Origin of the sequence: Pseudomonas sp. 2822-15, from assembly GCF_002742515.1 — a bacterium.
Taxonomy (GTDB): domain Bacteria; phylum Pseudomonadota; class Gammaproteobacteria; order Pseudomonadales; family Pseudomonadaceae; genus Aquipseudomonas; species Aquipseudomonas salomonii.
The window spans coordinates 623,930-739,272 of the sequence record NZ_LJRY01000187.1 but is presented as its reverse complement, the minus strand read 5'-3'; the positions used below and the strand labels follow the sequence as shown (position 1 = coordinate 739,272).

103 protein-coding genes and 1 tRNA gene (2 of these 104 running past the window's edge) are annotated in these 115,343 nt (G+C 60.6%); 62 read left to right on the top strand and 42 right to left on the bottom strand.

The genetic code is table 11. From position 1 onward, the window contains the following. From AOA59_RS18260 to AOA59_RS18210, 11 genes are all read left to right on the top strand, one after another. Positions 1 to 1,490, top strand: partial view of an LPS-assembly protein LptD gene (locus AOA59_RS18260; RefSeq protein WP_099488598.1) — the 3' portion only. The gene continues 1,321 nt to the left of window position 1, outside the view; only the last 1,490 of its 2,811 coding nucleotides appear in the window; its start codon lies off the left edge, out of view; the stop codon is at positions 1,488 to 1,490. Beyond that, complete coding sequence (locus tag AOA59_RS18255) at positions 1,471 to 2,805, top strand: peptidylprolyl isomerase (RefSeq protein WP_065929486.1); 1,335 nt, start codon at positions 1,471 to 1,473, stop codon at positions 2,803 to 2,805. The genes AOA59_RS18260 and AOA59_RS18255 overlap by 20 nt, the downstream gene beginning before the upstream one ends. After that, positions 2,802 to 3,791, top strand: coding sequence for a 4-hydroxythreonine-4-phosphate dehydrogenase PdxA (gene pdxA / locus AOA59_RS18250; RefSeq protein WP_099488596.1), 990 nt, complete (start codon positions 2,802 to 2,804; stop codon positions 3,789 to 3,791). The genes AOA59_RS18255 and pdxA overlap by 4 nt, the downstream gene beginning before the upstream one ends. Beyond that, the gene (gene rsmA / locus AOA59_RS18245; RefSeq protein WP_056857851.1) at positions 3,788 to 4,600 is read left to right on the top strand and encodes a 16S rRNA (adenine(1518)-N(6)/adenine(1519)-N(6))-dimethyltransferase RsmA; all 813 of its coding nucleotides are present in this window, start codon (positions 3,788 to 3,790) and stop codon (positions 4,598 to 4,600) included. The genes pdxA and rsmA overlap by 4 nt, the downstream gene beginning before the upstream one ends. Positions 4,601 to 4,831: 231 nt before the next feature. After that, a complete protein-coding gene (apaG, locus tag AOA59_RS18240) occupies positions 4,832 to 5,212 on the top strand; it encodes a Co2+/Mg2+ efflux protein ApaG (protein ID WP_065929387.1) in 381 nt (126 codons plus the stop codon). Next, complete coding sequence (locus AOA59_RS18235; protein ID WP_099488594.1) at positions 5,212 to 6,060, top strand: symmetrical bis(5'-nucleosyl)-tetraphosphatase; 849 nt, start codon at positions 5,212 to 5,214, stop codon at positions 6,058 to 6,060. The genes apaG and AOA59_RS18235 overlap by 1 nt, the downstream gene beginning before the upstream one ends. Positions 6,061 to 6,069: 9 nt before the next feature. Beyond that, entirely contained in the window at positions 6,070 to 6,399 is a 330-nt protein-coding gene (gene glpE, locus AOA59_RS18230; protein ID WP_069786297.1) for a thiosulfate sulfurtransferase GlpE, read from the top strand. 285 nt (positions 6,400 to 6,684) lie between these two features. Next, complete coding sequence (locus AOA59_RS18225) at positions 6,685 to 8,607, top strand: PrkA family serine protein kinase (RefSeq protein ID WP_026013778.1); 1,923 nt, start codon at positions 6,685 to 6,687, stop codon at positions 8,605 to 8,607. 113 nt (positions 8,608 to 8,720) lie between these two features. After that, positions 8,721 to 9,992, top strand: a complete 1,272-nt coding sequence (locus tag AOA59_RS18220) for a YeaH/YhbH family protein (protein WP_065929390.1) — start codon at positions 8,721 to 8,723, stop codon at positions 9,990 to 9,992. Beyond that, entirely contained in the window at positions 9,989 to 11,554 is a 1,566-nt protein-coding gene (locus AOA59_RS18215) for a SpoVR family protein (protein WP_017138056.1), read from the top strand. Before AOA59_RS18220 ends, AOA59_RS18215 begins: the two co-directional genes overlap by 4 nt. 63 nt (positions 11,555 to 11,617) lie before the next feature. Then, positions 11,618 to 12,847, top strand: a complete 1,230-nt coding sequence (locus AOA59_RS18210) for a multifunctional CCA addition/repair protein (protein ID WP_099488592.1) — start codon at positions 11,618 to 11,620, stop codon at positions 12,845 to 12,847. A 180-nt stretch (positions 12,848 to 13,027) separates the two neighbouring features. On the opposite strand, the gene folK is transcribed toward AOA59_RS18210, so the two are convergent. Together folK and folB are read right to left on the bottom strand one after the other, a co-directional pair. Next, complete coding sequence (folK, locus tag AOA59_RS18205; RefSeq protein ID WP_099488591.1) at positions 13,028 to 13,546, bottom strand: 2-amino-4-hydroxy-6-hydroxymethyldihydropteridine diphosphokinase; 519 nt, start codon at positions 13,544 to 13,546, stop codon at positions 13,028 to 13,030. Next, positions 13,537 to 13,890: a dihydroneopterin aldolase gene (gene folB / locus AOA59_RS18200; RefSeq protein ID WP_017138053.1), complete on the bottom strand. Its 354-nt coding sequence runs from the start codon at positions 13,888 to 13,890 to the stop codon at positions 13,537 to 13,539. Before folB ends, folK begins: the two co-directional genes overlap by 10 nt. Before the next feature lie 72 nt (positions 13,891 to 13,962). Between folB and plsY the strand changes: the two genes are divergently transcribed. Then, complete coding sequence (plsY, locus tag AOA59_RS18195; RefSeq protein WP_056857845.1) at positions 13,963 to 14,532, top strand: glycerol-3-phosphate 1-O-acyltransferase PlsY; 570 nt, start codon at positions 13,963 to 13,965, stop codon at positions 14,530 to 14,532. 34 nt (positions 14,533 to 14,566) lie between these two features. Here the strand turns inward: plsY and tsaD are convergent, their stop codons facing one another. Beyond that, a complete protein-coding gene (gene tsaD / locus AOA59_RS18190; RefSeq protein ID WP_056857844.1) occupies positions 14,567 to 15,592 on the bottom strand; it encodes a tRNA (adenosine(37)-N6)-threonylcarbamoyltransferase complex transferase subunit TsaD in 1,026 nt (341 codons plus the stop codon). Between the two features lie 203 nt (positions 15,593 to 15,795). Here tsaD and rpsU point away from each other — a divergent pair, with 203 nt between their 5' ends. From rpsU to pqqE, 16 genes are all read left to right on the top strand, one after another. After that, positions 15,796 to 16,011: a 30S ribosomal protein S21 gene (gene rpsU / locus AOA59_RS18185; protein ID WP_002551877.1), complete on the top strand. Its 216-nt coding sequence runs from the start codon at positions 15,796 to 15,798 to the stop codon at positions 16,009 to 16,011. Between the two features lie 435 nt (positions 16,012 to 16,446). Continuing rightward, entirely contained in the window at positions 16,447 to 18,417 is a 1,971-nt protein-coding gene (gene dnaG, locus AOA59_RS18180) for a DNA primase (protein ID WP_069786299.1), read from the top strand. A 67-nt stretch (positions 18,418 to 18,484) separates the two neighbouring features. Beyond that, on the top strand, positions 18,485 to 20,335 hold the full coding sequence (rpoD, locus tag AOA59_RS18175; protein WP_017138049.1) for an RNA polymerase sigma factor RpoD: 1,851 nt from the start codon (positions 18,485 to 18,487) through the stop codon (positions 20,333 to 20,335). A 136-nt stretch (positions 20,336 to 20,471) separates the two neighbouring features. Further along, a complete protein-coding gene (locus AOA59_RS18170) occupies positions 20,472 to 24,215 on the top strand; it encodes an EAL domain-containing protein (protein WP_099488589.1) in 3,744 nt (1,247 codons plus the stop codon). 15 nt (positions 24,216 to 24,230) lie between these two features. Then, positions 24,231 to 24,307 (top strand) — tRNA-Ile (locus AOA59_RS18165). Positions 24,308 to 24,895: 588 nt separating this feature from the next. Further along, positions 24,896 to 25,186, top strand: coding sequence for a Phd-YefM (locus AOA59_RS18160; protein WP_056857840.1), 291 nt, complete (start codon positions 24,896 to 24,898; stop codon positions 25,184 to 25,186). Positions 25,187 to 25,195: 9 nt separating this feature from the next. Beyond that, complete coding sequence (locus tag AOA59_RS18155; protein ID WP_099488587.1) at positions 25,196 to 25,483, top strand: type II toxin-antitoxin system RelE/ParE family toxin; 288 nt, start codon at positions 25,196 to 25,198, stop codon at positions 25,481 to 25,483. Positions 25,484 to 25,618: 135 nt separating this feature from the next. Beyond that, complete coding sequence (locus AOA59_RS18150) at positions 25,619 to 26,065, top strand: Lrp/AsnC family transcriptional regulator (RefSeq protein ID WP_099488585.1); 447 nt, start codon at positions 25,619 to 25,621, stop codon at positions 26,063 to 26,065. A gap of 167 nt (positions 26,066 to 26,232) precedes the next feature. Continuing rightward, positions 26,233 to 27,915: an NAD(P)/FAD-dependent oxidoreductase gene (locus tag AOA59_RS18145; RefSeq protein ID WP_099488634.1), complete on the top strand. Its 1,683-nt coding sequence runs from the start codon at positions 26,233 to 26,235 to the stop codon at positions 27,913 to 27,915. A gap of 10 nt (positions 27,916 to 27,925) precedes the next feature. Next, positions 27,926 to 28,720, top strand: coding sequence for a carbon-nitrogen hydrolase family protein (locus tag AOA59_RS18140; RefSeq protein ID WP_099488583.1), 795 nt, complete (start codon positions 27,926 to 27,928; stop codon positions 28,718 to 28,720). Positions 28,721 to 28,768: 48 nt separating this feature from the next. Beyond that, entirely contained in the window at positions 28,769 to 31,126 is a 2,358-nt protein-coding gene (pqqF, locus tag AOA59_RS18135) for a pyrroloquinoline quinone biosynthesis protein PqqF (protein ID WP_099488581.1), read from the top strand. Between the two features lie 158 nt (positions 31,127 to 31,284). After that, on the top strand, positions 31,285 to 31,359 hold the full coding sequence (gene pqqA, locus AOA59_RS18130; protein ID WP_003194766.1) for a pyrroloquinoline quinone precursor peptide PqqA: 75 nt from the start codon (positions 31,285 to 31,287) through the stop codon (positions 31,357 to 31,359). A gap of 71 nt (positions 31,360 to 31,430) precedes the next feature. Then, the gene (gene pqqB / locus AOA59_RS18125; RefSeq protein WP_099488579.1) at positions 31,431 to 32,342 is read left to right on the top strand and encodes a pyrroloquinoline quinone biosynthesis protein PqqB; all 912 of its coding nucleotides are present in this window, start codon (positions 31,431 to 31,433) and stop codon (positions 32,340 to 32,342) included. Positions 32,343 to 32,353: 11 nt separating this feature from the next. Then, positions 32,354 to 33,106 (top strand): pyrroloquinoline-quinone synthase PqqC, encoded by a 753-nt coding sequence (gene pqqC, locus AOA59_RS18120; protein WP_099488577.1) that lies wholly within the window; start codon positions 32,354 to 32,356, stop codon positions 33,104 to 33,106. Next, the gene (gene pqqD / locus AOA59_RS18115) at positions 33,103 to 33,378 is read left to right on the top strand and encodes a pyrroloquinoline quinone biosynthesis peptide chaperone PqqD (RefSeq protein WP_099488575.1); all 276 of its coding nucleotides are present in this window, start codon (positions 33,103 to 33,105) and stop codon (positions 33,376 to 33,378) included. Before pqqC ends, pqqD begins: the two co-directional genes overlap by 4 nt. Continuing rightward, on the top strand, positions 33,371 to 34,501 hold the full coding sequence (gene pqqE / locus AOA59_RS18110; protein WP_099488573.1) for a pyrroloquinoline quinone biosynthesis protein PqqE: 1,131 nt from the start codon (positions 33,371 to 33,373) through the stop codon (positions 34,499 to 34,501). The genes pqqD and pqqE overlap by 8 nt, the downstream gene beginning before the upstream one ends. A 5-nt stretch (positions 34,502 to 34,506) precedes the next feature. Here the strand turns inward: pqqE and AOA59_RS18105 are convergent, their stop codons facing one another. Beyond that, complete coding sequence (locus AOA59_RS18105) at positions 34,507 to 34,665, bottom strand: YqaE/Pmp3 family membrane protein (protein ID WP_003194776.1); 159 nt, start codon at positions 34,663 to 34,665, stop codon at positions 34,507 to 34,509. Between the two features lie 182 nt (positions 34,666 to 34,847). After that, positions 34,848 to 36,107: an aspartate aminotransferase family protein gene (locus tag AOA59_RS18100; protein ID WP_099488571.1), complete on the bottom strand. Its 1,260-nt coding sequence runs from the start codon at positions 36,105 to 36,107 to the stop codon at positions 34,848 to 34,850. Positions 36,108 to 36,316: 209 nt separating this feature from the next. Here AOA59_RS18100 and AOA59_RS18095 point away from each other — a divergent pair, with 209 nt between their 5' ends. Further along, the gene (locus AOA59_RS18095; protein WP_065929400.1) at positions 36,317 to 37,216 is read left to right on the top strand and encodes a LysR family transcriptional regulator; all 900 of its coding nucleotides are present in this window, start codon (positions 36,317 to 36,319) and stop codon (positions 37,214 to 37,216) included. A 226-nt stretch (positions 37,217 to 37,442) separates the two neighbouring features. On the opposite strand, the gene AOA59_RS18090 is transcribed toward AOA59_RS18095, so the two are convergent. The 10 genes from AOA59_RS18090 to bioB form a co-directional block, all read right to left on the bottom strand. After that, positions 37,443 to 39,221: an acyl-CoA dehydrogenase C-terminal domain-containing protein gene (locus AOA59_RS18090; RefSeq protein WP_099488569.1), complete on the bottom strand. Its 1,779-nt coding sequence runs from the start codon at positions 39,219 to 39,221 to the stop codon at positions 37,443 to 37,445. 248 nt (positions 39,222 to 39,469) lie between these two features. Then, positions 39,470 to 41,239 (bottom strand): acyl-CoA dehydrogenase C-terminal domain-containing protein, encoded by a 1,770-nt coding sequence (locus tag AOA59_RS18085; protein WP_099488567.1) that lies wholly within the window; start codon positions 41,237 to 41,239, stop codon positions 39,470 to 39,472. Positions 41,240 to 41,329: 90 nt separating this feature from the next. Beyond that, positions 41,330 to 42,619, bottom strand: coding sequence for a diguanylate cyclase (locus tag AOA59_RS18080; RefSeq protein ID WP_065929403.1), 1,290 nt, complete (start codon positions 42,617 to 42,619; stop codon positions 41,330 to 41,332). A 204-nt stretch (positions 42,620 to 42,823) separates the two neighbouring features. Continuing rightward, entirely contained in the window at positions 42,824 to 44,629 is a 1,806-nt protein-coding gene (locus AOA59_RS18075; RefSeq protein WP_017138032.1) for a phenylacyl-CoA dehydrogenase, read from the bottom strand. Between the two features lie 349 nt (positions 44,630 to 44,978). Beyond that, complete coding sequence (locus AOA59_RS18070; protein ID WP_017138029.1) at positions 44,979 to 45,260, bottom strand: hypothetical protein; 282 nt, start codon at positions 45,258 to 45,260, stop codon at positions 44,979 to 44,981. A gap of 106 nt (positions 45,261 to 45,366) precedes the next feature. Further along, positions 45,367 to 46,047 carry a dethiobiotin synthase gene (bioD, locus tag AOA59_RS18065; RefSeq protein ID WP_069787021.1) on the bottom strand — a complete coding sequence of 227 codons (681 nt, stop codon included), beginning with the start codon at positions 46,045 to 46,047 and terminating at the stop codon, positions 45,367 to 45,369. Continuing rightward, on the bottom strand, positions 46,044 to 46,856 hold the full coding sequence (gene bioC, locus AOA59_RS18060; protein WP_069787020.1) for a malonyl-ACP O-methyltransferase BioC: 813 nt from the start codon (positions 46,854 to 46,856) through the stop codon (positions 46,044 to 46,046). The genes bioD and bioC overlap by 4 nt, the downstream gene beginning before the upstream one ends. Beyond that, positions 46,849 to 47,580: an alpha/beta fold hydrolase gene (locus AOA59_RS18055; protein ID WP_065929407.1), complete on the bottom strand. Its 732-nt coding sequence runs from the start codon at positions 47,578 to 47,580 to the stop codon at positions 46,849 to 46,851. Before AOA59_RS18055 ends, bioC begins: the two co-directional genes overlap by 8 nt. Further along, complete coding sequence (gene bioF / locus AOA59_RS18050; RefSeq protein ID WP_099488565.1) at positions 47,573 to 48,754, bottom strand: 8-amino-7-oxononanoate synthase; 1,182 nt, start codon at positions 48,752 to 48,754, stop codon at positions 47,573 to 47,575. The genes AOA59_RS18055 and bioF overlap by 8 nt, the downstream gene beginning before the upstream one ends. Before the next feature lie 155 nt (positions 48,755 to 48,909). Continuing rightward, positions 48,910 to 49,965, bottom strand: coding sequence for a biotin synthase BioB (gene bioB, locus AOA59_RS18045; RefSeq protein ID WP_017138024.1), 1,056 nt, complete (start codon positions 49,963 to 49,965; stop codon positions 48,910 to 48,912). Between the two features lie 114 nt (positions 49,966 to 50,079). Between bioB and AOA59_RS18040 the strand changes: the two genes are divergently transcribed. The 5 genes from AOA59_RS18040 (at position 50,080) to rarD (ending at position 55,836) form a co-directional block, all read left to right on the top strand. Further along, on the top strand, positions 50,080 to 50,817 hold the full coding sequence (locus AOA59_RS18040) for a ComF family protein (protein ID WP_099488564.1): 738 nt from the start codon (positions 50,080 to 50,082) through the stop codon (positions 50,815 to 50,817). Positions 50,818 to 50,874: 57 nt separating this feature from the next. Continuing rightward, a complete protein-coding gene (locus AOA59_RS18035; RefSeq protein ID WP_099488562.1) occupies positions 50,875 to 51,639 on the top strand; it encodes a TOBE domain-containing protein in 765 nt (254 codons plus the stop codon). A 79-nt stretch (positions 51,640 to 51,718) separates the two neighbouring features. Then, positions 51,719 to 53,617 (top strand): PhoX family phosphatase, encoded by a 1,899-nt coding sequence (locus tag AOA59_RS18030; RefSeq protein ID WP_099488560.1) that lies wholly within the window; start codon positions 51,719 to 51,721, stop codon positions 53,615 to 53,617. Between the two features lie 175 nt (positions 53,618 to 53,792). Then, positions 53,793 to 54,767 (top strand): serine/threonine protein kinase, encoded by a 975-nt coding sequence (locus AOA59_RS18025; protein WP_099488559.1) that lies wholly within the window; start codon positions 53,793 to 53,795, stop codon positions 54,765 to 54,767. Positions 54,768 to 54,951: 184 nt separating this feature from the next. Further along, entirely contained in the window at positions 54,952 to 55,836 is an 885-nt protein-coding gene (gene rarD / locus AOA59_RS18020) for an EamA family transporter RarD (protein ID WP_017138019.1), read from the top strand. Positions 55,837 to 56,059: 223 nt separating this feature from the next. Here rarD and AOA59_RS18015 read toward each other — a convergent pair whose 3' ends face one another. After that, the gene (locus AOA59_RS18015) at positions 56,060 to 56,572 is read right to left on the bottom strand and encodes a glycine cleavage system protein R (RefSeq protein ID WP_065929413.1); all 513 of its coding nucleotides are present in this window, start codon (positions 56,570 to 56,572) and stop codon (positions 56,060 to 56,062) included. 379 nt (positions 56,573 to 56,951) lie between these two features. On the opposite strand from AOA59_RS18015, the gene AOA59_RS18010 reads away from it, so the two are divergent. Further along, complete coding sequence (locus AOA59_RS18010; protein ID WP_017138017.1) at positions 56,952 to 59,129, top strand: malate synthase G; 2,178 nt, start codon at positions 56,952 to 56,954, stop codon at positions 59,127 to 59,129. A gap of 65 nt (positions 59,130 to 59,194) precedes the next feature. Here AOA59_RS18010 and AOA59_RS18005 read toward each other — a convergent pair whose 3' ends face one another. Next, a complete protein-coding gene (locus AOA59_RS18005) occupies positions 59,195 to 59,623 on the bottom strand; it encodes a hypothetical protein (RefSeq protein ID WP_099488557.1) in 429 nt (142 codons plus the stop codon). Between the two features lie 127 nt (positions 59,624 to 59,750). Then, positions 59,751 to 60,197, bottom strand: a complete 447-nt coding sequence (locus AOA59_RS18000) for a response regulator (RefSeq protein WP_065929416.1) — start codon at positions 60,195 to 60,197, stop codon at positions 59,751 to 59,753. 247 nt (positions 60,198 to 60,444) lie between these two features. Here AOA59_RS18000 and AOA59_RS17995 point away from each other — a divergent pair, with 247 nt between their 5' ends. The 8 genes from AOA59_RS17995 (at position 60,445) to AOA59_RS17960 (ending at position 69,444) form a co-directional block, all read left to right on the top strand. Beyond that, positions 60,445 to 62,367: a putative nucleotidyltransferase substrate binding domain-containing protein gene (locus AOA59_RS17995; protein ID WP_178076266.1), complete on the top strand. Its 1,923-nt coding sequence runs from the start codon at positions 60,445 to 60,447 to the stop codon at positions 62,365 to 62,367. After that, positions 62,364 to 63,071, top strand: a complete 708-nt coding sequence (locus AOA59_RS17990; RefSeq protein WP_099488553.1) for a PolC-type DNA polymerase III — start codon at positions 62,364 to 62,366, stop codon at positions 63,069 to 63,071. Before AOA59_RS17995 ends, AOA59_RS17990 begins: the two co-directional genes overlap by 4 nt. A 145-nt stretch (positions 63,072 to 63,216) precedes the next feature. Further along, positions 63,217 to 63,735, top strand: a complete 519-nt coding sequence (locus AOA59_RS17985; RefSeq protein ID WP_058420525.1) for an RNA polymerase sigma factor — start codon at positions 63,217 to 63,219, stop codon at positions 63,733 to 63,735. Beyond that, a complete protein-coding gene (locus AOA59_RS17980) occupies positions 63,732 to 64,694 on the top strand; it encodes a FecR domain-containing protein (protein ID WP_099488551.1) in 963 nt (320 codons plus the stop codon). The genes AOA59_RS17985 and AOA59_RS17980 overlap by 4 nt, the downstream gene beginning before the upstream one ends. Before the next feature lie 205 nt (positions 64,695 to 64,899). Next, positions 64,900 to 67,329 carry a TonB-dependent siderophore receptor gene (locus AOA59_RS17975; protein WP_099488549.1) on the top strand — a complete coding sequence of 810 codons (2,430 nt, stop codon included), beginning with the start codon at positions 64,900 to 64,902 and terminating at the stop codon, positions 67,327 to 67,329. A 62-nt stretch (positions 67,330 to 67,391) separates the two neighbouring features. Then, complete coding sequence (locus AOA59_RS17970; RefSeq protein ID WP_099488548.1) at positions 67,392 to 68,495, top strand: PepSY domain-containing protein; 1,104 nt, start codon at positions 67,392 to 67,394, stop codon at positions 68,493 to 68,495. Continuing rightward, positions 68,492 to 68,674, top strand: a complete 183-nt coding sequence (locus tag AOA59_RS17965) for a hypothetical protein (protein WP_099488546.1) — start codon at positions 68,492 to 68,494, stop codon at positions 68,672 to 68,674. Before AOA59_RS17970 ends, AOA59_RS17965 begins: the two co-directional genes overlap by 4 nt. A 140-nt stretch (positions 68,675 to 68,814) precedes the next feature. Next, positions 68,815 to 69,444 carry a glutathione S-transferase gene (locus AOA59_RS17960; RefSeq protein ID WP_099488544.1) on the top strand — a complete coding sequence of 210 codons (630 nt, stop codon included), beginning with the start codon at positions 68,815 to 68,817 and terminating at the stop codon, positions 69,442 to 69,444. A gap of 237 nt (positions 69,445 to 69,681) precedes the next feature. On the opposite strand, the gene creD is transcribed toward AOA59_RS17960, so the two are convergent. The 4 genes from creD to AOA59_RS17935 are packed head-to-tail and all read right to left on the bottom strand — an operon-like array spanning position 69,682 to position 73,702. Further along, complete coding sequence (creD, locus tag AOA59_RS17950) at positions 69,682 to 71,034, bottom strand: cell envelope integrity protein CreD (RefSeq protein WP_099488542.1); 1,353 nt, start codon at positions 71,032 to 71,034, stop codon at positions 69,682 to 69,684. A gap of 51 nt (positions 71,035 to 71,085) precedes the next feature. After that, on the bottom strand, positions 71,086 to 72,525 hold the full coding sequence (gene creC / locus AOA59_RS17945) for a two-component system sensor histidine kinase CreC (protein WP_099488540.1): 1,440 nt from the start codon (positions 72,523 to 72,525) through the stop codon (positions 71,086 to 71,088). Then, positions 72,525 to 73,193, bottom strand: coding sequence for a two-component system response regulator CreB (gene creB, locus AOA59_RS17940; RefSeq protein WP_099488538.1), 669 nt, complete (start codon positions 73,191 to 73,193; stop codon positions 72,525 to 72,527). The genes creC and creB overlap by 1 nt, the downstream gene beginning before the upstream one ends. 8 nt (positions 73,194 to 73,201) lie before the next feature. After that, positions 73,202 to 73,702, bottom strand: coding sequence for an ATP-dependent zinc protease (locus tag AOA59_RS17935; protein WP_065929428.1), 501 nt, complete (start codon positions 73,700 to 73,702; stop codon positions 73,202 to 73,204). Between the two features lie 196 nt (positions 73,703 to 73,898). Between AOA59_RS17935 and AOA59_RS17930 the strand changes: the two genes are divergently transcribed. Beyond that, positions 73,899 to 74,786, top strand: coding sequence for an acyltransferase (locus AOA59_RS17930; RefSeq protein WP_099488537.1), 888 nt, complete (start codon positions 73,899 to 73,901; stop codon positions 74,784 to 74,786). Here AOA59_RS17930 and AOA59_RS17925 read toward each other — a convergent pair. Further along, entirely contained in the window at positions 74,783 to 75,355 is a 573-nt protein-coding gene (locus AOA59_RS17925; protein ID WP_065929430.1) for a DUF2780 domain-containing protein, read from the bottom strand. The genes AOA59_RS17930 and AOA59_RS17925 overlap by 4 nt on opposite strands. 152 nt (positions 75,356 to 75,507) lie before the next feature. On the opposite strand from AOA59_RS17925, the gene AOA59_RS17920 reads away from it, so the two are divergent. From AOA59_RS17920 to AOA59_RS17905, 4 genes are all read left to right on the top strand, one after another. Beyond that, a complete protein-coding gene (locus AOA59_RS17920; RefSeq protein ID WP_065929431.1) occupies positions 75,508 to 76,134 on the top strand; it encodes a sigma-70 family RNA polymerase sigma factor in 627 nt (208 codons plus the stop codon). Further along, entirely contained in the window at positions 76,131 to 76,808 is a 678-nt protein-coding gene (locus AOA59_RS17915; RefSeq protein WP_099488535.1) for an anti-sigma factor domain-containing protein, read from the top strand. Before AOA59_RS17920 ends, AOA59_RS17915 begins: the two co-directional genes overlap by 4 nt. A gap of 403 nt (positions 76,809 to 77,211) precedes the next feature. Beyond that, a complete protein-coding gene (locus AOA59_RS17910; RefSeq protein ID WP_017137997.1) occupies positions 77,212 to 77,472 on the top strand; it encodes a hypothetical protein in 261 nt (86 codons plus the stop codon). A gap of 205 nt (positions 77,473 to 77,677) precedes the next feature. After that, positions 77,678 to 78,031, top strand: coding sequence for a hypothetical protein (locus AOA59_RS17905; RefSeq protein WP_065929434.1), 354 nt, complete (start codon positions 77,678 to 77,680; stop codon positions 78,029 to 78,031). A 45-nt stretch (positions 78,032 to 78,076) separates the two neighbouring features. Here the strand turns inward: AOA59_RS17905 and fdhA are convergent, their stop codons facing one another. The 8 genes from fdhA to AOA59_RS17860 all read right to left on the bottom strand — a co-directional run bounded on the left by fdhA (position 78,077) and on the right by AOA59_RS17860 (position 88,024). Further along, positions 78,077 to 79,276, bottom strand: a complete 1,200-nt coding sequence (gene fdhA / locus AOA59_RS17900; RefSeq protein ID WP_017137993.1) for a formaldehyde dehydrogenase, glutathione-independent — start codon at positions 79,274 to 79,276, stop codon at positions 78,077 to 78,079. A 186-nt stretch (positions 79,277 to 79,462) separates the two neighbouring features. Continuing rightward, positions 79,463 to 80,320: a formyltetrahydrofolate deformylase gene (purU, locus tag AOA59_RS17895; protein WP_056857793.1), complete on the bottom strand. Its 858-nt coding sequence runs from the start codon at positions 80,318 to 80,320 to the stop codon at positions 79,463 to 79,465. A 123-nt stretch (positions 80,321 to 80,443) separates the two neighbouring features. Then, positions 80,444 to 81,076, bottom strand: a complete 633-nt coding sequence (locus AOA59_RS17885) for a sarcosine oxidase subunit gamma (RefSeq protein ID WP_099488531.1) — start codon at positions 81,074 to 81,076, stop codon at positions 80,444 to 80,446. Positions 81,077 to 81,199: 123 nt separating this feature from the next. Then, positions 81,200 to 84,217: a sarcosine oxidase subunit alpha gene (locus AOA59_RS17880; RefSeq protein WP_099488529.1), complete on the bottom strand. Its 3,018-nt coding sequence runs from the start codon at positions 84,215 to 84,217 to the stop codon at positions 81,200 to 81,202. After that, positions 84,214 to 84,516: a sarcosine oxidase subunit delta gene (locus AOA59_RS17875; RefSeq protein ID WP_056857790.1), complete on the bottom strand. Its 303-nt coding sequence runs from the start codon at positions 84,514 to 84,516 to the stop codon at positions 84,214 to 84,216. Before AOA59_RS17875 ends, AOA59_RS17880 begins: the two co-directional genes overlap by 4 nt. Positions 84,517 to 84,531: 15 nt before the next feature. Then, positions 84,532 to 85,782: a sarcosine oxidase subunit beta gene (locus AOA59_RS17870; protein ID WP_010207084.1), complete on the bottom strand. Its 1,251-nt coding sequence runs from the start codon at positions 85,780 to 85,782 to the stop codon at positions 84,532 to 84,534. A 22-nt stretch (positions 85,783 to 85,804) separates the two neighbouring features. Continuing rightward, positions 85,805 to 87,058, bottom strand: a complete 1,254-nt coding sequence (gene glyA, locus AOA59_RS17865; protein ID WP_065929439.1) for a serine hydroxymethyltransferase — start codon at positions 87,056 to 87,058, stop codon at positions 85,805 to 85,807. 237 nt (positions 87,059 to 87,295) lie between these two features. Then, positions 87,296 to 88,024 carry a TraX family protein gene (locus AOA59_RS17860; protein WP_099488528.1) on the bottom strand — a complete coding sequence of 243 codons (729 nt, stop codon included), beginning with the start codon at positions 88,022 to 88,024 and terminating at the stop codon, positions 87,296 to 87,298. Positions 88,025 to 88,114: 90 nt separating this feature from the next. Between AOA59_RS17860 and AOA59_RS17855 the strand changes: the two genes are divergently transcribed. Continuing rightward, a complete protein-coding gene (locus AOA59_RS17855; RefSeq protein WP_058422311.1) occupies positions 88,115 to 89,155 on the top strand; it encodes a low specificity L-threonine aldolase in 1,041 nt (346 codons plus the stop codon). Between the two features lie 184 nt (positions 89,156 to 89,339). After that, on the top strand, positions 89,340 to 89,540 hold the full coding sequence (locus tag AOA59_RS17850; protein ID WP_099488526.1) for a hypothetical protein: 201 nt from the start codon (positions 89,340 to 89,342) through the stop codon (positions 89,538 to 89,540). 124 nt (positions 89,541 to 89,664) lie between these two features. Here AOA59_RS17850 and gbcB read toward each other — a convergent pair whose 3' ends face one another. Next, the gene (gbcB, locus tag AOA59_RS17840) at positions 89,665 to 90,765 is read right to left on the bottom strand and encodes a glycine-betaine demethylase subunit GbcB (RefSeq protein ID WP_017139359.1); all 1,101 of its coding nucleotides are present in this window, start codon (positions 90,763 to 90,765) and stop codon (positions 89,665 to 89,667) included. Positions 90,766 to 91,048: 283 nt separating this feature from the next. Here gbcB and gbcA point away from each other — a divergent pair, with 283 nt between their 5' ends. Beyond that, on the top strand, positions 91,049 to 92,344 hold the full coding sequence (gbcA, locus tag AOA59_RS17830; RefSeq protein WP_058420706.1) for a glycine-betaine demethylase subunit GbcA: 1,296 nt from the start codon (positions 91,049 to 91,051) through the stop codon (positions 92,342 to 92,344). 833 nt (positions 92,345 to 93,177) lie between these two features. On the opposite strand, the gene AOA59_RS17825 is transcribed toward gbcA, so the two are convergent. The 6 genes from AOA59_RS17825 to AOA59_RS17800 all read right to left on the bottom strand — a co-directional run bounded on the left by AOA59_RS17825 (position 93,178) and on the right by AOA59_RS17800 (position 100,944). Further along, positions 93,178 to 93,948 carry an electron transfer flavoprotein subunit beta gene (locus AOA59_RS17825; protein ID WP_099488524.1) on the bottom strand — a complete coding sequence of 257 codons (771 nt, stop codon included), beginning with the start codon at positions 93,946 to 93,948 and terminating at the stop codon, positions 93,178 to 93,180. A gap of 10 nt (positions 93,949 to 93,958) precedes the next feature. Then, positions 93,959 to 95,179 carry an electron transfer flavoprotein subunit alpha/FixB family protein gene (locus AOA59_RS17820; protein ID WP_099488522.1) on the bottom strand — a complete coding sequence of 407 codons (1,221 nt, stop codon included), beginning with the start codon at positions 95,177 to 95,179 and terminating at the stop codon, positions 93,959 to 93,961. Next, complete coding sequence (gene dgcB / locus AOA59_RS17815) at positions 95,179 to 97,122, bottom strand: dimethylglycine demethylation protein DgcB (RefSeq protein WP_099488520.1); 1,944 nt, start codon at positions 97,120 to 97,122, stop codon at positions 95,179 to 95,181. The genes AOA59_RS17820 and dgcB overlap by 1 nt, the downstream gene beginning before the upstream one ends. Before the next feature lie 167 nt (positions 97,123 to 97,289). Next, on the bottom strand, positions 97,290 to 99,350 hold the full coding sequence (gene dgcA, locus AOA59_RS17810) for a dimethylglycine demethylation protein DgcA (RefSeq protein WP_099488519.1): 2,061 nt from the start codon (positions 99,348 to 99,350) through the stop codon (positions 97,290 to 97,292). A 16-nt stretch (positions 99,351 to 99,366) separates the two neighbouring features. Then, positions 99,367 to 99,897, bottom strand: coding sequence for a DUF5943 domain-containing protein (locus tag AOA59_RS17805; protein ID WP_034116150.1), 531 nt, complete (start codon positions 99,895 to 99,897; stop codon positions 99,367 to 99,369). Positions 99,898 to 99,966: 69 nt separating this feature from the next. Further along, positions 99,967 to 100,944, bottom strand: coding sequence for a dipeptidase (locus tag AOA59_RS17800; RefSeq protein WP_014720245.1), 978 nt, complete (start codon positions 100,942 to 100,944; stop codon positions 99,967 to 99,969). A 219-nt stretch (positions 100,945 to 101,163) separates the two neighbouring features. Between AOA59_RS17800 and AOA59_RS17795 the strand changes: the two genes are divergently transcribed. Beyond that, positions 101,164 to 101,565 carry a lysozyme inhibitor LprI family protein gene (locus AOA59_RS17795; protein WP_056857778.1) on the top strand — a complete coding sequence of 134 codons (402 nt, stop codon included), beginning with the start codon at positions 101,164 to 101,166 and terminating at the stop codon, positions 101,563 to 101,565. A 41-nt stretch (positions 101,566 to 101,606) separates the two neighbouring features. Continuing rightward, entirely contained in the window at positions 101,607 to 102,023 is a 417-nt protein-coding gene (locus AOA59_RS17790; protein ID WP_099488517.1) for a DUF3010 family protein, read from the top strand. Between the two features lie 113 nt (positions 102,024 to 102,136). On the opposite strand, the gene AOA59_RS17785 is transcribed toward AOA59_RS17790, so the two are convergent. Further along, complete coding sequence (locus AOA59_RS17785; protein ID WP_099488516.1) at positions 102,137 to 103,327, bottom strand: AAA family ATPase; 1,191 nt, start codon at positions 103,325 to 103,327, stop codon at positions 102,137 to 102,139. Positions 103,328 to 103,395: 68 nt separating this feature from the next. Then, positions 103,396 to 104,340 (bottom strand): GlxA family transcriptional regulator, encoded by a 945-nt coding sequence (locus tag AOA59_RS17780; RefSeq protein WP_099488514.1) that lies wholly within the window; start codon positions 104,338 to 104,340, stop codon positions 103,396 to 103,398. Between the two features lie 194 nt (positions 104,341 to 104,534). On the opposite strand from AOA59_RS17780, the gene AOA59_RS17775 reads away from it, so the two are divergent. From AOA59_RS17775 to AOA59_RS17750, 6 genes are all read left to right on the top strand, one after another. After that, entirely contained in the window at positions 104,535 to 105,479 is a 945-nt protein-coding gene (locus tag AOA59_RS17775; protein ID WP_069786995.1) for a choline ABC transporter substrate-binding protein, read from the top strand. 77 nt (positions 105,480 to 105,556) lie between these two features. Next, the gene (locus tag AOA59_RS17770) at positions 105,557 to 106,444 is read left to right on the top strand and encodes a 3-keto-5-aminohexanoate cleavage protein (RefSeq protein WP_017139368.1); all 888 of its coding nucleotides are present in this window, start codon (positions 105,557 to 105,559) and stop codon (positions 106,442 to 106,444) included. A gap of 146 nt (positions 106,445 to 106,590) precedes the next feature. Further along, the gene (locus AOA59_RS17765) at positions 106,591 to 107,556 is read left to right on the top strand and encodes an L-carnitine dehydrogenase (RefSeq protein ID WP_099488512.1); all 966 of its coding nucleotides are present in this window, start codon (positions 106,591 to 106,593) and stop codon (positions 107,554 to 107,556) included. A 117-nt stretch (positions 107,557 to 107,673) separates the two neighbouring features. After that, a complete protein-coding gene (locus AOA59_RS17760) occupies positions 107,674 to 108,153 on the top strand; it encodes a thioesterase family protein (RefSeq protein WP_099488510.1) in 480 nt (159 codons plus the stop codon). Positions 108,154 to 108,162: 9 nt separating this feature from the next. Then, entirely contained in the window at positions 108,163 to 109,323 is a 1,161-nt protein-coding gene (locus tag AOA59_RS17755) for a gamma-butyrobetaine dioxygenase (RefSeq protein ID WP_099488509.1), read from the top strand. A gap of 376 nt (positions 109,324 to 109,699) precedes the next feature. Continuing rightward, on the top strand, positions 109,700 to 109,963 hold the full coding sequence (locus AOA59_RS17750) for a hypothetical protein (RefSeq protein WP_017139371.1): 264 nt from the start codon (positions 109,700 to 109,702) through the stop codon (positions 109,961 to 109,963). An 88-nt stretch (positions 109,964 to 110,051) separates the two neighbouring features. Here AOA59_RS17750 and AOA59_RS17745 read toward each other — a convergent pair whose 3' ends face one another. Beyond that, positions 110,052 to 111,155, bottom strand: a complete 1,104-nt coding sequence (locus AOA59_RS17745; protein WP_065929456.1) for a GlxA family transcriptional regulator — start codon at positions 111,153 to 111,155, stop codon at positions 110,052 to 110,054. 502 nt (positions 111,156 to 111,657) lie between these two features. Continuing rightward, on the bottom strand, positions 111,658 to 113,034 hold the full coding sequence (locus tag AOA59_RS17740; protein WP_065929457.1) for an L-serine ammonia-lyase: 1,377 nt from the start codon (positions 113,032 to 113,034) through the stop codon (positions 111,658 to 111,660). A 406-nt stretch (positions 113,035 to 113,440) separates the two neighbouring features. On the opposite strand from AOA59_RS17740, the gene AOA59_RS17735 reads away from it, so the two are divergent. The 3 genes from AOA59_RS17735 to choV form a co-directional block, all read left to right on the top strand. After that, the gene (locus tag AOA59_RS17735) at positions 113,441 to 114,388 is read left to right on the top strand and encodes a choline ABC transporter substrate-binding protein (RefSeq protein ID WP_068931290.1); all 948 of its coding nucleotides are present in this window, start codon (positions 113,441 to 113,443) and stop codon (positions 114,386 to 114,388) included. Between the two features lie 80 nt (positions 114,389 to 114,468). Then, the gene (gene choW / locus AOA59_RS17730; protein WP_017139374.1) at positions 114,469 to 115,314 is read left to right on the top strand and encodes a choline ABC transporter permease subunit; all 846 of its coding nucleotides are present in this window, start codon (positions 114,469 to 114,471) and stop codon (positions 115,312 to 115,314) included. Beyond that, positions 115,311 to 115,343, top strand: the 5' end (the start) of a protein-coding gene (gene choV / locus AOA59_RS17725; RefSeq protein ID WP_017139375.1) for a choline ABC transporter ATP-binding protein. It continues 1,146 nt past the right edge of the window; the window shows 33 of its 1,179 coding nt (coding positions 1-33); its start codon is at positions 115,311 to 115,313; its stop codon lies beyond the right edge, outside the window. The genes choW and choV overlap by 4 nt, the downstream gene beginning before the upstream one ends.

The following is a 115,343-nucleotide window of genomic DNA, read 5'->3' as shown; positions in this document are numbered from 1 at the left end:
GCATCCAGCCTCGAGATTTCGTCAACCAGCAGGGCGCCGTCACTTACCGCGGCGACTCCTATCAGGCGCGCCTGAACCTGCAGGCTTACCAGCTCGCGACGATTTCCCAGATCACCCCCTACAACCGGTTGCCGCAGATCACCTTCAACGGGATGCTGCCGTACCATCCAGGTGGTGTGAACTTCACCTATGAAACCGAAGCTGTTCGGTTTGATCGTGACCTGGAAAACGGCAACTTTACCGATGAGAACAACCTGGTTACGCCTCGCCTCGATACTTTTGTTACGGGCCTGACCCGTGCCAACGGTACTCGACTGAACGTCGCGCCGGCTGTTGATTACCCGATGAACTGGACCTACGGTTTTATTACGCCGAAGCTCAAGTATGTGTACACCAAGTACGATCTTGACCTGGACAGCACCGGTAAGAACCAGATCATCGCGCAACAAGCGGCATCGACTGCGGCTAATCCTTATGCTGGTGGCGACTTCAAGAGCTCCCAGGACCGCGCTATTCCAATCGCCAGTATCGACAGCGGCCTGTACTTCGACCGCAATACCAACTGGTTCGGCAAGGACTATCGCCAGACGTTGGAACCGCGCGCGTTCTATCTCTATGTGCCTAACAAGGACCAGAGCGATATCCCGGTATTCGACACCAGTGAATACTCGTTCAGCTACTCCTCGCTGTTCCGCGACAACCGCTTCAGCGGCACCGACCGGATTGGCGATGAGAACAAGCTGTCCCTGGGCGTGACCAGCCGCTGGATTGAAGACAACGGCTTCGAACGTCAGCGTGTGTCCGTAGGTCAGGCGGTGTACTTCAAGGATCGCCAGGTTCAATTGCCGGGCGTCCTTGCTTCCGACCGCTCCGACGCACAGTCCGACGTGTCGCCTGTTGCCCTGGAATACGAATACCGCTACAACCGCGATTGGCGCGCCACAGCCGACTTCAACTGGGACACCGAAGAACATAGCACCCGCTCCGGCAGTGCAATGCTTCACTACCAGCCGGAAGACAACCCGAACAAGATCATCAACGTCGGCTATCGCTATCGCAACGACCAAGTGGTCTACAACCAACTGACCGGCAAATGGCAGTTCGGTGGTGACTACGGGCAACCAGGCGACGCGAACTTCGTGAAGGATTACTACAAAATCCAGCAACACGACTTCTCGATGATGTGGCCGATCATTCCGCAGTGGAACCTGATCACCCGCTGGCAGTATGACTATGCCCGCAACCGTACGCTGGAAGCCTTCGGTGGTTTCGAGTACGACAACTGCTGCTGGAAACTGCGCGTCATCAACCGTTACTGGGTTTCCAACGACGAATACAGCCAGATCGCCCCGCTTAACGAAAAGGGTGACCACGGGCTCTTCTTCCAGATCGTCCTCAAAGGACTCGGCGGCCTGACCGGCGCCAAGGTAGAGAGCTTCCTCGACAAAGGCATTGAAGGTTATCGTGAACGTGAAGACCAAGCTTTCTGATTGCTTGCGCCCGCTAGTGCTGGGCGCGCTGTTCCTGGGGGCCGCATCGGCGCACGCTGCGGTTCAACAGCTGGACAAGGTAGTGGCCATCGTCGATAACGACGTGATCATGCAGAGCCAACTCGACCAACGGGTCAAGGAAGTTCAGCAAACCATCGCCAAACGTGGCGGCGGCGTACCGCCTACCAGCGTGCTGGACCCACAGGTACTTGAGCGCCTGATCGTCGAAAACCTGCAACTGCAGATCGGCGAGCGCTCCGGCATCCGTATTTCGGACGAAGAACTGAACCAGGCCGTCGGCACCATCGCTCAGCGCAATAACATGAGCATTGACCAGTTCAAGGCCGCCCTGGCCCACGACGGTTTGTCTTATGAAGACGCCCGTGACCAGATCAAGCGTGAAATGATCATCAGCCGTGTGCGTCAGCGCCGTGTAGCGGAGCGGGTTCAGGTGTCTGAGCAGGAAGTGAAGAACTTCCTGGCCTCGGACTTGGGCAAGATGCAGCTCTCCGAAGAACTGCACCTGGCCAATATCCTGGTTCCAACCCCGGACAGCGCCAGCTCCGAGCAGCTCAATGCCGCTGCGGCGAAAACCCAGGCTATTTATGATCGCCTGAAAGCCGGTGCTGACTTTGCCCAGACGGCCATCGCCATGTCCGGCAGCGACAACGCCCTGGACGGCGGTGACATGGGCTGGCGTAAAGCCGCGCAACTGCCACCTCCGTTCGACCGTGAGCTGAGCGCCATGAATGTGGGTGACATCACACAGCCGGCGCGTACGCCAGGCGGTTTCATCATCCTCAAGTTGCTCGGCAAACGCGGCGGCGAGACCTCGCTGAAAGACGAAGTGCATGTTCGTCATATCCTGGTCAAACCAAGCGAAATCCGCACCGAGGCGCAAACCAAGGAGCTGGCCCAGAAGATCTATGAACGCATCGAAGGCGGTGAAGACTTCGCCACCCTGGCCAAGAGCTTCTCGGAAGACCCGGGTTCCGCCCTCAACGGTGGCGACCTGAACTGGATCGACCCGAAAGCGCTGGTGCCGGAGTTCCAGGAAGTCATGGCCAAGACCCCGCAAGGCGTTCTGTCCAAGCCGTTCAAGACTCAATATGGCTGGCACGTCCTGGAAGTCCTTGGCCGTCGCGCCACCGACAACACCACCCAGGCCCGCGAGCAACAAGCCCTGACCGTGCTGCGTAACCGCAAGTACGACGAAGAGCTGCAAACCTGGTTGCGTCAGATTCGTGACGAAGCCTACGTAGAGAACAAGCTGCCAGGCGCCGAGCAAACAGGCACCGACCAGGCAGCACAGTGAAACCCCAGCGTTTCGCGGTAACACCCGGCGAGCCGGCCGGCATTGGTCCAGACCTGTGCCTGCTGCTCGCCTCGCACCCTCAGCCACACCCCCTGATTGCCATTACCAGCCGCGACCTGCTCCTTGAGCGGGCCGCGCAGCTGGGTGTGGCTGTCACCTTGCTGGACGTGGCGCCGGGCAACTGGCCCGACCTGCCCGCCCCGGCCGGCAGCCTGTATGTGTGGAACACGCCGCTGGCAGCCAAGGTGGTAGCCGGGCAACTGGACAAGGCCAACGCGGCGTTTGTGCTGCAAACCCTGACGCGTGCCGGCCAAGGCTGCATCGACGGCGACTTCGCCGGCATGATCACCGCCCCGGTGCATAAAGGCGTGATCAACGAATCCGGCATTGCCTTTTCCGGCCATACCGAATTTCTCGCCGAGCTGACCCATACCGAACAAGTCGTGATGATGCTGGCCACGCGCGGCCTGCGGGTTGCGCTGGTAACCACGCACCTGCCGTTGCGCGATATCGCCGATGCCATCACTGCCGAGCGTGTAGAGCGCGTCACACGCATCCTGCACGCCGACCTGCAACAGAAGTTCGGCATTGCCCAACCGCGCATCCTGGTGTGCGGGCTCAACCCGCATGCCGGTGAAGGCGGTCATTTGGGCCATGAAGAAATCGACATCATTGAACCGACATTAGAGCGCCTGCGCCAAGAAGGCATGGACCTGCGTGGCCCATTGCCTGCAGACACTCTGTTTACCCCCAAATATCTGGAGCACTGCGACGCAGTGCTGGCGATGTACCATGACCAGGGGCTGCCCGTGCTGAAGTACAAAGGCTTCGGCGCCGCAGTCAACGTAACACTGGGCCTGCCGATCATCCGCACCTCCGTCGACCATGGCACCGCCCTGGACCTGGCGGGCAGCGGCAAGATCGATACCGGCAGCCTGCACGTGGCCCTGGAAACCGCCTATCAGATGGCCGAGACCCGTATATGACTGAGCATTACCAACACCGGGCGCGCAAGCGCTTCGGTCAAAACTTCCTGCACGACGCTGGTGTGATCGACCGTATCCTGCGCTCCATCCATGCCAAGCCGGAAGACCGCTTGCTGGAAATCGGCCCGGGCCAGGGCGCCTTGACCCAAGGCCTGCTCAACAGCGGCGGCCAGTTGGACGTGGTTGAACTGGACAAGGACCTGATCCCGATCCTCAACCAGCAATTTGCCGGCATGCCCAACTTCAACCTGCACCAGGGCGACGCGCTGAAGTTCGACTTCAACAGCCTCAACGCCGCGCCCAACAGCCTGCGCGTGGTCGGCAACCTGCCGTACAACATCTCCACGCCGCTGATTTTTCACCTGCTGAACAACGCCGGGATCATCCGCGACATGCACTTCATGCTGCAAAAGGAAGTGGTTGAGCGTTTGGCCGCAGGCCCAGGCGGTGGTGATTGGGGCCGCCTGTCGATCATGGTTCAGTACCATTGCCGCGTAGAGCACCTGTTCAACGTCGGCCCTGGCGCCTTCAACCCGCCGCCGAAGGTCGACTCGGCCATCGTGCGCCTGGTGCCGCACGCGGTGCTGCCGCACCCGGCCAAAGACCACAAGCTGCTGGAGCGCGTGGTACGCGAAGCGTTCAACCAACGCCGCAAGACTCTGCGCAACACCCTCAAGGCGCTGTTGAGCAACGCCGAGATCGAAGCCGCCGGCGTCGACGGCGGACTGCGCCCCGAGCAGCTGGACCTGGCCGCATTTGTGCGCCTGGCTGATCAGCTTGCGATCCAGCCCGCGCCAACCGTGGAATAAGCTGCAACTCGATACCCCTGTGGGAGCGGGCTTGCCCGCGATGACGGTGCATCAGTTACACACTCTGTGACTGACACACTGCATTCGCGAGCAAGCCCGCTCCCACATTTGCGCTGCGTTATACCGATAACGCTTGCCGGCTGCCCGACACATGTCTGGCCTAGTGCCCCGCTCATGGCCTAGACTGATCCGCATCTGCTGTCCTCCGCTTTTGCTCTTAAGGCCTCTTGCATGTCCGATCCTCGCTACCAGATCGACGTCAGCGTCGTCACCCGCTTCCTGGCGGACCAATCACACCCCGAAGACAATCGTTATGCCTTTGCCTACACCATCACGGTGAAGAACAACGGGCAGGTGCCGGCCAAACTGCTGTCGCGCCACTGGGTAATTACCGATGGCGACGGTCAGGTCGAGGAAGTGCGTGGTGCCGGCGTGGTTGGTCAGCAGCCGTTGATCGACATCGGCGCCAGCCATACCTACAGCAGCGGCACAGTGATGACCTCCAAGGTCGGCACCATGCAGGGCTCGTATCAGATGAAAGCCACCGACGGAAAACTGTTCGACGCCATCATCGCGCCGTTTCGCCTCGCAGTGCCCGGAGCCCTGCACTGATGACGACGTACGCGGTCGGTGACCTGCAAGGCTGCCTGGAACCCCTCAAATGCCTGCTGGAGCGCGTAGCCTTCAACCCGGCGAGCGACCGCTTGTGGCTGGTCGGCGACCTGGTCAATCGCGGCCCCGAGTCCCTCGAGACCCTGCGCTTTCTTTATAAGATGCGCGATTCATTGGTGTGCGTGCTGGGCAACCATGACCTGCACCTGCTGGCGGCCGGCAATAACATCGAACGCTTGAAAAAAGGCGACACCCTGCGCGAGATCCTGGAAGCGCCGGACAGAACTGAATTGCTGGACTGGCTGCGCCGCCAAAAGCTCATGCATTACGACGAAGGCCGCAACATGGCCTTGGTGCATGCCGGCATCCCGCCCCAATGGACACTGAAGAAAGCCCTCAAGTGTGCCGCCGAAGTCGAAATTGCCCTGGCCGATGACAACCTGTACACCGCCTACCTCGACGGCATGTACGGCAACGAGCCGGTCAAGTGGGACAATGACCTCACCGGCGTGGCCCGACTGCGCGTGATCACCAACTACTTCACACGCATGCGCTTCTGCACCGCCGAAGGCAAGCTGGACCTAAAGAGCAAGGAAGGCGCCGACACTGCGCTGCCCGGTTATAAGCCATGGTTTGCCCACAAGGAACGCAAGACCCGTGACACGAAGATCATCTTCGGTCACTGGGCGGCCCTGGAAGGCAAATGCGAAGAACCCGGCGTGTTCGCCCTCGACACCGGTTGCGTGTGGGGCGGCGCCATGACCCTGATGAACATCGACACCGGCGAGCGCCTGAGCTGCCAGTGCGAACCTCCCCCTTCTGTCACACTGCCGGGCGCCAAGCCCTAGGAGCCCGCCATGAGCGAATTCAAACGTATCCCTCCCGAACAAGCCCAGGCCCTGCGCGAGCAAGGCGCCGTGGTGGTCGACATTCGCGACCAGCCGACCTATGCAGCAGGCCACATCAGTGGCGCGCAGCACCTGGATAACCACAACATCCAAGACTTCATCCGCGCCGCCGACCTCGACGCGCCAGTGATCGTGGCCTGCTACCACGGCAATTCCAGCCAGAGCGCAGCGGCCTATCTGATCAGCCAGGGCTTCTCCGACGTCTATAGCCTGGACGGCGGCTTTGAGCTGTGGCGCACGACCTATCCTGCAGAAATTGCCTCTGGCGATTCGCAATAATTTTTTTCACACCCCGCTACCCCGCGTGACGCTTGGGCTTGCGCCGTTTCTGACGAACGGCGCAGCCAAACTAATTGCGCATCGCGCCTTGACCTCCCGGATTCCGAACTATCCTTAAGCGCAGGCCATCCGAATCAGGGGAGAGCCGGTACACCGGCGTGCGGGTCATCGGTAGCGTTTCAGGGTGTTCTGGGGGGAAAACAGCCAGTGGCGATTGCCAAGGGCTGCCAGCATCGACTGATTGATCCGGCGTCGGCTCCACGTATCGAGCGAGGTGACGACGTCATGAGTATCTTTAGCCACTTCCAACAACGCTTTGAGTCCACCCAGCAGGAAGAACTTACCCTGCAGGAGTATCTCGAGCTGTGCAAAAAGGACCGCAGCACCTACGCATCTGCCGCCGAACGCCTGCTGTTGGCGATTGGTGAGCCGGAGCTGGTAGACACCTCGAACAATTCGCGCCTGTCGCGAATATTCTCCAACAAGGTGATCCGCCGCTACCCGGCCTTTGAAGACTTCCACGGCATGGAAGAATGCATCGACCAGATCGTCTCCTACTTCCGGCATGCCGCCCAAGGCCTGGAAGAGAAGAAACAGATCCTCTACCTGCTCGGCCCGGTCGGCGGCGGCAAGTCGTCCCTGGCGGAAAAGCTCAAACAACTGATCGAGAAGGTGCCCTTCTACGCGATCAAGGGCTCGCCGGTGTTCGAGTCGCCTCTGGGACTGTTCAACGCCACGGAAGATGGCGCGATCCTCGAAGAAGACTTCGGCATCCCACGCCGCTACCTCAACACCATCATGTCGCCATGGGCCACCAAGCGCCTGTCGGAGTTTGGCGGCGACATCAGCCAGTTCCGCGTGGTGAAACTCTACCCGTCGATCCTCAACCAGATCGGCGTGGCCAAGACCGAGCCCGGCGACGAGAACAACCAGGACATCTCGGCGTTGGTAGGCAAGGTCGATATCCGCAAACTGGAAGAATTCCCACAGAACGACGCCGACGCCTACAGCTACTCGGGCGCACTGTGCCGGGCCAACCAGGGCCTGATGGAATTTGTGGAGATGTTCAAGGCGCCGATCAAGGTGCTGCACCCACTGCTCACCGCCACCCAAGAGGGTAACTACAACAGTACCGAAGGCTTGGGCGCGATTCCGTTTACCGGGATCCTGCTGGCCCACTCCAACGAATCGGAATGGCACACCTTCCGCAACAACAAGAACAACGAAGCCTTCATCGACCGGATCTACATCGTCAAGGTGCCGTACTGCCTGCGGGTCAGCGATGAGATCAAGATCTACGACAAGCTGCTCTTCAACAGTTCTCTCGCCAAGGCGCATTGCGCGCCGGACACCCTGAAGATGCTCGCCCAGTTCACCGTGCTCTCGCGCCTCAAGGAGCCGGAAAACTCCAACATCTACTCCAAAATGCGCGTGTATGACGGCGAAAACCTCAAGGACACCGATCCGAAAGCCAAGTCGATCCAGGAGTACCGCGATACGGCGGGCGTGGACGAGGGCATGAACGGTCTGTCGACACGCTTTGCATTCAAGATCCTGTCCAAAGTCTTTAACTTCGACCCACACGAGATCGCCGCCAACCCGGTGCACCTGCTCTATGTGCTGGAACAGCAGATCGAACAGGAACAATTCCAGGCCGAAACCCGCGAACGCTACCTGCGCTTCCTCAAGGAATACCTGGCGCCGCGCTACATCGAGTTCATCGGCAAGGAAATCCAGACTGCGTACCTGGAGTCCTACAGCGAGTACGGCCAGAACATCTTCGACCGCTACGTGCTGTACGCCGACTTCTGGATTCAGGACCAGGAGTACCGCGACCCGGAAACCGGCGAGATCCTCAACCGCGTGGCCCTCAACGAGGAACTGGAGAAGATCGAAAAACCGGCCGGCATCAGCAATCCGAAGGATTTCCGCAACGAAATCGTCAACTTCGTGCTGCGCGCCCGCGCCAACAACAACGGCAAGAACCCTACCTGGCTCAGCTACGAGAAACTGCGGGTGGTCATCGAGAAGAAAATGTTCTCCAACACCGAGGACCTGCTGCCGGTTATCAGCTTCAACGCCAAGGCCAGCAAGGAGGACCAGCAAAAACACAACGACTTTGTTACACGCATGGTCGAACGCGGCTACACCGACAAACAGGTACGGCTGCTCTCCGAGTGGTATCTGCGGGTGCGCAAATCGCAGTAAGGCAGCCACAGGCGCGTGCTGCCAGGCTTATGGCCTGGCGGCCGACCGCTTGTCTCTAAGCTTCCAGCTCGCGGCTTGAAGCTTGTAACGTGAAGCTGCCCGGAGGGCTCCCCATGAGCTATGTGATCGACCGACGCCTCAATGGCAAGAACAAGAGCACGGTAAACCGTCAGCGTTTCCTGCGGCGTTACCGTGACCACATCAAAAAGGCCGTTGAAGAGGCCGTCAGCCGCCGCTCCATTACCGACATGGAGCATGGCGAGCAAATCAGCATTCCCGGACGCGACATCGACGAACCGGTGCTGCACCACGGTCGAGGCGGCAAACAGACCGTTGTGCACCCCGGCAACAAGGAGTTCACCACCGGCGAGCACATCCAGCGTCCCCAAGGTGGTGGCGGCGGTAAAGGCCCAGGCAAAGCGGGTAATTCCGGCGAAGGCATGGACGAGTTCGTGTTTCAGATCACCCAGGAAGAGTTCCTGGAGTTCATGTTTGAAGACCTGGAACTGCCGAACCTGGTCAAACGCAACCTGACCGGCACCGACACCTTCAAGACCGTGCGCGCGGGGATCAGCAACGAGGGCAACCCGTCCCGCATCAACATCATTCGCACGCTGCGCTCGGCCCATGCACGGCGTATCGCATTGTCCGGTAGCAGCCGCGCCAAATTGAAGGAGGCCAAGGAAGAACTGGTGCGCTTAAAGCGCGAAGAGCCGGATAACTTCGGCGATATCCAGCAAATCGAGGCGGAAATCGAGAAACTCAGCGCGCGCATTCACCGCGTGCCGTTCCTCGACACCTTCGACCTGAAGTACAACTTGCTGGTCAAGCAACCCAACCCCAGCTCCAAGGCGGTGATGTTCTGCCTGATGGACGTGTCCGGCTCCATGACCCAGGCCACCAAGGACATTGCCAAGCGCTTCTTCATTCTGCTGTACCTGTTCCTTAAGCGGAACTACGACAAGATCGACGTGGTGTTCATCCGCCATCACACCAGCGCCCGGGAAGTGGACGAAGAAGAGTTTTTCTATTCGCGGGAAACCGGCGGCACCATTGTGTCCAGCGCCTTGAAGCTGATGCAGGAAATCATGGCCGAGCGCTACCCTGCCAATGAGTGGAACATCTACGCCGCGCAAGCTTCCGACGGCGACAACTGGAACGATGACTCGCCGATCTGCCGCGACATCCTGATCAACCAGATCATGCCGTTTGTGCAGTACTACACCTACGTCGAAATCACCCCTCGTGAGCACCAGGCACTGTGGTTCGAATACGAGCGCATCGGCGAAGCCTTCGCCGATACGTTCGCCCAGCAGCAACTGGTCTCGGCCGGCGATATTTACCCGGTCTTCCGTGAACTCTTCCAGCGCAGGTTAGTGACATGACCGCCAAAAAAGAGCATAAGCGCCAACCCATTTCCACCGGCTCCGAGTGGACCTTTGAACTGATCCAGGCCTATGACCGGGAAATCAGCCGCATCGCGGCGGGTTATGCCCTGGACACCTACCCCAACCAGATCGAAGTGATCACCGCCGAACAGATGATGGATGCCTACGCCTCGGTCGGCATGCCCTTGGGCTACCACCACTGGTCCTACGGCAAACACTTCCTCAGTACCGAGAAGTCCTACACCCGTGGCCAGATGGGCCTGGCCTACGAGATCGTGATCAACTCCGACCCGTGCATCGCTTACCTGATGGAAGAAAACACCATCTGCATGCAGGCGCTGGTGGTGGCCCACGCGTGCTACGGGCATAACAGCTTCTTCAAGGGCAACTACCTGTTCCGCACCTGGACCGATGCCAGTTCAATCATCGATTACCTGGTGTTCGCCAAGCAGTACATCATGCAATGCGAGGAACGCCATGGCATCGATGCGGTAGAGGACTTGCTCGACTCCTGCCACGCGCTGATGAATTACGGCGTCGACCGCTACAAACGCCCGTATCCGATTTCTGCCGAGGAAGAACGGCTGCGCCAGAAGGAGCGTGAGGAGCACCTGCAAAAGCAGATCAACGACCTGTGGCGCACGATTCCTAAAAAGGCCGGCAAAAACAGCGACAAAGACAATGCACGCTTCCCCGCCGAACCTCAGGAAAACATCCTGTATTTTCTGGAAAAACACGCACCGCTGCTGGAGCCATGGCAACGGGAAATCGTGCGGATTGTGCGCAAGATCGCCCAGTACTTTTATCCACAGCGCCAGACCCAGGTGATGAACGAAGGTTGGGCGACGTTCTGGCACTACACCTTGATGAACGACCTGTACGACGAAGGCCTGGTCACCGACGGCTTCATGATGGAGTTCCTTACCTCCCATACCAGCGTGGTGTTCCAGCCCGGGTTTGACAGCCCGTATTACAGCGGCATCAACCCGTACGCGCTGGGCTTTGCCATGTATCGGGACATCCGGCGCATGTGTGAACACCCCACCGAAGAAGACCGCCGCTGGTTCCCGGAAATCGCCGGGAGTGATTGGTTGTCGACCATCAAGTTCGCCATGAGCAGCTTCAAGGATGAAAGTTTTATCCTGCAGTACCTGTCACCCCAGGTGATTCGCGACCTCAAGCTGTTCAGCATTCTCGATGACGACCTCAAGGATGATCTTGTGGTGCCTGCCATCCACGATGAACCCGGCTACCGCACCATCCGTGAAACCCTGGCGGCGCAGTACAACCTGGGCAACCGTGAGCCCAACGTGCAGATCTACAGCATCGACGTACGCGGCGACCGCTCGCTGACCTTGCGTCACCAGCAGCACGACCGCAAACCCTTGGGCGAATCCACCGAAGAAGTGCTCAAACACCTGCACCGGCTGTGGGGCTTCGACATTCACCTGGAAACCCTGCAGGGCGATCAGGTGATGAAAACCCACCATGTGCCACCACGCACCGACCACAACGATAACGACTACGGCCGCCTGGACCTGGCCGTCGTACATCTCTGAAACAGCAAAGCCTCCATTGGCCCGGCACAGGCGGTATCCTGTGCCGCTAATGGAGGCTTTTTCATGAAAATCTACACAGTCGGCGGTGCGGTGCGTGATCGCCTGCTCGGCCTCAGCGTCACCGATATTGACCGCGTTGTGGTGGGGGCGACCACTGAAGAAATGCTCGCCAAAGGCTACAAGCCGGTCGGCGCTGACTTTCCGGTATTTCTGGACCCCAAGAACGGCGACGAATACGCCCTGGCCCGCACCGAACGCAAGAGCGGTCGAGGTTATGGCGGCTTTGTGTTTCACGCCAGCCCCGAGGTGACGCTGGAAGAAGACCTGATTCGCCGCGACCTGACCATCAACGCCATGGCCGAGGATGATGACGGCAACCTGACCGATCCTTATGGCGGTCAGAGCGACCTTGAAGCGCGCATTCTTCGCCACGTTTCACCCGCGTTCGCCGAAGATCCCTTGCGAGTGCTGCGTGTTGCGCGCTTCGCTGCGCGTTATGCCCACCTGGGTTTTACCGTGGCCCCGCAAACCCTGGAGTTGATGCGCCAACTCAGCGAGTCCGGCGAACTGCAAGCCTTGACTCCGGAGCGCAGCTGGAAAGAAATTTCCAGGGCGCTGATGGAGGATCAGCCTCAAGTGTTTATTCAGGTACTGCGCGACTGCGACGCGCTGAAAACCCTGATGCCCGAAGTGAATGCACTATTTGGCGTGCCACAACCTGCCGCCCATCACCCGGAAATAGACACCGGCATCCATACCTTGAGCGTGCTCGAACAGGCCGCCTTGCATCACCAGCCGCTGACCGTACGCTGGGCCTGCCTGCTGCACGACTTGGGTAAAGGCCTGACGCCCGTGGATAAATTGCCGCAGCATATTGCCCACGAACACACGGGTTTGAAGCTGATCAAGGCAGTCAACGAACGCTTCAAGGTGCCGAAGGATTGCCAGGAACTGGCGCTGCTGGTCGGCCAATATCACACCCATGGCCACCGCGCGCTGGAGCTCAAAGCCTCGACATTGCTGGAGTTGCTGCAGAGTTTTGACGTGTATCGCCGGCCGCAGCGCTTTGAAGAGTTTGTGGTGAGTTGTGAAATGGACGCCCGGGGCCGCAAGGGCCTGGAGCAGAGAAGTTATCCACAGGCGGATTATTTACGCGGCGCAGCCAAGGCGGCTCGCGAAGTACCGGTGGCGCCCTTGCTGGAGAAAGGTTTCAAAGGCCCGGAGCTGGGCGAGGCGCTCAAGCGTGAGCGGCTTAAGGTACTCAAGGCCTACAAAGAACACCACAACCTGTAGTCGTTACTCTGTGTGGCAGACGGGCTTACATCAATGCCATTCAGTTAAGCGCAAAACGTGTGGGAGCGGCCTTGCCCGCGAAGACGTCGGCACCGTAAACATTGATTCTGACTGACCCACCGCTTTCGCGGGCAAGCCCGCTCCCACAGTTGAATCCGGTCAAGCCAGGCGCATCGGCGGCTACAGTAGACCTGCCGGGGTCAACTGCTGGCCCTGCCATTCAAACCCGACAGGCGCCAGCACCTGGTCGATCTGGGCATCGCGCCATAACTGGGCCATTGTCTTATCGACTTCAGGGTGTACACGATCCGGCGCCATCAACGACAACGGCCACAGCACAAAAGCATTCTTCAGGATCTCTGCGCGCGGCAGGATCAAACCGTCGAAATTCCCCACCAAATCACCGTACAGCAGCACATCGATATCCAACGGCAGCCCTTTGCGGTCCGGGGCATAACGACCGTTGTCGGCCTCGATGAATTTCAACCGGCGATCGAGCTCCATCAACGGCAGGTCGGTATACGCCGACACGACAAGGTTGAAAAATGGCCCGCTCTTGATGCCCACCGGCTGGCTTTCAAATACCGCGGAGCAGCGTACATCGGTCAAGAAGCCCGCCAACGCGTCCAGGCCGGCACGCAGGTGCGGCTCGCGCTCGATATTGCTGCCAAGGCCAAGGTAAACCTGAGTTAGCGACATCCGCGCTCGATCTCCACGCCCACGCCTTTGGCCGCCGGTACGGCGCCGGGCTTGGTCAATTTGAGGTGCAGCCAGGGAATCTGGAATTCGTTCATCAGCACTTCGGCCAGGCGCTCGGCAAAGGTCTCCACCAACTGGTACTGGGATTGCTCGGCAAAGGCCTGAATGCGCGTGGACACACTGGCGTAATCCAGCGCCAGGGTCAGGTCGTCACCGGCGGCAGCCGGGCGATTGTCCCAGGCGAAGCTAAGGTCCAGGCGCAGGCATTGCTTGATGCCGCGCTCCCAGTCGTAGGCCCCGATTACGGTGTCGACTTCCAGGCCTTCGATAAACACTCTGTCCAAGCTCTTCTCCGCAGCACGACAAGGGCGCATTGCCCCGTTAGAATCAGGGCGTCCTCGCCCGGAATAGTTAGCATGTTTTGGTTACTGGCGATTCTCGCCTACCTGCTCGGCTCGCTGTCCTTCGCCATTTTGCTCAGCCGCCTGACGGGAAATCCCGACCCGCGAATGAGTGGCTCAGGCAATGCCGGCGCCACCAATATGTTGCGCCTGGCCGGCAAGAAACTCGCCGTACTGACGCTGCTGGGCGACCTCTGCAAGGGCTTGTTGCCCGTACTGATCGCCAGCTTCGCCGGTCTTACCTTGCAACAGCAGGCCTGGGTGGGCGTGTGCGCCGTCCTGGGCCATCTGTTTCCGCTGTACTTCCGTTTTCGCGGCGGCAAAGGCGTCGCGACCGCGGCCGGTATGCTGCTGGGGGTTTACCCTCCGGCAGCGCTGCTGGCCGTGCTGGCCTGGCTGCTGACGTTCTACCTGACCCGCACCAGCTCACTGGCCGCACTGATCGCCACGCCACTCACCCTGCCCTTGCTGGCCTGGCAGGCACCGGCGGCGTTGCTGCCGATGAGCGTACTGACACTGCTGATCGTGTGGCGCCACCGCGGCAATTTACGCGACCTGTTTGCCGGGCGCGAACGGCATTTTTAAATACCGTTGATGAGCCCGGCTCAGACCAAACCGCCTAAAGCGGTGAAAGCTGCTCCATCGGCCAGCGTGCCTGCACGCTGATCGCCAGGCTTTCGTGCTGCCCGGCCTGCAGGCGCTGGCAACCGGCGTAGGCAATCATCGCGCCATTGTCGGTGCAGAACTCAGGGCGCGCATAGAACACATCGCCCTTCATGTCGCCGAGCATTTTTTCCAGTGAGGCGCGCAACGCCTTGTTGGCGCTGACGCCGCCTGCGATCACCAGGCGCTGCATGCCTGCCTGTTTCAGGGCGCGCTTGCACTTGATGGTCAAAGTCTCCACCACGGCCTGCTGGAACGCCAGCGCGATGTCGCAACGGGCTTGTTCACTGTCGTCCCCGGCGCTGACGCTTTGCTGCCAGGTGTTCAGCGCGGAGGTTTTCAAGCCGCTGAAGCTGAACATCAGGCCTGGGCGGTCGCACATCGGGCGCGGGAAGGTGTAGCGGCCAGGCACGCCTTTTTCGGCCAGCCGCGCGATTTCCGGGCCACCGGGATAATTGAGGCCCATCATCTTCGCGGTTTTGTCGAAAGCTTCGCCGGCGGCGTCGTCCAGCGACTCACCCAAAAGCGTGTATTGGCCGATTCCATCCACTTGAACCAACTGCGTGTGGCCACCGGAAACCAACAAAGCGACGAACGGGAACTGCGGCGGTGTTTTTTCCAGCATCGGCGCCAGTAAATGGCCTTCCATATGGTGCACACCGAGGGCCGGAATACCCCAGGCAAAGGCCAGCGCCTGGGCGCAAGAGGCCCCAACCAGAAGGGCTCCAACCAATCCGGGGCCTGCGGTGTAGGCAATGGCGTCGATCTCGGTCGGCACGCAGCCGGCCTCGTCCAACACCTGGCGAATCAAGGGCAGCATGCGCTTGACGTGATCGCGGCTGGCCAGCTCCGGCACCACCCCGCCATAGGCGCGGTGCAAGTCGATCTGACTGAACAGTGCATCGGCCAAAAGCCCGCGTTCACTGTCGTAAAGTGCGACACCGGTTTCGTCGCAGGAGGTTTCAAGTCCCAGTACTAGCATGGGTTTGCGCCTTGTAGAGGCTGAATTCGAAGGCGCGCATAATAGTCGCCACTCCCCCTCCCGACTAGCGGTTTTCGATCAGAGGCTTTGCATTCCGGTCAATGAGGGGTTAACATCCGCAACCCTTAAAAACCGACGACCTCAGCCGCGAATTTTTTGCGACGAGAACGTTGATTCCCGGTAATGAAAGAAGGTAGCTCTGGATGCCAGCCGTCAAAGTAAAAGAGAACGAACCCTTCGACGTAGCTCTGCGTCGTTTCAAGCGCTCCTGCGAAAAAGCCGGTGTTCTGGCTGAAGTTCGTAGCCGCGAATTTTATGAGAAGCCAACTTCTGAGCGTAAGCGTAAAGCAGCAGCCGCTGTTAAGCGTCACGCCAAGAAAGTTCAGCGCGAACAGCGCCGCGCCGTTCGTCTGTACTAATACACAGACTTACGTAGCAAGCTTCTGCCAAGCCCGGCCCTCAGCCGGGCTGTTGGCATTTGCGGATATCGCTTGATGCTTCACCGTCGACGCCGCACACGCGACCGAGACACTGCTTCACACGTCAGGACTGGCGCTTCTGCCAGCGGTGCGCGTCTCTTCTGACGAGCCTAACAAGGCTACTGACGAGCACACTTAATTTTACAAACAGACGATCAACTGTGTCGGCTGTGCCCATCAAGGCGGTTCCGAGGCCACTACTGGCCAACACCGGACGCCAGGGCAACATTTCAAAGCCGAAGACTGATAGAAACTAACGTCAGTGAATGCTCGGCAGATACACTCCCCATGCAGACGACAGATGTTCAAGCACTCGATACGTGCGCTTGAACGCTTCACGGGCCCTCATTTACACGCAGTGATGACGAGAACGCCATGGCCGGGCTGATTCCCCAGAGTTTTATTGACGACCTTCTTAACCGCACCGACATCGTCGATGTTGTCAGCTCACGCGTGCAAATGAAGAAGGCCGGCAAGAACTACACTGCCTGCTGCCCGTTCCACAAAGAAAAAACCCCGTCATTCAGCGTCAGCCCAGACAAGCAGTTCTACTACTGCTTCGGCTGCGGCGCAGGCGGCAATGCCCTCGGCTTTATCATGGACCACGACAACCTGGACTTCCCCCAGGCCGTCGAGGAACTGGCCAAAGCCGCCGGCATGGAAATCCCCCGCGAAGAAAGTGGCCGCGCGCACAAACCGCGACAACCCACCGATTCGCCGCTGTACCCGCTGCTGACCGCCGCTGCCGACTTCTATCGCCAGGCGCTTAAAAGCCATCCGCAGCGCAAGGCCGCCGTCGAGTACCTCAAGGGCCGCGGCCTGACCGGTGAGATCGCCCGGGATTTTGGCCTGGGTTTCGCCCCGCCGGGCTGGGACAACCTGTACAAGCATCTGAGCAGCGATACGCTGCAGCAAAAGGCCATGATCGATGCCGGCCTGCTGGTGGAAAACGCCGAGACCGGCAAGCGCTATGACCGCTTCCGCGATCGCGTGATGTTTCCGATCCGCGACAGCCGTGGCCGTATCATCGCTTTTGGTGGCCGGGTACTCGGGGATGACAAGCCTAAATACCTGAACTCCCCGGAAACCCCGGTATTTCACAAGGGCCAGGAACTTTACGGCCTGTTTGAAGCGCGCAAAAACAATCGCAACCTCGATGAAATCATCGTGGTGGAAGGCTATATGGACGTGATCGCGCTGGCCCAGCAGGGCCTGCGCAATGCCGTCGCCACCCTGGGCACCGCCACCAGCGAAGAACACATGAAGCGCCTGTTTCGCGTGGTGCCCAGCGTGCTGTTCTGTTTCGACGGCGACCAGGCCGGCCGTAACGCCGCCTGGCGTGCGCTCGAAGCCACGTTGTCGAGCCTGCAGGACGGGCGCCGCGCGCGCTTTCTGTTTCTGCCCGAAGGCGAAGACCCGGACACCCTGGTGCGCTCCGAAGGCACCGACGCCTTCCGCGCCCGCATCAATCAACACGCGCAGCCGCTGGCGGACTATTTCTTCCAGCAACTGACCGAAGAAGCCGACCCGCGCTCCCTCGAAGGCAAGGCCCACATGGCCACCCTCGCAGCGCCGCTGATCGACAAAGTGCCGGGCGCCAACCTGAAATCACTGATGCGCATGCGCCTGCTGGAAATCACCGGCCTGAGTGGCGAGGCCGTCAGCCAGCTGGTGCACAGCGCACCGCAGGAAGCGCCACCGGCCTACGACCCTGGCATGGACTACGACGCCATGCCGGACTATTCCGACTTCCACCAACCGCAGGAGGCCTACGCGCCCCAGCAGGAGTGGACACCGAAGAAGCCCGGCGCCGGCGGTAAAAAATGGGACAAGAAACCCTGGAACAAGAACGGCAAACGCGGTGACCGCGACGAGGCATACGCGCCGCGAACTCCTGTCGCCGTCGAAGCTCCAACGCTCATTGCATTGAGAACACTTATTCACCACCCGCAATTGGCAAAAAAAGTTGAGAGCGCCGATCACTTTGCCAACGAGAGCAACACTTACGCTCAGGTACTGATCGCCTTGATCGAGGCGGTGCAGAAAAATCCTAAGCTAAACTCAATTCAATTGATGGCTCGTTGGCACGGCACCGAACAAGGACGCTTGCTTAAAGCACTGGCGGAAAAGGAGTGGCTAATTGACGGCGACAACCTTGAACAACAGTTTTTAGACACCATTACTAGGTTATCCGCAGGTCAGCACACGCAGACCCTGGATGAGCTGATCAAGCGTGCAAGGCAGCCGGGTTTATCGGCTGAAGAGCAAATTCAGATAGCAAAACAGATGCGCGACCTCTTAAAACAGAATGTTTGTACATCTAACCCGACCTCAGCTGGCGTGTGAGGTCATAGCTCGGGTATAATCCTCGGCTTGTTTTTTGCCCGCCAAGACCTTCAGTGGATAGGGTGTTATGTCCGGAAAAGCGCAACAACAGTCTCGTATCAAAGAGTTGATCACCCTTGGTCGTGAGCAGAAGTATCTGACTTACGCAGAGGTCAACGATCACCTGCCTGAGGATATTTCAGATCCAGAGCAGGTGGAAGACATCATCCGCATGATTAATGACATGGGGATCCCCGTACACGAGAGTGCTCCGGATGCGGACGCCCTTATGTTGGCCGACTCCGATACCGACGAGGCAGCTGCTGAAGAAGCGGCGGCCGCGCTGGCAGCGGTGGAGACCGACATCGGTCGCACGACTGACCCTGTGCGCATGTATATGCGTGAAATGGGTACCGTCGAGCTGCTGACACGTGAAGGCGAAATCGAAATCGCCAAACGTATTGAAGAGGGTATCCGTGAAGTGATGGGCGCAATCGCGCACTTCCCTGGCACGGTTGACCACATTCTCTCCGAGTACACTCGCGTCACCACCGAAGGTGGCCGCCTGTCTGACGTTCTGAGCGGTTACATCGACCCGGACGACGGCATTGCGCCGCCTGCCGCCGAAGTGCCGCCGCCTGTCGATGCGAAAGCCGCGAAAGCCGACGACGACACCGAAGACGACGATGCTGAAGCCAGCAGCGACGACGAAGATGAAGTTGAAAGCGGCCCGGACCCGATCATCGCAGCCCAGCGTTTCGGTGCGGTTTCCGATCAAATGGAAATCACCCGCAAGGCCCTGAAAAAGCACGGTCGCTCCAACAAGCTGGCGATTGCCGAGCTGGTGGCCCTGGCTGAGCTGTTCATGCCGATCAAGCTGGTACCGAAGCAATTCGAAGGCCTGGTTGAGCGTGTTCGCAGTGCCCTTGAACGTCTGCGTGCGCAAGAACGCGCAATCATGCAGCTGTGTGTACGTGATGCACGTATGCCGCGTGCCGACTTCCTGCGCCAGTTCCCGGGCAACGAAGTCGATGAAAGCTGGACCGACGCGCTGGCCAAAGGCAAGGCGAAATACGCCGAAGCCATTGGTCGCCTGCAGCCGGACATCATCCGTTGCCAGCAGAAGCTGACCGCGCTTGAGACCGAAACCGGTCTGACGATTGCTGAAATCAAAGACATCAACCGTCGCATGTCGATCGGTGAGGCCAAGGCCCGCCGCGCGAAGAAAGAGATGGTTGAAGCGAACTTGCGTCTGGTGATCTCGATCGCCAAGAAGTACACCAACCGTGGCCTGCAATTCCTCGATCTGATCCAGGAAGGCAACATCGGCTTGATGAAGGCGGTGGACAAGTTCGAATACCGTCGCGGCTACAAGTTCTCGACTTATGCCACCTGGTGGATCCGTCAGGCGATCACTCGCTCGATCGCCGACCAGGCCCGCACCATCCGTATTCCGGTGCACATGATCGAGACGATCAACAAGCTCAACCGTATTTCCCGGCAGATGTTGCAGGAAATGGGTCGTGAACCGACCCCGGAAGAGCTGGGCGAACGCATGGAAATGCCTGAGGATAAAATCCGCAAGGTATTGAAGATCGCGAAAGAGCCGATCTCCATGGAAACGCCGATTGGTGATGACGAAGACTCCCATCTGGGTGACTTCATCGAAGACTCGACCATGCAGTCGCCAATCGATGTCGCCACTGTTGAGAGCCTTAAAGAAGCGACCCGCGACGTACTGTCCGGCCTCACTGCCCGTGAAGCCAAGGTACTGCGCATGCGTTTCGGCATCGACATGAATACCGACCATACCCTTGAGGAAGTCGGTAAGCAGTTTGACGTGACCCGCGAGCGGATCCGTCAGATCGAAGCCAAGGCGCTGCGCAAGTTGCGCCACCCGACGCGAAGCGAGCATCTACGCTCCTTCCTCGACGAGTGATACCAGAACCCCCGGCCCAGGCCGGGGGTTTTGTTTTCTATAGATTAATTTCTACAGATTAACCTCCCCCGCAGCACCCCTCCCCCTAAATGCCCGTCTACACTCGACAGATTCCCCGTGCCATAACGAGACCGTTATGCCCAGACTGCCGACCGTGATACTGCTGTCGCTGCTCGCCTGGACCGCAACGGCTGGCGCGTTGACTCTTACTGATGATGAGCGTGGCTGGCTGGCGGACCATCAGGAGCTGCGCCTGGGGGTGGACGCTTCTTGGCCGCCCTTCGAATACCGTGATGAAAATGGCCGTTATCAAGGCCTTGCTGCCGACTATGTACGCCTGATCCAGGACCGCCTGGGCGTACGGATAAAGCTGATCGAGCCGGCGAACTGGACCGCCGTGCTCGAACAGGCGAAAAACAACCAGCTCGACCTGCTCCCCGGCATCATGTCGACGCCCGAGCGCCAGAACTACCTGGCCTTTACGCGTCCGTACCTGGACTTTCCCATCGTCATCCTTGCCCATGAGGGTGGCGCAAAACCGCGCAACCTCAAAGACCTGTACGGCCTGAAGATCGCGGTGGTGGAAAACTACGCGCCGCACGAATTACTACGCACTCACCACCCCGACCTCAACCTGGTGGCCATGCCGAACGTCAGTTCAACGCTGCAAGCCCTGGCCACCGATGAAGTGGATGCGGTTGTCAGCGACCTCGCTTCCAGCGTCTGGAGCCTGCGCCAACTCAAGCTGGACGGTTTATACGTCAGCGGCGAAACGCCCTACCGCTATCAATTGGCTATGGGCGTGCCACGCGATCAGAAAATACTGGTGGGCATTCTGGACAAAGTCCTCGCCGACCTCAGCTCCGACGAAACCGATGCGATCCAGCAACACTGGGTCGGCAGTTTCACCGATCACCGCACCTTCTGGGCCGATTTGCTGATGTACGGCCTGCCGGCGGTGCTGCTGTTGAGCACTGTGTTGGCCATCGTGATTCGCATCAACCGCCGGCTCAGCTCGGAAATTGCCCGGAGGGTCGCCCTTGAGCAAGAATTGCGCAGCAGCGAATACCACTATCGCGGCCTGGTAGAGAGCCTGTCCGCGATTGCCTGGGAAGCCAGCATCACCGACTTCACCTACAGCTACGTGTCGCCCCACGCCGAAGACCTGCTGGGCTATCCCCGCGCCCATTGGTTGATTCCAGGTTTCTGGCGCAACATCATCCACCCCGCCGACCTGATCCGTGCCGAGGCATTCTGCTACCAGGAAACCCGCGCCAACCGCGATCACAGCCTCGATTATCGGGTGATTACCGCCGACGGCCGCTGCTTGTGGGTGCGTGACATCGTCAGCCTGATCGAGCACGGCCATGAGCCGGTGTTACGCGGTTTGATGATCGATATCAGCGAAGCCAAACGCACTGAAGAGGCGTTGCAGCTTTCCGAAGAGAAGTTTGCCTCGGTGTTTCAGCAATGCCCGGACATCCTGGTCATCGCCCGCCTCTCTGATGGCTGCCTGCTGGAGGTGAACAAGGCATTCGAGGACCAGATTGGGTTAAGCGCCGAACAAGTCGTGGGTAAAACCGCCACCGAGCTGAATATCTGGGGCGTTCAAGGCGTCGGCCCCGACCTGTTGCGACGTGTGCAGACCACCAGCATCCGCAACCTGGAAATGCCGTTTCTGCGCAGCAATGGCCAGGCGTTCACCGGGCTGATCTCCGCCGAACCGTTCCAGCTCGACACCACGGAAGCCTTGGTGGTGGCGGTGCGTGACATCACCCAACTCAAGGAAACCCAGCAACTGCTGCAAACCTCCGAAGAGAAATTCGCCAAGGCCTTCCACGCCTCACCCGACGGTTTGCTGCTCAGCCGCCAACGCGATGGGCTGTTGATTGAAGTGAACGAAGGCTTCACCCGCCTGACGGGCTTTACCAGTGCGAACTCGCTCGACCAGTCGACCCTGGACCTGGGTATCTGGGTTGACCTCAACGAACGCAAACACCTGCTGGAATTGATGCAACGCGACGGTTTTGTGCGCGACTTCGTCTGCCGTATCCGCCGCGCCGACGGCTCGATTCGCCTGTGCGAAGTGTCCAGCCGCCCGCTGCCCATCGGCGAAGAAGACTGCATGCTGACCATCGCCCGCGACATCACCGAACGCCAAGTGATGCAGGAAAAACTGCAACAGGCCGCCACCGTGTTCGAGAGCACCGCCGAAGGCGTATTGATCACCGACACCCGGCAGAACATCAGCGCCGTCAACCGCGCTTTCAGCGAGATCACCGGCTACAGCGAAGCCGAAGCCCTTGGCAGCACGCCGCGCCTGCTCGCCTCCGGCCTGCATGACAGCGCGTTCTATGCGGCGATGTGGCATCAATTGACGGCCCACGGCCACTGGCAGGGCGAGATTTCCAACCGTCGCAAAAACGGCGAGCTGTACCCCAGTTGGCTGACCATCAGCGCCGTGCGCAACCGCGACCAGTTGATCACGCATTTTGTTGCCGTGTTTGCCGATATCTCCAGCCTCAAGCACGCCCAGGCTCGCCTCGACTACCAGGCGCACCACGATCCCCTGACCGGCCTGCCCAACCGCACCCTGTTTGAAAGCCGGCTGCAAGCCGCCCTCATTAGCCAGGAAGAAACCGGTAGCCAGGGCGCCGTGCTGTTCCTCGACCTGGACCGGTTCAAGCATATCAACGACAGCCTCGGCCACCCCGTCGGCGACCTGCTGCTCAAGGACATCGCCGTGCGCCTCAAGGAGCAACTGCGCGACATCGACACCGTGGCACGCCTGGGCGGCGACGAATTCATCATCTTGCTACCCGGCCTGCAACAAGCCAGCGATGCCGAACACCTGGCCAATAAACTGCTCGCCTGCTTCACCCCGCCGTTCCAGGCCGGCGAGCATGAGTTCTTTATCAGCGCCAGCATCGGCACCAGCCTTTACCCACAGGACGGTACCGACGTCGCCACCCTGGTCAAAAACGCCGATGCCGCGATGTACCGCTCCAAGGCCAAAGGCCGCAACCGTGTCGAGAGCTACACCCGCGACCTCACCGCCCAGGCCAACGAACGCGTGGCCCTCGAGCACGAACTGCGTCGCGCCATCGAACGTGAAGAGCTGTTTTTGTACTACCAACCCAAGCTCAGCCTGGCCACCCAGGAACTGATCGGCGCCGAAGCCTTGATTCGCTGGCACCACCCGACGTTTGGCGACGTGCCGCCGGAACACTTCATCGCCCTGGCCGAAGAGAACGGCACAATCCTGCAGATTGGCGACTGGGTACTGGAACAGGCCTGCCGTCAGATGCACACCTGGAAACACGCCTTCAACGACTTCGGCCCACTGTCAGTCAACCTCGCCGGCGCACAACTGCGTCACCCCAACCTGCTCGCGCGCATCGAACAACTGCTGCACGACTACGATCTGGAGCCCGGCTGCCTGCAACTGGAGATCACCGAAAACTTCATCATGAGCCAGGCCGAAGAAGCCCTCGAAGTGCTGCACCAACTCAAGCACCTGGGCGTGCAACTGGCCATCGATGACTTCGGCACTGGCTATTCCTCCCTCAGTTACCTCAAGCGCCTGCCACTGGATTTCCTCAAGATCGACCAGTCTTTCGTGCGCGGCCTGCCCGACGACCCCCACGACGCCGCCATCGTGCGCGCCATCATCGCCCTGGGCCACAGCATGCAATTCACCATCATCGCCGAAGGCGTGGAAAACCCCGCACAACAAGCCTTCCTGGCGGCCGAAGGCTGCGAACAGATGCAAGGCTACATCGTCAGCCTGCCACTGCCGCCGGAGCTTTTTGCCGAGACGTTTCTTCATATGCGGGTTTCAGACTTTTCGGATGGCACAGCACGGAAACCGTCGCTATAATCCGCGTCCTACTGAGGGCCTATAGCTCAGTTGGTTAGAGCAGGGGACTCATAATCCCTTGGTCGTAGGTTCGAGTCCTACTGGGCCCACCATCTTCGAAGCCACGCAATGCGTGGCTTTCGCCGTTTTTGCACCCAAGCTTTCTGGCTCAGATTTTCCAGCCAGACCAGCAAAAGTGTCCACAATATGTCCACTCGAATTTTCCAACACCTTCACCTCAGCCCCATTAGGCCAAGCGATTGTCAGTTGACCAACGCCCCCATAATCGACTCGGTTGGTTTTGCGTTGAAAGTAGCCCTCCCCCAAACACCATAAAATCCAGCACGGCACGGCACATGGTCTGCGCACTGCGCCCGGCCGAGAGAATGAAGTCATGCAGCATCAGGTTGCGTTGAAGCGCACAATGGTGGCGTTTCGTGCCCCGCTGCCGAACGCTGAACCGTGCGACAGCTAATAGCGCTCCAAAAAACAAAGACTTAGATCTTAATTCGACGAATTTAGCGGCGAATTCGCCGACAACTGAGAATCCTGCCGGCAAAATTCATTCAATCAGCCATACAAAAAATGCTTAGCGAATGCTTAACAAATGCTCAAATATGAGCAATACTTCGCATCGTACAGTACATAGAATTTAGCATTCCTTTGTACATGGTTAGGTTATATTGCCTTGGAGTTCAGTTATGGCAGCGCTACTTGATCGGGCCGACCAGGCCATATCGGTTACCGCAATGGTTAGGAGCTTCAGTTCAAAGCTCAAAGAAATCTCAAGCCGCACCACCGATCGCTTGGTCGTGTTCAAAGACAATGAACCGGCTGCAGTCATCGTGAATGTAGATGCTTATCAAGAATTGATGGATGAGCTGGAAGACCTACGAATCGAAGCTACTGCGCGTGATCGCTTGGCGAGCTTTAACCCAAAATCGGCTATCTCTCACGCAGATATGCGAGCCAGGTACGCCAAAAAAGACTAAGGATTTGCGATGGCTTGGGGAGTCAACTATCACCCAGATACTGAAGGCGACTTCGACAGGCTTGGATCCACAGCAGCAAACAGGATCCTGGACGTCATCGAGGAAAGAATAGTAAATGGAGAACCCGATAAAAGTGGGAAGGCCCTGAGCGGATCGCTTGCAGGGTGTCGTCGAATTCGGACTGGCGATACACGCATCGTGTACCGGGTTGATGGAAAAGCCGTCGAAGTACTGATCATCGCCGCCGGCAACCGACGTGACGACGAAGTTTACAACGATGCAAAAAAACGAGTCTGAGCCCGCGTTAAGGGCTTTTTCTTATACTGCCCTGTATCCGTATTACCAAACGAGAAAGCCGCGCACTGCGCGGCTTTTTCGTGTCTGGAAGTCTGTAACATACCGCCTCATTGCCCATCGCACCGGAGCCCCCCCTTGCCCGCCCTCGACGAAATCGATCGCCAACTGATCGCCGCCTTGCAGATCAACGCCCGCGAAAGCGTGGCCATGCTTGCCCGGCAGCTGGGCATTGCGCGCACCACGGTGACGTCGCGCCTGGCGCGTCTGGAGAAAACCCAGGTGATCACCGGTTATGGCGTGCGCCTCGGGCAACGTGTGGTTGATGGGGGGTTGCAGGCGTATGTCGGCATTACCGTTCAGGCGCGCTCGGGCAAGGAAGTGCTGCGCAGGCTGAGCGCCATGGCGCAGGTGCAGCAGTTGTGTGCGGTGAGTGGCGAGTTTGATTACGTGGCCTGGCTGCGCACTGATTCGCCGGAACAGCTGGACCAGTTGCTGGACCAGATCGGCAGTGTCGCGGGCGTAGAGAAAACCACCACGTCGATCATCCTCAGTAACAAATTGGACCGTGGCCAGCCAATTTGACCAGCCACTTCGTCACTATGACTAAAAACAATCCAATCCGACGACACATTGCGTCTTAATAACGAACGCTACGCTCCCTAAACTGGCTGCCATCTTTTCCTATACTCAACGGGCCGAATCCCGCCGAGTCGTCAGTAAGGTCAGCCATGAGCATTCCGTCCAGCACCATCAGCAAGACCAATCGCCATCCCGCCGACGGTAAAAAACCTATCACCATCTTTGGCCCGGATTTTCCGTTTGCCTTTGATGACTGGATCGAACACCCGGCCGGCCTGGGCAGTATTCCCGCGGCCAACCATGGCGCGGAAGTGGCGATTGTGGGGGCCGGGATCGCGGGGCTGGTGGCGGCCTACGAGCTAATGAAGCTGGGCCTCAAGCCGGTGGTGTATGAGGCCTCGAAGATGGGCGGGCGTTTGCGCTCCCAGGCCTTTGAAGGCGCCGAAGGCATCATCGCCGAGCTGGGCGGCATGCGTTTTCCGGTGTCGTCCACCGCGTTCTACCACTATGTGGACAAGCTGGGCCTTGAGACCAGACCCTTTCCCAACCCGCTGACACCGGCTTCCGGCAGCACAGTGGTCGACCTCGAAGGCCAGACTCACTACGCGCAGAAACTCTCGGACTTGCCCGTTCTGTTCCAGGAAGTGGCCGATGCCTGGGCGGATGCGCTGGAGGCCGGCTCGCAGTTCGGTGATATCCAGCAAGCCATTCGCGATCGCGACGTGCCGCGCCTCAAAGCGCTGTGGAACAAGCTGGTACCGCTGTGGGACGACCGCACCTTCTATGACTTCGTAGCCACGTCCAAGGCGTTCGCCAAGCTGTCGTTCGCGCACCGCGAAGTGTTTGGCCAGGTGGGTTTCGGCACGGGTGGCTGGGACTCGGATTTCCCCAACTCGATGCTGGAAATCTTCCGCGTGGTGATGACCAACTGCGACGATCACCAACACCTGGTGGTTGGCGGCGTAGCACAAGTGCCCATGGGCATCTGGCGCCATGTGCCGGAGCGTTGCGCCCACTGGCCTGCCGGCACCAGCCTCAGCTCGCTGCATCGCGGTGCGCCACGGGCGGGGGTAAAACGCATTGCCCATGCTGCCGATGGCCGCTTTGCGGTCACCGACAACTACGGCGACACCCGCGAATACGCCGCCGTGCTGACCACCTGCCAAAGCTGGTTGCTGACCACCCAGATCGAATGCGACGAAACCCTGTTTTCGCAAAAAATGTGGATGGCCCTGGACCGCACGCGCTACATGCAATCGTCCAAGACCTTCGTGATGGTCGACCGCCCGTTCTGGAAAGACAAAGACCCGGAGACCGGCCGCGACCTGATGAGCATGACCCTCACCGACCGCCTCACCCGTGGCACCTATCTGTTCGACAACGGTGACGACAAGCCAGGCGTGATTTGCCTGTCGTACTCGTGGATGAGCGACGCGCTGAAAATGCTCCCGCAGCCTATCGACAAGCGCGTGAAACTGGCCCTCGACGCGCTGAAAAAGATCTACCCGAAAGTCGATATCAAGGCACGCATCATCGGCGACCCGATCACCGTATCCTGGGAAGCCGACCCGCATTTCCTCGGCGCCTTCAAAGGCGCGTTGCCCGGCCACTATCGCTACAACCAGCGCATGTATGCGCACTTTATGCAGAAGGACATGCCCGCCGAACAGCGTGGGATTTTTATCGCCGGTGACGACGTATCCTGGACGCCTGCGTGGGTCGAGGGCGCGGTGCAAACCTCGCTGAATGCGGTGTGGGGCATCATGACCCACTTCGGCGGCAGCACTCACCCCGAAAACCCAGGCCCAGGTGATGTCTTTGACGAAATCGGCCCGATCGCCCTGGCCGATTAAGGAGTTAAGCATGCGTGTCGCCCTGTACCAATGCCCACCGCTGCCGCTGGATGTGGCCGGCAACCTCAAGCGCCTGCATCAATTGGCGCATGAAGCGAGCGGTGCCAACGTGCTGGTGCTGCCGGAGATGTTCCTCAGCGGCTACAACATTGGCGCGGAAGCGGTGGGCGCACTCGCCGAAGCCCAGGATGGGCCGTCGGCACAGGCGATTGCCGAACTGGCCAAAAGCGCCGGCCTGGCCATTCTCTACGGGTACCCGGAGCGGGCTGAGGACGGGCAGATCTACAACGCCGTGCAATTGATCGATGCCCACGGCCAGCGCCTGTGCAACTACCGCAAGACTCACCTGTTTGGCGACCTGGACCACTCGATGTTCAGCGCCGGGGAAGATGATTTCCCGCTGGTGGAGCTTAACGGCTGGAGGCTGGGTTTTCTGATCTGCTACGACCTGGAGTTCCCGGAAAACACGCGACGCCTGGCCCTGGCCGGTGCCGAGGTGATCCTGGTGCCGACGGCCAATATGGTGCCGTTCGACTTTGTTGCCGACGTGACCGTACGGGCGCGGGCCTTTGAAAACCAGTGCTATGTGGCCTACGCCAACTACTGCGGGCACGAAGGCGAGATTCAGTACTGCGGGCAAAGCAGTATTGCTGCGCCCAATGGCCAGCGAATCGCCCAGGCGGGGCTGGATGAAGCGTTGATCGTCGGTACACTGGATCGCCAGTTGATCCTGGATGCCCGCGTGGCCAATCACTACCTGCAAGACCGTCGCCCAGAGCTGTACGGCGCGCTGCACAAGCCCTGAGCCAGACGGTTTGTTAGCATAGGCACATTCTACGTTTCGGAAGTGCCCATGCCTGCGCCGGCCCACCCTCATCACCTTGACTTGACCCTGGCCAACGGCCTGCGGGTTTCCTTGCGTCACGCGCCGCGCCTGAAGCGTTGCGCTGCCATGTTGCGCGTAGCCGCCGGCAGCCATGACGTGCCATTGGCGTGGCCGGGCTTGGCGCATTTTCTTGAGCATTTGCTGTTTCTCGGCACCGCGCGTTTTCCCACAGGCGAAGGCTTGATGGCCTACGTGCAGCGCCAGGGTGGGCAGGTCAACGCCAGTACTCGCGAGCGCACCACGGACTTCTTCTTTGAATTGCCGGTGCCAACCTTTGCCGGTGGGCTCGAGCGGCTGGCGGATATGTTGACCCATCCGCGCCTGACGATTGAAGACCAACTGCGTGAGCGCGAAGTGCTGCAGGCGGAGTTCGTAGCCTGGTCGCAGGATGCCAAGGCGCAGCAGCAGGTTGCGCTGCTGGAAGGTTTGGCGGCGGACCATCCACTGCGCGGTTTTCACGCTGGTAATCGGGATAGCCTGCCGTTGGAACGTGAGGCATTTCAGCAGGCACTGCGGGAGTTTCACACCGCGTTCTATCAGAGCGGGCAGATGACATTGAGTCTTGCCGGCCCGCAGTCTCTGGAAGAACTGCGAACGTTGGCCCAGCGTTTCAGCGAAGAATTGGCCCCTGGCCCTCTGCGCCCCCAAACCGCACCGCCAGCATTGATGCCAGGCCACGCGCGGGGCTATCAACACGTCGCCAATAATCACCTGCACCGCGTCATTACCTGTGACGCGCCCCGCCAAGCACTGGAGTTTCTCTGCACCTGGCTCAACGCTGCGGCGCCGGGTGGTTTGCTGGCCGAGCTGAAAGCACGAAAGCTGGCCAATGCCATGCAGGCGACCGTGCTTTATGCGTTTGCCGGGCAAGCCGTATTGGATATCGACTTTACCCTCGATACTCAAGGCGATTCGGCTACGCAAATCGAAGCGTTGTTGCACGACTGGCTGGGCTTTTTCGCACACAGCGATTGGACACCTTTGCGCGAAGAGTACGCCTTGCAGAACGCCCGTCAGCAACAGATCCAAAGCGCACTGGCAGCGGTGCGAAATGAACGTGAAGACCTGTCGGAACAGGGCGCTGCCGCACTGAAAGCGCTGCTGGATTCGCTGCACCTTGAACCGTCCGAACACCTTTGGCAGTTGCCGCCCAGCAACCCGTTCCTGCGTCCAGCTGCCAAAGAACAACGCGCCGGGCTAATCCGCGGCCAGACCAGCGCCCACCGGGGGTTGCGTACCTTCGCCCAAGACCGTTCCAGAGGCCGTCGGGAGGTGTCGGCGCTGACATTCAGCCAGGCATTGGCGGATGACACCGATGAAGGTGCGCTGTATCTGCAATGGCGGTTTGATTACGCCGCGCCCGCAGGGCTGGAACACGGGTTGCAGACGCTGCGCGAGAACGCTCGTCAAGCGGGTGTTGAGTTGTCTTTCGAAACGATCGGCAATGAGTGGCTGGTGAAGATGATCGGTCTTCACGAACCGATGCCGGCAGTGCTGGACGCCTTGGCGCAGCGCTTAAGCCAACCGCCGGAAGCCGCCCCCGCCGCAACACCGATGATCGCCATCCGAGCGTTGCTCAAGGCGCTGCCGACTTGCTGCAGCGGCACTCACTCCGGGCCAGTGTCATGGGCGACTGCTCGATGGCATGGGCTCGGCGTTGGGTTACCGGCCGCTTGTGAAGCCGCGATCAAAATCGCCGCAGCGCGGCTGCCTGGGCAGGCAGCAAGTATTGAGCACACACCGCCAACCCTCGACGGCCAGAAGCTCTGGCACAGGGTGAAAACAGACGCCAACGACGCGGCTTTGCTGCTGTTTTGCCCAGCGCCGACGCTAACCGTGGCCGATGAAGCCGCCTGGCGACTGCTTGGGCATCTGCTGCACGGGCCGTTTTACCAGCGTCTGCGGGTCGAGCTGCAAATTGGCTACGCAGTATTCAGCAGTATCCGACAGATCAACGGACAAACCGGATTGCTGTTTGGCGTGCAGTCCCCCAGCGTTTCACTGAGCGGGATCGTCGATCACCTGCAGACCTTTCTGAAGCAGCTACCGACGTTAATCGACAGCAGCCCAGACCTGGGCAACCAGCCCCTGGCGCAGCAATTCAGTGCCCAGCAACTGCCCCTTAGCCAAGCCGCCGAGCTGCTGTGGCAGGCGCAGTTGGCGGGCCATCCGGCGGGTTACCTGGACCAGCTACAACACTTGATACAAAACCGCACACGCGAGGATCTGCAGCACGCCGCACAGCAACTCAACGATGCCTCAGGCGGCTGGCGCTGTGTGGCCAACGGCCCGCGAATCAACGATTCCTGGCAACCAGCAGGCTGATCGTTGCCAACCCTGCAACAGGCTTTTTCCGTCAAGACAGCGCTAACTTGAAAATAATTGCGTAATATTCATACGCAATATCTGAACATCTCCGATAGGAGGTGGACTATATGTATTACTTGGTAGTGAACGTCCCATCCCTTGGTAGGAGTATGAATATGACCTGGTCCAAACCCGCTTACACTGATCTGCGTATCGGTTTCGAAGTCACCATGTACTTCGCCAGCCGTTGATTGGCTGAGTAATACAACGCCTCGGTTCGCCCGGGGCGTTTTTGTTTTGAGCTTTGCGTGATGGAGCAATCATGTTTGTCCAGATTCTAGGTTCCGCCGCCGGCGGTGGCTTCCCGCAGTGGAACTGCAACTGCGTGAACTGCGCAGGCTTTCGCGACGGCAGCCTGCGCGCCCAGGCGCGTACCCAATCGTCCATCGCGATTTCCGACGATGGCGTGAACTGGGTGCTGTGCAATGCTTCGCCGGATATCCGTGCGCAACTGCAAGGCTTTGCGCCCATGCAACCCGGCCGTGCCCTGCGCGATACCGGCATCAGCGCAATCATCCTGATGGACAGCCAGATCGATCACACCACCGGCCTGTTGAGCTTGCGCGAAGGTTGTCCGCATCAGGTGTGGTGCACCGACATGGTCCATGAAGACCTCAGCACCGGGTTCCCGCTGTTCAGCATGTTGACCCACTGGAACGGCGGCCTGGCCTGGAACCGTATCGAGCTGGACGCCAGCTTCACCATCCCGGCCTGCCCGAACCTGCGCTTCACCCCGCTGCCACTACGCAGCGCCGCACCGCCCTACTCGCCGCACCGCTTCGACCCGCACCCAGGCGACAACATCGGCCTGATCGTCGAAGACCTGCGCACCGGCGGCAAGCTGTTCTATGCGCCGGGCCTGGGCAAAGTCGACGCGCCGCTGCTGGAAATCATGGCGGGCAGCGACTGCCTGCTCGTAGACGGCACGATGTGGGACGACGATGAAATGCAGCGCCGTGGCGTCGGCACCCGCACCGGCCGCGAGATGGGCCACCTGGCGCAGAACGGCCCCGGCGGCATGCTCGAAGTACTGGAGCAGCTACCCAAGCAGCGCAAGGTGCTGATCCACATCAACAACACCAACCCTATCCTCGACGAAGACTCCCCCGAGCGCGCCGAGCTGGTGCGGCGCAATGTCGAAGTGGCTTACGACGGCATGAGCATTGAATTGTAGGAGCAGACGAAGTGACTGACACACCGTTGACCACCGCCGAGTTCGAAGCCGCACTGCGGGCCAAGGGCGCCTTCTACCATATCCATCACCCGTATCACGTGGCGATGTATGAAGGCCGCGCCACCCGCGAGCAAATCCAGGGCTGGGTCGCCAACCGTTTCTACTATCAGGTGAACATTCCGCTCAAAGACGCTGCGATCCTGGCCAACTGCCCCGACCGCGAGATCCGCCGCGAGTGGATCCAGCGCCTGCTCGACCACGACGGCGCGCCCGGTGAAGACGGCGGTATTGAAGCCTGGTTGCGCCTGGGCCAGGCCGTCGGCCTCGACCCCGACCAGCTGCGCTCTCAGGAGCTGGTGCTGCCCGGCGTACGGTTTGCGGTGGATGCCTATGTCAACTTTGCCCGCCGCGCCAGCTGGCAGGAAGCCGCCAGCAGCTCGCTGACCGAACTGTTCGCACCGCAGATCCACCAGTCGCGCCTCGACAGTTGGCCGCAGCACTACCCGTGGATCGACCCGGCCGGTTATGAGTATTTCCGTACGCGTTTGGGCCAGGCCCGTCGTGATGTGGAACATGGTTTGGCGATCACGCTGCGGCACTACACCACCCGCGAAGGCCAGACACGCATGCTGGAAATTCTGCAGTTCAAACTCGACATTCTGTGGAGCATGCTGGATGCCATGAGCATGGCCTACGAACTTAAACGCCCGCCGTATCACAGCGTGACCGAACAGCGGGTCTGGCATAAAGGGATCACCCTATGAGCTTTGATCGCAGCAAAACACCGAGCTGGCGCCAGGGCTATCGCTACCAGTACGAACCGGCGCAAAAAGGCCACGTGCTGCTCTACCCCGAAGGCATGATCAAGCTCAACGACAGCGCCGCCTTGATCGGCGGGCTGATCGACGGCGAGCGCGACGTGGCCGCCATCATCGCCGAGCTGGATAAACAATTCCCCGGCGTGCCTGAACTCGGTAAAGACATTGAGGATTTCATGGAGGTCGCCCGTGCTAAGCACTGGATCGAACTTGCCTGAAAAGCCACCGATCGGCCTGCCACTGTGGTTGCTTGCCGAGCTGACTTACCGCTGCCCGTTGCAGTGCCCGTATTGCTCCAACCCGCTGGATTTTGCCGAGCAGGGTAAAGAGCTGAGCACCGAGCAGTGGATCAAGGTGTTTCGCGAAGCGCGGGAAATGGGCGCTGCGCAGCTGGGGTTTTCCGGCGGTGAACCGCTGGTGCGCCAGGACCTTGCCGAACTGATCGCCGAGGCGCGCAAGCTGGGTTTCTACACCAACCTCATCACTTCTGGCATCGGCCTTACCGAGCAGAAAATCAGCGACTTCAAAAAGGCTGGCCTGGACCATATCCAGATCAGTTTCCAGGCCAGCGATGAGCAGGTGAACAACCTGCTGGCCGGCTCGAAAAAAGCCTTCGCGCAAAAGCTGGAAATGGCCCGCGCAGTGAAGGCCCACGGCTACCCGATGGTGCTGAATTTCGTTACCCATCGGCACAATATCGACAAGATCGATCGCATTATCGAACTGTGCATTGCCCTGGAGGCAGACTTCGTCGAACTCGCCACTTGCCAGTTCTACGGCTGGGCGCAGCTCAATCGTGTGGGCTTGCTGCCGACCCGGGAACAGCTGGTACGCGCCGAACGCATCACCAACGAATACCGCGCCAAGCTCGAAGCCGAAGGCCACCCGTGCAAGCTGATCTTCGTGACGCCGGATTACTACGAAGAACGCCCAAAAGCCTGCATGAACGGCTGGGGCAGTATTTTTCTGACCGTCACACCGGACGGCACCGCCCTGCCCTGTCATGGCGCCCGACAGATGCCGGTGCAATTTCCCAATGTGCGCGACCACAGCATGCAGCACATCTGGTACGACTCGTTCGGCTTCAACCGTTTTCGCGGCTACGACTGGATGCCCGAGCCGTGCCGTTCATGCGATGAAAAGGAAAAGGACTTCGGCGGCTGCCGTTGCCAGGCGTTCATGCTCACGGGTGATGCGAGCAACGCCGACCCGGTGTGCAGCAAGTCCGAGCAGCACGGCATCATCCTCAAGGCGCGGGAAGAAGCCGAGCATGCCACCCAGACCATCGAGCAGTTGGCCTTTCGCAACGAGCGCAATTCACGGCTCATCGCAAAAGGCTGACGGCCTCAGCGCTTGGCGATGATGTACACCGCGTGGATGATGCCGGGGAAGTAACCGCACAGGGTCAGCAGGATGTTCAGCCAGAACGCCCCGCCGAAACCCACTTGCAGGAACACACCCAATGGCGGCAGCAGAATGGCGATGATGATACGAATGATGTCCATGGGTAAGCTCCAAAAAATCGGCTCGTGTGAGCCGTGTAGCTAATCGACCTTGGGCGTTCGTGAGGGTTCAGTGGGATCTGGCGTTGGGCCATCCTGAAGAGAGCAGACAAAAAAACGCCCCCAGCCAAAAGAATCAGGCTGGGGGCGCCGCGTATGCCGCGAGACGGTTCAGGAATATGAGGTTAAACGGCGATGCCCTTGCGACATTGCAGTTGGGCGGTACGCACGCGGGAGAACGCGCGCGCCAGGCGCAGGAGCATTTCGTCGATGTGGCTTTTGCTCACGTTCAAGGCTGGAGTAAAACGCAAACAGTCGGGTTGCGGGGCGATAAGGATCAGGTCTTCGTGCAATGCAGCCTTTACCACGGCATCCGCAGAATCATCTGACAGTGTCAGGCCCCACAGGAGTCCGTTGCCGCGTAGTTGCCCATGGCCGTAGCGGTAGGCCAGCCGGGCAAGGCCTTCTCCCAGGTACAGGCCGGATTCGCGTACCTGCTCAAGAAAACCGCTTTCCAGCACGGTGTCGAGTACGGCAACACCGGCAGACGCCATCAGTGCATTGCCGTGATGCGTCCCCGCCAATTCCCCCGCTTCGAAACAACAAGCCTTGCCGCGCGCCAGCAACGCCGCCAGCGGCACACCGCCGCCCAGGCCTTTTCCGAGGGTGATGAGGTCGGCACGCACGCCGTACTGTTGTTCGGCCAGCAGGCTGCCGCAACGCCCCATGCCGGTTTGCACTTCATCGAGGATCAGCAGGATCCCCAGTTCACGGCACAGCCGCTCGACTCCCTTCAAATAGTGCTCGGTGGCAGGAATAACGCCAGCTTCACTCTGGATCGGCTCCAACATGATGGCAACCGTTTGGGCATCGACGGCGGCGTGCAGCGCCGGCAAGTCGTTGAAGGGAACATGGCTGAAACCCGCCAGTTGCGGCTCAAAACGGTTGCCGCCGGCACTCGTCGAGGCTGCCAACGCCGCAAAGCTTCGCCCATGACAGCCGCCGCTGGCGCTGATAATGCGATAGGCACCACCGCGATACAGCTGGCCCCATTTACGCGCCAGTTTGATCGCGGCTTCACAGGCTTCCGAGCCGCTGTTGAGCAGGTAACCCTGGTCGCTGCCGGTGTGGTCGCACAGCTGGTCGACGAGGTTCAGTTGGGCGCGGTTGTGCAGGCCATTGCCAGGGTTGATGAGCATATGAGTCTGATCGGCCAGGGCTTTGATCAATACCTGCGGGCTATGGCCGAGGCTGTTGGCGGCGCTGCCCTGGCTGAAATCCAGGTAGGCGCGCTCGTCGCTGTCCCACAGCCACGGGCCCTGGCCACGCACAAACACCTGCGCGGGCCTTGCCACAGTCGGCATCAGGGATTTACTCGAGCCGTCATGGCGCGTATCCACGATCAAATCGTCCAGGCTCGGCGCAGGGCGACGAAACAGATTCACAGATCACCCCCGATGGCAACCGGACCTTGGTCGATGCCCCGTACAAACACGCCCTTGAGGTTTTTTGCCTTGCCTATGTAAACGCCATCAACATAAACGCTATTCATTGCCCGATCCGGCCCTGTAAGCCCTGCGAATAGGCGCTAGACTAGGCGCCCGAGGGGCCATCGGCCATTTCGATTTTCCAGCTTTTTCGATAAGTAAGTCTTATGGATTTCAAGCAACTGCGTTATTTCGTCGCGGTGTATGAGGAAGGCCACGTGGGCCGTGCTGCGGAGCGCCTGTCGATCTCGCAACCGGCCCTGTCACAACAGATTCGCCAATTGGAACAGAACCTGGATGTCAGCCTGTTCGAGCGCAGCAGCAAGCGCCTGTTGCCGACATTGGCAGCACACACCTTGTACAACCACGCATTGCCGCTCATCGATGGTATGCAGCAAGCCGTCGAGGCCTTGCGCAACTTCAAGGGCCAGGCGATGCGCACCTTGGCCATTGGCGTGCTGCAAACCGTGCACACCAGCCTGGTCCCGCAGATGCTCGAGCGCGTGCGCAAAGCCCAGCCGCACCTGGTCGTGCAGATCTATGAATTGACCGGGCTTGAGATCGAGCGGCGCTTGCTCAACGGCTCGTTGGATATCGGCATCAGCTACCTGCCACCCCGCCAGCCGGGGTTAACGGGCGTGTTGCTGTACGAAGATGAACTGAAGGTGGTCATTCCCGAAGACCATCCACTGCGGGAATTCAAGAAAGTCTCGCTGAAACAGGCGGCCGAGCTGCCGATGCTGCTGTTGGGGGAAGAGTTTCAGGTGCGGCAGATCTGGCAAGGCCAGTTATCCAATTTAGGACGACGGCCTCAGGTGCAGGCGGAGTTGAATACGATGGTCGGGATTCTCGACAGCCTGCCCCATACCCAGCTCGCCACCGTATTGCCGGGGCGCTCCCAGGATGAGCACAACAGCAAGGCGCTGCTGTGGAAGCCGTTGAGTGAACCAAGAGTGCCGCTAAAGGTGGGCCTGGTGTGCCGCGACGTCCAGCGCCAGCAAGCGACGGTAGCGTTGTTGCGCACCTTGCTGGAAGATGTGATGAATGCCCCGCAGGCAAGCGCCTGACTTTTTCGCGGGCAAAAGAAAACCCCGCCGAAGCGGGGCTTTGCAGACTGTTTCCCTGACATCCATTTCACTCCGCCGTCCTGGCAGAATCCTACGTGTCCGTGTTGTTGCTTTGCGCTTCCTGCGCGACGTCCATGTGAAGTAGATTATCCGTGGATCCAATTTGGCGATAGAGGACGAATAGCAGCACGTCATGTAAGAGAATGCTTACACGCCCTCCAAGCCCTTAGAACAGTGCTTCATCCAGCAAAAACAATGATTCGCTACCGGCTTTCACCGAAGCACTCAGCGAATGAATACGCGGCAGCAGGCGGGCAAAGTAGAAGCGCGCGGTGCCCAGCTTGCTGGCGTAGAAGTCTTCTTCAGCCTCTTTGCCCAACGCAGCCTTGGCCATGCGCGCCCACATATAGGCATAGGCCATGTAGCCAAAGGCATGCAGGTACTCAACCGAAGCCGCGCCGATTTCATTCGGGTTGGTTTTGGCGCGGTCCAGTACCCAGGCGGTCAACTCATCGAGATTATCCACGGCAGCGCTGAGCGGTCGGGTGAATTCAGCCAGCTCGGCGCCTGAAGCCGCGATGAACTGGCGGATCTCGTCAGCAAACAAGGTGTAGAACGCCCCGCCGCTGCCGACGATCTTGCGCCCCATCAAGTCCAGCGCCTGAATGCCGTTGGTGCCTTCGTAGATCTGGGTGATGCGCACATCACGCACCAACTGCTCCTGGCCCCACTCGCGGATGTAGCCGTGGCCGCCAAAGATCTGTTGGCCGAGCACGGTGGTTTCCAGGCCAAGGTCGCTGAGGAAGGCTTTGGCAACAGGTGTCAGCAGCGCCACCAGGTTGTCCGCACGTTCGCGGACGGCGGCATCTTCACTGAACTTGGCGATGTCCAATTGGGTGGCCACGTAGGTGGAGAACGCGCGACCGCCTTCGTTCGACGCTTTCATGGTCAGCAACATGCGGCGCACATCCGGGTGCACGATGATCGGGTCGGCCACTTTGTCCTTGGCCTGGGCGCCGGTCGGTGAGCGGCTCTGCAGACGATCGCGCGCGTATTCAATCGCGTTCTGATAAGAGCGCTCTCCCGACGCCAGGCCCTGGATACCCACGCCCAAACGCTCGTAGTTCATCATGGTGAACATCGCCGCCAAGCCACGGTTCGGCTCGCCTACCAGGTAACCCACGGCTTCATCGAAGTTCATCACGCAGGTCGCGGACGCCTGGATGCCCATCTTGTGTTCGATGGAGCCGCAGCTCACCGGGTTGCGCGCGCCCAGGCTGCCATCGGCATTGACCATGAACTTCGGCACCAGAAACAGCGAGATGCCCTTTGGCCCGGCCGGCGCATCCGGCAACTTGGCCAACACCAGGTGAATGATGTTGTCGGTGAGGTCATGCTCGCCGCCGGTGATAAAGATCTTGGTGCCACTGATGGTATAGGAGCCGTCCGCCTGAGGTTCAGCCTTGGTACGGATAATGCCCAGATCGGTACCGGCGTGCGCTTCGGTCAGGCACATGGAACCTGCCCACTCACCCGAATACATTTTCGGCAGGTAGGTGGCCTTGAGCGCTTCGCTGGCGTGGGTGTTGATGGAAACACAGGCGCCGGAGGTCAGCATCGGGTACAGGCCAAACGCCAGGCTCGACGAGTTAATCATCTCTTCAACCTGGGCCGACACTGCCTTGGGCATGCCCATGCCGCCGAAGATCGGGTCGCCGCCTACGCCCACCCAGCCACCTTCGGCGTAGGTCTTATAGGCCTGTGGGAAACCATCCGGGGTGCTGACGGCAGTGTCCGCCCAACGGCAACCTTGTTCGTCGCCATTACGGCTGAGGGGCGCGATGGATTTGGCCGTGACCTTGCCGGCCTCCTCAAGGATCGCCTCAACGGTTTCGGCATCTACGGTGTCTGCCAATGCCGGCAATTGGGCCCAGGTGTTGGCGACCTCAAAAACTTCGTTGAGGACGAAGCGCATATCACGCAGCGGCGCTTTGTAATCAGCCATGGCAAACCTCGTGAGAACAGGAAAAGTGATTCGATAGGATCGGTTTTACAGGCTCCGAGTGTACCCGAACAACATTTGAGACACATAGGGTCCGTTAGTGACCAGCAAGTATTTTCGGGTCACACGAAGAGCTAATGTGGGAGCTGGCTTGCCTGCGATGCGAACACCTCGGTACATCAGTTACACCGAATTGATGCCATCGCAGGCAAGCCAGCTCCCACATTTTGACCACAGTGAATCAGTCGCCTTTACAGCGCAAACAACTGCGCCGGCAAGCTCATCAGGCACTCACTGCCCGCCTCCACAGCGGCGCGGTGCGTTGCAGTACGCGGCAACAGGCGCTTGAAGTAGAAATCGCAGGTGGCCAATTTGGCTTGGGCGAACGCTGCGTCGTCATGCGACTGGGCCGCAATGGCCATGCGCAACCACAGATACCCCAGAATGATGTAACCGCTGTACATCAAATAATCCACCGCCGCCGCGCCCACCTCATCCGGGTTTTTCATGGCGGCCATGCCGACCTTCATCGTCAGCTCGCCCCATTGCTGGTTCAGTTGATTGAGCTGCTCAACATGGGCCTTGAGCTGCGGGTGCTCGGCATTCGCCGCGCAGAACTTATGCACAAGCTTGGTAAACCCGCGCAGCAATTTGCCCTGGCTGCCCAGCACTTTACGGCCCAGCAAGTCGAGCGCCTGAATGCCATTGGTGCCTTCATAGATCGGCGCAATCCGCGCATCACGCGCCAGTTGCTCCATGCCCCATTCGCGAATGTAGCCATGGCCGCCGAACACCTGCATACCGTGGTTGGTCACCTCCAGCCCGGTTTCGGTCATAAAGGCTTTGCAGATAGGGGTGAGGAACGCCAACAGGTCTTCGGCCTCCTGGCGTTGGGCGGCGTCACTGTTCAAGTGCGCGGTGTCGAGCAGTTGGGCAGTGAAGTAGGTCAGCGCCCGATTGCCTTCGTTGAAGGCCTTCATGGTCAGCAACATGCGCCGCACGTCGGGGTGCACAATGATCGGGTCGGCGGCTTTATCCGGGGCCTTGGCGCCGGTCAGCGAGCGCATTTGCAGGCGGTCGTTGGCGTATTTGATCGCGCCCTGAAAACTCGCCTCACCATTGCACAAACCCTGCATGCCTGTACCCAGGCGCGCGTGGTTCATCATGGTGAACATGCAATTGAGGCCCTTGTTCGCCTCGCCAATCAAAAAGCCCTTGGCGCCGTCGAAGTTCAGCACGCAGGTTGCCGAGGCCTTGATGCCCATCTTGTGCTCGATGGAACCGCAGTGCACCGCGTTGCGCTTGCCTGAATCAGCATGGAACTTGGGCACGATAAACAACGAGATGCCCTTGGTGCCCGCCGGTGCGTCCGGCAGTTTGGCCAGCACCAAGTGAATGATATTGGCGCTCATGTCGTGCTCGCCGGCCGAGATGAAGATCTTGCTGCCGGTGACCGCGTAACTGCCATCCGCCTGGGGCACGGCGCGGGTCTTGATCAGGCCCAGGTCAGTGCCGCAATGGGCTTCGGTGAGGCACATGGTGCCGGTCCATTCGCCGGCGGTGAGTTTGCTGAGGAACGTGGTTTTCTGCTCCTCGGTGCCGTGGGCGTGGATCGCCGACATGGCGCCGTGGGTGAGCCCCGGGTACATGCCCCAGGAGGTGTTGCTGGAGCCGATCATCTCGCTGAGCACCAGCCCCAGGGACAGCGGCAAGCCCTGGCCACCGTAGGCCGGGTCCGCCGCTACGCCATGCCAGCCGCCTTCCACGTATTGGGCAAAGGCTTCCTTGAAGCCCTTGGGCGTGGTGACCACGCCGTTGTCGAAGTGGCAGCCCTCTTCATCGCCACTGCGATTAAGTGGCGACAGCACGTTTTCGCAGAATTTGGCGCCTTCTTCGAGGATCGCGCTGACCATATCGGGGCTTGCGTCGGTCGCGCCCAACGCGGCGTAGTGGCCGTGAAAATCAAACACGTTGTCGATCAGAAAGCGCATGTCGCGCAGGGGAGCTTTGTACTCAGGCATGGCAATGTCTCCGGCAGCAGATGCCTTCAACCTACTGCCGGCCACCGCCTCGAACAATCACTGTAGAACCGCTGAATACACCGCCATCACTCAACCGGCAGCGCTCTCCATGCGCACCGCGCCACGGCGGTTCTGGCCGGAGGCGACCACGCAGTTACGCCCGGCGCCCTTGGCGGCGTAGAGCGCCTGGTCGGCGGACTTGAGCACTTCTTCGGGCGTGCGCTGTTCGGCCTGGCGCTCGGCCACGCCGATGCTGACCGTCACCGACACACTCGAGGCGCCACTGCCCGCCCGGCGTTGGCGGCCCTGTTGGTCATCGTGGGGGCGGTCCGGGTTGCGCAACTTGATGTCGTAGTTGGCGATGATCTCGCGGATCTCTTCCAGGTGCGGCATGCACTCGTCCAACGTCTTGCCGGCGAACACCACGGCAAACTCCTCCCCGCCATAACGATAGGCACGCCCGCCGCCATTGACCTTCGACAATTTGCTGGCCACCAGCCGCAGCACCTGGTCACCGACATCATGGCCGTGGGTGTCGTTAAAGCGCTTGAAGTGATCGACGTCACTCATCGCCAACACATAATTGCGCCCCAGCCGCTGCATGCGTTCGTTGAGCGCGCGCCGCCCCGGCAAGCCGGTGAGTTCATCCCGGAAGGCCATCTGATAAGCCTCGTGCGCCACGCCCGCGGCAATCATCAGCATTACCTGGCTGCACATGATGTTCAGGGTGAACGGCAGGATGAACGTTTGCGGCAGCATCCAGAACAGCCCCAGCAAACCCACCAGTTGTGCGGCGTGCAAGGGCCGTGGCTGATACCAGTACTGCGCCGCCAGGGTGACAAAACCCATCAGGAACATCGGGTACGACAGCTGGATCAGGCTCATCCAACTGCCATGCAGCGCCGGCCAGCGAATCTCCGCCAGCCAGTTCAGCAAGGCCTGGGGAAAACTCTGCTCAAGTGCCAGGGCCACGCTGCAAAAGGCAAAGAGCACGGCGCAGCGCGCCACGAAGTCGCGGAACAGGTGGGTTTTCTCCTGCCACAGCGCGTAGATGCTGAACAGCAGAGGCAACAGCAAGCAACACAGATGGAACACCACGGCGGCGTCTTCGCGCACGCGGCCGTTGTCGCGGTAGTAGTCGGTCTGGGTGTCGAGCAGGAAGTAAACGACGTACACCGTGATCATCAAAAACAGCTCGCGCTGGCGCCGATACACCGCGCAGTAGGCACCGCCGAGCAACAGCACCAAGGTCGGCAACACATTGAACAGCGAGGTGAAAAACACGCTGAGGTCTTTGATATACGCAGCCGAGAGCCCGGCCAGCAACAGCAGTAACGAAGGAAGAAAATGACTGAAACGAACAGCGGACACGCGTGACAAGGGTAAAGCTCCGACCCGCTCAGAAAGATGGCACAGTGCCTTCACTGAGCACAGTTAAGCACATTCAATGTGACCTGTATCACATTGCCATCACTGTAACGGCAGCCAGGCGCAATCCCTGAGTGCTGTGCTGTGTTTTTTATCGCCGCATAAAAAAACCGCCGCTTCCAAAAGAAGCGGCGGCTTTCAAGAGACCGGCAGGGCTTAGTAAGCCAGGCCGAAGTCTTCTTCTTTCATGTCCATCAGGTTGTTGGCGCCCGACAGCATGGTGACCTTATGGGTCTGGGTACGCGGCAGGATGCGCTGGAAGTAGAAGCGCGCAGTCTGCAGCTTGGCGGTGTAGAACGCCTCTTCGGTGGTGCCGGCAGCCAGTTTTTCGGCTGCCAGGCGTGCCATGTCGGCCCAGAAGTAAGCCAGGCACGCGTAGCCGGAGTACATCAGGTAATCCACCGAGGCGGCACCGACTTCTTCACGGTCTTTCATCGCGGCCATGCCGACCTTCATGGTCAACTCGCCCCACTCTTTGTTCAGCGCTGCCAGCGGTGCAACGAATTCCTTAACGGCTTCGTTGCCTTCGTTGGCCTGGCAGAACTTGTGCACGATCTTGGTGAAGCCTTTGAGCGCTTCGCCTTGAGTCATCAGCACTTTGCGGCCCAGCAGGTCGAGTGCCTGGATGCCGGTGGTGCCTTCGTACAGCATCGAGATGCGGCTGTCGCGAACGTTCTGCTCCATGCCCCACTCGGCGATAAAGCCGTGGCCGCCGTAGATCTGCACGCCGTGGTTGGCCGATTCAAAACCGACTTCGGTCATGAACGCCTTGGCGATTGGGGTCATGAACGCCAGCAGGCCGTCGGCTTGCTTCTTGGCTTCGTCGTCGGTGCCGTACTTGACGATGTCCACTTGCTTGGCGGTGAAGTACACCATCGCACGGTTGCCTTCAGCGAAGGCTTTCATGGTCAGCAGCATACGGCGCACGTCAGGGTGCACGATGATCGGGTCAGCGGCTTTGTCTGGCGCTTTCGGGCCGGTCAGGGAGCGCATTTGCAGGCGGTCGCGAGCGTATTTCAGGCCGCCCTGGAAGCCGATTTCAGCGTGGGACAAGCCTTGCAGCGCGGTGCCCAGGCGAGCGGTGTTCATAAAGGTGAACATGCAGTTCAGGCCTTTGTTCGCCGGGCCGATCAGGAAACCGGTGGCCGCGTCGAAGTTCATCACGCAGGTGGCGTTACCGTGGATGCCCATTTTGTGTTCCAGGGAGCCACAGGTCACCGCGTTGCGCTCGCCGATCGAACCGTCTGCGTTCGGCAGGAATTTAGGCACGATGAACAGCGAAATGCCTTTGGTGCCGGCCGGTGCGTCCGGCAGGCGGGCCAGTACGATATGGACGATGTTGTCGGCCATGTCGTGCTCACCGGCCGAGATGAAGATCTTGGTACCGGAGACTTTGTAGGAACCGTCGGCCTGAGGCTCGGCCTTGGTGCGCAGCATGCCCAGGTCGGTGCCGCAGTGCGGCTCGGTCAGGCACATGGTGCCGGTCCACTCACCCGAAACCAGCTTGGTCAGGTAAGCGTCTTGCTGTTGCGGGGTGCCGTGCTCGGAGATGGTGTTCATCGCACCGTGGGACAGGCCAGGGTACATGCCCCACGACCAGTTGGCGGCGCCGACCATTTCGCTCACGGCCAGGCCCAGGGATTCCGGCAGGCCTTGGCCACCGTGCTCCACGTCGTGGGCCAGGCTCGGCCAGCCGCCTTCAACGAACTGTTTGTAGGCTTCTTTGAAACCAGTAGGGGTTTTTACGCCTGACTCGCTCCAGGTGCACCCTTCGATGTCACCCACGCGGTTCAACGGTGCCAGCACTTGCTCACAGAACTTGGCGCCTTCCTCAAGAATGGCGTCAACCATGTCCGGGGTAGCGTCCTGGCAAGCCGGCAGGCTCTGATAGTGCGCTTCATAACCAAGCAGTTCGTCACGAACGAAGCGAATATCACGCAAGGGGGCCTTGTAGTCAGGCATAGCGATAAACCTCTGCTGATGTATCTGGGATGAACAACCGCGTGGATTTGTTATGGCGGTCAAACAGGTGTTTGAAACATACGTTTACGACCTGGGGTTGTCAAGCATCGCGCCGACGCCGTTTGTCATGACGCGCATCAATGCCATGCACGGAAAGGCCTGCGGCGGGATGCCACGCTTAAAAGGAGTTTAGAAGTTCAACGAGATGACACAGGACAATGTGGGAACTGGCTTGTGTGGGAGCTGGCTTGCCTGCGATACAGGCGCCGCGGTGTATCAGGAGAATTGAGTCGATGCTATCGCAGGCAAGCCAGCTCCCACAGAAGAGCCGGCGTGTACCCAAAAAAAGTTAAGCGTAGGTATCGATCAAGGTGCCGAGCATTTCATCCGAAGCCTTGGCGACTTTCGCGCCCAGCTCCACTTGGAATTTGCCCTGGGCCATTTCGACCATGTTGCTCGCCGAGTTGGACGGCTGGGCGCGATCGTTGGCTTGCAGACGATCACTTTGTGCATCCGAGGGCTGGGTGGTCGCGGCGCCGGCAATTTTTCCGGCGGCCTGGTCGACGCGGTTCTGCCCGGCCTGAATGGTGCTCAGCCCCGAATAAAACGCGCTGCTTCCAGAGATTTCCATGGCGTAAGCCTGCCTTTAGAGAATCGTGAACTTGAATTGAAGCAGACATCCTGGCAAAACGCCCGTCAAAAACACTAATGGCATAATGCCTCAGCGATAGCCAAAATCAGTCAAGCAGGTCCAATTCCAGGTACTCGGCCACCACTTTCGCGCTGGCCTGCTTGAGCTTTGGCACCCGCCCCAGGCACGGCGCAGGCAACCGCTCAGCCAGGGTGGCGAGGTTTTCTTCCAGACGAGAGGTCTTGGGGTCGATGATATTCGCCACCCAACCCGCCAACGGCAAACCGTCTCGCGCGATGGCTTCGGCGGTGAGCAGCGCATGGCTGATACACCCCAGACGCACGCCCACCACCAGAATCACCGGCAGCTTGAGCGCAATGGCCAGGTCCGACAGGTTGTCCTGATCGGCCAACGGCACTCGCCAGCCGCCCGCGCCTTCAATCAAGGTGAAATCCGCGCGCTGCGCGAGTATGTGCTGCATCGGTTTCAACAATGATTGCACTGTAAGCGCCACACCGGCCTCTCGAGCGGCCAGGTGCGGCGCAATCGCGGGCTCGAAGGCCACCGGGTTGACCTCGGCATAGGTCAGCGGCAGCGAACATTCGGCCAGCAGTGCCAAGGCGTCGGCATTGCGCAAGCCTTTTGGGGTGACCTGGCAGCCTGAGGCCACCGGCTTTCCGGCGGCGGTGCTTTTACCCGCAAGCCGTGCGGCATGCAGCAGCCCGGCGGCGACGGTGGTTTTGCCGACATCGGTGTCGGTGCCGGTGATGAAATAAGCGGCGCTCATAAAGGTTTCTCCAGTACGGCGTACACCACTTGGTACGTAGCGGGCAGGCCCTGGGCCTGACGAAACTGCTCGTAAGCGTGCACCAGTGCAACAATCCGCGCGCGGCCCGTCAACCCTCCCGGGCGGCCGGGGTTGAGGTTATGCGCGCCCAACGCCTTGAGCTCATGGGTCAGGCTGCGCACATCCGGGTAATGCAGTACGTGAGGCTGGCGCTCCAGGCTCAGCACCCGTAAACCGCTGGCGGCACACAGCTGTTGGTAAGCCTCGAAGGTGCGAAAGCGGTTGACGTGAACCAGGCCATCCGCCGCACGCCAGCTTTGGCGCAACTCATCCAGGGTGCCCACGCACAAACTCGCAAATGCCAGCACGCCACCGGGTTGCAGCACGCGATAAGCCTCGCTGAGCACGGCATCGAAATTCGCGCACCACTGCACCGCGAGGCTGGAGAAGAGCAGGTCGAAGCGCTCAGTTGCCAGCGGCAAGCGCTCTGCATCACCCGCGATAAAGTGCTGCGCGCCACCCAAAGGCCGCGCATGGCTGAGCATGCCTTCGGCGATATCCAGCGCCACCCCTTGGCTTGCCGGCAACAAATCGCCCAGCACACGGCTGAAATAACCCGTGCCGCAACCCACATCCAGCCAGCGTCGGGGTGCGATGGCAGCGGGCAGGCGCGACAACAGCTCATGCCCGACTGCGCGCTGCAACTCGGCGACGCTGTCGTAACTGGCGGCGGCGCGGGAAAACGAGGCCGCCACCTGGCGCTTGTCCGGCAAGCCGCCCGGCAGTAGCGGCTGGGATAAATCAGTCATCAACACACTCATGCAAAAAAGCCTGGATGGCCCCCGCTACTCCGTGAGGGTCTTCCAGAAGAAAAGCGTGACCGGCCTGTTCAATCAGGCCGATTTCTACATCAGGCAGCAGGGCCAACAGGTCACTCGCAGCTTCGGCGGGCACTAACCCGTCCAGCCCCGCAAACAGGTGCAGTTGCGGGCCGCGATACGCCTGCAAAGCGGCGCGGGTATCCAGTTGAGCAAGCAGTTCCAGGCCAGGCATCAACACGCTCGACGACGTATTCGGCGCCCCGCTGACCAACAGGCGCGACAGCCCGCGCGGGTCTTCGGCACCTTTGGCGCATAACAAACCGAAACGTTTAAGGGTGACTTGAGAGTCGGCGTGGCAACCCGCGAGGAACGCATCGAACGTCTCGGCAGGCATCGCACTGGGCCAGCCTTGATGGGCGACAAAACACGGGTTGCTCGCCAATGTCAGCAGGCCGCAGCAACGCTCGCCGCGCCGCGCCGCCAGCTCGGAGGCGAGCATGCCGCCCAGGGACCAGCCGCCCAGCCAGGCGTTGTCCGGCAGCGTGGCGTCGAGTTCGTCGAGCCATTCCTCCAGATCGCTGGAAGCCAGCACCGGCAACGGTTCGATATGCACGTGCAGGTGTTCGTCCAAACCCTGCAAGGCGGCAGCCAAAGGCTCCAGCGGTGACACGCCGAGCCCCCAACCGGGCAGCAATACCAGTCGATCACGCATGGTCGGGCTCCGTAATACTTAACAACCGGAAACACTCATCCAATGCGCTTAACAATAGCTGCACCTGCGCCGCGCTGTGGGCCGCCGTCAGTGTCACGCGCAAACGCGCACTGCCGGCCGGTACGGTCGGTGGGCGGATGGCCGTCACCATCAGGCCGCGTTCGCGCAACATCTGCGACAGGCGCATGGTGGTGGCGCTGTCGCCAATCAGGATCGGCTGGATCGGCGTGAAGCTGTCCATCAAGCGCAGGCCAAGCTGCTCGGCGCCCTGGCGGAACTGGCGGATCAGGCCATTGAGGTGCTCACGTCGCCAATGCTCGGTACGCAGCAGCTCCAGGCTTTTCAAGGTGGCGCAGGCCAATGCCGGTGGCTGGCTGGTGGTGTAGATGTAGGGCCGGGCGAACTGGATCAGGCTTTCGATCAGCGCTTCACTGCCTGCCACAAACGCCCCGGCGGTGCCGAACGCTTTGCCGAGGGTGCCGACCAATACCGGCACGTCTTCCTGGCTCAAGCCGAAGTGCTCGACAATTCCGCCGCCCGTAGCACCTAACGGTCCGAAGCCATGGGCGTCATCGACCATCAACCAGGCGCCTTTGGCGCGGGCCTCACGGGCCAGTGCAGGCAAGTCGGCCAGATTGCCGTCCATGCTGAACACGCCATCGGTGACCACCAACGTATTGCCGGTAGCCTTCTCCAGGCGCTTGGCCAAGCTGCTGGCGTCGTTATGCAGATAGCGATTGAAACGCGCCCCGGACAGCAGGCCGGCATCCAGCAGCGAGGCGTGGTTGAGCCGGTCCTCCAGTACCGTATCGCCCTGCCCCACCAACGCGGTGACCGCGCCCAGGTTGGCCATATAGCCGGTAGTAAACAGCAGCGCACGCGGGCGCCCGGTGAGGTCGGCCAGCGCTTCCTCGAGTTCATGGTGCGGCGTGGCATGGCCGATCACCAGGTGCGAAGCGCCACCGCCCACGCCCCAGCGGGACGCACCGGCGCGCCAGGCCTCGATCACTTGCGGGTGATTGGCCAGCCCCAGGTAGTCGTTATTGCAGAACGCCAACAGCGGTTGCCCATCCACCACCACTTGCGGGCCTTGCGGGCTCTCAAGCAAAGGGCGTTGGCGATAGAGGTGTTCGGCACGGCGGGCAGCGAGGCGCGCGGCGAGATCAAAAGACATGCAGGCCTCGGCAGATCAGGTTGAACCGGTCCAATGTGGGAGCTGGCTTGCCTGCGATGACGGCAGCACATTCAGTATCAATGTGCCTGGAAGACCGCTATCGCAGGCAAGCCAGCTCCCACAGTTGGGTTGCGTTTCACAAGTGGAGAGAGGCGTTAAACCACCGCGTTGTAGAACTGCTCGCTGCTCTTTTGCTCCACCAACGCCTGCTCAATCGCCGCCTGATGCACTTCGTCGGCGTGCTCTTCACGGGCTTCCGGCAAGATCCCCAGGCGCGAGAACAGTTGCATGTCCTTGTCGGCCTGCGGGTTGGCGGTAGTCAGCAACTTGTCGCCGTAGAAAATCGAGTTGGCACCGGCAAAAAACGCCAGGGCCTGCATCTGCTCGTTCATCGCCTCACGCCCAGCCGACAAGCGCACATGGGATTGCGGCATCAGGATGCGCGCCACGGCGAGCATGCGGATAAAGTCGAACGGGTCGATGTCTTCGGCGTTTTCCAGCGGCGTACCGGCGACCTTCACCAGCATGTTGATCGGCACCGACTCCGGATGCTCCGGCAGGTTGGCCAGCTGGATCAGCAGGTTGGCGCGGTCGTCGAGGGACTCGCCCATGCCGAGGATGCCGCCCGAGCAGATCTTCATTCCCGAATCACGCACGTAGGCCAGGGTTTGCAGGCGCTCGCCGTAAGTGCGGGTAGTGATGATGCTGCCGTAGAACTCCGGCGAGGTATCGAGGTTGTGGTTGTAGTAGTCCAGGCCGGCCTGGGCCAGGGCTTCGGTCTGGTCCTGATCGAGACGGCCGAGGGTCATGCAGGTTTCCAGGCCCATGGCCTTCACGCCTTTGACCATCTGCAGCACGTAAGGCATGTCTTTGGCCGAAGGGTGCTTCCAGGCGGCGCCCATGCAGAAGCGCGTCGAGCCGATGGCCTTGGCGCGGGCCGCCTCTTCGAGGACCTTCTGCACTTCCATCAGCTTTTCTTTTTCCAGGCCGGTGTTGTAGTGGCCCGACTGCGGACAATATTTGCAATCTTCCGGGCAGGCGCCGGTTTTGATCGACAGCAAGGTCGACACCTGCACGCGGTTGGCGTCGAAATGCGCGCGGTGCACGGTCTGCGCCTGGAACAACAGGTCATTGAAGGGTTGCACAAACAGCGCTTTGACTTCGGCTAAAGACCAATCGTGACGCAGGGTGGCAGAGGTGCTGGCGCTCATGGGCGATTCCTTGATTATGCTTGGGCTTACGCTGTGGGAAGGGCAATAGCGGCAATACCCGCAATACCCACAGTCAGTCACGACACGGATGCTCGGCATATTTAAGGAAGATTCATGCACTGTCAACTTGGATACAAACATCAGGTTTACATCTGGTTAGAAAACAACCAGACCTGTTTAATCTGCGATGAAGCGACAAACTCCAGCCACAACCTGTGCAATGTCTGCGAAATCGAACTGCCCTGGCTGTTGGAGCACTGCGAGGTGTGCGCCCTGCCACTGCCGATGGAGGGTTTGATCTGCGGCCCCTGCCAAAAAAAACCGCCGGCCTATAAACAGGTGATCGCACCCTGGACCTACAGTTTCCCCGTCGACACCCTTATCAGCCGCTTCAAACACCAGTCGCGCTGGCCGCTGGGCCATCTGCTCGCACGCTTGCTGGGGCAGTATCTGCAACACCGTTTCGACAACACCGAACTCACCCGTCCCGACTGCCTGCTGCCGGTGCCCATGGCGCGCAAGCGCCTGCGTGAGCGCGGCTTCAACCAATCGTTGATGCTGGCCCGCTGGCTCAGCGCAGACCTCGACCTCCCACACGATGAACACCTGTTGTTACGCCCCCATGAAACCGTCGCGCAACAAGACCTCGATGCCAAGACCCGCCAACGCAACCTGCTCACGGCGTTTGCGCTGGCGCCCGACGCCCAGGTGCAGGGCCGCCACTTTGCGCTGGTGGACGACGTACTCACCACCGGCGCCACCGCTCACAGCCTGGCCCGGCTGTTGATGGACGCCGGCGCCCGTCAGGTCGATGTGTACTGCCTGGCCCGCACGCCAAAACCGGGCACATGACTTGACTCGCGTGCGTGGCGCCTGCAACGTCCGCTGACCTTATCGAAGCGTATCCACATGTCTCTGCCGACCTCCTTGAGCCAACACATCATCCGCCGTCCCCAGCGCATCGCCTTGCTGGCGCATATTGCCGAGCAGGGTTCGATCACCCGCGCGGCCAAGAGCGCCGGCCTGAGTTACAAGGCTGCATGGGATGCGATCGACGAGCTGAACAATCTCGCGCAAAAACCGTTGGTGGAGCGCAGCGTCGGCGGCAAAGGCGGCGGCGGCGCCAAGCTGACGGCCGAAGGAGAACGGGTGCTGCGCCTGTACCAACGCCTGCAAGTGTTGCAAGCCGAGGTGCTCGGTTCGGATGAGGACGCGAGTGACTTCAACCTGCTCGGCCGCTTGATGCTGCGCACCAGCGCGCGCAACCAATTGCATGGCCAGGTCAGCACCATCGAACACCAGGGCCGCAATGACCTGATTCGCCTGCAACTCTCGGGTGGCTTAAGCCTGAGTGCGCAGATCACGCACGACAGCACGCAACGGCTGGAGCTGGAGACCGGCGTTGAAGTGGTCGCCTTGATCAAGGCCGGATGGCTGGAATTGCTCGCCATCGGGCAGGCTGCAACACCTGGACACAATTGCATGAGCGGTGTGATCGAAACGATTCTCGAGGCCGATGACGGCCCCAGCGAAGTGCGCATCGCCCTGCCCAGCGGCCAGGTTTTATGCGCCCTGGCGCAGCCCGCCGCGCTTAAGGCACTGGCTGCGGTCGAAGGCGCAGCGGTCCAGGTGCAGTTCTCGCCCAACAATGTGCTGCTCGGCACACCGGCCTAGGCGCCCGCCGTCTTCAAGCTGCAACAAATTCGTCACGAGCGCTCCTTAAGGTGTCTGCAAAAACCGCAGGGAGCCTGAAATGAGCCTACTAGAAGAAAACCAAGCCACCGACCTTGAACAGATGGTCGGCCTCACCCGCCGCCGTTTTATCGGCGCCGGTGCCCTGTGCGGTGCCGCGATGTTCCTGGGCGGCAACCTGCTCACCCGCAGCGCAATGGCCGTGAACGCAGCCACCGCCAGCCCCTTGCTGGGCTTTACCAGCATCGCCGCCGCCACCAGCGACGCCATCACCTTGCCGCCGGGTTACTCCGCCTCGGTGCTGATCAGTTGGGGCCAGCCGTTGCACAAGAACGCACCGGCCTTCGACCCGTCCGGCAACGGCACCGCCAAGGCCCAGGAACAACAGTTCGGTGACAACAACGACGGCATGAGCCTGTTTGCCTTCCCCGGCGACGACAACCGTGCGCTGATGGCCATCAACAACGAATACACCAACTACCGCTACCTCTACGCCCATGGCGGCGCGCCGCAATCGGCTGAGGACGTGCGCAAGGCCCAGGCCAGCGAAGGCGTGTCGGTGATTGAGGTGCGGCGCAAGGGCGACACCTGGCAGTTCGTGCAAGACTCGCGCTACAACCGCCGCATCCACGGCAATACGCCGATCCGCCTGGGCGGCCCCGCTGCCGGCCATGCCTGGCTGAAAACCAGCGCCGACAACACCGGCAAAAAAGCCCTCGGCACCTTCCAGAACTGCGCCAACGGCAAGACCCCGTGGGGCACTTACCTGACCTGCGAAGAGAACTTCACCGACTGCTTCGGCAGCAGCAACCCGCAACAAAACTTCGACGCCGGGCAAAAGCGCTACGGCGTGGTGGCCGCCAGCCGCGAGATCAACTGGCACCTGCACGACCCGCGCTTCGACATGGCCAAGAACCCCAACGAACTCAATCGCCACGGCTGGGTGGTGGAAATCGACCCGTTCGACCCGCAGTCCACGCCGGTAAAACGCACTGCCCTGGGCCGCTTCAAACACGAAAACGCCGCACTGGCTGAAACCCGTGATGGCCGCGCCGTGGTGTACATGGGCGACGACGAGCGTGGCGAGTTCATCTACAAGTTCGTCAGCCGCGATCCGATCAACCACCACAACCCCAAAGCCAACAAGAACCTGCTCGACCACGGCACCTTGTACGTGGCGATTTTCGATGCCGGCGACGGCGATGCCGACCACCCCAAGGGCAAGGGCGAATGGGTCGAACTCACCCACGGCAAAAACGGCATCGACGCCAGCTCGGGCTTCGCCAGCCAGGCCGAAGTGCTGATCCACGCGCGCCTGGCCGCCAGTGTGGTGAAAGCCACACGCATGGACCGCCCGGAATGGATCGTGGTCAGCCCCACCGACGGCCAGGTGTATTGCACGCTTACCAATAACGCCAAACGCGGCGAAGACGGCCAGCCGGTGGGCGGGCCGAACCCGCGCGAGAAAAACGTCTACGGGCAAATTCTGCGCTGGAAAGCCGATGCGGATAACCACGGCGCCAACACCTTCACCTGGGACTTGTTTGTGGTGGCCGGCAACCCCGGTGTGCATGCGGGTACGCCGAAGGGCGGCTCGTCCAACATCAACCCGCAAAACATGTTCAACAGCCCCGACGGTCTCGGCTTCGACAAGGCCGGGCGCTTGTGGATCCTTACCGACGGCGACTACAGCAACAAGGGCGACTTCGCCGGCATGGGCAATAACCAAATGCTGTGCGCCGACCCCAACACCGGGGAAATCCGCCGTTTCATGGTTGGGCCGGTGGCGTGCGAGGTCACGGGTATCAGCTTTTCGCCGGACCAGAAGACCCTGTTTGTGGGGATTCAGCATCCAGGGGAAACCGGCGGTTCGACCTGGCCGGAGCATCTGCCCAATGGCAAGCCGCGCTCGTCGGTGATGGCGATTCGGCGGGATGATGGTGGGATAGTCGGCGCCTGACAGGACCTTGTGGCGAGCGGGCTTGCCCCGCGTTGGGCTGCGCAGCGGCCCCAAAACAGCAGGAGCGCTGCGCACTCCAACGCGGGGCAAGCCCGCTCGCCACAACAGCCACCACCTGGCTATGCTGTTACCATACCCGGCCGGACGCGGCGCCCTGCTGCGCGCAGGAGTTCGCATGGCCCACCCGTTTGAAACACTCACCCCTGATTTAGTACTCGACGCCGTTGAAAGTATCGGCTTCCTCAGCGATGCGCGCGTGTTGGCGCTCAACAGCTACGAAAACCGTGTGTATCAGGTGGGCATCGAAGACTCCGAGCCGCTGATCGCCAAGTTCTACCGCCCGCAACGCTGGACCAACGAAGCGATCTTGGAAGAACACCGCTTCACCTTCGAACTGGCCGAGTGTGAAGTGCCGGTGGTTGCGCCGCTGCTCCACAACGGCGAAAGCCTGTTCGAACATGCGGGTTTTCGCTTCACCCTGTTCCCACGCCGTGGCGGCCGGGCGCCGGAGCCGGGCAACCTGGACCAGTTGTATCGCCTCGGGCAATTGCTCGGGCGTTTACACGCGGTGGGTTCCACCCGTCCGTTTGAACACCGTGAAGCCTTGGGCGTGAAGAACTTCGGTCACGATTCCCTCAACACCTTGCTCGAAGGCAATTTCATTCCCAAGAGCCTGTTGCCCGCTTACGAGTCGGTCGCCCGCGACCTGCTCAAGCGTGTGGAAGAGGTGTACAAGGCCACGCCACACAAGAACATCCGCATGCACGGCGACTGCCACCCCGGCAACATGATGTGCCGCGACGAGATGTTCCACATCGTCGACCTGGATGACTGCCGCATGGGCCCGGCCGTGCAGGACCTGTGGATGATGCTCGCCGGTGACCGCCAGGAATGCCTGGGCCAATTGTCGGAATTGATGGACGGCTATCAGGAGTTCCACGACTTCGACCCACGCGAACTGGCCTTGATCGAACCCCTGCGCGCCTTGCGCCTGATGCATTACAGCGCCTGGCTGGCCCGCCGCTGGGATGACCCGGCGTTCCCCCACAGCTTCCCGTGGTTCGGCAGCGAGCGGTATTGGGGCGACCAGGTGTTGGCGTTGCGCGAGCAACTGTCGGCGCTCAATGAAGAACCCCTGAAACTCTTCTGACTACCGATCGTCCCCACGCTCCGCGTGGGAATGCATCCTGTGACGCTCCGCGTCACGCCCCTCAACTGCGGACGCAGAGCGTCCAAGACGGCATTCCCACGCAGAGCGCAGGAACGATCACCCCATTGCCTGACAAAAATCCTTACAATCGCGCTTTGTAAGCTGCCTGAGCAAGGATTCTGCAATGCACGCCGCCAACCCCCGCAAGGGGTACATCCTAGGCCTGAGTGCCTATGTCATCTGGGGTCTGTTCCCACTTTATTTCAAAGCCATCGCCAGTGTTCCCGCCGCCGAAATCATCGTGCACCGCGTGTTGTGGTCGGCGCTGTTCGGCGGTTTGCTGCTGATGGTGTGGAAGCACCCCGGCTGGTTCCGCGAACTGCGTGACAACCCCAAGCGTCTGGCGATTCTGGCACTCAGCGGCTCATTGATTGCGGCCAACTGGCTGACCTACGTGTGGTCGGTGAACAGCGGGCGCATGCTGGAAGCGAGCCTGGGTTACTACATCAACCCGTTGGTGAATGTGCTGCTCGGCATGCTGATCCTGGGCGAGCGCCTGCGCCGCCTGCAATGGATCGCCGTCGGGCTGGCGGCGGTGGGTGTGGCGCAGCAAGTGTGGCAAGTCGGCAGTTTGCCGTGGGTGTCCCTGGTGCTGGCGCTGACCTTCGGCTTCTACGGTTTGATCCGCAAACAGGCGCCGGTCAAGGCGCTGCCGGGGCTGGTGGTGGAAACCTGGATGCTGGTGCCGATCGCCGTCGCCTGGTTGTTGTTCAACCCGTCGGCCCATAGTGCGCAGCTTGAGTTTTGGAGCACTTCCGAAGCCTGGTGGCTGGTGGCCGCAGGCCCGGTGACGCTGATCCCGCTGGTGTGCTTCAACGCCGCCGCACGGCATCTGCCCTACACCGCGCTGGGCTTTCTGCAGTACGTGGCGCCGACGCTGGTACTGCTGGAAGCGGTGCTGCTGTTCGGCGAACACCTGGCGACCAGCACGCTGATTGCCTTCGCGTTCATCTGGGCAGGCCTGGTGGTCTACAGCCTGGATGCCTGGCTGACGGTGCGCAAACGCTGATCAAATAACGTACAAACCTCTGCAAGCCACAGTGCACGTGGCTTGCAGGCATTCACCCCAAGGTTATCCACAGCCTGATCCCCGCCATTTGTGCACAAGCCCTTGAAACTGCTCGTTTTTTGCTCAACCGACGAAGACGCCCGGTCAGCTTGGCCTGGCGCCGGGTCTCTACAGGTTATCCACAGGCCCATGCAAGATTTCCATGCATAACCCAGTGGACCGATTATTCCTCGTGGTGCAGTTCCACCATCAAATCATCGGCCAAGGTTTCCAGGGACAGCTGCAGGGTATCCAGGGACAACGCGGTCGGCACTTGCAGCAGCGCTTCGGCACTGAACAGTGGATCACCGCTCATGGGCGCCGGACGTACATCCGTGCTCAGGCTGGCCAGGTTCACGCCTTGTTTGCTCAGCAGCGCTGTGATTTCGCGCACGATGCCCGCGCGGTCATTGCCTACCAGCGTCATCATGATCGATTTGGACGCCGAGGCCTGCCCGCTGCTGCCCTCGCCCACCAGCACACGGATTCCGTGTGTGGATAAGTCCTCCAGCGCACCCACCAGCGCCTGACGCTGTTCCGTCGGCACACTGACCCGCAGGATCCCGGCAAACTGCCCGGCCATATGCGCCATGCGGCTTTCCAGCCAGTTGCCGCCGTGGGCAGCAATGTTCTGCGCGATGCGTTCAACCAGGCCGGGTTTGTCGGCGGCGATAATAGTGAGTACAAGATGGTCCATGGCGAAGCCCTCGGTGGGTTGATCATCGATTATAGGCACACACCCTGTGGGAGCGGGCTTGCCCGCGATGGCGGCGTGTCAGTGACACATCAGTTGGCTCATGAATCGCTATCGCGGGCAAGCCCGCTCCCACATGAAGCCATTGCCTACGGAAGCGGCCAGGAACAAATCGTGTACCATTTTTATATTTATCTGGAACAATCCAATAGTTTTTTGAGAACATCCGATTCTCCGCTGTGACCGTACGACCAAAATGAGTCGCTAAACGACGTATTTAGTCTAATTTTCACAACCGCAAGTCATCATGTAGTATGCCCAACCGTGCACTACATAATGAAAATCTGAAACAGCGCATAAGCTCCGCAGAGTGAGGCAAGCAATGACTGAACACGTTCAAGTCGGTGGCCTGCAGGTCGCCAAAGTCCTGTTCGACTTCGTGAACAACGAAGCCATTCCCGGCACCGGCATTACTGCCGACCAGTTCTGGGCCGGCGCCGACAAGGTCATCCACGACCTGGCACCGAAGAACAAAGCCCTACTCGCCAAACGCGATGATTTCCAGGCGCGGATCGACACCTGGCACCAGACCCACGCCGGCAAAGCCCACGACCCAGTGGCTTACAAAGCCTTCCTGCAAGATATCGGCTACCTGCTGCCGGAAGCCGCAGACTTCCAGGCCTCGACCCAAAACGTCGACGACGAAATCGCCCGTATGGCCGGCCCGCAGCTGGTCGTGCCGGTCATGAATGCCCGCTTTGCCCTCAACGCCTCCAATGCCCGCTGGGGCTCGCTGTACGACGCGCTGTATGGCACCGATGCCATCAGCGAAGCCGACGGCGCCGAGAAGGGCAAGGGTTACAACAAAGTGCGTGGCGACAAGGTAATTGCCTTCGCCCGTGCTTTCCTCGACGAAGCCGCGCCGCTCACCGCCGGCAGCCACGTCGACTCCACCGGTTACAAGATGGTGGATGGCAAGCTCATCGTCAGCCTCAAGGGCGGCAGCAACAGCGGCCTGCGCGACGATGCACAGCTGATCGGCTTCCAGGGCCCTGCGGCCGAGCCGATTGCGATCCTGCTTAAACACAACGGCCTGCACTTCGAAATCCAGATCGACGCCAGCACCCCCGTCGGCCAGACCGACGCCGCCGGCGTCAAAGACGTGCTGATGGAAGCCGCGCTGACCACCATCATGGACTGCGAAGACTCCGTCGCCGCCGTCGATGCCGATGACAAAGTGGTGATCTACCGCAACTGGCTCGGCCTGATGAAGGGCGACCTGGCCGAGGAAGTGGCCAAGGGCGGCAAGACCTTTACCCGTACCATGAACGCCGACCGTGTCTACACCGGCGTAGATGGCCAGGACGTGACCCTGCACGGCCGTTCGCTGTTGTTCGTGCGCAACGTTGGTCACTTGATGACCATCGACGCGATCCTGGATAAAGACGGCAACGAAGTGCCGGAAGGCATCCTCGACGGCCTGCTCACCAGCCTGGCGGCGATCCACAGCCTCAACGGCAACAGCAGCCGCAAGAACAGCCGTACCGGCTCCGTGTACATCGTTAAACCGAAGATGCACGGCCCCGAAGAAGCCGCGTTTACCAATGAGCTGTTCGGCCGCATCGAAGACGTGTTGAACCTGCCGCGTAATACGCTGAAAGTCGGGATCATGGACGAGGAGCGCCGCACCACGGTCAACCTCAAGGCCTGCATCAAGGCGGCGAGCGAGCGTGTGGTGTTTATCAACACCGGCTTCCTCGACCGCACCGGCGATGAAATCCACACCTCCATGGAAGCCGGCGCGATGGTGCGTAAAGCTGCCATGAAGGCGGAAAAATGGATCGGCGCCTACGAAAATTGGAACGTCGATATCGGCTTGAGCACCGGCCTGCAAGGTCGTGCGCAGATCGGTAAAGGCATGTGGGCCATGCCCGACCTGATGGCGGCGATGCTTGAGCAGAAAATCGCCCACCCATTGGCCGGCGCCAACACCGCCTGGGTGCCATCGCCGACGGCAGCTGCGCTGCACGCGCTGCACTACCACAAGGTTGATGTGTTCGCCCGTCAGGCCGAGTTGGCCAAGCGCGAACGCGCCTCGGTGGACGACATTCTGACCATCCCTCTGGCCAGCAACACCGATTGGTCCGAAGAAGAAATCCGCAACGAGCTGGACAACAATGCCCAGGGCATCCTCGGCTATGTCGTGCGCTGGATCGACCAGGGCGTCGGCTGCTCGAAAGTGCCGGACATCAACGATGTGGGCCTGATGGAAGACCGCGCCACCCTGCGCATCTCCAGCCAGCACATCGCCAACTGGTTGCGCCACGGCATCGTCAACGAAGCCCAGGTGATGGAAAGCCTCAAGCGCATGGCGCCGGTGGTGGACCGTCAAAATGCCGGGGATGCGTTATATCGCCCGCTGGCACCGGACTTCGACAGCAACATCGCGTTCCAGGCGGCGGTGGAGTTGGTGATTGAAGGGACCAAGCAGCCGAACGGGTATACGGAGCCGGTGTTGCATCGCAGGCGTCGTGAGTTCAAAGCCAAGAATGGGCTTTGATTAAACGCTGAACAAAACAAAGCCCTGTTCGTAAGATCAGGGCTTTGTTCTTATCAGGCGGGTAATCACGCAAACACAAACGTGGCTTCTCCTGTACCGTTAATCGTAACTTCCATCTCCTCATGGACAAACGTCAAATTCATGTAGGTAATATAATTTGTATACGTATTCGGGGAACCCGCATCTTTGGAAATAACCATAAATTTCCCAGACGTAGGAGCAATAAAATAATTACCCGACTCGTCTCTATAATCAATGTTTCCTCGATGCTTATCTATATCTCGCGGGAAGCTGAATTCATACGCTGCCTCGCGTGGAAACAGCGTATTCCCGTACTCAGCTGTCAACGAACCCGCCCCGTCGGTGATGACCGAAAAATCTCTCAGACTTGCTCTCAGATTAGAAGGCTTTACAAGGCGTTCCTTTCCATCCCTGAGAATTAGAATACTTGCGTCGTCGCTATTTGCTTGATCATTAGACTTTTTAATAGGCATAACGAGCTCCTGTGGAGGGTGTAAGGTCCTGGCTGAAAACCAGAACTCTCCGGCCAAGTAAACAACCCGCTCACCTGCTTGCCTACTGTGAGAACTGACAGTTCAAATAAAAAAAGATAAACGGCAGTTATTGAGCCATCCCCAACTCGCGCTTGACCATCTTCGCCAACTTCACGCTATCAATTGGCTTGAGCAAAAAATCCACCACGCTCAAATGCATCGCATCGATCACATCCGGCGCTTCCGCGTCCCCCGACATGATGATGATCGGCAGCGCCGCACGGGTTGAATCGCGCACCTTGCGAATCAATTGCAGGCCGTTGCTCGGCGCCATGCGCAAATCGGTGATCAGCAAACCGATGGAACTGCTGGAGCTCAACAAATCCCACGCCGCCTCACCACTGGCGGCGGTCATGCAGCGAATGCCGTCCAGGCCCAGAATTTCTGCCAGCAATTCACGTGCGTCCTTGTCGTCATCGACAATCAACACCCGTTGTGGCGGCAGATCGGGCTCCAGCATCACGGCGCTCAGCGCCTCGCGCTCGGCATCACTCAAAATATCGTGGTCGGACATACGTTTCTCAGCAGTTCTATTCAAGCTCCCAGCACACTCGTCAGACATCTGCGGAAGGGCGAACAATGTGCACTTCGTCGGAAAGTTTGCCTAGTGGGCGTTCTACGGAGTTTGGACGATAGTCATGTAAGGTTTTTCCCTAGTTGTGGTGGGTTTTACCGAGACCTAGACTTACGTCCAATGGGCACCCGCCGCGCGGGAGTCGACCATGCAGGACGATAACGACAAAAAAACTGCGGTCACTGTTATGAGTAAAGCTGATGCTTTCACGCAGGCGGGAAAAACCGCCGTGTTGCAGAACATCCACGGCACTTTGCAATTCCTGCAACGCTTCCCTCCGTTTAACCAGATGGAAAACGCCCATCTGGCGTTTTTGGTCGAACAGTGCCAACTGCGCTTCTACGGCCCCGGCGACAGCATTCTCAAACCGTCCGGCGGGCCGGTGGAGCACTTCTATATCGTCAAGCAGGGCCGCGTCGTCGGCGAACGGCCGGACTCGACGCAAGCCACCTTCGAAATCACCACCGGCGAGTGCTTCCCCCTCGCCGCGTTGCTGGGTGAGCGTGCCACCCGCACCGAGCACAAAGCCGCCGAAGACACCTTTTGCCTGCAACTGAACAAGCCGGCGTTTATCAAGCTGTTCGCCCTTTCCAGCCCGTTTCGCGATTTTGCCCTGCGCGGTGTCAGCAGCCTGCTGGATCAGGTCAACCAGCAGGTGCAGCAAAAGGCCGTGGAAACCCTGGGCACCCAGTATTCGCTGAACACCCGGCTGGGTGAATTGGCCATGCGCCATCCGGTCACCTGCAGCCCGACCACGCCCCTGCGCGAAGCGGTGACGCTGATGCATGAGCAACAAGTGGGCAGCATCGTGATCGTCGATGCGCACAAGGCGCCGCTGGGGATTTTCACCTTGCGCGACCTGCGCCAGGTGGTCGCCGACGGCACCAGCGATTTCAATCAAGCCATCGCCGGCCATATGACCCAGGCGCCGTTCTTTTTAAGCCCGGACCACAGCGCCTTCGACGCGGCCATCGCCATGACCGAGCGGCATATCGCCCATGTGTGCCTGGTAAAAGACCAGCGCCTGTGTGGCGTGGTGTCCGAGCGCGACCTGTTTTCTCTGCAACGGGTCGACCTGGTGCACCTGGCCCGCACCATCCGCAACGCGCCCCGAGTGGAAAACCTGGTGGTGATTCGCGGCGAGATCGGCCAACTGGTGGAACGCATGCTGGCCCATGGTGCGTCGTCCACCCAGATCACCCACATCATTACCCTGCTCAACGACCACACCGTGTGCCGAGTGATCGAACTGACCCTGGCCGACAAAGGCGACCCTGGCGTGCCCTTCAGCTGGCTGTGTTTCGGCAGCGAAGGGCGCCGCGAACAAACCCTGTTTACCGACCAGGACAACGGCATCCTGTTCGAAGCCACGGACGCCGCCGAAGCCGCCGATATCCGCGGCCGCCTGCTGCCACTGGCGCAGCAGATCAACCAAAGCCTGGCGCTGTGCGGCTTCAGCCTGTGCAAGGGCAATATCATGGCCGGCAACCCCGAGCTGTGCCTGTCGCGGGCTGAATGGGCGCGGCGCTTTGGTGCCTTTATCCGCGAAGCCACGCCGGAGAACCTGCTGGGCTCAAGCATCTATTTCGACTTGCGCGTGGTGTGGGGCGACGAGCGCGGGTGTGAGCAACTGCGCCAGGGCATTCTGGATCAGGTGGCCGATAACCGCTTGTTCCAACGTATGCTGGCCGAGAATGCCTTGCGCCAGCGCCCGCCGGTCGGGCGTTTCCGCGACTTTGTGCTGACGCGCAAAGGCACCGAAAAGGCCACGCTCGACCTCAAGGTGCAGGGCCTTACACCTTTTGTGGATGGCGCACGCCTGTTGGCCCTGGCCAATGGTATTCACACCAACAACACCCTGGAGCGCCTGCGCCAACTGGTGGCCAAGGAGGTCATCGAACCGCTGGACGGCGCCGCCTATGAGGAGGCGTATCACTTTATCCAGCAAACGCGCATGCAGCAGCATCAGCTGCAAACCCGCGAGAACCTGCCGTATTCCAACCGTGTCGACCCCGACAGCCTCAACCACCTGGACCGGCGCATCCTGCGCGAATCCCTGCGCCAGGCCCAACGCCTGCAAAGCAGCCTGACGCTGCGGTATCAGCTGTGAGCCTGTTCGGTTGGCTGCGTAAGAAAAAACCCGGGCTCGACGCAACCCAACAGCAGCGCCTGGCGCACTTGCCCAAGCCCGCAGCCTTGGGCGACGGGTCTTTACGCGGACAACGCTGGGTGGTGGTCGACCTGGAAACCAGCGGCCTGAACCTCAACCGCGACCAGGTGCTGTCCATCGGTGCAGTGATCATCGAGGACGGCGCAGTGGATTTTTCGCAGATGTTCGAGCGCACCCTGCTACGGGCCAACACCAAGGTTGGCCCCAGCGTGTTGATCCACGGCCTCGGCCCCAGTGCGATTGCCGCCGGCAGCGACCCGGCCGAAGCCTTGCTGGATTTTATGGCCTTTGTCGGCGACAGCCCGTTACTGGCGTTCCATGCGCCATTCGACCAACACATGCTGTGCCGGGCGCTCAAGGACAGCCTGGGTTATCGGTTGGCCCACCCGTTCCTTGATGTCGCCGACATCGCCCCGCTGTTGTGCCCCGACGCGAATATCCGCGAGGCCGGGCTCGATGACTGGATCAGCCACTTCAAGCTGCACGTGGGCGAACGCCATCACGCCAGCGCCGATGCATTGGCCACGGCAGAGCTGATGCTCATCCTGTTCAGCCGTGCGCGCCAACAGGGAATCGACAGCCCACAGGCGCTGCAAGAGCGCTTGAGCCAATGGACACGGCGCAAACAAGCGCCCTCTTTCTAGCGAGACGCGGAGCGTCCCAGGAGGCATTCCCACGCAGAGCGTGGGAACGATCGTCCGACAGACGCCAATTGCGCCCACTCCCGGCCTCTGACACAATCGCGAATAATTCTCGTTAGTTTAAACCCCTTGTTTATTTGGTGATGCCTTGTCGTCGGTCCAAACCCCACACAGTGAGCTTGTTGGCGCGTTGTATCGCGACCATCGCGGCTGGCTGTTGGCGTGGCTGCGACGCAATGTGGCCTGCCCGAGCCGCGCCGAAGACCTGAGCCAGGACACCTTCATGCGCCTGCTGGGCCGCGACGAACTGCGCGAACCCCGCGAGCCGCGCGCGTTTCTGGTGGCCATCGCCAAAGGCTTGCTGTTCGACTACTTCCGCCGCGCGGCACTGGAACAGGCCTACCTCACCGAACTGATGCTGATCCCGGAAAGCGAACACCCTTCGCCCGAACAACAGCAACTGATCCTCGAAGACCTCAAGGCCATCGACCGCCTGCTCGGCAAACTGTCGAGCAAGGCCCGCGCCGCCTTCCTCTATAACCGCCTCGACGGCCTGGGCCACGCCGAAATCGCCCAGCGCCTTGGCGTGTCGGTGCCGCGTGTGCGCCAGTACCTGGCCCAGGGCATTCGCCAGTGCTACATCGCGCTGTATGGCGAGCCGCTGTGACCGGCGCCAAACCGGTCACCGCCCGTGTGCTGGATGCGGCGATTGCCTGGCAACTGTCGCTGGGCTCGGGCGACGGCAGCGCTGTGGAACAAGAAGAGTTCGGCAAATGGCTGGCCAGCGATGAAGAACACGCGCGCGCCTGGCGCCAGCTGGGCATGCTCGATCAGCGCTTCAGCCTGGCCTCGGGCCCGGCGCGGGCGGCGTTGTTGCAGTCACGCCAAGGCATTCGCCAGCGCGTGCGCAAGTTGGGCAGTGGTTTGGCCAGCATCGCGCTGGTGATTGGCCTCGCGCTGTTTGCCGGTGAACGTTACGTGCCCATCCACTATTGGCTGGCCGACCAACGCACGGCCACCGGCGAACAACGCACGCTGAAGCTGGCCGACGGCACGCTGATCAACCTCAACACCCACAGCGCCATCGACGTGCGCTTTGATGAAAAACGCCGATTGATCGTGTTGCAGGAAGGCGAAATCCTGGTCGAAACCGGCCACAACGATGCGCGGCCGTTCTACGTGCAAACCCGCGACGGCAGCCTGCGCGCCCTGGGCACGCGGTTTATCGTCAGGCGCGAAGACGACGCCACGCGCCTGAGCGTGCTGCAATCTGCTGTGGCCGCCCAGCCTGAGGCGCTGCATCAGGAACAGATTTTCAAAGAAGGCCAGCAAGTGCTGATGCGCAGCGACGGCCTCGGCCCTGCGCGGGTGGTCACACCCGCCGCAGACGCCTGGACGCGCGGCATGCTGGTGGTCGACAACGCCCGCCTGGGCGATGTGGTTGCCGAACTTGGCCGCTATCGCACCGGCTACCTGGGCGTGGACAAAAACGTGGCCGACCTGCGCATCACCGGCAGCTTCCCGCTGCACGACACCACGCTGGCGCTCAACGCCCTGCTGCCGACCCTGCCGGTGCAGATCGAGCAGCACACGCCGTGGTGGGTGACCGTGAAGGCTACGCCTTAGGTTTTTCAGTGCCTGGGCGATCGCCTTCGCGAGCAAGCCCGCTCCCACCTTTGGAAGTGTGAACACCGTTAAAGGTGGGAGCTGGCTTGCCTGCGATGAGGCCCTCTAAGCCACCTAAAAAAATATTTTCACCCAGCCCTATCACTTTTTGATTCTCGTCCGGCACCTAGGCAATTGAGAAATATTTTCATTCAGGAGCCGCCCCATGTCCCGCACGCTAGACACCTTGTTGCGCCCCAGCCTGTTAGCCGTGGCCATTGCCCTCAGCGCCCCGCTGACGAGCACCGCGCTGATCGCCGCCGAGCAAGCCAGCAACGTGCGCGCCTACAACCTGCCGGCTGCGCCATTGGCCAGCACCCTGAACCAGATCGCCAGCCAGGCCGGTTTGGCGCTGACGCTTAACCCATCGCTGGCAGCGGGCAAGACCTCGGCACCGGTCAAAGGCCAGTTTGATGCCCAGGGTGCGTTGCGTGAGGCGTTGCGTGGCACGGGGTTGCAGTTGGAGCAGAGCAGTGCGGGGACGTTTACGCTGGTGGCCATTCCTGAAGGTGTCGTGGCGTTGGCGCAGACCAGCATCATTGCCCAGGGCAGCGATGAAAGCGCTTGGGGGCCCGTCGACGGCTACCTGGCCAAACGCACCGCGGCCGGCACCAAGACCGACACCGCGCTGGTTGAAGCGCCGCGCTCGATCTCCGTCGCCACCCGCGAGCAGATGCAGGACCGCAACGTTCAGAACCTGGATGACGCGGTTAAATACATGCCCGGCATCGTGTCCGCCAGCTACGGCAGCGACACCCGCTACGACTGGATGCGCGTGCGCGGCTTCGAGCCCACGCAATTCCTCGATGGCCTGCCACTGCCACGCGGCGTGTACGCCAACCCGAAAGCCGAAACCTGGAACCTCGACCGCCTCGCCCTGCTGCGTGGCCCGGCCTCGTCGGTCTACGGCCAAACGCCGCCGGGCGGCCTGCTGGACATGGTCAGCCGTCGTCCCAGCGAAGAACAAAGCAGCGCCATCCAAGTGCAATACGGCAGTGACAATTACCGCCAGATCAACTTCGCCAGCACCGGCAAGATCGATGATGAAGGGCAGTTTCTGTATGGCCTCAGTGGCGTGGTGCGCGATGCCGGCACCCAGATCGATCACATCGACAACAAGCGCTACAACATTGCGCCGAGCCTGACCTGGAATATCGACCCGGATACCAAGCTGACTTTTCTGTCGCAGTTCACCCGTGACGATACCGGTGCCACCAGCCAGTTTTTGCCCATCCAGGGCACCAAGATCAAATCACCACTGGGTGATATTTCCCATCACAAAAACCTGGGCGACCCGGATTACGAGTACTACGACCGCACCTACTACGCGTTGGGCTATGCATTCGAGCATCGCTTCAATGACACCTGGCAGTTCCGTCAGAACCTGCGCTACACCAAGTCGGAGTTGTCATTTCAGACACTCACCGTAGGTGCGTATCCCTACACGATGGTTGACGCAGACGGCAACGTCGGCCGCACCTCGACAAACGTGGACGAGAACATCGGCCAATTGGCCCTGGACAACAACTTCCAGGCCGACTTCGCCACCGGCGACATCTCCCACACCCTGTTGCTCGGCCTGGATCACCAGCGCACCGATACCTCTTACCTGTCGATTTACGGCGATGGCCTGAAGACCAACGTCAACAATCCGATCTACGGCCAGCCCATCGTTCGTCCCGCTCGCTCCGGGGCTTATTACGACTACAACCAGAAAACCGTGCAGACCGGCCTCTACGCTCAAGACCAGATGGCGCTTGACCAATGGCGCCTGACCTTGGGCGGCCGCGAAGACTGGGTGCATCAGGGCACCACGTACTTCAACCAGAAAGATGCGACCAATACCGACCGAATCAAACATTTCAGCGGCAACGCCGCACTCAGCTACGTATTTGATTCCGGCTTCGTACCCTATATTTCCTACGCTGAGTCCTTCCAACCGGCGAGCAATGCCAGCGTCTCGGCGACCGAGTCCTACAAACCTACCGAAGGCAAACAGTGGGAACTGGGTATCAAATACCAGCCACCGGGCTCGAACACTTTGCTCAGTGCCGCCGTGTATGACCTGACCCAGAAAAACGTGCTGGTAACCACCACTACCGCCGGCAGCATTCCAGTCACCAACCAGACCGGTGAAGTGAAGGTCAAAGGCCTGGAACTGGAAGCCGTGTCTGATGTGACCGACAACCTCAAAGTCATCGCTTCCTATACCCTGGCCAAATCCGAGGTGCAAAAAGGCGACTACAAAGGTAATCGTCTGCAACTGATGCCAAACCAGCAAGCAACCCTGTGGACAGATTACACCTGGCACACGGGTGCCCTCGACGGCTTCGGTATTGGCCTGGGTGCGCGCTACACCGGCAATACCTATGGCGACCAAGGCAATACGTGGTTGGGCAAGGCCGACGCCTACACCGTGTTCGATGCGGCCGTGCACTACGACCTCGGCCGTCTGGACAACAGCCTCAAAGGTGCCTCGGTAAAACTCAACGCGACCAACCTGTTCGACAAGGACTACATTTCAACCTGCGATGGTTTCTATTGCTACTACGGCGACCAACGCAGCGTCGTCGCCAGCGCCACCTATCAATGGTAATCGGCTGAGTTAACAACCGGGCCGCCCCTGTGGGCGGCTTCGGTGTGTCTGAAGGCTAGAAAATGAAAAGCAAAACCATCCGCCGCTGGTCCTTCATCCACACCTGGACCAGCCTGATCTGCACGGTATTCCTGCTGCTGCTCGCCCTCACCGGCCTGCCGTTGGTGTTTCACCACGAGATCGACCACCTGCTGGGCAACGAGCCGGAACTGGCACAGATGCCCGCCGACACGCCGCAGCTGAACCTTGAGCAGTTGGTGGCCAAAGCCCAGGCTCATCGCCCCGGCGAGGCCATGCAGTACCTGGCGTGGGACGAAGACGACAAGAACGGTGTGATCGCGATCATGGCTGCCACGGCCAGCACCGAGCCCAACTCGTCCCACACCTTCATGCTGGATGCGCGCACCGGTGAGGCCGTGGAAACCCCGGCGGCCAATGGCGGGTTGACCCTGTTCCTGCTGCGCTTGCACGTGGATATGTTCGCCGGGCTGCCAGGCAAGTTGCTGCTGGCGTTCATGGGCATTCTGTTTGTGGTGGCAATTGTCTCGGGTACGGTACTGTACCTGCCGTTTATGCGCCGGTTGAAGTTCGCCACCGTGCGTAAAGACAAATCCACCCGTCTGCGCTGGCTCGACCTGCACAACCTGATCGGCGTGGTCACGCTGACCTGGGCGCTGGTGGTGGGTGTCACCGGCGTGATCAGCGCCTGCGCCGATTTGATCATCGCCGCCTGGCGCCAGGACAGCCTCAGCGCCATGATCGAGCCGTACAAAAACGCGCCGCCGCTGACCCAACGCGCACCGGCCACCGAATTGCTGAGCATCGCCGCCAAGGCCGCGCCCGGCATGGAGCCGGACTTTATCGCCTTCCCCGGCACGCGCTTTTCCAGCGAACACCACTACGCGGTGTTCATGAAGGGCAGCACGCACCTGACCTCGCACCTGCTCACGCCGGTGCTGATCGACGCCGGCACCCTGGCCGTCACCGCCATCGCCGAACGGCCGTGGTACATGGACGCCATGGGCATGTCCCAGCCGTTGCACTTTGGCGACTATGGCGGCATGCCGATGAAAATCCTCTGGGCGGTGCTGGATGTGCTGACCATCATCGTGTTGGGCAGCGGGGTTTACCTGTGGATTGTGCGGCGCAAGGCGGCCAAGCCATGAAGCCGCGCCAGTCGAGTTTCTGGAAGGTGTTCGGCATTCCGCTGGGGGTTGGCCTGCTCAGCGCGGCGGGGTTGTTTGCGGCGCTGTTGGGGGACGGGTTGTGGGATTCGTTGAGTTGGGTGGGGTTGGGTGTTCCGGCTGCCATTGGGGCTTGGGGGTTGCTTAAGCGGCGTGGCTGAAGGCGCTATCGCAGGCAAGCCAGCTCCCACCTTTAACGGTGTTCACAACTCAACAGGTGGGAGCTGGCTTGCCTGCGATGAGGCCTTCAAAAACAACCACAATCCTACTAGGCTAGCCCTGCCATTTCCGAGGAATGCCCATGTCCGCGCCCAGCATGACCTTGTTTCACAACCCCGCTTCACCCTTTGTTCGCAAAGTCCGCGTGCTGCTGATCGAGACCGGCCAGCAGGACCGCGTGGCCTTGCATGGCTGCATGCCGACGCCGGTCAACCCCGATGCACAGGTGGTGCAGGACAACCCCGTGGGCAAGATCCCGGCCCTGCGCCTGGCCGATGGGTCGGTGCTGCACGACAGCCGGGTGATCCTCGATTACTTCGACCACCAGCACGTCGGCAACCCGCTGATCCCGCGTGACGGCTCGGCCCGCTGGCGCCGCCTCACCCTCGCCTCGATGGCCGACGGCATCTTGGATGCCGCCGTGCTGGTGCGTTACGAAACCGCCATGCGCCCGGTCGAAAAACACTGGGACCAATGGCTGCAAGCGCAGCGCAACAAGATCCACCGCGCCCTCGCCGAGCTGGAAGCCGAAGCGATTGCCGAACTGGCCAGCCACTTCGACATCGCCTCCATCGGCGTGGCCTGCGCCCTGGGTTACCTGGACTTTCGCCACCCCGAACTGCAATGGCGCGCCGGCAACCCCAAGCTTGCCGATTGGTATGCCGAGGTCAGCCAACGGCCTTCGATGCTGGAAACTCAGCCACCGCTCTAACGGGGTGAAACACGGCCCCTTGTGGCGAGCGGGCTTGCCCCGCGTTGGGCTGCGAAGCGGCCCCAGTCAAGCAAAACGCGGTGTACCAGAAACGCCTCTGTGGCAGGTTTTGGGGCTGCTGCGCAGCCCAACGCGGGGCAAGCCCGCTCGCCACACAAAGCCCATTTGCCGCATAAAATAACGCATTGATTTTTCCGACCAATTGCGCGCGCACCTGCTGATCTTCACGCAACCCAATCATTGGGCCACCTCCCGAACCTTGCGTTTACCCACGCCATACCAATCCAGCTTGCGCGTCAGCACCATCACTGTACCCAGCAAACCAAACAGCAACAGCGAGCCCATCAGCAGCGCGTAATCCTCAGCGCTCAACAGCCCGTACAACAAGCCATACAACGCCGCCAACCCCGCCGAAAAGCCCAGACCATGCACAACACTGCGCAGCACGTGGCACACATAAAAACCAATCAACAACACACAGGCACTCGCCGAGATCAGGTAGGCCAATGCAAAGCCCAGGTGTTCGGACAACGACAACAACAGCAGGTAGAAAAACGCCAAGGCAAAGCCCACCAATGCGTACTGAATCGGGTGCACCGCGAGGTTCTTCAGCACTTCAAACAAGAAGAAACCGGCAAACGTCAGGGCGATAAACAGCAGCGCATATTTGATCGCGCGGTCGCTCTTGAGGTACTGGTCCACCGGGTCGATGAAGTTCACGCCAAAGCTGCGGCGGGTGAAGTCTTCACAGCCCTGGCGGTCCAGGCAGGTTTGCAGGGCTTGTTCGAGGTTGGTGGAAAAAAACGAGGTCTGCCAATTGGCGCTGAAGCCCTTGTCGGTGACCTCGCGCTGCGCCGGCAGGAAGTTGCCGATAAAGCTTGGGTGCGGCCAGTTGGAGGCGAGTGACACCTGGCTGGTCTTGCCCACCGGCACCACTTGCAACTGCTCGGTGCCTTGCAGGCGCAGGTCAAAAGCGAAGTCCACCACGCCCGGTTGTTTGCTGTCCTGCGCGGGCAGCGTTACATGCACGCCCTCGCCCAACCAGTCCACTTGCGAGCCGGGCGAGAAGGCCAGGCGTTGGCTGCCCAGCTCAAGCTTCAGGGCGTTTTCGATGCCACGAATATCGCTGATACCCACCGCCAGAAACGCCGGTTCGAAACGGTAATCGGCAAAGTTTTCGGTAATGCCCAACTGCGCCGGCAACTCAAAACGCCCGCTGATGCGGTTGTCGGCATGGAATAGGCGCGCCTGGTAGATGCCCCGCGCACGCAACTCGGTTTGCACCTTGCCGTCGAGTTCAAAACGGTCCGGCAGGAAATACAGACGACCGCGCTCTTCACGGGTTTCCTCGTAGCGTTTATTGAGCTTTTCATTGAGTTTCCACTCGCGCACGGTCTTGCGATACGGCACCACCATGACCGGGCCGGTAATGCGTTGGCTGTAGCTGGAGCTGCGGGCGATGTCCATCAGCACGCCGTCGCGCAGTTGCTGGCGGTCGCTGATGATGCCGTTAATCATCAGCAGCGGAATCAGCAACAGCAGGATCAGCAGCGCAATGGCGCCAAGTTTGAACAGCAGGCTTCGGTTCATGGGGCTCTCCCTGTTTGGATGGGCAGAGCGTGAACCGCGCCTGTGGGAGATTTATGTGGGCACTGTGGAGACTGTGTGGAGATGCAGCACCACCTGCACGCCGTCGTGCACATTACCGATCTGCAATGCGCCGCCGTGCAGCTTCATCACCTCTTCGACAAAATTGAGCCCCAGGCCGGTGCTTTTGCGCCCGCTGACCGGGCGCGGCAACGAGTAAAAACGCTCGCTCAGGCGTGGCAAGGCGTAGTCGGGAATCGGCGCAGCCTGGTTGAACAAACTGACCTGCACGTCGTTGTGCTGCGTCTGTGCGCTGAATCGCAAGGTGCCGCCGGGCGGGGTGAAATCCAAGGCGTTATCGAGCAGGTTGCCCAGCGCCTGGCGTAGCAGGAAAGGCTCACCGAAGACCTTCACATCCGCCGCTATCGTCTGTTCCACCTGCAGGTCAGCGCCTTCGATTCGCGCACATTGCGCCTTGAGCACCTCGTCGACCAAAGCCGCCAACGGCATGCGAGTCTGTTCTTCCAAACCCTGGCGTTGCTCCACCTGGGCCAGGTTGAGCAGCCGCTCGATCAACTGCTGCAAGCGCGCGCTTTCGCTGTCGATATTGCCGACAAAACGCTGCTGCTGCTCGCGGCTCATATCGCCCTGCAGCAATTCCGCCGCGCCGCGAATAGCCGCCAACGGGCTTTTCAATTCGTGGGTCAGGGTGTGCACGTAATGCTCGACGTAGGCCTTGCCTTCCAGTTGCGTGCGCATGTGCTCCACGGCGGTGGACAGCTGCTTGAGTTCGCCGCCTCGGTAATGCGGCAACTCGGCACGCCGCCCTTCACTCACCGCCTGGGCATACGCCGTAAGCCGATGCAGCGCCACGCTCAGCCACCACGACAGCAATGCACCCAGCAGCAGGCCCAACACCACCAACCCGGCGCCGTACCACAGCAGGCGGTTCTCGGTGCGATCCACATAAGGCTGCAACGAGCTGTTGGGCTTGGCCACCGTGACCACGCCGATGATTTGCCCGTTGTCGCGGATCGGCGCGCCCACGTGCATCACCGACGAAGTGGGATCGTCCAGTTCACTGCGGGTGGAACGCGCGCCGTACTCGCCGCGCAGGGTCAAATACACGTCGTTCCACTTGGAATAGTCCTGGCCCACCGCTTCACCCGTGGAGTCGAGCAGCACGATGCCATGGGCGTCGGTCACATAAATGCGGTGGTTAACCTGATTTTTCGGCAGGCCCCAGATGGTCGCGCCAGGCTGGCGACTGCCATAGGCTTTGAGCAACTCGGGCCAGTGGCTTTGGCCGAGGGTGCCGTTCTTTACGTCCAACCGCAGGATCTCGGCCAGCAGGTTGGCCGTGTCCACCAGGGTTTCTTCGGTGGACTGGCGCACGCCGGGGCGGATTTCCTTCATCACCGTGTTGAGCACAAAGTAACCGGTGAGGCCGATAAACAGCGCATACACCAGGAAGATCCGCAGCCCCAGGCGCATCAGCTGTGGCTCGGGCTGTAGCTGTAGCCGAGGCCGCGATGGGTCTGGATCGGCTCGGCATCCGCCGCAATGCCCCGCAGTTTGCTGCGCAGGCTTTTGATATGGCTGTCGATATTGCGCTCGTAGCCGGCATCGGCCGGCACGCCCACCGCGTCGAGCAATTGTTCGCGGCTGAACACCCGCTCGGGCTGCTCCAGCAGGCTTTGCAGCAGGCGAAATTCATGCCGGGTGAGGCTCAAAGCCTGGCCGCGATAACTGATCTGCATGCGCTCCAGGTCGACCTGGAACACGCTCGGCGCGGCGCTTGGGCTTACGCGCTTGAGAATCGCCCGAACCCGCGCCGCCACTTCCCGTGGGCTGAACGGCTTGACCACATAATCGTCGGCGCCGATCTCCAGGCCCACCACGCGGTCGATCTCGCCATCGCGCGCACTGAGAAACATCACCGGCACTTCGCTGAAACGGCGCAGTTGCTTGCAGGTTTCAAAGCCGCTGATGTCCGGCAGGCCGATGTCGAGGATGATCAGGTCGGCAGGCGTCTGACGTTGATGGGCCAACGCCTCCTGGCCAAGCCTCAGCCAGGTGGTGGTGAAGCCCTCGCCTTGCAGGGCAAAGATCAGCGTATCGGCTATCGCCGCTTCGTCTTCGACAATCAGGATGTGCGGCATAGGCTCGATCAGCAGTCCGGTTTGTCAGCAGTGTAGCGACGGGCCGGGTTTACCGCCGCCCCGAACTCACGCAGGGCCTTGGCACCGATCAGCAACGGGTAGTTGAAGCTGCTGCGGTCGGTGAGGTTGACCTCCACGGTGCGCTTGACGTTGCCCAGGCACATTTCCAGGTCGATCACCGGGCGCTTGGCCACAGTGGCTTCGTCCTTGTCGTCGTCCTCGTCGGCGCGGCTTTTGATTTTGCTGATGCGCGAGACTTTATGCTCGTAGACCTTGTCGCTGGCGTCCTTGCCGCCGAGGCGGAAGCGCACCCAGTCATCGCCATCGCGCTGGAATGTTTCGATGTTGCGGGCCGACAGCGAGGCGGTCAGCGCACCGGTGTCCATCTTGGCCTTGAAGGTTTGGCCGATCTCCGGCAGTTGGATGTATTCGTAGCGACCGTAGAGGGTCGGTTCGGCGGCCATGACGGGCACGGCAACCAGGGCGAGCGAGGCAAGGAGCAGTTTCACGAAGTGATTTCCTCGGAAAGAAGTAGGCGGATTCTAGACCGCAAAAGCGTTGTTTAGTTAGATCGTTCCCCCGCTCTGCGTGGGAACGCAGCTCTGGGCGTTCCGCGTCAGCTCACATTCGTGCGGCAATTTGCGATTTGGCCTCTAGACTCAGCTTGCTTATCATGGCCCGCCCACCCGATTCCAAGAGTTACTTATGCGCCGCCTGCTCACCGGCTGTTTTGTCACACTGCTGCTATTGCTCAACACCCTGGTGCTGTTCGGGCCGTTGATGGTGTTTGCCCTGCTCAAGCTGGTAGCGCCCGGCCGCTTTCGCGACTATGCCTCCCGGGCTGTGATGTGGATCGCAGAGACTTGGGCCGAGATCGACAAGCTGATTTTTGCGCTGTGCATTCCCACCCAATGGGACATTCGCGGCGGCGACGAGCTACGCGGCGATACGTCTTACCTGGTGATCAGCAACCACCAATCCTGGGTCGACATTCCCGCGCTGATCCAGGCGCTGAACCGGCGCACGCCGTTCTTCAAATTCTTCCTGAAAAAAGAGCTGATCTGGGTGCCCTTCCTGGGCCTGGCCTGGTGGGCGCTGGATTACCCGTTCATGAAGCGCTACACCAAGGCGTTCCTGGCCAAACGTCCGGAACTCGCGGGTCAGGATTTGAAGATCACCAAGCAGGCCTGCGAGCTGTTCAAGCGCCAGCCGGTAACGGTGGTCAATTATCTGGAGGGCACTCGGTTCAGCGAGGCCAAGCGCAAGCAGCAGGATTCGCCATTTGCCCGCTTACTCAAGCCCAAGGCGGGTGGCGTGGCGTTTGTGCTGGCGGCCATGGGTGAGCAATTGGACGCGGTCCTCGACGTGACAGTGGTCTATCCGCAGCAGAAGATCCCGGGGTTCTGGGACTTGATCTGCGGCACAGTGCCCAAGGTGATCATTGATATCCGCACCCGTGAGCTGGACCCGGCGTTGTGGCAAGGGGATTACGAGAATGACCCGGCGTTTCGCCAGACCGTCCAGAACTGGGTGAACCAGCTCTGGAAGGAAAAGGATGCGCGCATCGAACAACTGCGCGCAGAGTCGCGTTAGCTGCCAGTGCCCCACGCCGAGGCCAGCTTGCCCAGCACCGACTCGTTGGCGCCCTGGCCGCCCAGGTATTGCAGAATCACCGGCGCAAACTTGCCGATCATGCTGTTATCCATGCCCAGTGCACTGAAAGCGGTGTTCAGGTCGCCGGTGTCCTTCACGTTACCCAACAAACCATCCAGGCCGCTGGTCTTGCTGCCGCCGCTCTGGCCGAGCATCCCGCTCAAGGCGCCAAGGCTGCCCAGGGCGTTGTTCCCCGAGAGTTGATCCAGGCCCGGCACACTCTTGCCCAGTTGCGAGTAGTCGGTACCGCTCAGTTTGTTCTTGGCCAGGCCCAGCATGGCGCCGGTACCGCCCACGGCTTGTTCGGGGGTGATGTTCAATTGCGAGGTCAGGGCGCTCAGCAGGCCGGCGGTCTCAGAGCTCGGCGCTGCAGCCGCCGCCTTGTTGTTGCTGCCCTGGGCACCGGAGACGGCATTGGCCACGTCACCGAGGCTGAAACCTGCGGCAAACACCGGGCTGGCGGCCATGGTCAACAGGCAGGACAAGGCAAAACCGCGTGAAATCTTCATCAAGACAACCTCTGAATGTAGGAGCTAAAAGCAGGCGTTTGACTGACAGTCCCGAAGGAATGTTCCCACTTGCAGATTAGTTCAGAAAAATCCGCATCCAAATGTTCCCTGCGCGCGTATATCCAGACATGCACCGCCCGGAGTCGGATGGAATGAATGCTCAAGCTGGACTACCCTCTGCCTACCGTGCGCCGTCCCGTCGCCCTCGAACGAGAGCCTGGAGAAGCCCTATTTCCGTCCACGATGCTGACCCATTGCGGCCCCTGCTGGCCCAATGCGCCCTGGGCAACCGCCAGGCGTTCGAGACCCTATACCGCAGCGTGTCGCCGCGATTGCACGGCGTTGCTTTTCGTTTCATGGGGCGCTCGGACCTCGCCGAAGAGGTGTTGCAGGAAGCTTTTGTGCGCATCTGGTACAACGCTTCGCGCTACGAAGCCCATTTGGCCGCGCCGATGACCTGGATGGTCAACATCACCCGCAACCTGGCCATCGACCAATTGCGCAAACACCGCGAACAGCCCTTGGCCGACGGCCAGCAGGACGCCCTGCTCGACGACGGCCCCAGCGCCCACGAGCAACTCGCCAGCGAGCGCGAAGCCCGCGCCCTCAACCGCTGCCTCGACACGCTCGACGGCATGCAGCGCCAGTCGATCAGCGTGGCTTACTTCCAGGGTCTGTCGTGCTCGGAGCTGGCCGAACACTTGGCCGCGCCCCTGGGCTCGGTCAAATCCTGGATTCGCCGTGGCATGGAGCGCCTGCGCAGGTGCCTTGAATCATGAACTACCAAACCACCGCTCTGCGTCGCGCCCTGGCTGCCGACTATGCCATCGGCTTGATGCCCGCCACTGCGCGTCGGCGCTTTGAAAACCTGCTGCGGGACGATGCCGCGCTGCGCGTCGAACTCGGCCATTGGCAGGATGCTCTGGCCAGCCTGACGGGCGCCGTGCCCGAGCGGCCAGTGCCGGAGCATGTGTGGGCCGGCATCAAGGCGCGCATTGAGCCGCAAGTGCTGCATGTGCCGGCGAAGAAACCGTTCTGGATGAATTTCCGCCTGCTGGCCGCTGCCTGCGCGATCGTCGTGGCGGTGCTGGTGGGCGTGCTGTATCAGCGTGATATCGGCGCCGAGTACAACGCCACGTTAGTGGCCGCCAACCAGCAGCCGGCGCTGCAGGTGCAGGCGTTTGGCGATCACCTGCAAGTCGAGCCGCTCACATTGGCGGCTGTAGAGCCGACGCGTGCCCTGGAACTGTGGGTCATTGCGGCCGGTGGTAAACCCGTTTCCCTGGGCCTGGTGCCGAGCTCGGGTAAAGGCCGAATCGAGCTGAGCAAGGAGCAGCAAGCGCTGCTGACCGCACCCGCGACCCTCGCCGTCAGCCTGGAGCCACAAGGCGGCTCACCCACCGGACAACCCACCGGCCCCGTGCTGTACCAAGGCGCCCTGGCCACTCGCTGACACAACTCAATCAATGTGGGAGCTGGCTTGCCTGCGATGGCGGTGGGTCAGCCAAGGATAAGTTGACTGGCCCGCCGCTATCGCAGGCAAGCCAGCTCCCACATTTGAGCTTCATTGGCCGGGCGACTTGCTCCTGGCGATGGATGGCGCTTATAGTTCGGCGGTCGTCCATATGGCGACACGGGTTTGGCGACTCGATTGAAATAATGCATGCAAAAGCACCTGCTCCTTTGCAGGTGCTTTCGCACGCGTAAGGCTGCTTTATGGCGGCTGTGCGCGGGAGACCTTCGGGTCTGCCGGCCTTTGCTTTATTTCACCGGTTCGCCAACCTGCGTACAGCTGCCACCCATTCGTTTGGCGACGTGTGAGTGGTAGCCTCACTCTCTGAAATAAAGGTTAAAACATGAACCGATACATGCCGCTTACCGGCCACGACGCCACCACTCCCTCCCTGCTCATCGACACCCAAGTGCCGCTCGACGTACTCCACGACGCCGCCGTCTACCGCATCCGCGCCGTCACCCAAGTCATGGAAAACCTGGCGTTTCGCGAAGGCCTGAACACCGACAACCTCGTCCTCCAGGACTTCGCCCTGCTCTGCGCCATTCCGCTGCGCGATGGCTGCGATTTGCTTGATGTGATCAGCAGGCGTTTGCAGGCTTAAAACAGCACCAAAGGGCGACGCCCTGTCGCCCTTTCTTTACCTGCATAGGCAATTCCTGGCAGCTTCAAATACGCCGAGTTTCCATATAAAACGAATTTCTTATAATGGACAATTATAAAAAACTGTCATTTCTCACAGTACCCCACGTTAGCAAACCTACTTAGCATTCAGACTCCACCTCACAGTTCAATATTAAGGATCAAATATGAATTATAAATTCGCCGTAGGGATGCTGGCTGCTTGTGTATTGGCCGGGGGCGCTCATGCAGCTGATATCAAGGACTGCCCGGCACCTGGCACCATTAAATCTGAAGCATTCCAGGAAACCATCCAAGGCAATACCGTCGACGGTTTCAAATACACTGCCAAGAGCGGCGGGAAGGAGTGGACGGGCCAAACGGGTGCTACTAAAGATGATTACCTGGCCGCTAAATATGAACTTCAGGCAGAGACGTTCAATGTAGTGAATGGAAAGCTGCGCTGTGACTACGGCGGCAAAACGCTGGTAGAAAATGGTGAAACGGCTGTTCCTAACTTAAGACTCACAGCACCGCAATAATTAATAAGGGCGACTTTGCGGTCGCCCTTATCATTTCCCTTTTATTTACGCCGCACTAAACATCTTATGCGGATCAATCACAAACTTCTTCGGCACGCCCGCATCAAACTCGCCGTACCCACGTGGCGCGTCATCCAGGCTGATCACCTGCACACCGACAATTTCCGCAATGTTGATGCGGTCCCACATGATCGCCTGCATCAGCGCGCGGTTGTACTTCATCACCGGCGTTTGCCCGGTGTGGAAGCTGTGGGATTTGGCCCAGCCCAGACCAAAGCGAATGCTCAGGCTGCCCATTTTTGCGGCGGCGTCCACAGCACCTGGGTCTTCGGTAACGTACAGGCCAGGGATACCGATTTTGCCCGCCACGCGCACCACGCCCATCAGCGAGTTGAGCACGGTGGCCGGGGCTTCGGCCTTGGCGCCTTCATGGCCGTGGCCACGGGCTTCGAAGCCTACGGCGTCTACCGCGCAGTCCACTTCCGGCTCGCCCAGCAAGGCGGCGATTTGTTCGTGCAGTGGGGTGTCTTTGGACAGGTCGGCAATCTCGAAACCCTGGGCCTTGGCGTGGGCCAGGCGGATTGGGTTGACGTCGCCGATGATCACCACCGCTGCACCGAGCAGGCGGGCGGAAGCGGCAGCGGCCAGGCCAACGGGGCCGGCGCCTGCGATGTAGACGGTGCTGCCTGGGCCAACGCCGGCAGTGACGGCGCCGTGGTAGCCGGTCGGCAGGATGTCGGAGAGGCAGGTCAGGTCACGGATTTTCTCCATGGCCTTGTCGCGGTCCGGCAGTTTGAGCAGGTTGAAGTCGGCATACGGCACCAGCACGTATTCGGCCTGGCCGCCGGTCCAGTCGCCCATGTCGACGTAGCCGTAGGCGCCACCGGCACGGGCCGGGTTGACGGTGAGGCACACGCCGGTGTGCTGCTCTTTGCACGAGCGGCAGCGGCCGCACGCCACGTTGAATGGCACCGACACCAGGTCACCGATCTTCAGGTTCTCGACGTCGCTGCCCTTCTCGATCACTTCGCCAGTGATTTCATGCCCCAGTACCAGGCCGGTCTGGGCAGTGGTGCGGCCGCGCACCATGTGTTGGTCGGAGCCGCAGATGTTGGTGGAGACCACGCGCAGGATGACGCCGTGCTCAATCTTCCTGCCACGGGGGTCCTGCATTTTGGGATAGTCGATTTTCTGTACTTCGACCTTGCCGTTGCCGAGATACACGACACCACGATTACCAGACATGCTTTCACCTCGCTGTTGTTTTTATGGAACCGCGTCGCCCAGGCAGGCGGCGCGTTTAAGTGCTCGGGTACAGATGCTGTTTCCTTGTGTTGTTGCTGATGGCCTCATCGCAGGCAAGCCAGCTCCCACACTTTGATTTGTGAATACCTTCAAAGGTGGGAGCTGGCTTGCCTGCGATGGCGGCCGTCAGAGCACCACCGTTCGATTGGCGTTCAAAAACACCCGTCGCTCAATGTGATACCCCACCGCCCGCGCCAACGTCAGCCCTTCAATATCGCGCCCCTTGGCAATCAAGTCCTCGGGATAGTGGCTGTGGTCCACCACCTCCACGCCCTGGGCGATGATCGGGCCTTCATCCAGATCGTTGTTGATGTAATGCGCCGTGGCGCCCACCAGTTTCACACCCTTGTTGTAGGCCTGGTGATACGGCTTGGCGCCTTTGAAACCGGGCAGCAACGAGTGGTGAATGTTGATGGCCTTGCCATCGAGCTTGCGGCACAACTCCGGCGACAGCACTTGCATATAGCGCGCAAGAATCACCAGTTCGGCACCGGTCTCTTCAATCACTTGCCACACCTGACGCTCCTGGGACGGTTTGTCGTTGGGGTCGAGGGGGAAATGGTAGTAGGGAATCTGGTGCCAGTCGGCCAAAGGTTTCAAATCAGGGTGGTTGGACACCACCGCGACCACGTCCATCGACAGTTGGCCGATGCGCTGGCGGTAGAGCAAATCGTTGAGGCAGTGATCGGCCTTGGAGACCATGATCACCACTTTTGGCCGGTAGTTCGGCGCCGTCAGCTCGAAGATCATGCCAAAGGCTTCACCGCGCGTGGCCAGGCCATCGCGGAACGCCTGCTCGTCAAAACCCTCGGGCTGACGGAATTCCACGCGAATAAAAAACCGGCCCGAGAGGCGGTCATCGAACGAATGGTGCTCGGTGACGTAGCAGCCCTGCTCGAACAGGTAGCGGGTGACCGCGTCCACCGTGCCGAGCACGCTGGGGCAGTCGGCGGTCAAAATCCATGTATCGGGTGCGCGGCTCATTGTGCGTGACTCCTTGATCGTTCCCACGCTCTGCGTGGGAACGCCGCCATGGACGCTCTGCGTCCGCTCTTGGGACGCGGAGCGTCCCGGGATGCATTCCCACGCAGAGCGTGGGAACGATCGTTATGCAACGACATTCAGGCCAAATTCGGCGGACGCATCCTGCAGCCACAGCCACCAGTAATCCGAGAAGCTGCGGCGGATCAGCAGCTCCCAGGTGTCTTCAGCCGTGTGACGGATCACCAACTGCGACTTGGCGAACACCGTGCCCACCGCCTTGCCCACCGGGAAGTTATTAGGGTGCACGTCGTAGCTGGTGGACTTCATCAGCACGTCGCGCACGTTCGGGCCGCTGAGCTCGAGGATCTGCTGGCCGCCGCTGACGTTGACGATCTGGATATGCAGTTCACCCAGGGCAGCGCGCAGGTTTTGTTCGGCGGCGAATTCCTCGCCGCTTGGCACGATCAACAGCCACTCATCCGGGCCAAGCCATTGCAGGCTGGTTTCGCCTTTGACGATGACCTGGAGTGCGCCGGGCAGTTCGATGCCGAGGGCTTTGTGCACACCGGCGGCGAACGCGGCGTCATGGCCATCGCCACGAATCGTCAGGTGGCCGAGGAGTTTATTTTCACGCACGGTCACACCGGCGTTCTTGCGACCCTTGCCGACCAGGCTGGCGAGGTCGGCATGGTGCAGCGACGACTCGGCCTTGGCGCCGGTGGTGGGGCGTTGTTGGTAAACATTGGCTGCTGTCATAAAGCACCTGTTCTGAATTCTGTGGTGACTGCTCTGGCCTCATCGCGGGCAAGCCCGGCTCCCACAGGGGAACGCATTCCCCCGTGGGAGCTGGCTTGCCTGCGATGCAGGCGCCTCGGTCTATCAGATGTTCTGGCGATCGCCTTTCGGGTCAAAGAACACCGAGGACACAATCTCTGCCTCGATCACGCTGCCATCCGCCTGCGGTGAGAACACTCGCTCACCCATGCGCTTCAAACCGCCCTTGACCACCGCCATCGCAAACGAATAACCCAGCGAGTTATGCGCGTAGCTTGAGGTCACGTGGCCGACCATCTTCATCGGGATCGACTGTTTAGGGTCGAACACCAATTGCGCGCCTTCCGGCAGCCATACATTCGGGTCAATCGGCTTCAAGCCCACCAACTGCTTACGCTCTTCACGCACGCAGTCTTCACGGTTCATCCCGCGCCAGCCGATCCACGAGAACGGTTTGGTGCGGCCTACGCACCAGCCCATGTTCAGGTCGTCCGGGGTCATCGAGCCGTCGGTGTCTTGCCCGACGATGATGAAGCCCTTCTCGGCGCGCAGTACGTGCATGGTCTCGGTGCCATACGGGGTCAGGTTGTACTTCTTGCCGGCCGCAACGATCTGTTCGAGTACGCCCATGGCGTAGTCCGCCTGCACGTTGACTTCATACGACAGCTCGCCGGTAAACGAGATACGGAACACCCGCGCCGGTACGCCGCCAACCAGGCCTTCTTTCCAGGTCATGAACGGGAAGCCGTCCTTGTCCAGGTCGATGTCGGTGACTTCCGCCAGCAGCTTGCGGCTGTTGGGGCCGGACAAGGTCATGGTCGCCCAGTGGTCGGTGACCGAAGTGAAGTACACCTTGAGGTCTGGCCACTCGGTCTGCTGGTAGATTTCCAGCCACTGCAATACGCGGGCGGCGCCGCCGGTGGTGGTGGTCATCAGGAAGTGGTTGTCGGCCAGGCAGGCGGTCACGCCGTCGTCGAAGACCATGCCGTCTTCCTTGCACATCAGGCCGTAGCGCGCCTTGCCCACGTCGAGCTTGGTCCAGGCGTTGCTGTAGATGCGGTTGAGAAACTCGCGGGCATCCGGGCCTTGAATGTCGATTTTGCCGAGGGTGGACGCATCCAGCAGGCCGACGCTGTCGCGCACGGCCAGGCATTCGCGCTTCACGGCGGCGTGCAGGTCTTCACCGTTACGCGGGAAGTACCAAGGGCGTTTCCATTGGCCGACGTCTTCAAACTCGGCGCCGTTTTTAACGTGCCAGGCGTGCAGCGCGGTGTAGCGCACCGGCTCGAAAATGTGCCCACAGTGACGGCCCGCCACGGCGCCGAAGGTCACCGGCGTGTAGTTTGGGCGGAACATGGTGGTGCCCATCTGCGGGATGGTCACGTTCAGCGAGCGGGCCGCAATGGCCAGGCCGTTGACGTTGCCGAGCTTGCCCTGGTCGGTGCCGAAGCCCAGCGCGGTGTAGCGTTTGACGTGTTCGACCGACTCGAAGCCTTCGCGGGTCGCCAGCTCAATGGCGGCAGCGGTGACGTCGTTTTGCAGGTCGACAAATTGCTTCGGCGCCCGTGCGGTCGGCTTGTCATGGGGCACCTGGTAAATGCCCAGGGTCGGCTCTTCCAGACGGCTCAAGGCTTTTGGCAGCGTGCCTTCCACCGGCGCAAACCCGGCTTCGCTGGCTGCGCGCACGCCGCCTTCAAAACCATCGGCCAGGGAATCGCCGAGGCCGTAGACGCCATTGATGCCACCGACACACACGCGTTTTTGCGGGGCTTCACCCGGCACGAAACCGAGGATGTCTTCGCGCCAGGTCGGCTTGCCGCCCAGGTGCGAGGCCAAGTGAACCACTGGGCTGTAGCCGCCGGAGCTGGCCACCAAGTCGCAGTCCAGCCATTCGCCTGGGCTGGTGACTTTGTGCGCTTTGACGTCAATCGCCGCCACACGCGCAGCGGTCACGTGTTTGCTGCCACGGGCTTCGATCACGGCGCTGCCGGTGAGGATACGAATGCCTTTGGCGCGGGCTTCTTCCACTAGCGCGCCACGTGGGTTGTGACGCACATCAGCCACGGCGACCACTTGCAGGCCCGCATCGAGCCAGTCCAGCGCCACGCGGTAGGCGTGGTCGTTGTTGGTCGACAGCACCAGTTTTTTGCCAGGTGCCACGCCGTAGCGGCGCACGTAGGTAGAGACCGCACCGGCGAGCATATTGCCCGGCACGTCGTTGTTGCCGTACACCAGCGGACGCTCGCACGCACCGGTCGCCAGCACCACGCGCTTGGCGCGCACACGGTGGATGCGCTGGCGCACCTGGCCGATGGGCGCACGGTCACCGAGGTGGTCGGTGAGGCGTTCGTGGATGGTCAGGAAATTGTGGTCGTGGTAGCCGTTGACGGTGGCTCGCGGTAGCAACACCACGTCCGGCAGGGCCTTGAGTTCCGCGATTACGCTGGCAACCCACTCGGCCGCCGGCTTGCCGTCGAGGCTTTCACGCGAGTCCAGCAAGGAGCCGCCGAATTCTTCCTGTTCGTCAGCAATGATCACGCGAGCACCGCTGCGCGCAGCGGCCAGTGCGGCGGCCAGGCCGGCAGGGCCGGCACCGACAATCAGCACGTCGCAGTGACGGTTGAAGTTGTCGTAGGTGTCCGGGTCGTTCTCGGTTGGCGAGCGGCCCAGGCCCGCAGCCTTACGAATGTACTTTTCGTAGGTCATCCAGAACGATTGCGGGTACATGAAGGTTTTGTAGTAGAAGCCCGGCGGCATCAGCTTGCCGCCGACCTTGCCGAGAATGCCCATCACGTCATTGTTGACGTTCGGCCAGCCGTTGGTGCTGGTGGCGACCAAACCCTGGTACAGCGCCTGTTGCGTGGCACGCACGTTGGGGATCTGGGTGGCTTCGGTGGCGCCGATCTGCAGCACTGCGTTCGGCTCTTCGGCACCGGCGGCAAAGATGCCGCGCGGGCGCGAATACTTGAAGCTGCGGCCGATGATGTCGACGCCATTGGCCAGCAATGCTGCGGCCAGGGTGTCGCCCTCAAAGCCTTTGTAGCTCTGGCCGTTAAAGGTAAACGTCAGGGCTTTGTTGCGGTCGATGCGACCACCGTTGGACAGGCGATTGATCTGGCTCATACCTTCTCTCCAGAAGCCTTGGCGGTGAATTGCGGCTTGCTGCCAATCTTGTAGGTTTCAAGAATTTCGTAGGTCAGGGTGTCGCGGGTGGCGTTGAAGTACTGACGGCAACCGGCGGCGTGAATCCACAGTTCGTGGTGCAGCCCGCGAGGGTTGTCACGGAAGAACATGTAGTCGCCCCACTCTTCATCGGTGCAGGCATTCGGGTCCAGCGGGCGCGGGATGTGCGCTTGGCCGGATGCGTGGAATTCCTCTTCGGAGCGCAGTTCGCCACAGTGAGGACAGAAGATATGCAACATAGGGAATTTCTCCTGTTAGTGGGCGACGGCCGCAGCGCCGTGTTCGTCGATCAACGCACCGTTGTGGAAACGGTCGATGGAAAAAGGCGCTGCCAATGGGTGCATTTCGCCCTTGGCCAGGCTCGCAGCAAACACGTTGCCTGAGCCTGGAGTCGCTTTAAAACCACCAGTACCCCAGCCGCAGTTGAAGAACATGTTCGGCACCGGCGTCTTGGAGATGATCGGGCAGGCGTCCGGCGTGGTGTCGACGATGCCGCCCCACTGGCGGTTCATGCGCACCCGCGACAGCACCGGGAACATCTCGACGATGGCCTGGATGGTGTGTTCGATCACCGGGTACGAGCCACGCTGGCCATAGCCGTTGTAGCCGTCGATACCGGCGCCGATCACCAGGTCGCCCTTGTCGGACTGGCTGATGTAACCGTGCACGGCGTTGGACATGATCACGCTGTCGATAATCGGCTTGATCGGCTCGGACACCAGCGCTTGCAGCGGGTGGGATTCGATCGGCAGGCGAAAGCCTGCCAGCGAGGCCATATGCCCGGAGTTACCGGCAGTGACCACACCGACGCGCTTGGCGCCGATAAAACCCTTGTTGGTTTCGACGCCGATGCACACGCCGTTTTCCTTGCGAAAGCCGATCACTTCGGTCTGCTGGATCAAATCCACGCCGAGCGCGTCAGCCGCACGGGCGAAGCCCCAGGCCACGGCATCGTGACGGGCCACGCCGCCGCGCCGTTGCACGGTGGCGCCGAGTACCGGGTAGCGGGTGTTTTTTGAGCAGTCGAGGTACGGAATCTCGTCGGCCACTTGTTTGGCGTTGAGCAGTTCGCCGTCCACGCCGTTGAGGCGGTTGGCGCTCACGCGGCGCTCCGAATCCCGGATGTCCTGCAAGGTGTGGCACAGGTTGTAGACGCCGCGCTGGGAGAACATCACGTTGTAGTTCAGGTCCTGGGACAGGCCTTCCCACAGTTTCATCGCGTGTTCGTACAGGTGCGCCGACTCGTCCCACAGGTAGTTGGAGCGCACGATGGTGGTGTTGCGCGCGGTGTTACCGCCGCCCAGCCAGCCTTTCTCGACCACGGCCACATTGGTGATGCCGTGTTCTTTGGCCAAATAGTAAGCCGTCGCCAGACCATGCCCGCCGCCGCCGACGATAACCACGTCGTAGACCTTTTTCGGTGTGGGCGTGCGCCACATCTTCTGCCAGTTTTCGTGGTGGCTGAGTGAGTGCTTGAAGAGGCCGAAGCCCGAGTAGCGTTGCATAGTCATTACTCCAAAACCGCGCTCAGCGATAAACCGGGAAATCAGCGCACAGGGCAGACACGTGCTTGGCCACGTTGGCCTCGACATCGGCGTCGCCGAGGTTGTCGAGGATGTCGCAGATCCAGCCGGCCAGTTCGATGCATTGCGGCACCTTGAAACCCCGCGTGGTCACCGCCGGGGTGCCGATGCGCAGGCCCGAGGTCACGAACGGCGACTGCGGGTCGTTCGGCACGGCGTTCTTGTTGACGGTGATATGGGCGCGGCCGAGGGCAGCGTCAGCCTCTTTACCGGTGAGGCCCTGGCGGATCAGGCTGACCAGGAACAGATGGTTATCGGTGCCGCCGGACACCACGTCATAGCCGCGCTTGATGAACACGTCTGCCATGGCCTGGGCGTTGTCGATCACCTGTTGTTGGTAAGCCTTGAAACCTGGCTCCAGCGCTTCCTTGAAGCACACGGCCTTGCCGGCGATCACGTGCATCAGCGGGCCGCCCTGGGCGCCGGGGAACACCGCAGCGTTGAGTTTCTTCTCGATGGCTTCGTTGGCCTTGGCCAGGATCAGGCCGCCACGCGGGCCGCGCAGGGTCTTGTGGGTGGTGGTGGTGACCACATCGGCGTAAGGCAGCGGGTTCGGGTACAGGCCAGCGGCAACCAGGCCGGCGACGTGGGCCATGTCGACGAACAGCAGCGCCCCCACTTTGTCGGCGATCTGACGGAAGCGCGGGAAATCCAGGGTCTTGGAGTAAGCCGAGAAGCCGGCGACGATCATTTTCGGCTGGCACTCGACGGCCAGGCGCTCAACTTCGTCGTAGTCGATCAACCCGGTGTCGGTGTTGATGCCGTACTGCACGGCGTTGTACAGCTTGCCCGAGGACGACACTTTGGCGCCGTGGGTCAGGTGGCCGCCATGGGCCAGGCTCATGCCGAGGATGGTGTCACCGGCATTGATCAGCGCCAGGTACACCGCGCTGTTGGCGGACGAGCCGGAGTGCGGCTGCACGTTGGCATAATCGGCGCCGAACAGTTGTTTGGCGCGGTCGATGGCCAGGGCTTCAACCTTGTCCACATGCTCGCAGCCGCCGTAATAGCGCTTGCCGGGGTAGCCTTCGGCGTATTTGTTGGTCAGGCCACTGCCCTGGGCTTCCATGACGCGTTTGCTGGTGTAGTTCTCTGACGCGATCAGCTCGATATGATCTTCCTGACGCTGCTCCTCGGCATTCATCGCCGCCAGCAATGCGTCGTCATACCCTTGGATCTGGTCTTTTTTGCTGAACATCGCGTCTCTCCCAGCCTTTCGTATTGTTGAGGCCCTCGCAGGGCCCTTTGATGCGATGGTAGGGCTGGCGCAACGAGGTCAAATGCCTACGCACGCCACGCAAAGGTGCGTTTACGACATGGCACGAACAACGCAGAACAAATGTGGGAGCGGGCTTGCTCGCGAAGGCGGTGAGTCAGCTTGCACATGTATTGGCTGACCCACCGCCTTCGCGAGCAAGCCCGCGCCCACAAGGGGTTAGGCGAGCGCCTGGCGGACGAGTAATAGCAACAGAAAATGCAGCGGATACAGCGCATACGCCCAGCGGCGCATGGCCGGTGGCGAGGCGTTTTTGGCATGTCGCAACAAGAGCAAACCCGCCAATGGCGCAATCAGGCAAGCGGCCAACCCCATCAGCGCCACAGGCGTGCCGCTATTGAGCAGAATCTGCCATTGGTTGGCGGCCAGGCAGACCAAACCCGGCAACAGGCTGAAATACCATGGCCGGGTAAACACCAGCAGCATCGCCAACGGCAGCAACACACCGAAAAACCCGAACATTAGCTGGGCAGACAACAGGGCCGCGATGACTAGGGCGATCAGCGCCAATCCTCGATCAAATAGCGCCTTCTGCTGCCATCCTCGGGCAACCAGCAACCCCAGCGCCAACGTCGGCAATACGTTCAACGTATCGGCATCCTCGATAAACAGCCGGTAGGGCACTTCACTGATCACACTGAACAGCAACAGCCAGCCCAGGTAGCGCCATTGGCCGGTGACGGGCGTATTGGCGAGCCGGTGCACATTGGCCGCAATCGCCAGGCAAAACCACGGGAACGCCAGACGCCCCGGCACATACAGGCCGTCCAGGCTCAAACCGACATAGCGCAAGTGGTCCAGCACCATGCTCAGCAACGCCAGCCACTTGAGCAGATCCTGTGCGCCATCGCGGACGCGTCCGACAGCCAACGTGTGTATACCGTGCATAATTCCCCAGTGACTTTGCATTTACAGTGCGTGCGCACCCGCGACAATCTTGGTTACAGTGCGCACCAACATCGACCACAGGAATGGGCCATGACTGACAAGAGCCAACAATTCGCCAGCGACAACTATTCCGGCATCTGCCCGGAAGCCTGGGCCGCCATGGAACAAGCCAACCAGGGCCATCAACGCGCCTACGGCGATGATGAATGGACCCACCGTGCCGCCGACGGCTTCCGCAATTTGTTCGAAACCGACTGCGAAGTGTTCTTCGCCTTCAACGGCACCGCAGCCAACTCACTGGCGCTGTCTTCGCTGTGCCAGAGCTACCATAGCGTGATTTGCTCGGAAACCGCTCACGTCGAAACCGACGAATGCGGCGCGCCGGAGTTTTTCTCCAACGGCTCCAAGCTGCTCACCGCACGCACCGAAAACGGCAAGCTGACCCCGGAATCGATCCGCGAGATCGCCCTCAAGCGCCAGGACATCCACTACCCCAAACCGCGCGTGGTCACCCTCACCCAAGCCACGGAAGTGGGCAGCGTGTACACCCCGGAAGAAATCCGCGCCATCAGCGTCACGTGCAAAGAGCTGGGCCTAAACCTGCACATGGACGGCGCGCGTTTCTCCAACGCCTGCGCGTTCCTGGGCTGCTCGCCGGCCGACCTGACCTGGAAAGCCGGTGTGGACGTACTGTGTTTCGGCGGCACCAAAAACGGCATGGCCGTCGGCGAAGCCATCCTGTTCTTCAATCGCAAACTGGCTGAAGACTTCGACTACCGCTGCAAACAGGCCGGCCAGCTGGCCTCGAAAATGCGCTTTCTCTCCGCCCCCTGGGTCGGTCTGCTGGAAAACGACGCCTGGCTCAAACACGCCCGCCACGCCAACCACTGCGCGCAATTGCTCAGCAGCCTGGTGGCGGACATTCCCGGCGTGGAGCTGATGTTCCCGGTACAGGCCAACGGCGTGTTCCTGCAACTCTCGGAACCGGCTATCGCGGCGCTCACGGCCAAGGGCTGGCGCTTCTACACCTTCATTGGCAAAGGTGGCGCACGGTTCATGTGCGCGTGGGATACAGAGGAAGAACGTGTAAGAGAATTAGCCGCAGACATCAGGGAAGTGATGAACGCGTAAGCCTCTCGAATACTGGCGCATTGCCGAGTCTGTTATTTGTTGTTTCTGACAGCATCACAGCCCAATTTCATCGACTAGCCTCTTGGAACCCGAAAGGAAAACGCCGCTGCAGCGGCTACCTTTCGGGAACAACTGCCTGCCGAATAATCGGCCGGGAACGGAAATCCAGCAGAGGGCTAAACCTATGGAATATCAATGCGACGGCAGTAACCTCAGAATCGACGGCGCTACCAGCACCACCGTCATCGACTGGGATGAATTCCGGAGGGTCGCCAACGTCGGCGACACCATCCGCGAGCCATCAAGGACGCTGAGGATCTACGATAAAGCCTATGAATTGACAGCATCAGGCCAGCATTTTGTCGTCCATGTCTACGCGCAGTAACCGTTAACACCTGTGGGAGCGGGCTTGCCCGCGAAGGCGATGCATCAGTCACCCTCATCAGTGACTGACCCTGCGCTTTCGCGAGCAAGCCCGCTCCCACATTGGACTGTGTGCACTTGAGAGGTTAGAACTCGATACGCACGTCGCCCTTCGGCACGCTGCAGCACGACAGGATGTAGCCTTCGGCTTCGTCTTCCTCGGTGATCCCGCCGTTGTGGTCCATCTCGACCTCCCCGCCCAGCTTCATGACCTTGCATGTCCCACAAATGCCCATGCCGCACGCTTTGGGGATCAGCAGGCCAAGCTTGGCCGCGGCCGCGTGCACGGTTTCGCCCGGTGCCACACGAATGCTTTTGCCGGAGGCGATGAATTCCACTTGATGCAGGTCTGCCAGGTCGATCTCTGGCGCGTCCGCGGCTTGCTCGGCTTGCTCCACCGCATCGGCGCGGGCTTCCGGCGGCGTGGCGCCGAAGGATTCCTCGTGGTAACGCGTCATGTCGAAGCCGGCGGCCTCCAGCAGGCGTTTCACCGCGCTCATGTACGGCGTAGGGCCGCAGCAGAACACTTCGCGCTCCAGGAAGTCCGGCACCATCAATTCCAGCATCTTGTGGTTCAGGTAACCGCGATACCCGGCCCACGGCTCGCCCAACCCGTGTTTTTCACAGATCAGGTGCAGGCTGAAGTTATCGATCCGCGACGCCATGTGCTCCAGCTCGCGGTGGTAAATGATGTCTTTGGGCGAGCGGGCGCTGTGGACAAACGTCATGTCGACATTCGCGTTGGTGTCGTAGAACCAGCGCGCCATGGACATCACCGGCGTGATGCCGACGCCGCCGCTGAGGTACAGCACTTTCGGGCTTGGGAAGTCGATGGCATTGAACAGCCCGACCGGCCCGTGCACCGCCAGCTCCTGGCCTTCATGCAGGGTGTCGTGCAGCCAGTTGGAAACCCGCCCGCCCGGCACGCGCTTGATGGTCACCGAGAAGCTGTAGGGCACCGACGGCGAACTGGAGATGGTGTACGAGCGCATGATCGGCTGGCCTTCGATCTCCAGCTCCAGGGTGACGAACTGCCCTGGCTTGAAAAAGAACAAAATCGGCTGGTCGGCCATGAAGCAAAAGGTGCGCACGTCCCAGGTTTCCTGGATGACTTTGACGCAACGGACGATGTGCCGACCATTGGCCCAGGTCTGGGTGGTTACCGGGTTCAGGAAATTGTTGGACATGCTTGCTCTCCACTGCCGATGCTCGGCTTTATGGTGGCGATTCTGCGTAACGCCGCAACCGCCCATTTACCTATCTGCGACATTCACATACTTATCGCGACCAGCCCCCATACGACGGGGCTTGCGCGTCGGGATCAGAGTGGGCCATGTCGCTAATGGACAAGGTTCGGTGCATCGGCGGCCCCACACTCGCTTCCAACAACGACGCTTTCTTTACGCCTTGCTGCAAAACCTGATCAGCCACTTTCGCCGGCCACACAGAATGGCCATGAGGACACACACGATGGACGTCACCGCAACCTTAAGCTTGGGCGATCCGCTGGAACCCGCACGCAAGGCCACCGCGCAAATGCTGCAAGAGCGCGAGCGCACTTTTTCGCTGCCGCAGCCGTTCTACTCTGATGAGCGGTTGTTTGATATCGACATGCAGGAGATCTTCCAGAAAGAGTGGTTGATCGCCGGCATGACCTGCGAGATCCCCGCCAAGGGCAACTACATCACCCTGCAAATCGGCAAGAACCCGATCATCGTGATCCGTGGCGCCGACGGCGTGGTGCATGCCTTCCATAACGTGTGCCGCCACCGGGGCTCGCGCCTGTGCACCAGCGACAAGGGCAAGGTCGCCAAGCTCGTGTGCCACTACCACCAGTGGACCTACGAGCTGGACGGCCGCCTGCTGTTCGCCGGCACCGAGATGGGCGCCGACTTCGACATGAAGCAGTACGGCTTGAAGCCTGTGAACGTGAAAACGGCGGGTGGCTACATCTTCATCAGCCTGGCCGAAACCCCGCCGGCCATCGATGACTTCCTGTCGACGCTGAACCACTACATGGAACCCTACGACATGGAGAACACCAAGGTGGCGATTCAAACCACCTTGTTCGAAAAGGCCAACTGGAAGCTGGTGCTGGAAAACAACCGCGAGTGCTACCACTGCAACGCATCGCACCCGGAACTGCTGAAAACCCTGCTGGAATGGGACGACGTCACCGACCCGCGTGCCGACCAGGCGTTTAAAGATCACGTCGCCGCCTCCGCCGCCGCGTGGGACGCCGAGAAGATCCCTTACGCCCACGCCAGCTTCGGCCTGCGCAACCGCATCGTGCGCATGCCGCTGCTCAAAGGCACCGTGTCGATGACTCTGGACGGCAAACAAGGCTGCGCCAAGCTGATGGGCCGCATCAAGAACCCGGACCTGGGCTCGATGCGCATCCTGCACCTGCCGCATTCGTGGAACCACTGCATGGGCGACCACATCATTGTGTTCACCGTGTGGCCGATCAGCGCCCAGGAAACCATGGTCACCACCAAGTGGATCGTGCACAAGGACGCTGTGGAAGGTGTGGACTACGACGTGGAGCGTATGCGCCAGGTCTGGGACGCCACCAACGATCAGGACCGTCGCCTCGCCGAAGAGAACCAGCGCGGGATCAACTCCACCGCGTACCAGCCGGGCCCGTACTCCAAGACCTATGAGTTTGGTGTGGTGAACTTTGTCGACTGGTACAGCGAGCGTCTGCTGAACAACCTCGGCGCGGCGCCCGCGCCTTACCTCAAGGGTGTAGCGGCGCACGAATAACTGACACACCCAAGATCAAACTGTGGGAGCTGGCTTGCCTGCGATAGCGGAGTAACAGTCGAGGAATGTATCGGCTGATGTATCGCAATCACAGGCAAGCCAGCTCCCACATGTAACTTGGTCACTGTTCAAATTTCGATCAAACCCCTTACAGCCCTTTGCCCATCTACCCTCCAGCCTTCGCCCAACAACTTATCCACAAAGCCACCCACAGCAATTGTGGGCAAGTGTGCTCAACCCCCGAAATTAACTGAAGAAAATCCGTGACTTATTCAAGTCGTAGGGTTTTAGCCACACCTGATCACTTATTGATCAAACCCTTGAAAGCCCCTGAATACGTGGCCTACAGCAGTACGCGAACACCTTATCCACAGAAGCACCAACAGACTTTGGGGGCAACTTCGCAAGCCTTGTGGAAAACCACCTCAAACCTTCATAAATCGGGGCATTCAGGGATTTTCGCGAGCCAACAAGGCAAATTGATCATATTTTGATCAAGCCACTGAAAGCCTTTATCTATAAGGCTCCCAGCCGAGAGCGAACATCTTATCCACAGAAGCGCCAACAGACTTTGGGGGCAAGTTTGTGCCTGGCTTCAAACTTATTCAGGAAAAAACCAAGCAAAAACCGTCAGTTAGCCTGGTTGTTTTTCGTACAGAGGGCTGCAGGGCTTGATCAGCCGGGGGTGCGGACAACCGCGAACAGGTTATCCACAGGCGGATCAACAGGGATTGTGGGTAATCCGGGCAATGCACTGTAAAAACAGTGCGGGGGCGGGTTTTTCTGTGGGAGCTGGCTTGCCTGCTCCCACACAAGCCAGCTTCTGCAGGCAATCAGCGCACCACGCCTTCTTCGATGAGTAGCTTAAGAATCGCTTCCGCGCCCGCTTCAGGGGTAAGCCCCTTGAGCACCTGCCCACCGCCGCCGCTGGCCTTGGCCGTGGCGGCCTTCATGCGATCGGCGCCGCTCTTGGCCTTGATCACCTTGAGGCGCTTGGGCCGGGGCTTGGCCGGTTGCAGCACCGCGTCTGTGAATAACTCGTCCGCCTCGATTTCGACTTCATGGGCCGCCAGCTCCCCGCGCTGCGCCGGGCCATAGGCGCTTTGCCGTGGCTTGGGCGCGGCGTTATCCACAGTCGCCAGGAACGGCAGGCGCACCTTCAGGCGGCGCCGCTGGCCACGCGGCAAGGCTTGCAGCACATGGGCCACGCCGCCGTCGATAGACTCAACCTGCGCCAGCCCGACTATCAACGGCCAACCCAATTGCTCGGCCAACAGGAACGGCAACATACCCGAGCCTTCGCCGGTTTCCGCCTGGCTGCCGGTGAGCACCACGTGAGCGCCGGCCTCGCGCAGATAATCACTGAGCACCGGCAAGGCGTCACTGCCCGCCGGTTGTTCCAGTACATGCAATTGCGGCAGGCCCATGCCCAGGTAGCTGCGTAAAGTGGGTTCCTGGATGTCACCGGCATGCAACACCTGCAACTTATCCCCAGCCAACTGCAGGCCCAGCTCGACGGCGCGGGCATCCTGCTCCGCACGACGCGGACGGCCGGAGGTCGGGTGGGCGCCGATGGACACCAGGCTGATTACATTCGTGGTCATGGTCATTTCCTTAAGCCGCATCGCGCTTGGCGCCGTGGCGGTAGGCCTCGACCGCGGCGATCAAGGCGTGCAGAATCGCGGCGCTTTCGCCGATCACCGACAGGTCGGCACGCTTGATCATGTCGCAGCCAGGGTCGAGGTTGATCGCTACCACCTTGTCGCAGGCACCGATGCCTTGCAGGTGCTGGATCGCCCCGGAAATGCCCACGGCCACGTACACCCGTGCCGTGACCCAGGTGCCGCTGGCGCCGACCTGGCGATCACGCGCCATAAAGCCATCGTCCACTGCCACCCGTGACGCGCCTTCGGTGGCGCCCAAGGCGGCTGCGGTCTGGTGGAATAATGCCCAATCCTTGACGCCATTGCCGCCAGAGAAAATGAACTCCGCCTCGGCCATCGGAATTGCCCCAGGGTCCACCGCCACTGCGCCGAGATCCTCGATACGCGGCAGGCTGCGCGCCAGAGTTGTGGATAACTCCACCGGCAAGGCTTCGTGACGGGTTTCGCTGACCGGCTCGGCGCATTCCACCGCGGCCAGAATCAGGCGCGGCAGTGGCCGGGCCAAATCCTCCTGGCCCGCACCGGCGCGGCCGATGCACTCCTCGCCCTTGATCTGCCACACGCGTGTGGCCGGGCGTTCCTTGAGGCTCGCGGCAAAACGCCGGCCCAATTCACCGCCGCCACTGCGGCTGTCGGGCAGCAACCAATGGCGCGGGTTGAACTGGTTATCCACAGCCCGCAAGCCCTGGATGCGTTGCTCCGGTGAATAACCCTCGAATTCATGGCCTTCCAACACCAGCAGGCGATCGACGCCCGCCGTGGCAAAAGCACTTTCTTTGTGCTCGCCAAACACCACCGCCAGCACTGCACCGTCACTGCCGGCGAGTTGCCGGGCCAGGCCGAGCAAGTCGCGGTCATGGCTGCTCAGGCGGCCACCGACCATGTCCGGCACCACGTTGATGTAGAACGCCGGCGCTGTTACCTGGTGCAACGGCAACTGCACTTCCACCGCCGCCGTGCGCTTGGCCGCGCCGCCCTGCTGGGCGCCGCTGCGGTCGATACGCTTGATGCCGTTGGGGCCGATAAAACCCACGCCATGCACGTTTTTGCGGATGACGCCGTTCGGCCCCATCCATCTGTGTTGCAGCGGCTGCATGGCCGCGTGCAACGGGTGCAGGCGGTTACGGGCGATCCATTCGGCCCGTGGGTCGCGGCGGATAATGTCGCTCATCAGTGCACCTCCGCAGGTTGACGCTTGATGGGGGCCTTGGCCGGTGTGGCGTCTTCAAGCAACGCGTCGGCCACCAACTCAGCGATGTCCTTGATCAGTGGCCGTGGCTCGACTACACCCTCAAGCATTGCGGTGCATTGTGGACAACCCACGGCCACCAGCTCGGCGCCGGTTTCGCGGATGTCGTCCATGCGCATATCCGGGATGCGCTGCTTGCCGGGAATATCGGTGATCGGCGCGCCGCCACCGCCGCCGCAGCAGCGCGAACGGAAGCCCGAGCGTTGCATTTCCTTGACCTCGATACCCAACGCCCGCAGCACTTGGCGCGGCGCCTCGTATTCGCCGTTGTAGCGGCCCAGGTAACAAGGGTCGTGGTAGGTCACGCTGTTGCCCTTGTGCTGGCCCAGGTTCAGCGCGCCCTCGTCGATCAGTTCGGCCATGAAGGTGCTGTGGTGCTGCACGACATAATTACCGTTGAAGGCGCCGTATTCGTTTTTCAGCACGTGAAAGCTGTGCGGGTCGCAGGTGACGATGCGCTTGAAGCTGTACTTTTCCAGTGTGCGGATATTGCGCGTGGCCAGCAGTTGGAAAGTGGCTTCATCGCCCAGGCGCCGCGCCACATCACCGCTGTCGCGTTCTTCCAGGCCCAGCACGGCAAAGTCGACTTTGGCCGCTTTGAGCACTTTGACGAAGGCGCGCAAGGTGCGTTGGTTACGCATGTCGAACGCGCCGTCACCGACCCAGAACAATACGTCGCAGCTGGCTTTTTCGCTGAGCAACGGCAGGTTCAGGTCCGCTGCCCAGTTGAGGCGACCGCCCGGTGCGAAACCGCCGGGGTTATCGGTGGCGATCAGGTTTTCCAGGACTTCGGCGCCCTTGTTCGGCGTGGCGCCTTTTTCCAGGGTGAGGTGGCGGCGCATGTCGACGATGGCGTCGACGTGCTCGATCATCATCGGGCACTCTTCCACGCAGGCGCGGCAGGTGGTGCACGACCACAGGGTTTCGGCGTCGACCAGGCCGTTGACGATGGGCTGGTGCGGGTTGCCGCCATGTTCGCCTATCGGCTTGCCTGGGTAAGGGCTACCGGCGAACTTGGCATCGGTGCCACCGGCCAGGCCGACGACCATGTCCTGAATGAGTTTTTTCGGGTTCAGCGGCTGGCCGGCGGCGAACGCCGGGCACGCCGCTTCGCACTTGCCGCACTGCACGCAGGCGTCGAAACCGAGCAGTTGGTTCCAGGTGAAATCCTTGGGTTTTTCCACGCCCAATGGCGCATTTTTATCGCTGAGGTCGAGCGGCTTCAAACCGGTGGAGCGGCCACCACCAAAACGCTCGGCGCGACGGTGCCAGGCCAGGTGCAGGGCACCGGCGAAGGCGTGTTTCATCGGCCCGCCCCAGGTCATGCCGAAGAACATTTCGCTCACGCCCCACAGCACGCCCAGGCTCAAGAGCGCGGCGAGCAGCCAGCCGCCAAAGTCGGCAGGCAAAATTCCGGCCACCGGCAAGGTCACCACAAAGAAGCTGACCGAGAACGCCATCAGGCTTTTCGGCAGGCGCATCCACGGGCCTTTCGACAGGCGCGCGGGTGGGTTGCGCCGACGCAGGTAGACGAAGGTGGCGCCGACGAACATCAGCACCGAGGCCAGCAGCAAGGCATAGCCGAGGATACGGTTATGCAGGCCAAAACCGTGCACCAAAATAGCCAGCAGCGCCGACAGCACAAAGCCCAGGGCGGTGGCGACGTGGGTGTTGGCGATGTATTTGTCGCGGGCCACCACGTGGTGCAGGTCAACCATATAGCGCTTGGGCATGGCCAGCAGGCCGCCGAGCAGGTCGACCTTGGACGCGCGGCCACGGCGCCACATGTTGACCCGGCGCAGGGCGCCGAGGGCGGCGAGGCCGATGGCTGCAAACAAAAGAATAGGAAGCAAAGTGTTCAACATGGTGAAGCTCCCAAAGACCACACAGGTCTTGCATGGGAACCGGATAAAGGTGGGAGCTGGCTTGCCTGCGATGGCATCGCCTCGGTGTCACTCAAGACCGAGTCGCCTGCATCGCGGGCAAGCCCGGCTCCCACATTGACCGGTTCCCACAGTGGTTCGGTGGTTGCCTAGAAATCCTTGCACAAGCGCAGGGCGTCATAGATCGCGGCGTGGGTATTACGCTGCGCCACACAGTCACCGATGCGGAACAGCAAGTACCCCTCACCCACCTCGCTCAAGCACGGCTGTGGTTTGATCGCGAACAAGGCTTCGACGTCGATCTGGCCCTTGTTGCGCGAACCTTCCTTGAGCCCGTAGTAGATGACCTCGTCCGGGCGCACACCGTTCTCGACCACCACCTGGTCAACCACGCGTTCTTCCTTGGCGCCGGTGTATTCGTTCTCCAGCACCGCCACCAGCTTGTCGCCCTCGCGGTAGACCTTTTCCAGCATCATGTCGCCGGTCATGATCACTTCTTTGGGGTACATGCTGCGGTAGTAAGTCGGGAACGACGTACCGCCAATCGCCACGCCAGGCTTGATGTCGTCGGTGACGATTTCCACCTGGCAGCCTTTGTCGGCCAGGAAGTCGGCCACCGACATGCCGGTGAACTCGCAGATGGTGTCGTACACCAGCACGTTCTTGCCCGGCGCGACTTTGCCGTCGAGCACGTCCCAACTGCTCACCACCAAACCTTCAGCGGCGCCCCAATGTTCGTTCTGCTCGATAAACGGATGCCCGCCGACGGCCAGCACCACGATGTCAGGGCGCAGGTCGAGGATGGTGTCGGCATCGGCCGCCACGCCCAGGCGCAGGTCGACCTTCAAGCGTGCCAGCTCCAGCTGGAACCAGCGCGTGATGCCGGCGATCTGGTCACGCTGCGGGGCTTTGGAGGCGGTGGTGATTTGCCCGCCGATAAATTCTTTCTTCTCGAACAGGGTCACATCGTGGCCACGTTCGGCCGCGACCCGCGCCGCTTCCATGCCGGCCGGGCCGGCACCCACCACCACGACTTTGCGTTTGACCCCGGTGGACTTCTCGATGATGTGCGGCACGCCCATGTATTCACGGGAGGTCGCGGCGTTCTGGATGCACAACACATCCAGGCCCTGGTATTGGCGGTCGATGCAGTAGTTGGCACCGACGCACTGTTTGATCTGGTCGATCTGGCCCATCTTGATCTTGGCGATCAGGTGCGGGTCGGCGATGTGCGCACGGGTCATGCCGACCATGTCCACATAGCCGCCTTCCAGAATGCGTGTGGCTTGATTCGGGTCCTTGATGTTCTGCGCGTGCAGCACCGGAACCTTGACCACTTCCTTGATACCGGCCGCCAGATGCAGGAACGGCTCCGGCGGGTAGCTCATGTTGGGGATCACGTTGGCCAGGGTGTTGTGGGTGTCGCAACCCGAGCCCACCACGCCGATAAAATCGAGCATGCCGGTGTCATCGTAATACTTGGCGATCTGCTTCATGTCCTCGTGGGACAGGCCGTCCGGGTGGAACTCGTCGCCACACAGGCGCATGCCCACGCAAAAGTCGTCACCGACCTCGGCGCGCACGGCTTTGAGCACTTCCAGGCCGAACTTCATGCGGCCCTCGAAGGTGCCGCCCCATTCGTCGGTACGCTTGTTGACCCGCGGGCTCCAGAACTGGTCGATCATGTGCTGGTGCACCGCAGACAGTTCCACACCGTCCAGGCCACCGGCCTTGGCGCGCTTGGCGGCGCTGGCGTAGTTGCCGATTACGCGCCAGATTTCTTCCGGCTCGATGGTCTTGCAGGTCGCACGGTGCACCGGCTCACGCACGCCGGACGGCGACATCAGGGTCGGCCAGTTAAAGCCGTCCCAGCGCGAGCGACGGCCCATGTGGGTAATCTGGATCATGATCTTGGCGCCATGCTTGTGCATGGCATCGGCCAGGTTCTGGAAGTGCGGGATGATGCGGTCGGTGGACAGGTTCACCGAGCTCCACCACTCCTGCGGGCTGTCGATGGCCACCACCGAGGAGCCGCCACAGATTGCCAGGCCGATACCGCCCTTGGCTTTCTCTTCGTAGTACTTCACATAGCGGTCGGTGGTCATGCCGCCGTCGGTGGCATACACCTCGGCGTGGGCGGTACTGAGCACGCGGTTGCGGATGGTCAGTTTGCCGATCTGAATCGGCGCAAACATTGCTTCGAAAGCCATGGCACGGTTCCTCGACTTACAACGGCTTGACGGTAAACAGGCCGTCGTCATGGCCCTCTTCGGAGCCTCCGTAAACTTGCTCGGCTACGGTGCGAATCTGGCTGCCGCGCGCTTGCAGAATCTGGTCCATGGCACCGGCAAACCAGCCGGTGAACATGTAGTCCACTTTGCGCCCGACCTTGCCGTACACGTAGACAAACGCCGAGTGTTCGAGCTTGACGCTGGCAGTGCCTTTGTCGAGGTCGATGTCCTGGATCTTGAACAGGCCCCAGCCGCGTTGCGACAGGCGCTTCATGTAATGCTCGAACACTGCAACGCCTTCCAGGCCGTGGCATTCAGCTTCTTTTTCGCACCAGTGCCAGGCAGATTTGTAGCCGGCCTTGTAGAGGATCTCGGCGTAGGCGTCGGCGCCCAGCACTTCTTCGATGCCCATGTGGTTGTTGACGAAGAAATGCCGTGGCACATACAGCATCGGCAGGGCGTCGGAGGTCCAGACACCGGTTTCGCTGTCGACTTCGATAGGCAATTGCGGGGCGATTTTGGCCATGGAAACTTAACTCCAGAAAATTCTTAGGTGTGCCCCCGACGCGAACGGCCGGGGGAAAAATGCGGTGGCTTATTCGCCCCAGACGTCTTTAAGGACGTTGACCCAGTTCTCGCCCATGATCTTGCGCACCACGCGCTCGCTGTGGCCGCGTTTGAGCAGGGTCTCGGTGAGGTTGGGAAACTCGCCCACGGTGCGGATGCCCAGCGGGTTGATGATCTTGCCGAAGCTGGTCAGGCGGCGGGCGTAACCCTTGTCATGGGTCAGCATCTCGAAGAAATCCTGGCCATGGCCCTGGGTGAAGTCGGTGCCGATGCCGATCGCGTCTTCGCCGACGATGTTCATGGTGTATTCGATGGCTTCGGCGTAGTCGTCGATGGTCGAATCGATGCCCTTGGCCAGGAACGGCGCGAACATGGTCACGCCGACAAAACCGCCATGGTCGGCGATGAACTTGAGTTCTTCATCGGACTTGTTGCGCGGGTGCTCTTTAAGGCCCGACGGCAGGCAGTGGGAGTAGCACACCGGCTTTTTCGATTCGAGGATGACTTCTTCGCTGGTCTTGGAACCGACGTGGGACAGGTCGCACATGATGCCGACACGGTTCATCTCGCCGACGATTTCACGACCAAAGCCCGACAGGCCGCCATCACGCTCGTAGCAACCGGTGCCGACCAGGTTCTGGGTGTTGTAGCACATCTGCACCACACCCACGCCGAGCTGCTTGAAGATCTCGACGTAGCCCAGCTGGTCCTCAAACGCATGGGCGTTCTGGAAGCCGAAGATGATGCCGGTCTTGCCCTGCTCTTTTGCACGGCGAATGTCGGCGGTGGTTTTCACCGGGATCACCAGGTCGCTGTTTTCACGGATCAGGGTCTGGCTGGCAACGATGTTGTTGATCGTGGCCTGGAAGCCTTCCCACACCGACACCGTGCAGTTGGCGGCGGTGAGGCCACCTTTGCGCATGTCTTCGAACAGGTCGCGGTTCCACTTGGCAATAATCAGACCGTCGATAACGATGCTGTCGGCGTGCAACTCGGCTGGGCTCATCAGGCGTCCCCTTATTGGCGATTCATGCGCCGAATCGTCTGCCGGCGCTTTGGGGCCAGCATATGCCCAGGGGCAACCTGAGCCGGGTGCAAAAACGACAGGGGAATTGCCGAAAGCGTCAATCAGCGACAAAGGCCTACATGACATCGCTGACGGGTGGCTGTTCTTTGTCCCACGCTTGAGCCAGAATTTGCTCATCACCTGATATGAGACGGCGCAATGAAATCGATTTTCCTGGCTTTGGCACTCATCGCAACCGGCGTCCACGCCGCCGAAGACACCGACAACACGCCTTGCGATGGCATCGAAAACGACAAACAAACCCTGGAATGCGCCACCTATAACAAAACCACCGCCGAGCAATTGCTCAAGGATAACTATCAGGGCTTGCTCGAACGCATGGGTTCAACCTATGGCAGCAACAAATCGCAACTGGCCGACATTACCGCTCGTCTGAAGGATGCCCAGCAGAAGTGGGAAAAACTTCGCGATGCCGATTGCGCGGTGGACACCTTCCCGGCGGTGAATGGCAGCAAGGACTACGCGATTCAACAGAATGACTGCCTGGCGCGGATGAGTGATGAGCGGTCGGAGTTTTTGGAGTCGATTGGGCAGGAATAAGCGACAATCCCGTCACTTTCTCTCTGAAACAAGGCTCTTGCATGACTATCTGCGGCATTGAAATCAAAGGCAGCGAAGCCATCATCGCCGTCGCTTCCCAGGATGGCCTGACGCTGACTCACGTGGCGCTGGCCACCAAGAAAATCGCCCTTGAAGACGACGATGAGGCGGCCAACGTCAAAGCCTTCGCCGCCCAGGTGAAGGCCTTTGTGCAGGCAAACGCCATCACCCGCATCGCGATCAAAAAACGCAGCAAGAAAGGCGAATTCGCCGGTGGCCCGACCACGTTCAAGATTGAAGGGGTGTTTCAGTTGCTGGACGGGGTTGAGGTGACATTGCTGTCGCCGCAGACCATCAATGCGCAGAACAAGAAGCACGATTTTGCCCTGCCGGCGACGCTGAACAAGTATCAGCATGAGGCCTTCAAGGCAGCGTGTTCGGCGCTGGTAAAAAAATAAGCCACACCACCAATCCCCTGTGGGAGCTGGCTTGCCTGCGATGGCGGCCTGCCAGATAACGCTGCACTGCCTGATCTACCGCTATCGCAGGCAAGCCAGCTCCCACAGTTGATTTATGGTGTCTTGGAGTTCGGTGTACGGCGCTTGTGCAGCAGCCAATCGCCAAAGGATTTGTCTTCCAGGGCATACCCGCCGCGACTCGACTTCCACACCAACTCTTTGTCACGCAAGGCATCGATACAGGCCTGAATGGTCTGGGTGCCCGGCACTACGTCGCTGCCCATGTCCTCCAGTGCCTTGCTGACCGCCGTGAGTGTGCTATCGGTAAACGGCGCAAAAGGCTCGTTGTTCTGCGAGCGCTCCACCATCACCGCCAACACAGCACGCTGGGGAACGGTGAGGTTATTCCACGCGCTTTCAAATTCGGTCCACACGCCGGCACGCAACAGTTCGGCGCGGCTGTGCAGCAGTTGGCCCAGGTTGCTCGCCTCGCCCAATTCCAGCGCCACTTCGCCGATGATGGTACGCAGCATCTCCGGGCGACGGCCGACCAGTTCGAAGGCTTCGTCGATATCCGCAGCGTTGAACTGATTGGTGCTGGCCAAGTGTGCGTTGAGGTGCACGGTGTAGGCCTGAGTGAACGCTTTGCCGAGCAAGGGAAAGGGCGTGATGCTGGAGCCGAAGAATGGCTGGCTTTTACCGAGGACCAAATGCGCGAGCTTGTCGCGATTGGAGCCGGTGAACACCAGGCGCAAGCCTCTGCCCTCCTCGTCACGGCCTTGGTTGAGCTGATCTCGGGCAGCTTTCAACGCGAACATCGCGTTGATGCCGGACTCGGTGGTCAGTGCGTGCTGCGCTTCATCAATCACCAGTACGACGGGCTTTTCGGCAGCGCTGTGGAGCAACTCCAACGCTTGAGTCAGCGTCGCGCCAACCGGCAATTGAGGCTTGCTGAAGTCCCAGGAAAGCGTGCGCAGGAAGCTTAGCTTCTCGATTCCAATGTTCTTGGCCAGCTTGCGAATACCCTTTTCATAGGGCACCAGCGCCGCAGCAATCGCGCTGGCAATCAACTCCGCAGGATCTTTCTCTTTGTCAGCCCAGAGATCCACGTAAACCGCCAGCCAACCCCGCAGTTGACACTCCGGGATCAGGTCTTCGCGCAAAAAGGTGCTTTTGCCGGTGCGTCGAGGTGCTGCGAGGAACAGGCCTGAAGTGAAATCCTGAATCCCGGCGCCGACCAAGCCATCAGCAATGCTGCGAGCCAGCGTCGGGCGGCGAAACACAAAGCCGCTGTGCTTGGACATGGTTTTATACTCAATTATCGGAACAGCTATAAATTATAGTGAAGAGTATAATTTACTATAATTGCCCGTCAAACCACCTCCCGTCGCCGATCCTCTCTCGGGCACTTGGCAAACCGCGCCCTGTAGCTGCGGGTGAAGTACGACGGTGACTCAAACCCGCACGCAATACTCACTTCCAGCACGCTCATGTGGCTCTGGCGCAATAGCTGCCGGGCTTTTTCCAGGCGCAGGCCGAGGTAGAAGTTGCTCGGCGTGTCGTTCAGGTGCAGACGGAACAGGCGCTCCAGCTGGCGCCGCGTGACCTTGATCGCCTCGGCCAACGCCAATGTGCTCAGCGGCGGTTCGCTGTGTTGCTCCATCTCACCGATCACCTGCACCAGCTTCTTGTTGTTGATGCCATAACGCGTGGCGATCTGCATGCGCTGGTGGTCTTTGCGCGGGCGGATGCGTCCGAGCACGAACTGCTCGGACACCTGGATGGCCAGGTCCGGGCCGTGGGCCTGGGCGATCAGGTCGAGCATCAGGTCGATGGAGGCGGTGCCACCGGCGCAAGTGATGCGCCGGCGGTCAATCTCGAACAGCTCCTGGGTCACCGTGAGCTGTGGATAGGACTCCTTGAACGCGTCGATGGCTTCCCAGTGCAGGGTCAGGCGGTGGCCGTCGAGCAAACCGGCTTCTGCGAGCACACAGGCGCCGGTGTCGATGGCGCCGAGGGTCACGCCATCGTGATCAAGGCGACGCAGCCAGTGTTCCAGTGCGGGCGTGGTGAACTTCAAGGGTTCGAAGCCTGCGACCACCATCAGCGTCGCACCTTTTTTCAGCGGCTCCAGCGCGGCGTCGGCGTTCACCGACATGCCATTGCTCGCCAGCACCGCGCCGCCATCGGCACTCAACACGTGCCAGCGGTACAACTCGCCGCGAAAGCGGTTGGCCACGCGCAGCGGTTCCAGCGCGGAAATAAAGCCGATGGCCGAGAAACCCGGCATCAGCAGAAAGTAGAAATCCTGGGACATGGTGGCGCTCTCGTAGGACGGGCAGCGTGCTCACTGTGATACGCCAGTTCAACCGGCCATTCAAGAGCACAGGTCGCTGCAGTGCAAGAGCTGGTCGCCGCCGTGCGCTTTGCCTCCCCTCAAGCTGCGTAACGTGATCCCACGGCGCACAAAGACGCCGGACCCCACAATAACGACCTGCCGAGGGATCCACCATGAACCGACTGATCAGCCGCTGCGTGCTTGCACTCAGCGCCAGCGCCATCTTGAGCACCAGCGTACTCGCGGCCGACGCAGAATCTTGCCGGAACGTGCGCATGGGTGTGGTGAACTGGACCGACGTAATCGCCACCAGCGCCATGACCCAAGTATTGCTCGACGGCCTCGGCTACAAGACCAAACAAACCAGCGCCTCCCAGCAAATCATCTTCGCCGGTATCCGCGACCAGCGCCTGGACATGTTCCTGGGCTACTGGAACCCGCTGATGACCCAGACCATCACGCCGTTTGTCGACGCCAAGCAAGTCAAAGTCCTCGACAAACCGAGCCTGGAAGATGCGCGCGCCACCCTCGCCGTGCCGACTTACCTGGCGGACAAAGGCCTGAAAACCTTCGCCGACATTGCCAGGTTCGAAAAAGAACTGGGCGGCAAGATCTACGGCATCGAGCCAGGCTCGGGGGCCAATACCCAGATCAAGGCGATGATCGCCAAGAACCAGTTCGGCCTCGGCAAGTTCCAGTTGGTGGAGTCCAGCGAAGCCGGGATGCTCGCCGCCGTCGACCGCGCCGTGCGCCGCAAAGAAGCCGTGGTGTTCTTCGGCTGGGCGCCGCACCCGATGAACGTCAACGTCGCCATGACTTACCTCACCGGCAGCGATGACGCCCTGGGCCCGAACGAAGGCATGGCCACGGTGTGGAGCGTGACTTCACCGACCTACGCCGAGCAATGCCCCAACGTGCACAAACTGCTGACCAACCTGACTTTCACCGCCGCCGACGAGAGCCGAATGATGCAGCCGTTGCTGGATCACAAGGACGCTCTCGAATCGGCGAAGCAATGGCTCAAGGATCACCCGCAAGACCAGCAGCGCTGGCTTGAAGGCGTGACCACCTTCGACGGCAAACCGGCTGCGGCCAACCTGCAACTGACCAGCAAATAACCTGATTCGCATCACCGTATCGCAGCCGCTGTTGGCTGCGAACGGCATCACTACGCCCGCCTGTAAGGAACCGCCTCATGAACCACGACGTCATCATCACCTGCGCACTCACCGGTGCTGGCGACACGACCAGCCGCAGCCCGCATGTGCCGGTCACTCCCAAACAAATCGCCGCCGCCGCCGTGGAAGCCGCCAAGGCCGGCGCCACCGTGGTGCACTGCCATGTGCGTGACCCGCAAACCGGCAAGTTCAGCCGCGACGTGGCGCTGTACCGCGAAGTGATGGAGCGCATCCGCGAGGCCGACATCGACATTATCGTCAACCTCACCGCCGGCATGGGCGGCGACCTGGAGATCGGCGGCGGCGAGAACCCGATGGAGTTCGGCCCCAACACCGACCTGGTCGGCCCGCTGACGCGCCTGGCCCATGTTGAAGAGCTGCTGCCGGAAATTTGCACCCTGGACTGCGGCACACTCAACTTCGGCGATGGCGACACTATTTACGTCTCTACCCCGGCGCAGCTGCGGGCGGGTGCCAAACGCATTCAGGAGCTGGGCGTTAAGGCCGAGCTGGAAATTTTCGACACCGGCCACCTGTGGTTCGCCAAGCAGATGATCAAGGAAGGCTTGCTCGACAACCCGCTGTTCCAACTGTGCCTGGGCATCCCATGGGGCGCGCCGGCCGACACCACCACCATGAAAGCCATGGTCGACAACCTGCCTGCCGACGCCGTGTGGGCTGGCTTCGGCATCGGCCGCATGCAAATGCCCATGGCGGCGCAAGCGGTGCTGCTGGGCGGCAACGTGCGGGTCGGCCTGGAAGACAACCTATGGCTGGACAAGGGCGTGCTCGCCACTAACGGCCAACTGGTGGAGCGCGCGAGTGAAATCCTCAGCCGCCTGGGTGCTCGGGTCATGACCCCGGCGGAAGGCCGAATCAAGATGGGCCTGACCAAGCGCGGTTAATCCCCTGCCGAAACCGGATCAAAAATGTGGGAGCGGGCTTGCTCGCGAATGCGGTGAATCAGTCACCGAATGCATCAACTGACACACCGCATTCGCGAGCAAGCCCGCTCCCACAGGGTTCTTCACATTATTCAGGGATTGTCGACATGAGCTTTATCACCGGAATCAAAACCTTCGCCGCCCTCGGCAGCGGTGTTATCGGCAGCGGCTGGGTGTCCCGTGCCCTGGCCCACGGCCTGGATGTGGTCGCCTGGGACCCGGCGCCCGGCGCTGAAGCAGCGCTGCGCAAACGTGTCGCCAACGCCTGGGGCGCCTTGGAGAAACAAGGCCTGGCGCCGGGTGCCTCCCAGGATCGCCTGCGCTTTGTCACCACCATTGAAGAATGCGTAAAAGACGCCGACTTCATCCAGGAAAGCGCCCCGGAACGTCTGGAGCTGAAGCTGGAATTGCACAGCAAAATCAGCGCCGCCGCCAAGCCGAACGCACTGATTGGCTCCAGCACTTCGGGCCTGTTGCCGAGTGAGTTCTACGAGGGCTCAACGCACCCGGAACGCTGCGTGGTCGGGCACCCGTTCAACCCGGTTTACCTGTTGCCGCTGGTGGAAGTGGTGGGCGGCAAGCACACCGCGCCGGAGGCGATTCAAGCGGCGATCAAGGTGTATGAATCCCTCGGCATGCGCCCGCTGCATGTGCGCAAGGAAGTGCCAGGGTTTATTGCCGACCGTTTGCTTGAAGCGCTGTGGCGTGAGGCGTTGCACCTGGTCAATGATGGCGTGGCAACCACGGGCGAGATCGATGACGCGATTCGTTTTGGTGCCGGTTTGCGCTGGTCGTTCATGGGCACATTCCTGACCTACACCCTGGCCGGCGGCGATGCCGGAATGCGCCACTTCATGGCCCAGTTCGGCCCGGCACTGCAGTTGCCGTGGACGTATTTGCCTGCGCCGGAGCTGACCGACAAGTTGATTGATGATGTGGTCGACGGCACCAGCGATCAGCTGGGTAAACACAGCATTTCGGCGCTGGAGCGCTATCGTGATGATTGCTTGCTGGCGGTGCTTGAAGCTGTGAAGACCACTAAGGAAAAACACGGTATGACTTTCGCTGAATAACCGCTGTTGATCTCTGTGGGAGCTGGCTTGCCTGCGATGGCGATGCAAGATTCACCATTGCCATCGCAGGCAAGCCAGCTCCCACAATTGACCGAGTACATTTTCGGAATCCACGCCATGCCTGCACTGACCACCTACACCACCAAAATCCAGCCCGACTGGGTCGATTACAACGGCCACCTGCGTGATGCGTTCTACCTGCTGATCTTCAGCTACGCCACCGACGCGCTGATGGACACCCTCGGGCTGGACAGCGAAAACCGCGAAGCCAGCGGTCACTCGCTGTTCACCCTGGAACTGCACCTCAACTACCTGCACGAAGTGAAACTCGGCGCAGACGTAGAGGTGCACACCCAACTGATCGCCCACGACGCCAAGCGCCTGCACCTCTATCACAGCCTGCACCTTGTGGGCGATGCGAAGGAATTGGCCGGCAACGAACAGATGCTGCTGCACGTCGATCTGGCCGGGCCGCATTCGACGCCGTTTACCGAGGCCACCCTGGAAAAGCTCGCGGGCATCAATGCCGAACAGGCCGACCTGCCCCGCCCTGCCTTGCTGGGCCGAGTGATTGGATTACCCCCCAAAAAACCATAAGGAGCCGCCATGCAAACCGCCGCCGCTGTTGCCGATTTCCGTACTTACCCGAAGATCTGCGACCTTGCCGAGGCGCAGGTGCTGGACGATCAGATTCGCGTGCAGTGGGCCGATGGGCGGGTCAGCCCGTTCCATCATCAGTGGCTGCGGGACAACTGCCCTTGCAGCGAATGCGTGTACAGCGTGACCCGTGAGCAGGTGCTGGAAATTGTCGATGTGGACGAGCATCTGCGCGCAGTCAGCGCGTACATCGATCAAGGTTTTCTGTGCGTGGAATGGCACGGCGGCCATCGCAGCCAGTACGACCCAGGCTGGTTGCGCGCCCACGCCTATGACGATCAATCACGCGCCGAACGCCGCGCAGCCAAACCCCAGTCGCACCTGTGGCACAGCACCTTCGCGCTGCCCGTCTTCGACTATGCGACGGTGATGGAAGACCCCAAAGCCCTGCTGCAATGGCTGCTGGCCTTGCGCGACGGTGGCCTTACGCAAATCCGTGGCGTACCCACCGAGCCCGGCTCTCTTGCACTGGTCGCCAAGCGCATTTCATTTATTCGCGAGAGCAACTTCGGCGTACTGTTCAACGTGCAATCCAAGGCCGATGCCGACAGTAACGCCTACACCGCTTTCAACCTGCCGCTGCACAGTGATTTGCCGACACGGGAGCTGCAACCCGGGCTGCAATTTTTGCATTGCCTGGTGAACGACGCCGACGGTGGCGAGAGCATTTTTGTCGATGGTTTTGCCATCGCCCAGGCGCTGCGCAGCGAAGACCCCGAGGCGTTTCGCGCACTGTGTGAAATCCCGGTGGAGTTTCGCAATAAAGACCGGCACAGCGACTACCGCCGCCTGGCACCGATTATTGCGCTGGACGCCTTGGGTGATGTGGCAGAGATTCGCATGGCCAACTTTTTGCGTGGGCCGTTTGAGGCCAGCGTGGAGCAGATGCCATTGTTGTACCGGGCGTATCGGCGCTTTATCGCGATGACGCGCGAGGATCGTTTCCGGCTGGTCAAACGCCTGAATCCGGGGGAGTTGTGGTGCTTTGATAACCGCCGCACCTTGCATGCGCGTAATGCGTTTGACCCGGCTTCGGGGGCGCGGCATTTTCAGGGTTGTTACATTGATCGGGATGAGTTGTTGTCCCGGATATTGGTGTTGCAGAGGTAGACCGAGGTGCGGCCATCGCAGGCAAGCCAGCTCCCACATTTGACCCCATTTCAAAGGTAAAACCAGGTCAAGTGTGGGAGCGGGCTTGCTCGCGAAGAGGCCGGCATATCCACCACAAACCCCAGCCAAAAAAAGCCCCGGGCCAGCCGTGACTGGATCGGGGCAGAGTGCTTGGTGTGAGCGTGACATCCCGAGGGTGACCAAACCGTCAAGGTGCGTGCCTGGCCTCCAGTGTGCCTATTGTTGCTATCGGTAAATGACCCGAAAACGACCTGTTCATAGCCATCTGAGCCATTCGCCGATTCTGCCCTTGCCGACCGGCCGAGGGCCTACCAGAATCCCATTCAATCCCGCTCCCTACACCAGGATAAACGTCATGATGCACGCGGACTTGATAGACCAGGATGACCTGCTGAGCCAACTGCGCTCGCTGGGTTTCGAGGTATCCAGCGGCGCCAGCGCCGAACAGGCTTGCGAATGTGCGGTACGCGGTTTGAGCGCTGCGCGGGCCAAGGCGCTCAAGGGCATGGTGGAGCAGATGTACACCGGCAGCGCGACGATCTTGCCGGCGGTGCGCCAGGCGATCGACAAGCAGTTGTTGCCGGCTTTGGTGCAGTTCAAGCAAAGCTCTGGTGCCTGATAGATCGCTATCGCAGGCAAGCCAGCTCCCACATTTGGAATGCATTCCCCTGTGGGAGCTGGCTTGCCTGCGATGAAGGCGACTCGGTCTAGAGCCTTACACTCGCAAACGTCGACTCATTACGCGCCTGGCTCAACGCCGACATCGGCCCCGACAACGGTGACAGCACCAGCGCCTGCGGAATCGGCATCATCGCCACTTGCTGGGTGGTGTTGGAACCTACGCGCTCATCCCGTGGCGGAATGCCGAAGTATTCGCGGTAGCACTTGGAGAAGTGCGGCGTGGACACAAACCCGCACACCGACGCCACTTCGATGATCGACATCGGCGTTTGCTTGAGCAACTGCCGTGCACGGATCAGGCGCAACTTGAGGTAGTAGCGCGACGGTGAGCAGTGCAGGTATTTCTGGAACAGCCGCTCCAGTTGGCGGCGCGACACGGCGACATACACCGCCAGCTCATCCAGGTCGATCGGCTCTTCGAGGTTGGCTTCCATCAGCGCGACGATTTCCTGCAGTTTCGGCTGGTTGGTGCCGAGCATGTGCTTGAGCGGCACACGCTGGTGATCCTGTTCGTTGCGGATGCGTTCGTACACAAACATCTCGGAGATGGCGGCCGACAATTCACGGCCGTGGTCACGGCTGATCAGGTGCAGCATCATGTCCAGCGGCGCGGTGCCGCCCGAGCTGGTGAAGCGGTTACGGTCGAGGGTGAACAGGCGCGTGCTCATGGCCACGCGCGGGAAGGCTTCCTGCATCGAGGCCAGGCATTCCCAGTGCACGCTGCAATCAAAGCCGTCGAGCAACCCGGCGCAGGCCAAGGCCCAACTGCCGGTGCAGACCGCGCCAAGGCGGCGCGATTGGCGCGCCTGGCTTTGCAGCCACGACACATGTTCACGGGTCACGGTGCGCTGGATGCCCACGCCGCCGCACACAATCACAGTGTCCAGGGCCGCAGCTTTGTGCATGGAGGCATCGGGGGTGATTTGCAGACCGTCGCTGGCCCAGACCTGGTTGCCGTCGACACTCAGGGTTGTCCAGCGATACAGCTCGCGGCCGGACAGCTGGTTGGCCATGCGCAGCGGTTCCACTGCCGAAGCCAGGGAAATCAGCGTGAAATTGTCCAGCAGCAAAAAGCCGATGGATTGAGGCGCACGGTTCTGGGGTTGGGCCCCGGAGTTGAACGACGTCATCGCGGTATCTCCTCACACAAAGCGGGTGATGGCCTCAGGCGAGGCTCTTGTTATTGCGTTCGTCTCCAGCAAGGAGAGAGGCTTTGAATGGATAGAGCAAATGCCATGCCTAAAATTGAATGGCCGTCCAATAAATCCTAAAAACGACCTGATGACGCGTCTATATAAGCCCGCGCAGGGAGTGCGGGATATGGCCGGAAATGGACGTCAGACCGGCCCTGCTCAAGGGGTGTGAGCAGATCGGTAGCACTTGTGGGAAGGCGCTTTGCGGGTGTGGGAAAGGTCTGTCACCGCACGCACGGGTGACGGGTGGGAAGGCGCGGGATCGTTCGCAAGCTACTTATCTATTTGCGACGCGCTAAAAGGTGGCGCGTTTGGGTTCGGGTGTTCACTTTATGAGCAGTGGTGCTGCAACTATCGCCATCGCAGGCAAGCCAGCTCCCACAGGGGAATGCATTCCAAATGTGGGAGCTGGCTTGCCTGCGATGGCGGCATTACTGAATCAACACTCTACTGCGCTGACCGCCAAGCCCCCTCGCGATGTCTCTTTGTACTTGTCATGCATATCCGCGCCGGTATCGCGCATGGTGCGGATCACCCGGTCCAGGGAAATAAAGTGCTGGCCATCACCGCGCAGCGCCATCTGCGCCGCGTTGATCGCCTTCACCGCCGCAATCGCGTTGCGCTCAATGCACGGCACTTGCACCAGCCCGCCCACCGGGTCGCAGGTCAGGCCGAGGTTATGTTCCAGGCCGATTTCAGCGGCGTTGCACAGTTGCTCCGGCGTGGCGCCGAGGATCTCGGCCAGTCCGGCAGCCGCCATGGCGCAAGCAGAACCGACTTCGCCCTGGCAGCCGACTTCGGCGCCGGAGATCGAGGCGTTTTTCTTGCACAGAATCCCCACCGCCGCAGCGCCCAGCAAATAGTCGACCACGTTGGCTTCGGTGACCTCTTCGCTGAACTTCATAAAGTAGTGCAGCACCGCCGGAATAATCCCCGCCGCGCCATTGGTGGGGGCGGTGACCATGCGCCCACCGGCGGCGTTTTCTTCATTGACCGCCAGGGCGAACAGGTTGACCCATTCCATGGCGCTCAAGGTTGAGCCGATCACATTCGGTTTGCCCAGCTCCTGCAAACTGCGGTGCAGCTTGGCCGCGCGACGTCGCACATTCAGGCCGCCGGGCAGGATGCCTTCGTGCTTGAGGCCCTGCTCCACGCAGTCCTGCATGGCGCGCCAGAGCTTCATCAGGCCGCTGCGGATTTCTTCTTCGCTGCGCCAGGTTTTTTCGTTGGCCAGCATCAATTCGGCAACGCGCAGGTTGTGGGTCTTGCACAGCTGCAACAGCTCCACCGCGCTGGAGAAATCATAGGGCAACTCGGTGCGGTCCATGTCCGCCACGCCGCTCTGCGCCTGGGCCTCATCCACCACAAAACCGCCGCCGACTGAATAGTAGGTGTCGCGGTGCAGCTCGCCGTCATCACCAAACACCACCAGGGTCATGGCGTTGGGGTGGAAGGGCAGGTTTTCATCGAGCAGGCGCATGTCGCGCGCCCAGATAAAGGGCACCGGCAAACGCCCGTCGAGCAACAAGGTGTCGGTCTCGCGCAGGGTGTGAATACGCAGGCCGATCTGCGACGGGTCAATTGCGTCCGGCCATTCGCCCATCAAGCCCATGATGGTAGCGGTGTCGCTGCCGTGGCCGATGCCGGTGGCCGACAACGAGCCGTAGAGCTGAACTTCGACGCGACGTACTTGTTCCAACATTCCACGTTCACGCAAGTGCTGAACGAACAACGCCGCGGCGCGCATGGGGCCGACGGTGTGAGAACTCGAAGGCCCGATGCCGATCTTGAACAGGTCGAAAACGCTGATAGCCATTGCCGTGAAACTCCTCGATGGGCACGGGCGACCTGCTACGCTGAACTCGCCCGAATAGCGGCATCATCAAGCTTTTGTTGCCCCTCACGGCGTCTCACACCGACGTGACCATGCTCAGCAGCGCCGCCCTCGCGCGAACGGGCGTTTTGGCCGTTTTTAGCGGTGCAGAGCGGCAAAAAATGCAGTTTTGCCGTTGAAAAAATCTGTAAGCGACGTCACCGACACTGGATACGACCATCCCTGTACTGGATACGACGCCCCCTGTAGGCGTCAGATTTTCACTGGTACATGATCAGTCTCGACTCGTTTGCAAGGCATCGTGCCGTCAGCTTGAAGCACGCCCCAACCGCAACACTTATAAAGCGCGGCACAAGCCGTCAGAAAAAAGACACAGGAGTCTACCCAGATGAAAGGTTCACCCTCGTTGTTGTTGGCCGCCATGTTGAGTCTGCCAGCCCTGGCGCACGCTGCAGAACCGGCACAATGTCAGACCGTCAATTTCTCCGATGTCGGCTGGACCGACATCACCGTCACCACCGCAACCACCAGTGAAATCCTCAAAGGCTTGGGCTACAAGCCACGTACCACGATGATTTCAGTGCCGGTGACCTACAAGTCGCTGGCCGACGGCAAGAACATGGACATCTTCCTCGGCAACTGGATGCCGACCATGGAAAACGACATCAAGCAGTACCGTGATGCCGGCACCGTGGAAACCGTGCGCGCCAACCTGGAGAACGCCAAATACACCCTGGCCGTACCCGAGGCGCTGTATAACAAGGGCCTGAAAGACTTCGCCGATATCGCCAAATTCAAGGATGAGCTGGGCGGCAAAATCTACGGCATCGAGCCGGGTAACGACGGCAACCGCACCATCCAGACCCTGATCGACAAAGACGCCTTCGGCCTGAAAACCGCCGGTTTCAAAGTGGTGGAGTCCAGCGAAGCCGGGATGCTCTCGCAAGTGGAACGCGCCACCAAACGCGACCAGGCCATCGTGTTCCTCGGTTGGGAACCACACCCGATGAACACCCGCTTCAAGATGAAGTACCTGACCGGCGGTGACGATTCGTTCGGCCCCAACTATGGCCAGGCCACCATCTACACCAACGTTCGCAAGGGCTACACCCAGGAATGCAGCAACGTCGGTCAGTTGCTGAAAAACCTGTCGTTCACCCTGAACATGGAAAGCACCCTGATGGGTAAAGTCCTGGACGACAAACAAAAACCGGATGTAGCCGCCAAAGCCTGGCTCAAATCCAACCCACAAGTACTCGACACCTGGCTTGCCGGTGTCACCACCATTGATGGCAAACCAGGGCTGGACGCCGTTAAAGCTTACCTCGCCAAATAATTAACCCGGCAACATCGCTGACCCCAGGCCGGTGCGCTGGCCTGGGATGTTTTCCCCTTCGCATGTGGACATTCACTACCATGCTGACTGAACAGAAAATCCCACTAGGCCAGTACATCGCTGCCTTCGTCGAATGGTTGACCAAACATGGTGCCAACTATTTCGACGCAATCGCATCGACCCTGGAAACGATGATCCACGGCGTGACGTTCGCGCTGACCTGGTTCAATCCGCTGGCATTGATCGGTCTGATTGCGCTGCTGGCTCACTTTATTCAACGCAAATGGGGCCTGACCGTTTTTGTCATCGCCTCCTTCCTGCTGATCCTCAACCTGGGGTACTGGCAGGAAACCATGGAAACCCTCGCCCAGGTGTTGTTCGCCACCCTGGTCTGCGTGGTCATCGGTGTGCCGCTGGGCATTGTTGCCGCGCACAAACCGCTGTTCTACACCATGATGCGGCCGGTGCTCGATCTGATGCAGACCGTGCCGACCTTCGTCTACCTCATCCCAACCCTGACCCTCTTCGGGCTGGGTGTGGTGCCTGGCTTGATCTCCACGGTGGTGTTCGCGATTGCCGCGCCTATCCGCCTGACCTACCTGGGTATCCGCGATGTACCGCAAGAGTTGATGGACGCGGGCAAGGCCTTTGGCTGCTCGCGCCGTCAGTTGCTCTCACGCATTGAACTGCCCCACGCCATGCCGAGCATTGCCGCCGGCATTACCCAATGCATCATGCTGTCGTTGTCGATGGTGGTGATCGCGGCCCTGGTGGGCGCCGACGGCCTCGGCAAGCCGGTGGTCAACGCACTCAACACCGCCGACATCGCCCTGGGCTTTGAAGCCGGCCTGGCAATCGTATTGTTGGCCATCATGCTCGACCGCATCTGCAAACAACCCGACGCCAAAGTAGGGGGTGATGCATGAGCATTATCCGATTCGACAATGTCGACGTG

What these genes read in the sequence shown, in the direction of transcription:
- AOA59_RS18085 (WP_099488567.1), bottom strand. Translation starts at nt 41,239, where the DNA reads ATGCCTGAGTACAAAGCTCCCCTGCGCGACATGCGCTTTCTGATCGAC.
- plsY (WP_056857845.1), top strand. Translation starts at nt 13,963, where the DNA reads ATGTTTTGGTTACTGGCGATTCTCGCCTACCTGCTCGGCTCGCTGTCC.
- bioB (WP_017138024.1), bottom strand. Translation starts at nt 49,965, where the DNA reads ATGAGCGCCAGCACCTCTGCCACCCTGCGTCACGATTGGTCTTTAGCC.
- gbcB (WP_017139359.1), bottom strand. Translation starts at nt 90,765, where the DNA reads ATGTCCAACAATTTCCTGAACCCGGTAACCACCCAGACCTGGGCCAAT.
- AOA59_RS17870 (WP_010207084.1), bottom strand. Translation starts at nt 85,782, where the DNA reads ATGCAACGCTACTCGGGCTTCGGCCTCTTCAAGCACTCACTCAGCCAC.
- AOA59_RS17970 (WP_099488548.1), top strand. Translation starts at nt 67,392, where the DNA reads ATGAAAAGCAAAACCATCCGCCGCTGGTCCTTCATCCACACCTGGACC.
- AOA59_RS18000 (WP_065929416.1), bottom strand. Translation starts at nt 60,197, where the DNA reads ATGTCCGACCACGATATTTTGAGTGATGCCGAGCGCGAGGCGCTGAGC.
- AOA59_RS17805 (WP_034116150.1), bottom strand. Translation starts at nt 99,897, where the DNA reads ATGGCCAAAATCGCCCCGCAATTGCCTATCGAAGTCGACAGCGAAACC.
- rpsU (WP_002551877.1), top strand. Translation starts at nt 15,796, where the DNA reads ATGCCAGCCGTCAAAGTAAAAGAGAACGAACCCTTCGACGTAGCTCTG.
- pqqD (WP_099488575.1), top strand. Translation starts at nt 33,103, where the DNA reads ATGAGCTTTGATCGCAGCAAAACACCGAGCTGGCGCCAGGGCTATCGC.
- AOA59_RS17975 (WP_099488549.1), top strand. Translation starts at nt 64,900, where the DNA reads ATGTCCCGCACGCTAGACACCTTGTTGCGCCCCAGCCTGTTAGCCGTG.
- gbcA (WP_058420706.1), top strand. Translation starts at nt 91,049, where the DNA reads ATGGACGTCACCGCAACCTTAAGCTTGGGCGATCCGCTGGAACCCGCA.
- AOA59_RS17920 (WP_065929431.1), top strand. Translation starts at nt 75,508, where the DNA reads ATGAATGCTCAAGCTGGACTACCCTCTGCCTACCGTGCGCCGTCCCGT.
- creB (WP_099488538.1), bottom strand. Translation starts at nt 73,193, where the DNA reads ATGCCGCACATCCTGATTGTCGAAGACGAAGCGGCGATAGCCGATACG.
- AOA59_RS17755 (WP_099488509.1), top strand. Translation starts at nt 108,163, where the DNA reads ATGCAAACCGCCGCCGCTGTTGCCGATTTCCGTACTTACCCGAAGATC.
- tsaD (WP_056857844.1), bottom strand. Translation starts at nt 15,592, where the DNA reads ATGCTAGTACTGGGACTTGAAACCTCCTGCGACGAAACCGGTGTCGCA.
- creC (WP_099488540.1), bottom strand. Translation starts at nt 72,525, where the DNA reads ATGCGCCTGGGGCTGCGGATCTTCCTGGTGTATGCGCTGTTTATCGGC.
- AOA59_RS18030 (WP_099488560.1), top strand. Translation starts at nt 51,719, where the DNA reads ATGAGCCTACTAGAAGAAAACCAAGCCACCGACCTTGAACAGATGGTC.
- AOA59_RS18010 (WP_017138017.1), top strand. Translation starts at nt 56,952, where the DNA reads ATGACTGAACACGTTCAAGTCGGTGGCCTGCAGGTCGCCAAAGTCCTG.
- glyA (WP_065929439.1), bottom strand. Translation starts at nt 87,058, where the DNA reads ATGTTCAGCAAAAAAGACCAGATCCAAGGGTATGACGACGCATTGCTG.
- AOA59_RS17875 (WP_056857790.1), bottom strand. Translation starts at nt 84,516, where the DNA reads ATGTTGCATATCTTCTGTCCTCACTGTGGCGAACTGCGCTCCGAAGAG.
- AOA59_RS17855 (WP_058422311.1), top strand. Translation starts at nt 88,115, where the DNA reads ATGACTGACAAGAGCCAACAATTCGCCAGCGACAACTATTCCGGCATC.
- AOA59_RS17750 (WP_017139371.1), top strand. Translation starts at nt 109,700, where the DNA reads ATGATGCACGCGGACTTGATAGACCAGGATGACCTGCTGAGCCAACTG.
- AOA59_RS17910 (WP_017137997.1), top strand. Translation starts at nt 77,212, where the DNA reads ATGAACCGATACATGCCGCTTACCGGCCACGACGCCACCACTCCCTCC.
- fdhA (WP_017137993.1), bottom strand. Translation starts at nt 79,276, where the DNA reads ATGTCTGGTAATCGTGGTGTCGTGTATCTCGGCAACGGCAAGGTCGAA.
- creD (WP_099488542.1), bottom strand. Translation starts at nt 71,034, where the DNA reads ATGAACCGAAGCCTGCTGTTCAAACTTGGCGCCATTGCGCTGCTGATC.
- AOA59_RS17885 (WP_099488531.1), bottom strand. Translation starts at nt 81,076, where the DNA reads ATGACAGCAGCCAATGTTTACCAACAACGCCCCACCACCGGCGCCAAG.
- folK (WP_099488591.1), bottom strand. Translation starts at nt 13,546, where the DNA reads ATGTCGCTAACTCAGGTTTACCTTGGCCTTGGCAGCAATATCGAGCGC.
- AOA59_RS17925 (WP_065929430.1), bottom strand. Translation starts at nt 75,355, where the DNA reads ATGAAGATTTCACGCGGTTTTGCCTTGTCCTGCCTGTTGACCATGGCC.
- AOA59_RS18025 (WP_099488559.1), top strand. Translation starts at nt 53,793, where the DNA reads ATGGCCCACCCGTTTGAAACACTCACCCCTGATTTAGTACTCGACGCC.
- AOA59_RS17780 (WP_099488514.1), bottom strand. Translation starts at nt 104,340, where the DNA reads ATGTCCCAGGATTTCTACTTTCTGCTGATGCCGGGTTTCTCGGCCATC.
- choW (WP_017139374.1), top strand. Translation starts at nt 114,469, where the DNA reads ATGCTGACTGAACAGAAAATCCCACTAGGCCAGTACATCGCTGCCTTC.
- AOA59_RS17995 (WP_178076266.1), top strand. Translation starts at nt 60,445, where the DNA reads ATGAGTAAAGCTGATGCTTTCACGCAGGCGGGAAAAACCGCCGTGTTG.
- AOA59_RS17775 (WP_069786995.1), top strand. Translation starts at nt 104,535, where the DNA reads ATGAACCGACTGATCAGCCGCTGCGTGCTTGCACTCAGCGCCAGCGCC.
- AOA59_RS18035 (WP_099488562.1), top strand. Translation starts at nt 50,875, where the DNA reads ATGTCTCTGCCGACCTCCTTGAGCCAACACATCATCCGCCGTCCCCAG.
- rarD (WP_017138019.1), top strand. Translation starts at nt 54,952, where the DNA reads ATGCACGCCGCCAACCCCCGCAAGGGGTACATCCTAGGCCTGAGTGCC.
- dgcB (WP_099488520.1), bottom strand. Translation starts at nt 97,122, where the DNA reads ATGTTGAACACTTTGCTTCCTATTCTTTTGTTTGCAGCCATCGGCCTC.
- AOA59_RS17740 (WP_065929457.1), bottom strand. Translation starts at nt 113,034, where the DNA reads ATGGCTATCAGCGTTTTCGACCTGTTCAAGATCGGCATCGGGCCTTCG.
- AOA59_RS18040 (WP_099488564.1), top strand. Translation starts at nt 50,080, where the DNA reads ATGCACTGTCAACTTGGATACAAACATCAGGTTTACATCTGGTTAGAA.
- AOA59_RS17795 (WP_056857778.1), top strand. Translation starts at nt 101,164, where the DNA reads ATGAAATCGATTTTCCTGGCTTTGGCACTCATCGCAACCGGCGTCCAC.
- pqqB (WP_099488579.1), top strand. Translation starts at nt 31,431, where the DNA reads ATGTTTGTCCAGATTCTAGGTTCCGCCGCCGGCGGTGGCTTCCCGCAG.
- AOA59_RS17770 (WP_017139368.1), top strand. Translation starts at nt 105,557, where the DNA reads ATGAACCACGACGTCATCATCACCTGCGCACTCACCGGTGCTGGCGAC.
- AOA59_RS17765 (WP_099488512.1), top strand. Translation starts at nt 106,591, where the DNA reads ATGAGCTTTATCACCGGAATCAAAACCTTCGCCGCCCTCGGCAGCGGT.
- AOA59_RS17915 (WP_099488535.1), top strand. Translation starts at nt 76,131, where the DNA reads ATGAACTACCAAACCACCGCTCTGCGTCGCGCCCTGGCTGCCGACTAT.
- bioD (WP_069787021.1), bottom strand. Translation starts at nt 46,047, where the DNA reads ATGAGCGCCGCTTATTTCATCACCGGCACCGACACCGATGTCGGCAAA.
- apaG (WP_065929387.1), top strand. Translation starts at nt 4,832, where the DNA reads ATGTCCGATCCTCGCTACCAGATCGACGTCAGCGTCGTCACCCGCTTC.
- AOA59_RS17905 (WP_065929434.1), top strand. Translation starts at nt 77,678, where the DNA reads ATGAATTATAAATTCGCCGTAGGGATGCTGGCTGCTTGTGTATTGGCC.
- AOA59_RS18090 (WP_099488569.1), bottom strand. Translation starts at nt 39,221, where the DNA reads ATGGCTGATTACAAAGCGCCGCTGCGTGATATGCGCTTCGTCCTCAAC.
- AOA59_RS18170 (WP_099488589.1), top strand. Translation starts at nt 20,472, where the DNA reads ATGCCCAGACTGCCGACCGTGATACTGCTGTCGCTGCTCGCCTGGACC.
- pqqF (WP_099488581.1), top strand. Translation starts at nt 28,769, where the DNA reads ATGCCTGCGCCGGCCCACCCTCATCACCTTGACTTGACCCTGGCCAAC.
- AOA59_RS17820 (WP_099488522.1), bottom strand. Translation starts at nt 95,179, where the DNA reads ATGAGCGACATTATCCGCCGCGACCCACGGGCCGAATGGATCGCCCGT.
- AOA59_RS18140 (WP_099488583.1), top strand. Translation starts at nt 27,926, where the DNA reads ATGCGTGTCGCCCTGTACCAATGCCCACCGCTGCCGCTGGATGTGGCC.
- AOA59_RS17760 (WP_099488510.1), top strand. Translation starts at nt 107,674, where the DNA reads ATGCCTGCACTGACCACCTACACCACCAAAATCCAGCCCGACTGGGTC.
- AOA59_RS18210 (WP_099488592.1), top strand. Translation starts at nt 11,618, where the DNA reads ATGAAAATCTACACAGTCGGCGGTGCGGTGCGTGATCGCCTGCTCGGC.
- AOA59_RS17930 (WP_099488537.1), top strand. Translation starts at nt 73,899, where the DNA reads ATGCGCCGCCTGCTCACCGGCTGTTTTGTCACACTGCTGCTATTGCTC.
- AOA59_RS18235 (WP_099488594.1), top strand. Translation starts at nt 5,212, where the DNA reads ATGACGACGTACGCGGTCGGTGACCTGCAAGGCTGCCTGGAACCCCTC.
- AOA59_RS18225 (WP_026013778.1), top strand. Translation starts at nt 6,685, where the DNA reads ATGAGTATCTTTAGCCACTTCCAACAACGCTTTGAGTCCACCCAGCAG.
- AOA59_RS17785 (WP_099488516.1), bottom strand. Translation starts at nt 103,327, where the DNA reads ATGTCCAAGCACAGCGGCTTTGTGTTTCGCCGCCCGACGCTGGCTCGC.
- purU (WP_056857793.1), bottom strand. Translation starts at nt 80,320, where the DNA reads ATGAGCCGCGCACCCGATACATGGATTTTGACCGCCGACTGCCCCAGC.
- AOA59_RS18075 (WP_017138032.1), bottom strand. Translation starts at nt 44,629, where the DNA reads ATGCCTGACTACAAGGCCCCCTTGCGTGATATTCGCTTCGTTCGTGAC.
- AOA59_RS18005 (WP_099488557.1), bottom strand. Translation starts at nt 59,623, where the DNA reads ATGCCTATTAAAAAGTCTAATGATCAAGCAAATAGCGACGACGCAAGT.
- glpE (WP_069786297.1), top strand. Translation starts at nt 6,070, where the DNA reads ATGAGCGAATTCAAACGTATCCCTCCCGAACAAGCCCAGGCCCTGCGC.
- AOA59_RS17860 (WP_099488528.1), bottom strand. Translation starts at nt 88,024, where the DNA reads ATGCACGGTATACACACGTTGGCTGTCGGACGCGTCCGCGATGGCGCA.
- AOA59_RS17790 (WP_099488517.1), top strand. Translation starts at nt 101,607, where the DNA reads ATGACTATCTGCGGCATTGAAATCAAAGGCAGCGAAGCCATCATCGCC.
- AOA59_RS18220 (WP_065929390.1), top strand. Translation starts at nt 8,721, where the DNA reads ATGAGCTATGTGATCGACCGACGCCTCAATGGCAAGAACAAGAGCACG.
- rpoD (WP_017138049.1), top strand. Translation starts at nt 18,485, where the DNA reads ATGTCCGGAAAAGCGCAACAACAGTCTCGTATCAAAGAGTTGATCACC.
- AOA59_RS18105 (WP_003194776.1), bottom strand. Translation starts at nt 34,665, where the DNA reads ATGGACATCATTCGTATCATCATCGCCATTCTGCTGCCGCCATTGGGT.
- AOA59_RS18070 (WP_017138029.1), bottom strand. Translation starts at nt 45,260, where the DNA reads ATGGAAATCTCTGGAAGCAGCGCGTTTTATTCGGGGCTGAGCACCATT.
- rsmA (WP_056857851.1), top strand. Translation starts at nt 3,788, where the DNA reads ATGACTGAGCATTACCAACACCGGGCGCGCAAGCGCTTCGGTCAAAAC.
- AOA59_RS17745 (WP_065929456.1), bottom strand. Translation starts at nt 111,155, where the DNA reads ATGACGTCGTTCAACTCCGGGGCCCAACCCCAGAACCGTGCGCCTCAA.
- dgcA (WP_099488519.1), bottom strand. Translation starts at nt 99,350, where the DNA reads ATGGCTTTCGAAGCAATGTTTGCGCCGATTCAGATCGGCAAACTGACC.
- AOA59_RS18015 (WP_065929413.1), bottom strand. Translation starts at nt 56,572, where the DNA reads ATGGACCATCTTGTACTCACTATTATCGCCGCCGACAAACCCGGCCTG.
- AOA59_RS17800 (WP_014720245.1), bottom strand. Translation starts at nt 100,944, where the DNA reads ATGAGCCCAGCCGAGTTGCACGCCGACAGCATCGTTATCGACGGTCTG.
- bioF (WP_099488565.1), bottom strand. Translation starts at nt 48,754, where the DNA reads ATGTCTTTTGATCTCGCCGCGCGCCTCGCTGCCCGCCGTGCCGAACAC.
- AOA59_RS18160 (WP_056857840.1), top strand. Translation starts at nt 24,896, where the DNA reads ATGGCAGCGCTACTTGATCGGGCCGACCAGGCCATATCGGTTACCGCA.
- AOA59_RS17960 (WP_099488544.1), top strand. Translation starts at nt 68,815, where the DNA reads ATGTCCGCGCCCAGCATGACCTTGTTTCACAACCCCGCTTCACCCTTT.
- AOA59_RS18215 (WP_017138056.1), top strand. Translation starts at nt 9,989, where the DNA reads ATGACCGCCAAAAAAGAGCATAAGCGCCAACCCATTTCCACCGGCTCC.
- AOA59_RS18055 (WP_065929407.1), bottom strand. Translation starts at nt 47,580, where the DNA reads ATGCGTGATCGACTGGTATTGCTGCCCGGTTGGGGGCTCGGCGTGTCA.
- AOA59_RS18155 (WP_099488587.1), top strand. Translation starts at nt 25,196, where the DNA reads ATGGCTTGGGGAGTCAACTATCACCCAGATACTGAAGGCGACTTCGAC.
- AOA59_RS17965 (WP_099488546.1), top strand. Translation starts at nt 68,492, where the DNA reads ATGAAGCCGCGCCAGTCGAGTTTCTGGAAGGTGTTCGGCATTCCGCTG.
- AOA59_RS17735 (WP_068931290.1), top strand. Translation starts at nt 113,441, where the DNA reads ATGAAAGGTTCACCCTCGTTGTTGTTGGCCGCCATGTTGAGTCTGCCA.
- AOA59_RS17850 (WP_099488526.1), top strand. Translation starts at nt 89,340, where the DNA reads ATGGAATATCAATGCGACGGCAGTAACCTCAGAATCGACGGCGCTACC.
- AOA59_RS17880 (WP_099488529.1), bottom strand. Translation starts at nt 84,217, where the DNA reads ATGAGCCAGATCAATCGCCTGTCCAACGGTGGTCGCATCGACCGCAAC.
- dnaG (WP_069786299.1), top strand. Translation starts at nt 16,447, where the DNA reads ATGGCCGGGCTGATTCCCCAGAGTTTTATTGACGACCTTCTTAACCGC.
- AOA59_RS18095 (WP_065929400.1), top strand. Translation starts at nt 36,317, where the DNA reads ATGGATTTCAAGCAACTGCGTTATTTCGTCGCGGTGTATGAGGAAGGC.
- AOA59_RS17825 (WP_099488524.1), bottom strand. Translation starts at nt 93,948, where the DNA reads ATGACCACGAATGTAATCAGCCTGGTGTCCATCGGCGCCCACCCGACC.
- bioC (WP_069787020.1), bottom strand. Translation starts at nt 46,856, where the DNA reads ATGACTGATTTATCCCAGCCGCTACTGCCGGGCGGCTTGCCGGACAAG.